We start from the raw sequence: 115343 nt of genomic DNA, 5'->3' as shown, positions 1-115343 counted from the left end.
GAAAACGTAGGGGCTCTAAACAACCACTTAGCTCAAGTTCTTTCTGGCAGTCTTTACACGTCTATTCGTGAGGGCGGCAAGAAAGTGCTATCTGGCGTTCCGCCGATTAAAGAGCTCGTTCGTCGTACAGAAGAACACCTAAAAGGCATGGTTGTTCCTGGCACCATGTTTGAAGAGTTAGGCTTTAACTACATTGGCCCAGTTGATGGCCATGATGTAAATGAGCTAATTAAAACGCTGAAGAACATGAGAGATCTCAAAGGCCCTCAGTTCCTGCATATCATGACCAAGAAAGGCAAAGGCTACGAGCCAGCAGAGAAAGATCCAATTGGCTACCACGGTGTACCTAAATTCGATCCTGCACACTCAAGTCTGCCTAAGAGCACCAGCTCTAAACCAACTTTTTCTAAGGTTTTTGGCGACTTCCTGTGTGATATGGCCGCGCAGGATCCGAAGCTAATGGCGATCACGCCAGCGATGCGTGAAGGTTCTGGCATGGTACGTTTTTCGAAAGAGTACCCAGAGCAATACTTCGATGTTGCGATTGCTGAGCAGCACGCAGTGACGCTAGCAACCGGCATGGCGATTGCTGGCGATAAGCCAATTGTGGCTATCTACTCGACGTTCCTACAACGTGGCTACGATCAGCTGATCCACGATGTGGCTATCATGGATTTACCGGTGATGTTTGCGATTGACCGTGCAGGTCTTGTTGGCGCCGATGGTCAAACACACCAAGGTGCGTTCGACTTAAGCTTCATGCGCTGCATTCCAAACATGGTGATCATGGCGCCAAGCGACGAAAACGAGTGTCGCCAAATGCTATACACAGGCCACCAGCACACAGGTCCAAGTGCCGTTCGTTACCCTCGTGGTAATGGCATGGGTACTGAGATTCAAAGTGAATTTACTGCGCTTGAGATTGGTAAAGGTCGTATCATTCGTGAAAGTGCAAAAGCAAAAGATGGTTCGAAAGTCGCTATTCTAAGCTTCGGTACTTTCCTTGAGAGTGCACTTCAAGCCGCTGACGCTATTGATGCGACGGTTACAGATATGCGTTTTGTGAAGCCGCTAGACGAAGCTCTGATCAAACAACTTGCAGCTGACCACGATGTACTTGTAACAATCGAAGAAAACGCAATCGCAGGTGGTGCGGGCACAGGGGTGGTTGAATTCTTAATGCAAGAGAAGCTGCTAATGCCTGTATTGAATCTTGGCCTACCAGACAAGTTTATTGCTCAAGGCACACAAGGTGAACTGCATGAAGAGCTTAGCTTAGATGCGAAAGGCATTGAGAAGTCTATCTCTGATTACCTTGCTAAATAGCTTTCACAAGCAAATGACATAAGCTACAAAACAAAAAAGGTTGACCTTAAGGTCAACCTTTTTTTGTATCTGCTAACTCATTAACTATTCGCTGTTATTCCGCTATTAAACCTGCTTAGTAACATGGCTTAAGCGCAGGTGCGTCGTAGTTCTCTGGCTCATCAGAGTAGATAGCCACATTAAAGTTCTCAACCAAGCCTGTCTCTTCAACACACTGCTCTTGGAAGAACTGTTGAATTTCGCGACGTTGGCAATGCGCTTCAAACGCTTCGTTATCCGCCCAAATCTCGTTGAACGCGATAGGAAAGCTATCCCCTTCTGCAAATGGGCTCTGAATATGACGAGTCACAGTGTATTGAATACAACCATCTTCACGCAGAGTGTTTGGCTCTAGCGACTTTAATACTTCAAACAACTCGTTCAATTTACCTTCTTTTGGCTGAAACTGAGCAACACAATAAACTTTCTTAGACATTGTTATTCCTTGTTCTTATTCGGTATTTTCTATTTTTAATTAGCTAACCAACCAGCGAAATGTGCAACTGCATACAGCGAGATAGCGGCCATAATACCCGCCACAATATCATCAATCATAATGCCCCAACCGCCGTGGATTCGCTGATCTAGCCAACCAATTGGCCATGGTTTTACCATATCGTAAAAGCGAAATAACACAAAGCCAGTGAATAACCACTTCCAATCATCAGTAGGGATATTCAACATCGGCACTAGGCTCATGGTAATCCAAAAACCCGCAAACTCATCCCATACGATAGAACCGTGATCGTGCACGCCCATATCATCAGACGTCACTTGGCAGATCTTGATACCAATAATGCAACTCATAACAACAGCTACTATATAAGCAGGGAAAGGTAATTGAACCAACAATAGGTACAATGGAATAGACGCGAGCGTACCCATCGTTCCAGGAATAATAGGCGATAAGCCACTGCCAAAACCCGTTGCTAACAGATGCCAAGGGTTTTTAAGAGAAATAAGAGATAGTGGGTTTGTCATCAATTAACCTTAAAGTGATCGTAACCAGTTAAGTCCCAGCTTAGCGGTTCACCATTATTGTGTAATTCAAAATATTCTACAGGTCTTATCTGCCCAATGCAGGTGACTTTTGTTCCAGTGTGCGACAAAGCACTTTCCAACGAACCTTTATTTTCTTCAGGCACAGTAAAGCACAGTTCGTATTCTTCACCACTGGTAAGGGCATATTGCTGGGCAGATTCAATATTAGGGGCAAATTGACGTAATTCAGAAGATATTGGTAGCAAACTAACATCAATGCTAGCGCCAACCTGAGAACGCTTAAGGATATGTTTTATGTCAGCGATAACACCGTCTGATATGTCAATGGCAGACGAGGCAAGATTAACTAATGCCTGACCAGCCAAAACGCGTGGAGTGCTCAGGTAATGTCTCTCTTCAAGCTCAAGGGCATAAGGTTTAGCCTTATTTTTCTCGGGGTTAAGTAACACATCTAACCCAGCTTTGCTATCGCCTAAATTACCCGTGACGTAAATCCAGTCTCCGATTTTAGCGCCATCTCTGCGTAGCGCTCGTCCTTCGGGCACAAAACCTTGCACCGTCAGTGTCAGGCTTAGTGGCCCTTTCGTTGTATCACCACCAATTAACTGAATACCGAAGTAGTCTGCGAGTTTAAAAAAGGAATCACAAAATGGAGCAAGCCACTCTTCATCCACCTCAGGCATGGTCAAAGCAAGTGAAACCCAAGACGGGGTCGCCCCCATAGCAGCAAGATCGCTAATATTCGAAGCCAAAGCCTTGTGTGCGACCCAAGCTGGGTTCGCTTCCGCTAAGAAGTGCGTGCCTGCAACTAAAGTGTCAGTACTGATCGCAATCTCAACATTACTTGGGGCTTTTACCAAAGCACAATCATCGCCCGCAGCCAGATGTACATCTTTACGTTGTGGTTGTCGATTTACAAAATATTTTTCAATCAGGTTAAATTCGCCAGACATCACATGCCCTATCTTTAGATTTCACAATAATTTAGTAACAAAAAAGGCCAGCATAAAAGCTGACCTTTATATTCAATAAGCGAACGTATTATTTCTTACGAACGTGCGGCGCAGCTTTATCAAGCACACCGTTAATAAACTTATGACTGTCTTCTGCTGCAAATACTTTTGCAAGTTCAATAGCTTCGTTGATAACCACTTTGTATGGTACATCTTCACGACGAGTCATCTCGTACATAGCTAAACGTAGAAGCGCGAGTTCCATCAAATCCAGATCTTGCATAGGGCGAGATACGAATGGACGAAGCTTGCTATCAAGTTCCATGTGGCTAAGAGCAACACCAGTTAGTAGGTCGCGGAAGTATGCAACGTCTGTTTCAGGCATAGCTAGAGCAGGCTCTGTAGCATGATGCTCTTCTTCATCATACTTACCACCAGATAAGAACTGTTCTTCAACGGTAGCAATATTTTCTTTAGTAATTTGCCAAGAATAAATTGCTTGTAGAGCAAATTGACGTGCATTACGACGTGCGGCTGGTTTCACACTGGCCCCCATTAGGAATCGATTTCAGAAAGAACGTTGATCATCTCAAGTGCGCTAAGTGCTGCTTCTGCACCTTTATTACCAGCCTTGGTCCCTGCGCGTTCAATAGCTTGATCGATCGTATCAACGGTAAGAACACCAAACGCAACTGGAAGAGAATATTCCAGAGACACTTGTGCCAAACCTTTATTACATTCACTACAAACATAGTCAAAGTGAGGTGTACCACCACGGATAACTGTACCAAGAGATACAATCGCATCGAACTTACCTGTTTTTGCAACGCGCTGCGCTACCAGTGGAAGTTCAACTGCACCAGGGCAACGAACAACAGTAATGTTGTCTTCGCTTACTTGTCCGTGACGCTTTAAAGTATCGATTGCACCAGAAAGTAAACTTTCGTTAATAAAACTGTTGAAACGAGCAATAACGATAGCAATTTTTGCATTTGGCGCTGGGAAGCCACCCTCGATCACTTTCATAAGCCTTCCTTTAACTATTTTCATAAAGTGAGAATCGCCGGATTCTAGCACAAAACTGTGAGCAATATCTAATGCTAATTTAGAAGAACGGACACCTGGGATGTAAAGATGATAATGCAGTGTTGCTCCCAACCGTATAGGAACAACAAGTCGCCAAGCATCTGCATTTAACGCACGAAAAATTGAGCTTAGCGACTATACTCTTTTGGCTTAATTCGTTACCAAAAGATCAAGCAGAATCATCATTAATTTATGTGCTACAAACTGATAGGTAAGTGACTACTCACAAACGTATTCAACAACATTAAGACCAAAACCACCCAATGCGTGATAACGCTTAGTGCTTGAAGAAAGCAGACGCATATCGTGCACACCTAAATCTTGAAGAATCTGAGAACCTACCCCAACACGGCGCGAAGTACCTTGCTTCTTCGCCATGGTTGGCTGCTCGTTCTTATCTTGTGCTTCGAATGTCTTCACTTTGTAAATCAAAGAATCAGACGACTCTTCATTACCAAGAATAACCAGCACCCCGCCTTCGTCACCAATGCGCTTCATCGCTTTATCTAACGACCAGCTGCGCTCAGTGCCACGGTCGGAATGAAGCAGATCGGTAAACGTATCATGCAGATGAACACGCACTAAAGGAGCGCCATCAGACAAGTCACCTTTTTGCATTGCGTAGTGGATTTGGTTATCAATCGTATCGCGGTAAGTCACCAGCTCGAAATCACCAAACTCTGTTGGTAAATGACATTGGGCAACGCGCTCAATCGTTGTTTCTGTGTTGTTACGGTATTCGATCAAGTCAGCAATGGTACCTAGCTTGATGTCATGCTTGTCTGCAAACACTTCAAGATCAGGGCGACGAGCCATAGTGCCGTCGTCGTTTAGGATCTCAACGATAACCGAAGCTGGTTCACAGCCCGCTAGACGAGCTAAATCACAACCTGCTTCAGTGTGGCCAGCGCGCGTTAAAACGCCGCCTTCTTGTGCAGTCAGTGGGAAAATATGACCAGGTTGAACCAAGTCAGCCGCTTTGGCATCTTTGGCTACCGCAGCTTGAACCGTCACCGCGCGATCTGATGCAGAGATACCAGTCGTTACGCCCTCAGCCGCTTCAATCGAAACCGTAAAGTTGGTGGTATATTGTGCATTGTTGTCTTGAACCATAGGTGCTAGCCCCATGCGACTTGAACGCTCTTTGGTCAGCGTTAAACAAATTAAGCCACGGCCATACATCGCCATGAAGTTAATCGCTTCTGGCGTCACATGTTCTGCTGCCATGATCAGATCGCCTTCATTCTCGCGATCTTCATCATCCATCAGGATAACCATTTTTCCTAGGCGAATGTCTTCAATAATTTCTTGAGGAGTACTAATTGGCATTGTTCTATATCCTTTGAAATGGTTCTGCTTCCTAGAACCGACACTATTTAAACCTGATGATATTGCTCTGATTTACAAAGCGGTATTTAGCGCGCTTTGTACAAACTTTTAAGCAAAACCATTCTGCTGTAAGAATTCCATCGTCAATCGAGATTCAGGCTCAGACTCTTGCTGTTGGCCTTGCAGTAGACGCTCCATGTAGCGCGCTAATACATCGACTTCTAGATTCACTTTACGACCGACATTGAACTGGTCGATGGTCGTTTCTGAAGAGGTATGAGGAACGATAGTCAACTTAAAGGCATTCTTGCGTAAATCGTTCACAGTCAGGCTAATACCATCAACCGTGACTGAACCTTTTTGAGCTACGTACTTTGCTATTTCAGCTGGCATTTCTACCCAAAGCTCAATCGCACGCCCTACTTGATTACGCTCAACAATCTCGCCCACACCATCAACGTGACCAGACACGATGTGTCCACCGAAACGCGTGGTTGGTAACATTGCTTTCTCAAGGTTAACTTTATCGCCCGCTTGGTAATCGACAAAACCCGTTTTTTTCAGGGTTTCAAGCGAAAGGTCTGCACTGTAGCTGTGGTCGTTGCACTCAACAACCGTCAAACACACACCATTGGTAGCGATACTATCGCCTAACTGAACGTCAGCCATATCAAGCTTACCCACGTTAACCGTTACGGTGATGTCTTCTCCGCGGGGAGTAATTGCACTCAATGTACCTACGGCTTCTACAATTCCAGTAAACATTTTAAAACTCTTTTTGTTATCAACAACATGTATGTAGTGAGCGGATTTATTCCCACTATCGCTTCGTTACTATCAGTTTCGAAATACGGGTTTCGCTACGATGCGAATATCCACACCAACCTGTCGAACATCTTTAATTTCTAGGTCAATCACATCAGACATTGAGGTGAGCCCTAATGCGCCCATCAAACCTCGTCCGTCACTGCCCATAAGTTTAGGTGCTAAATAGAGGATTAGCTCATCCACCAGCTGTTCTTCAATCAAGCTTTTTGCCAATGTAGCGCCCGCTTCGACCCAAATATGGTCGATATGATTGGCAGGTAATTGACGCATCAGATCGTGCAAATCGAGCTGACCTGCATCTGTGGTTCCGACTTCAATATCAGCAGACGCTTCCGCTACTCTCAACACGGATGTTGGAGTCTGGAATAACTTGAGTTCAGGACGCAGTTGGTTTTGACGATCAAGAATCACGCGAATCGGCTGACGCAGCTCGTCTTCAGCGTAATGATCTTTGATGCTGCTTGGCAACTCTGCCCAACGAACATTCAACGACGCGTTGTCTTCAATCACAGTCTGGCTGGTTGATAGCACCGCGCCTGATTTTGCTCGGTAGTTCTGAACATCACGACGCGATTCTGGCGATGTGATCCACTGGCTTTGGCCATTTTCTAATGCCGTTTGCCCATCAAGGCTAGCGGCCATCTTTAACTGAACGAATGGCATGCCAGTTTGCATACGCTTGATAAATGCAGGATTCAAGTCGAGAGCGTCTTGCTCTAGCAAACCAATTTCAACCTCAATACCCGCATCGCGTAGCATTTTGATACCACGACCTGCGACTTTTGGGTTTGGGTCCTGCATGGCACAAATCACTTTTGAAACTTGAGCCTTAATCAAACCTTCTGCACAAGGTGGCGTTCGACCATAGTGCGAACAAGGTTCTAGCGTGACATAAGCGGTCGCGCCTTTTGCCTTGTCACCCGCCATTCGCATAGCGTGCACTTCAGCATGAGGTTCGCCCGCTTTGGCATGAAAACCTTCACCGACGATCTGGCCGTCGGTTTGTACAATGACACAGCCCACATTCGGGTTGGGTGCCGTGGTATAAATGCCGCGCTTCGCTAATTGAATAGCACGCGACATCATTTTAAAATCTAGGGGAGTAAAAATCGGCATGATTAAAGGGTTAGTCCTCTAATTTAGCGATTTCTTCGCCAAACTCTCGGATGTCTTCAAAACTGCGGTAAACAGAGGCAAAACGGATGTACGCTACTTTATCCAGTTCTTTCAATTGGCCCATCACAAGATTACCAATCATCTCGCTTGGTACTTCACGCTCACCAGTTGCACGGAGTTGTGACTTAATCGTACTGATCGCAAGTTCAATCGCATCAGCACTCACTGGGCGCTTTTCTAGGGCGCGCTGTACACCACCCACCATTTTATCTTCATTAAATGGTTCGCGGTTTCCATTCGACTTTATGACTTTAGGCATCACAAGTTCTGCCGATTCGAACGTAGTAAAACGTTCACTACATGCAAGGCATTGACGGCGACGACGAACCTGATGGCCATCGGCTACCAGTCTTGAATCGATTACTTTAGTGTCGTTCTCTGAACAAAAAGGACAATGCATATCACCTCCAAATAATTGAATATCAGTGTAACGGAATTGCCAAACGTTAGGAAAGAAAAAGGGCCAATTGAGGCCCTTTTGTGTGGTGATTCATTGATTATTGTTACTCGATCGCCATTTCAAAAATGAGCTAAAGACTAAAATTAACGACCAGCGTTAACCACGAACTAAATAGTTCGCTTTACCTACCCATTTGTAACTTGTTAGCTCTTCTAAGCCCATTGGGCCGCGAGCATGCAATTTCTGAGTAGATACAGCAACTTCAGCACCTAAACCAAACTGTGCGCCATCGGTAAATCGAGTTGATGCATTCACATACACAGCTGCCGAACCCACAGAGTTAATGAAACGCTCAGAGCTTTCTAGGCTATTGGTCATGATTGCGTCTGAGTGGCTCGCATTGTGTACGCGCATATGGTCAATCGCGTCTGCAACGTCCGCGACTACTTTCACGCCTAACGTGTAGCTTAGCCATTCAGTGTCAAAGTCTCCTTCAATTGCATCACGTTGGTCGTTAAAACTAGCCAGCATCGATTTTGCGCTAGCGTCGACAACTAATGTGACTTTGCCTGCTAAGCGCTGTGCTAGCTTAGCTAGGAAGGCTTCAGCAACCGCTTCATGTACTAGCAGTGTATCTAACGAGTTACACGCTGATGGGCGCTGAACTTTTGAGTTTTCGACAACATCTACCGACTTTTTAAGGTCAGCACTTTCATCAACAAAAATATGACTGATACCGAAGCCGCCAATGATCACTGGAATGGTGCTGTTCTCTTTACACATCTTGTGCAGGCTAGCACCACCACGAGGAATGATCATATCCACGTAGTCATCCAGTTTAAGCAACTGAGATACAAGTTCACGATCTGGTTTCTCGATGTACTGAACAGAAGCAGCTGGAAGCTCCGCTTTCTCTAATGCAGACTGAATAACTTTAACCAGTTCCATGTTCGAGAAGAACGTCTCTTTACCACCACGTAAAATGCTTGCGTTACCTGTCTTCAGACACAGAGCTGCAATATCGATGGTTACGTTCGGACGCGCTTCATAGATAACACCAACCACACCAAGTGGCACGCGGCGGCGAGACAGTGACATACCGTTTTCCAGTACCTTACTGTCAATTTCGCTGCCTACTGGGTCATTCAAGCTAATCACGTTACGCACATCATTAGCGATGCCGGTTAAGCGCTCTTCATTAAGAAGTAGACGATCAAGCAGTGCGTCGGTTAAACCCGCTTCGCGACCTAATTCGATATCTTTCGCGTTCGCTTCTAGAATCGTTGCAGCGTTTGCTTCTAACTCATCAGCGATGATCGCCAATGCCTTGTTCTTTTGCGCCGTTGATGCGGTCGCTAGGTGGAAAGCAGCGTCTTTTGCTGCGATACCCATGTTAGTTAAATCCATGTTTAACTCTCCTAAATTCAGTCTGTCGTTTGATGTAAAAAGGCGCTTTACGATTATGCATATTCGCAGTGCATCGCCTTATCATCACGAGCTACTCTTGAATCACAACCAGGTCATCACGGTGAATGACCTCTGAACCATAGTCGTAACCAAGAATGTCACCAATATCTTTACTGTGCTTACCCGCTATTTTCGCTAGGTCTTGGCTCGAATAACTGGCGATGCCACGCGCAATGACTTTACTTTTTCTATCTGTGACTTGAGTGACTTCACCACGAGAGAATTCGCCTTTAACTCGAACGACCCCTTTAGCCAACAAGCTACTGCCTTTAGTATGCACAGCATTGACTGCACCATCATCTACCACGATGTGACCAACAGAAGCTGGGCCAGCTAAAATCCAACGTTTACGGTTTTCAAGTGCTTCTGCTAAAGGCAAGAAACGGGTGCCTTGTGGGCTGTCACTCAATGAGTCGAACACCACATTTTCAGCACTGCCCGCCGCGATAATCACTTCAATCCCCGCACGACGAGCAATATCAGCCGCCTGCAGTTTGGTTGCCATTCCGCCAGTACCCAACGTAGTTCCACTGCCGCCTGCGATCTTACGCAGTGTGTCATCAATCGTTTTTACTTCTTTGATGAGCTCTGCATTTGGATCTTTACGAGGGTCAGCTGTAAACAAACCTTTTTGGTCGGTTAGCAGCAAAAGCTTATCCGCACCGCATAAAATACCAACCAGTGCTGATAGGTTATCATTATCACCCACTTTAATTTCGCTGGTCGCGACTGCGTCATTTTCATTAACCACGGGGATAATATCGTGGTCGACTAATGCATTAATCGTGTCCCGTGCATTTAGAAAACGCTCGCGATCATCAAGATCAGCGCGAGTCAGCAGCATCTGGCCAATCTTAAGGCCATAAATAGCGAACAAAGACTCCCAAGCTTGAATCAACTGGCTTTGCCCAACGGCCGCCAGCAGCTGCTTGCTTGCCATTGAGTTGGGAAGTGCGGGGTAACCAAGGTGCTCACGCCCTGCCGCCATTGCGCCAGACGAAACCATAACCACTGAGTGGCCTTGTTTTTTTAATTCAGCACATTGACGAACCAGCTCAACCATGTGAGCACGATCTAATGCCAATGTTCCACCAGTTAAGACACTGGTACCCAGTTTAACAACGACAGTTTTACGCTGTGTTGTTGTCCCGCTTTGATGATTTATTGTCATGAAGTCTTTTATGGATAAAACAAATAAGAGGTGATGTTTTAGCAATCAACAGGGGAATTCACAAGTAGAAAAGGTGCGAAATCGCACCTTTTTGCTCTATAGAGAAGACTAACCTTTAAAATCAGATGAATTCGACAGACTCTTCGTCGAATTGAACGCTGATTTCAAATTTAGTTTGAAGTTCATCAACCAATTTTTTATGAAAGGCTACTTGAGTTCGAGAGACTTCGGTGACCGCTTTCTTAGGCAGTGGCAAAGAATCCCAATTACCATCAGTGTTGTATTTACCGATGTTGTATTTCGCCGAATATCCCTCATCCGACTTATCTAGCTCCAACCACCAGCCCCAGAACTCACGTTCTTCTGGTGATTTTTTATCGTTCACACACACAGACAAGCAATCAAAAATATAGTGCCCTTCTTTTGATTGCGGCTCTCTTAGATAAGGGCCAATAGCCTTTAAAACATTAAGCAAACGATAGTGAGTAGGTTGTTGTGTCACTTCTGACATATTGAATCTCCATCTTCAATGTTAAGAATGACGTTACTCAGGTTTAAAGCAAACGGCTAAATAGCCTTTGATTTTATAAATAGTCACTGAGTATCAGGTACTTAATCTGTACACTTTTCATGCTTAACTAATTTCGGAGAAATGTCACCTAAATAATTCATCCTCAAGCCACTTTATAGCCAATTCGAGGGATTGCTCATAACCTTGTGTAATTGATTTAGTTTTGATTTTCTTCGCTTTACCGTAATCACTGTAAATAGCAACCAGTTGATTATCCGTATGTGGCGACACCGGGTCCCCCTCCAAAGCCAATGCCAAAATAGGGACACTCGTCTTACTGTTAGATAACAAACCTTGAACTTTGAGCGACCACGCCATCAATTGTCCGGAAAGGCTATTGATATCCACCGCACCTTTACCAAGGCGAGAAGCCAACACATCCAAATGCATTTTAGGCATCTGCTTTAACTTATCGGCATGAACAAAGATATCGTGGATTGGAGCACCTAAAGAGATACAAGCTTTAAGCTTGCGCTGTTCGATAAAAGATAGCCTCACCATTGCATTGCCACCAAAACGAAAACCAAATAACCCGACCTTATGATGATCCACCCACGGAATGTTAGGCAGTTCATTCAACACGGCTTGATGCAGACAAGAAGAGTCTTCGGTTAATGGCCAGTGTGAACTGTGTCCTATCGATGGCATATCTACGGTTAGCATCGCAATGTTCTTCGGTGCTAAGTAATCTCTAAACAAGCGCCACATATCAGTTTGCAAGCTATCCAAGCCAGCACTTACAATCACAACGGGTTGTGGCTTGTCCGTTTTGGTTAGATGCAAATTCGCTTTGATTTTCTTGTTTTGGTATGGCACTTCAATCTGTTTGACGATCAGCTTGGTATGCTTAATCGCTTCAGAATAAGCGGCGTTCGCCAATACTTGAGCCTGGACTGCAAGGCTGTCGTTCTTAAGATGTGGGTAGCCCGCAATGCTGAAGCACAAAGATGCAGAGAACAATTCTTCTGCCATCTCTTCACCACTCTTTTCGTTCGAACTATTTTGGTGCTGCATGCCTAGCTTAGTCCACTCGTAAGCCCAGTTACCGCTGCGGTAACCCATCACAGTGTCTAACCACTCATCAGTCGTTCGGGAGTTCTTTGATGACGCAATTCGAGCCAATACAGCTTCTTGCTCTATTGGATTAACCCCTTGCCATACCCACTGCAGACGTCTTAAGTTTCGGTACCATGATGAATTGTGCTGCTTACGCTTCTCGCCGAGCAACGCTTCGGAGCTGGGCATGTAACACGTTAGCATTGAGGTCTCTTTGGCCTGCTTATGCTTAACAAACAAGGTTTCCGAAAGGTTTGAGCTCGTTTCTTTTGATTCAGACATTGGAATACTTAATAAGAAATGGTTGTCACTAATCATATAAAAAAAAATGACCCTATGATGGGTCATTTCTCAAAAAATTTAGCTTGCGCTTATTTTGACTTGCGATTTACTGGCTCAACGTAGCTTAGGCTCGTATCCCAAGGTTGCTCAATCCATGTGTCTTGAGGGATATCAACAATGTATTCATCAAGTAAATGTGCACCAGATGGTTTTGCACATACTGCGATTAATTTCGCTTTAGGGTACATTTCGCGAAGCTTGCGTGCAGTGTCACCACTATCAACAAGATCTTCAACGATTAAGAAACCTTCACCGTCACCTTCAGGAGCTTTAACGACTGTCATATCACGTTGGTGATCGTGGTCATAGCTAGAGATACAAATCGTATCTACGTGACGAATACCCAATTCACGAGCCAAGATTGCACCAGGAACCAAACCACCACGGCTGACCGCCCAGATACCTTTCCACTGCTCTGCTGGCATTTGCTTTTCAGCTAGTTGACGGCAGTAAGTCTGCATGTTGTCCCAAGTGATAACGAATTTGTTGCTCATAGTATAAAACCTAATAATTTTGTCATGTTATTAGAGGCTATTCCAAACATAACCTCTTCAGCGATTAAGCAGAAATCTAGACGATTAAGCGAAAATGTATTTAAGAATAAAGATAGCCGACATGACCCACACAGCAGGTGAAACGTCGCGACCTTTACCACTTAGCAGCTTAATTACAGCGTAAGCGATGAAACCAAGTGAAATACCCTCAGCAATAGAGTATGTCAGCGGCATAAGCAGACATGTTACCACGACAGGTGCAGCTTCCGTAAGATCACGCCAATCAATGCCCACGAGGCCAGACATCATCAGAATGGCTACATAGAACAATGCGCCTGATGTTGCGTAAGCCGGAATCATACCTGCAAGTGGCGAGAAGAAAAGAGCCAGTAGGAATAAGATACCAACCACAACAGCTGTTAGACCTGTACGGCCACCTTCCGCTACGCCTGCAACACTTTCAACATAAGAAGTCGTGTTTGATGTACCTAGCAATGCACCAATAGACGTTGCTGTAGAGTCAGCAAGCAGTGCTTTGTTTAAACGAGGAAGTTTACCGTCTTCCTTGATTAAGTTTGCTTTCGTTGCAACCCCCACCAAAGTACCCGCAGTATCGAACAAATCGACGAACAAGAATGCGAATACGACTGAAATCATACCTATTTCAAATACCGCAGAGAAATCAAGCTGCATAAACGTAGGTGCTAAGCTTGGTGGTGTAGACATGATGCCACCGTATTGAACATCACCAATAGCAATACCAAGAGCCGTGATAGCTAGAATAGCGATCATGACTGCGCCTTTCACACCACGATGAACAAGAGCAATCGTAAGGAAAAAACCAAGTGCGCCTAGGGTTGGGGCAATCGCGGTAATATCACCAAGTGAAACCTTGGTTGCTGGGTTAGAAACAACGATGCCAGCATTGCTAAGAGCAATAAACGCAAGGAAAAGGCCAATACCCGCAGAGATACCTACACGCAGAGACATAGGGATAGAGTTGATAATCCATTCACGAATCTTAAAGATACTTAAGAAAATGAAGATTACGCCCGATACGAAAACCGCTGCCAAAGCAACTTGCCACGTATAACCCATCCCCATTACAACAGCGTAAGTAAAGAATGCATTCAGCCCCATACCTGGTGCTTGAGCAATTGGGTAGTTAGCAACAAAGCCCATGATAAAACAGCCAATAGCAGCCGCTAAACAGGTTGCTACAAATACAGCGCCATGGTCCATCCCTGCGTCAGCTAGAATCATTGGGTTTACAAAAATAATGTAAGCCATTGTTAGGAAGGTTGTTAGACCTGCGATGATTTCAGTGCGCACATTGGTGCCATTTTCACTGAGTTTGAATAGCTTTTCGAACATTATCGAATCCTATAAGAGTAAACGGTTGCGTAATCGATTGGCCGTGGATTATAAAGTTATCAAATAACAAATTCCAGATAGAATTAAGGCTCTAATCGATATTTATCAGAATACTTTATGAAACAAAGCGATTAAAAAGGAAGATAGCTAGAGAAAATAGCCATAATAAACAGTTAATTAATACTATTATTCATGATGGAATTTCTTGGTTACTTTTTCGACCATCAATTATTTTAATAGAGAGTCTAGCCATTAAACTCTGAATTCAAACCCACAAGAGTTGTGTATTTTTCAACAAGATCAGTAATCAGGCGCAAATTGATATTTCGGCGTTTAAAAAACAACCATGCAAAACAGCAGGGAAAGTGACAAGCTAAAGCGGTTTGGAAAAGTAGCAGGCAAAAAAAACGCCACTCAAAACTGAGTGGCGGTAGAATCTGTCAACCAAAAGGGTTGTAAAAGAATTCCAATATATAGGGGTAAACAAAACTGTTCGAGTTACATGCTTACGGTATTAGTAACCAAAGCTTGTAGGGTATGCAAAGTTGCTAGTGTAAACAGAGCTGTTAAGCCAGAACATTGCAGATGGTAAACCTTTCATAACTATCACCTTAATAAATCAATAAAAAACGAATTTGATTTCTCGGTTCCTTGGAGGCGATAAAACGGACTCATCCTTTGAGCATTTACTCTTCACCTTAGAAGTTGGTTATTAATATACCCTAAAGAAAAAATATTACAACTTTTTATTGCGCCACATCACACTTTTGACTAAATAAGATCACCCCTCAAACCCATAAGTGTAATTAAATTACAAAATAGACTTAAACAAACGTTTGCTTGGGTTATTTATAAGCATCAAAGCGCTTAGTTATGATCGGATGGACAAAATCGCTTTCAAAATTTGAGGTGTTTGAGGTTTAGAAGCGCTACTCGTCAAAACACTCAAGTGGTATGCTGTTACCATCAAAACAGACCCATATTTTAGATTTTTGTTCTAGGTTTTTACCCATGAAAATCCTAAATATATGGTTACCAAATAAAAAAGGAGTCATCCGTGTCTGAATTCCATTCTGAGATCAGTAAATTATCCCCTGCCCCTATTTGGCAGTTCTTCGATAAGATTTGCTCAATCCCACATCCTTCTAAGCATGAGGAAGAGCTAGCTCAATACATTATTGCTTGGGCAACAGAGCAAGGTTTAAGTGTGCGTCGCGACCCAACGGGTAACGTCTTCATTACTAAACCTGCAACGCTAGGCATGGAAAACAAAAAAGGTGTGGTGCTGCAAGCGCACATCGATATGGTTCCACAAAAGAACGAAGACACGGTTCACGACTTCGCTAAAGATCCTATCCAGCCATACATTGATGGTGAGTGGGTTACAGCAAAAGGCACAACACTTGGCGCTGATAACGGCATGGGCATGGCTTCTTGCCTAGCGGTTCTTGCGTCAAACGAAATCAAGCACGGCCCTATAGAAGTTCTACTCACTGTAGATGAAGAAGCAGGAATGACAGGTGCTTTCGGTCTTGAAGCTGGTTGGTTAGAAGGCGATATCCTTCTTAATACCGATTCAGAGCAAGAAGGTGAAGTATATATGGGTTGTGCTGGCGGTATCGACGGTACAATGACTTTCGACATCACTCGAGATGCTATTCCTGCAGATTTCGTAACGCGCAAACTAACACTTAAAGGCCTTAAAGGCGGTCACTCGGGTTGTGATATTCATACTGGTCGTGCAAACGCAAACAAACTACTTGCCCGTTTCTTAGCGAGTCACGCAAAAAAGCTAGACCTTCGCATCGTAGAGTTCAAAGGTGGTAGCCTTCGTAACGCAATTCCTCGTGAAGGTTTCGTAACGGTTGCAGTTCCTGCTGCAAACCAAGAGGAACTGGCTTCGCTATACAACTACTACACCGAGCTTCTATCAACTGAACTAGGTAACATCGAAGACAGCATCGTAACATTCAACGATGAAGTCGCCGTTGAAATGGGTACTCTTGCACAAGCAGAACAGACGCGCTTTATCGCTGCACTTAACGCAGCACCAAACGGCGTGATTCGTATGAGTGACGAGATTGAAGGTGTTGTGGAAACATCTCTAAACGTAGGTGTGATCACGACAGAAGAGAATTCAATCACAGTACTTTGCCTGATCCGTTCCCTTATCGACTCAGGTCGCAGCCAAGTAGAAAGCATGCTTCACTCTATTGCTGAACTAGCAGGTGCTAACATCGCGTTCTCTGGTGCTTATCCAGGTTGGAAGCCAGACGCAGATTCTGAAATCATGCACATATTCCGCGACATGTACGAAGGCATATACGGTCACAAGCCAAATATCATGGTTATCCATGCTGGTCTTGAGTGTGGTCTATTCAAAGAACCTTACCCAAACATGGATATGGTTTCTTTCGGCCCAACGATCAAATTCCCTCACTCTCCAGACGAGAAAGTGAAGATTGATACCGTTGAACTATTCTGGAACCAAATGGTTGCACTGCTTGAAGCAATCCCAGAAAAAGCTTAATTCGATAGGCTATGTTTGCTCAATAAATCGTGCTTTTCAATAAATAGTACTTTTCAGTAAACACCGTTTATCCGAGGCAAAATAAAACAGGTACTCAATGAGTACCTGTTTTTGTATCTAATATTTGTTAATCGACTATTTGTAACTAAAGAAGTAATACCAATCACAGTAAGTAAGTGTTCAGAAATAGCGCAGGAAAAAGGCTTGAGAACAAGGCGTAATTTTCTGATAAGTAGTTATTCTACAATCAAAAATCACAACGCAGTTATCGAGATTTTTAACAAGCTAGGGTGACCAGTTATTTACTACGATTGGTATAACTAAGCGCGTGAAGCCGCGTAGCTTTCTAGCTCATCCATTGAAGTTTGTGCCACAACTTCGCCATCGATGAAGTACGTCACCATCTCGCCATCACGAACACCGATTAACGTCGCGCGCTCACCAGATTGGTAAGTAATGTCCATTTGGATCGTGTTTTCATCAATCTGCTGCATTTGACCCTGCTCGATCACATCTGCACTCGTGATAGGACCTATTGGCGCTTCCGTTAGAGACGGGTCAAGTTGGTTATTAATGTCTAGGTAAGTGTCAGTCTTTGTATCAAAGATGTGTGGAGAACCCGTTAGTGGGTTGCTACCAGTCCAGAACTCTAGTGAATTGAATACCAGGTAATCAGCAGCAACCGTCAGGCCGTAAGCAGGTGCAAGTAGCATGTTCAAACCACCACGTGCGTAACGGTTATCAACAGCCTTAACGTTGAACTTCATGAGGTAACCCGTTACTGCGTTACTACCAACACAGCCAGATAAAGCGACAGAAACCACCGCCAGTGCAACGACTTTTGAAATTGTTTTTTTCATTTTGATCTCAATATTTGAATTTGGCCGCCAAAAAATGGCGGTGGATAATACCAACGAACTGAATAACAAATATCAGCGCTAAATCAATGTATTGTCAGAAAATTCACAATTTGAAACACCCTTCAATTAGCCAAATAAAAAACTGAAACCAATTCAGAAGCCCCTTCATAAAAAACTTTTGTCGTCACCGTAAAGCGATTGATTCGTACTAAAAATCAACGATTGCTACATTCCGTGTTAACGAATTATCACCATGTTGAGAACAACCTAAATGGCAAGACTAAAACCTAACCAACCATTCGAATTACTTGGTTATACTGTTCAGCCAGGACAGCGAATGGAGATTGAACTGCAAGCAGCTCAGCTTTATACACACTCTCCACTTTCAATCCCGATTGAAATCATTCACGGTCGCCAAGCAGGCCAAACACTGATGGTAAACGCGGCGATCCACGGCGATGAGTTAAATGGTGTTGAGATTGCCCGCCAGTTAACCAATGCTATCGATCCGAAGAAGTTGAAAGGTACCTTAATTGTTGTGCCTATCGTTAACGTGTTCGGCTTCATCCATAAGTCTCGTTACCTACCAGACCGCCGTGACCTAAACCGTTGCTTCCCTGGTAGTGAGAAAGGATCGTTAACATCACGTATCGCTTACACCTTCTTCGAGAATGTTGCGAAGCACTGTGATTTCATCTTAGATTTACACACGGGGGCGATTCACCGTACGAATCTGCCACAGATTCGTGCAAACCTGTCGAACCCAGAAACACTGCGCATCGCAAAAGCGTTTGCAACACCAGTGATCATTGATTCTCCACTGCGTGACGGTTCACTGCGTAGCGAAGCGGAAAAACTTGGTATTCCTGTATTAACTTACGAAGGTGGTGAAGCGCTGCGTTTTGATCCTTTAGCGATCCGTGCCGGTTACCTTGGCGCTCACCAAGTTATGAAAGAAATCGGTATGTTGCGCCCGAACCGTAAGAAGTTGCCAGAGCCAGTATTGAGTAAATCGACCAGTTGGATCCGCGCGGAATCAGACGGCATCTTGCGTAATATGGTAGGGCTTGGTGAACAAGTTGAAGCCGGGCAAACTCTGGCTTACATCAGCTCTCCATTGGGTCACCAAGAAGGCCAAGTGATCACAACCAAAGGCGGTATCGTGATTGGTCAGCAAACTCTGCCTTTGGTCAACGAAGGTGATGCTGTGTTCCACATCGCTTACTTCAAGCAAGACGATGAAGAAGTCGGACAATCAGTAGAAAGCTACATTGAAGAAGTGGCAGAAGATGATTGGCTAACTGCACTGAATAACTGATCAGACAATGCTTAAAAGTTTAAGAGCTCGACGTTAAAAGCGAGAAGCCAAAACAGTGCTCTTAAACACAATAAAACAGAACTCCACAAACTAAAAAGCCCCAATACACTTTTAACTAGAAAGAAAAAAGTTGTATCGGGGCTTTTTTTTCACAAATCCCTTATCTTAAAATTAAGGGATCTATAAATTAGTCATGCACTGAATTACTCAGCGTCTTCTTGCTCTTCTGCACGAGCTTTAGCGCGCGCTTCACGTGCTTGCTCAGCTTTAAGCTCTTTAGTGTGACGTAGTTCGTCACGCTCTTTACGCTGCTCTGATTTACGCTCGTTACGTTCAGCTTGGTTTGCGATGAAAGAGGCTAGCTCTTTCTCTGCCCACTCTTGTGCTAGAGCTTCAGTTTCGAAACCAGACTCACGCTTAGATACTGTAGTGCTGCGAGACGTTACTTGACGAGTAATCTCTGCACACCAACCGTTGCGTTTTTCTGTAAGGCGGATATCAAATTTTTTGTTCTTAGACATGTTCTATTTTTTCCTAAGGGAGATCATTAAGGGATCGGTCAACTTTGATAACTCCATCTAAGTGAGCATCTTTTAACACCATCCCTTGGTAAGCGCGATATTAGAGCACAAATCAATGAATATTGCTGCAAATATTTGCAGCGGATCACACTCCAATGCTGTATAGACTGAAATTAACTTAGCCCGGATGACCATCCACTCGCGGTGTTAGTAACATCATGCCAAATTTCCAAATAAACAGACCGAACGCCAACGTCCATAAGGCTGCACTGAGGTTAACCATCTCAAACAGATAAGCCGGGAAGAAAGTCACACCTAAGCTACGTACGAGCGCTGCTAAAAAAATAGCCGAGAACGCTAACGCCATGCTTGGCCCTTTATAGATAGCACGACCAGTGTGTCCCATTGTCACGCGCGTAATCATCGCAAGAATCAAACCGCTCAAGCCACCAATCGCAAACAAGTGCAGCATGTTATGACTGGCAAATGGGTTGTCTAATAAACCACGTAACAGCAAGCTGAGAGGGATACATAAGTAAGCCGCATGCAGCGACCACACCAAGGGCTCAGATAACGTAGTCCAAGGCTTCCAGCGGATAAAGCGCACCAACTGAGTTACCCCTGCAAATACCATCAACTCATTGCCGACTTGAGCAAAGGTCAATGGGAAGAAACTCAGAACAAACAGTCCTATCAAAGGCAAGTTTGCAAGCCATTCCAACCAAACCAAGGGCTGCGCTTTTTCAAAATCAAAACGACGCGCTGTGAAGAATGGGATTACTCGCCCACCCATCACTGATAACAGCAAAGTAAACCACCACAACATGGCCTGCCAAACTGCAGACGATGGAAATGGAGGCATTCCCTTAATGGTCGCGTAACTAGCAAAGTTCGCCACGATAGCCAATATAAACAGCGGTACAAAGAACAGGTTCTTCCAGCCTTTCGACTTCACGACTCGAAAACCAATTTCGTAAGCGGCGAAGATTAAGAACAGCGCTTCAATCGAAGAGATCAGCCACAGCGGAGCCGGTGTCCAAAAAAGAATGCGAGGTGCCAACCACAAGCCGACTAGCACGCCTAATCGATAATACTTGGTACCATTGACCCCCGTCCACGTTTGCACCGCAGTCAGAACAAAACCAACCACAATCGCCATAGAAAAACCAAACAGCATTTCATGTACGTGCCACCAAAGCGCGGGTACTTTTAACACTTCAGGCTGACCATTTTGGAACATGACAACCCAAGCCACAATCGCAATCACAGCATATAGGCTGCCTAAAAAGAAGAAAGGTCGGAAGCCTAAACGCAGGTAGGCTGGAATCGCGTCTTCTACACTTTTATCTGTGATATTTAACAAACTCGCTCCTAATGCTCAGATAGCGGCTAAGGTATTACCTAAACCAAATTTGGTTTGCATCAAATTCGATGCAATCTGCTGATCACACTGCATTAAACGCGCCAATTCGATAAAGCCCGTAAAAACAGCTACTCACAAGATTCATAGACCAATAAATAAGTCAAAAACACACAACAAAAAGAGTCATAAAGACATATAGATGTATAAATAAAAACTTACTGACTTTTGCGATTGCGACACATATAGTAAGGTTAGACTTAAATGGAAAAACTCAGACAGAGAAAGCGATGTATATTTTTGGTTATGGCAGCTTAATCAACTCATCTTCACGCCAGCTTACCGGCCAGACAGGGCAAGCGATCCCTGCGATTGTTCATGGCTTAATTCGCCATTGGAGCAAGATCGATGACAGCTATGTATTGTCACCTTTGATCGTCAATCTTGGTGAAGGGCAAGTGAATGGTGTTTTGCTTGAAGTCGATGATGTAGCCTTGGCTGAGTTTGATCGCCGTGAACGTGGCTATCATCGAATCGAGTTAAAAGCCGATCAGATAGAGAGCCAAACTGATTTCAAAACGGATCAATCGATCTGGGTTTACATCAAAGACGATATTACAGCGCCTTGTGAAGACAGCCCTATCGTTCAAACCTATGTCGATACCGTTATGGCAGGATGTTTAGAGGTGTCTGAAAGCTTTGCGGCGCACTTTGTGGAACACACACAAGGTTGGCACCACCCATTAGAAAATGATCGCCACCAGCCAAAATACGGCAACCTTGCTGGCGTTTCTGAGCACCACCACAGTGTGATTGATGGTTTAATACTGAGTGTTCGCAGTTAGCCTTTGAGGGCTTTGGTTATTTTGGATCTTTGAGAACAGGGAAGTCGATGAACTTATAACAAGTAGGCTCACCGACTAAAATAAACCGCTTAAACCACTCGAATACCCGCTGGCATTGCACGTTCTGGCGTCAGCAATACGCTTTCAGATTCATCTTCCGTTTCTGCACATAGCAACATGCACTCAGAAGTGTGCCCTCTCATCTTAGCCTTCGCTAAATTACACAGCACAACAACCAGCTTGCCCATCAACTCTTCTTCTGTGTAATAAGGGACTAGGCTGGTCACTGTTTGTAGCGTCTTCTCACCCACATCCACTTGCACGATGTAAAGCTTGTCTGCGTTTTCATGACGCACAACCTCGATGATCTTACCCAAACGCATTTCTAACTTAGCAAAGTCGCCATAAGAGACAGTATCCATTTCTCACTTCCTATATTAATTGGTTTTTTACCTATCAAATAATTTTACTAAAACTAAGTAAAGTGTAAACATTTACACTGCATTAAGTCTAATAATTACAAGCAGTAAAGATCTCATTACTGCAAGTAAAATGAGAGTTTCGTTGCCTTGCACTTATTGTCGGTGTTAAATAGATGCAGCAATGTATAGAGGTTAAAAATGGCAACAATTAAAGATGTCGCAAAAGAATCCGGTGTATCAGTCGCAACCGTATCTCGGGTGATCAACAAATCTCCGAAGGCCAGTGCGAGCTCTATTGAGTCGGTGACAAAAGCGATGGCTAAGCTCGGCTATCGCCCGAATGCCAATGCCCGTGCGCTGGTAAGCCAAAGCACCAATACCGTCGGTGTGTTAGTTGGTGATATTTCCGATCCTTTCTTCGGCACGCTAGTTAAATCGGTAGACAACGTTGCTAGAGAGAACGGCAAACATATCTTGGTGGGCAATGGTTCTCACAATCGTGAAGAAGAACAACAAGCGATTGAGTTACTGATCAGCAGTCGCTGTGATGCACTAATCATTCACTCGAAAGGCCTAACTGACGAGGAACTGATTGCTTACTCTAAAGAAGTGAAAGGCTTAGTACTGATCAACCGTTACATCGAAGAAATTGCCAATCGCTGTATCTTCCTAGATAACAAGAAAGGTGCATTCCTCGCGACTGAATACTTAATCCGACATGGTCATAAAAACATTGCGTGTATCGCTTCCTCTTCAAGCATTGAAGATGCCAACGAACGTGTTGAAGGCTACCAAGCCGCGCTGAAAGAGTATGGTATTGAGTTATCTGAAAGCTATGTTGAACAGGCTCTACCAACCAGTGATGGTGGTGAATATGCGATGACTAATCTGCTGACTAAGTCACTGCCAATCACTGGCATTGTGGCTTACAACGATTACATGGCGGCAGGTGCTTTGTCGGTACTAGATGAGAACGGAATCCAAACGCCAGAGAAGATGTCGATCATCGGATTTGATGATGGCTTGATTGCCCGCTATGTTCATCCAAAGCTCACCACCATTCGCTACCCGATTCAGATGATGGCAGAGAAAGCAACACGACTCGCGCTGCACCTAGCCAAGGGTGAAAACACCTCTACTGAACCAATGATGTTCTCTCCAACTCTGGTACGCCGCAATTCGGTAGAGAAAGTCTAAGCTCTAGTCTACTCACTAAGCCCTAAACAAAAAAAAGCCCTAACAGAATCGCTTCTGTTAGGGCTTTCCTACCTTACTCTCTTGCCCAACAATCACTCCCAATGAGGTAATAGATTACTAGGTGCCACTTTTGCTCATCCCCCAAGAACAACGCAATAACTCACATCGTCCTATTCACAAGCAAAAGACATTGGCATCACCGCTTTGAGCTAGAGCGTACTAGTTTGAAGAATCCCCCGAAAATTCAAACTGGTAGCAGGTACTGTAGTTATATTCTTGTTCAGGCTTAAGAATACAACTGTCCTGCTTCCACTCTGGGTGGTTAGGAGAGTCAGGTAAGAACTGGGTTTCTAGAGCCAAACCAGCGTAGTCTTCATAGCTGCCACCACTTCGGTTTGGTGTGCCACCAAGCCAGTTCCCAGTGTATAGCTGCATCGCAGGTTTGGTTGAAAATACTTTTAGTGTGACGAGCGCATCCGGTGACGTTACGGTCGCGGCGCATTGAGTGCGTTTGCAGCCGTCAGCCAATAAGAAAGAGTGGTCGTAACCCTTTGCTGCTTTCTGCTGTTCATCACCCAACAGACGCTCTGAGATCATCATAGGCTGATTGAAGTCGAAGCTGGTCGATTTCACCGATTTAAGGTTACCTAATGGAATTCCTACCGAGTTGGTCGGTAAGAATTGATTGGCGTTAATGCTGACAATGTGTGACAAACAATCGTGTCCGGCTTCTGCGCCAAGTAGATTGAAGTACGCATGATTCGTTAGGTTAACCACGGTTGGCTTGTCTGTGGTTGCAGAGTAATGAATGGACACTCGATTGTCTTCGGTGATGTCATAACTCACCGACACATTCAAATTCCCCGGGAATCCTTGGTCGCCATCAGCAGATTCTAGAGTAAACACCACTGACGTTTCGGTTTGCTCGGCAATATTCCAACGGCGTTTATCAAACCCGCTCGGACCACCGTGTAAGGTATTGCCCGCTTGGTTGGTTTCCAGCTTGTAGTTCTGACCATCAATTTTGAAACGACCATTGGCAATGCGGTTAGCATAACGACCAACGGTTGTGCCCATATAGCTGGCTTGTTTATCGAAGTTATACATTGAGTTAACACCCAACAAAACTTCTCTCTTATTTCCCTTTACTGGCAGGATACAGCTCAACCATGTTGCGCCAATATCCATGAATATCACTTCCATGCCGTGTGCATTCGACAGCGTGACAAGCTGAGCAGGTTGGCCATCATAGGCTGCAGTTTCTGTCATGGATTGGTGCAGGTTCTGCGCTTGTGTCATTCTAAATTCCTTCTACTGCCAGTAAAAAGCCTCTACGTTGAGGTAAAGGCTTTAGGACTTGGCCTACCATGATCTTTTTACTTGGTAAGCTCTATATTAAGTCTCGAAGCCGTTAGATTACTTCAACTAAGCCTGCTCCGTCTTTCGCTTGGCACACATAAATAGATTCTTTTAGACCCGTCGCCGCTTGATATTTCTGTTCAACGGTTGTTTTGATTTCATCAACCAATGCAGGTGGAACCAATGCCACAATACAACCACCGAAACCACCGCCAGTCATACGCACGCCACCTTGTTCGCCGATCACTTCTTTGACCATATCAACCAGCGTATCAATCTCTTTAACCGTGATTTCAAAATCATCACGCATTGATGCATGCGATTCAGCCATCAACTCACCCATGCGTTTCATATCATGAGTGCGCAGAGCTTGAGCCGCTTCAACAGTACGGTCATTTTCAGTAATCACGTGACGAGCACGTTTCGCGACCACTTCATCTAACTCAGACTCTTTCGCTTTGAATTGTTCAATGGTCACATCACGAAGCGCAGGAGCACCAAAGATACGCGCTGCTTCTTCACACTGCTCACGACGCGTGTTGTATTCGCTGTCAACTAAGCCGCGTTTCTTGTTTGAGTTGATGATAACCACAGCCATATCTTCTGGCATTGAAACCGCTTGAGTCTCTAGGCTACGACAATCCAAAAGCATCGCATGGTTTGCACGACCTTCTGCAGAGATCATTTGGTCCATGATGCCGCAGTTACAGCCCACAAATTCGTTTTCGGCTTGCTGACCATTAAGAGCCACTTCGGCTTGGCTGATCTCTAGGTTATAAAGCACCTTGAATGTTTGACCGATGACCACTTCCAATGCCGCAGAAGAACTTAAACCTGCACCTTGAGGTACGTTGCCAGAAACAGAAATATCCGCGCCTTTAAACTGGTGGCCACGCCCAATCAAGCACTTCACCACTCCACGAATGTAGTTCGCCCACATTTTGTCTTGTTGGAATGTGACCTCTTGAGTTAAATCGAACTCATCCACTGCATTACCGTAGTCCACTGATACTACGCGTATAATGTTGTCATCACGCTTAGCCGCTGCGACTACCGTTTGGTAGTTAATGGCACACGGTAGAACAAAACCATCGTTGTAGTCGGTGTGCTCACCGATCAGGTTCACACGACCTGGGGCTTGAATAATATGAGTCGCTTGGTAACCAAGGACTTGCTCAAAAGATGCTTTCACGTTTTGGATTAGGTCAGACATAAGCAAACTCTTTGTTCAATTGGTTATGGCCCCTTTACGGCACCACTTTAATTCTTTTAGATCCCCTATCTCGCTCGTCTCTCACGGTAGGGAATGACAACATCAGCTTCCCACTTGTCGTCATTCCAGAATCGAGGGACGAGATATCAAGGAGCTCACTCGTTATCTACGAAGTAGGCTATTCCTGCTCTTTGTAGTGAACGTCACTCAAATCACGAAGACGTTGCGCGGCTTGTTCTGCGGTTAAATCACGCTGAGACTCAGCCAGCATTTCGTAGCCCACCATGAACTTACGAACTGATGCGCTGCGTAGTAGTGGCGGGTAGAACAACGCGTGCAGTTGCCAATGGTCGATGTCGGTGCCTTCTTCGAAGAACGGCGCATAGTGCCAACCCATCGAGTATGGGAATGAACACTGGAACAAGTTGTCGTAACGACTGGTCAGCTTCTTGATCGCAAGCGCTAAGTCATCACGCTGTTCGTCCGTCAATTCACTCATGCGGTGAATATGCGTTTTTGGTAGCAACATGGTTTCGAATGGCCACGCAGCCCAATAAGGCACCACAGCAATCCAATGTTCAGTTTCAACCACAGTACGAGAGCCGTCTTTCATTTCAGCTTCAACGTAATCCACTAAAAGATTCGAACCTTGTTGTTCGAAGTACTCTTTTAACAGTTTCTCTTTGCGTTCAATTTCGTTGGGCAAAAAGCTGTTTGCCCAGATCTGACCGTGTGGGTGAGGCTGAGAACAGCCCATAGTCTCTCCTTTGTTTTCAAACACTTGAACCCATAGGTAGTCTTTACCTAGCTCTTCAATCTGTTCGTTCCATGTGTCGATAACACCGCGAATCTTGTTTACTGGTAACTCTGGCAACGTTTTGCTGTGGTCCGGAGAGAAACAGATAACACGGCTCAACCCACGAACACCTTGAGTCTTGAATAGAGGGTTTTCAGACTCTGGAGCGTCAGGCGAATCAGGCATCAACGCCGCGAAATCGTTATTGAATACGTAAGTGCCGTCGTAATCTGGATTTTCGTCACCCGAGATGCGTGTATTGGTCGGGCACAACAAACACTCTTTCTCGTACTCAGGAAGTTGATCGGTCGATGGCTTCTCGTCTTGACCACTCCACGGGCGTTTAGCACGGTGCGGTGATACTAAGATCCACTGACCCGTTAGTGGGTTATAACGACGATGCGGGTGGTCTACTGGGTTAAATTCAACTTTTGACATGTTTAGATTGCTCTCAAATTTTGTGTCTTGGTCAATTCACCAAGATGAATAATTCTTCTACAAGGAGATTCCAAATATCTCTTCATCTGCATTCACCAATAAAATTGGAGTTGCAGCCAACAACGCTGCGACTTCAATTACACAGACTAGTAGCCGTTCGGGTTATTCGATTGCCAGTTCCACGTATCCGCCGTCATTTCCATCACGCTGCGAGTTGCTTTCCAACCTAACTCACGCTCTGCTTTGTCTGTGCTTGCCCAGCATTCGGCAATGTCACCAGCGCGGCGTGGACAAAGTTCATAAGAAACCGGTTTGCCCGATGCTTGTGCGAAGGCTTCAACCATCTCGAGTACGCTTGAGCCTTTTCCTGTACCTAGGTTGTAAATATGTAAGCCCGCTTTCTCGCCCACCGCTTTTAATGCCGCGACATGGCCATCAGCTAAATCCATCACGTGGATGTAGTCACGAACGCCAGTTCCATCCGGTGTCGGGTAATCGTTTCCAAAGATAGAAAGCTTCTCTCTACGACCAACGGCAACCTGTGCGATGAACGGCATTAGGTTGTTTGGAATGCCTTGTGGATCTTCACCCATGATGCCTGACGGATGTGCACCAACAGGGTTAAAGTAGCGCAGTAAAGTGACGCTCCAGTCGTTTTCCGCGTTGAACAGATCGCTTAAGCACTCTTCCGCCATATATTTGCTGCGTCCATAAGGGTTAGTTGTCGCGCCAGTTGGTGAAGTTTCAGTAATAGGTACAACTTCAGGGTCACCGTAAACGGTAGCCGAAGAACTAAATACGATGCTTTTCACGCCCGCTTTCTTCATGCTACGCGCTAGGACCAGAGAACCATTGACGTTGTTATCGTAGTACTCCAAAGGCTTAGCAACTGATTCTCCTACCGCTTTTAGGCCAGCAAAATGAATCACCGCTTGAATGTCATGCTTGGCAAACACGCTATCTAGGAAAGATTCATCACGAATATCTCCAAGGTAAAATGTTGGTGTTTGACCGGTTAGCGCATTGATTCGCTCCAGTACGAGCTCTTTGCTGTTGCAAAGGTTGTCTACAATGATTGGCTCTATGCCCGCTTGCATCATTTGAATGCATGTATGACTTCCGATGTAACCCATGCCGCCCGTAACCAGTACTTTCACAATCAACCTCTCTTTGTCGTCATTCGTGGGCTAACTTTAACTGACATTCAGCTCAGTAGCACCGTATGTCAGAAATAGTAGCAGCCATTTTGACTATAATTCTGTGATCAAAACCACGAAGTGTAAACGTTTACACTAACTTTCATCATTGGAACTGATAGTGACATAGAGAGAATGTATAGCTGTTAACCTCTAATCCATTGAATTTTAATAAGATAATTATAGATAGTTAGATTTGAGACATCACAGATGTGTTGAGCATTTATTTTACTAAAAGTTAATGCATTGGCTTTCAGTTTGATTACAATAGGTCTGTAGAATTAAGAGGTGCATTGCTTTTTTACTAAAGACGAATTTCAAAGCAGCGCAATGTTCCAAGAACAGGAAGTGAGTATGGCAACGTTAAAAGATATCGCGACTGAAGCAAATGTTTCATTAGCTACCGTTTCCCGGGTTCTCAATGAAGATCCAACATTAAGCGTCAAGGAAGAGACCAAGAGGCGGATCTTTGAAATTGCCGAGAAATTGGAATACAAAACCAACAGCTCACGTAAATCTGTTAGCGGTAAAAAGCAGAACCACCACTTCCTTGCTCTGTACAACTACAAGCAAGAAGCGGAAGTTAACGACCCTTACTACCTATCCATTCGCCATGGTATTGAAACTCAATGCGAAAAAATGGAACTTGGACTAACCAATTGTTATGAAAGCAAAATACAAGTTAACTCTAGCAATATTACCGGTATTTTATTAGTCGGTAGAATGACACAAGAAGTTATCGAGCAAGCAAAAAATCTCACCGATAATATTTGCTACGTCGACTTTACGGATCACTCAGAACCTTATGATTCTGTCGATATCGACCTTGCTCGTATCAGCAAAGAGATCACCAACTTCTTCATTAACCAAGGTTATCAACGCATTGGTTTCATTGGTGGACAAGACGACATTAACACCTCTGATATTCGCGAAGTGGCTTTTGCAGAATACGGTGGCCTTAAGAACGTCGTTAGTGAACAAGATATCTATCGCGGTGACTTCTCTAGCTCGTCGGGCTACGACCTAGCGAAGAAAATGCTAGAGAGCGGCAATTACCCGAAAGCCATGTTTATTGCATCAGATTCCATCGCTATTGGCGTTTTACGAGCGATTCATGAGCACGGATTGCGCATTCCTGAAGACATTGCGCTGATCAGTGTCAATGACATCCCAACCGCTAAATTTACCTTCCCAAGTTTATCAACCGTTCGTATTCACTCTGAACTGATGGGAATTCAAGGTGTTAACCTTCTGGTTGAAAAAGTACGCGACGGCCGAACCATCCCATTACGCGTCTATGTACCAAGCAAATTAAAGCTGCGCGACACGACAAAATAGTTAAAATATCAAATAGATAAACTAAGGCTACCTTTGTTGAAGGTGGCCTTTTTTGTGCCCATCACACAGCACTGTAAAAAGACCATAAAAAACGTGATGGAGTTAAAGCAAAACGTTTTCACTAACTTCATTTAGTAAAAGTTTTACTAACAATTACCTCAGTCCAAAAATACTCGTATTCACTACGACCCAATTACGCATAAGAACGTCGGTCAGCAAATTGCATTCAGACCGAGAGAGAGGCAACGTGAATTACTCACCTCTAATACCGCCTTCAGGTTTGGGTCTTAGCGTTAAGCTGAGGCCCATTTTTATATCCGCAGAAATAGTTTTTGGCCTACTATGATCCTTTTACTTCATTTACTGTACTTTAACCATTGTCAACACAACAAAAACACACCTGATAACGGCAATGTCCTTTCAATAGCTTGATATAGTTCTGTTGCGTTAGCTCGAGTTTTAACTTAGAGCTTGTGTCTGATCGGCATAATCAGAAACAAAAAACCGAAAGTAGAAACTTTCGGCTTTTGAATAATATTGGGTAATCAGGTCAATAGATTTAATATATCAACTTATTAAAGTCGTCGCCTATTAATCGCAATTTATTTCATCCCAGAACCAGTTCGATTGAATAGGGCTTTCCCATACGCCAGGGCCGTTTTTCGCCACGAAGCACTTACCGTTATGTGTCACCTTGTCGCCATTACTCACTTGGCTCACGCCCGCTTCCCATGTGATAAACACCGATGGATCGACGATAATTGGTGGCTCAGTCACTGGCGGTTCAACAGGGCTTGGGTCTACCGGATCAGGATCGACAGGTGTAGGCTCACCGGCAACTAATTTCCAAGGGCCGCCATTGGCAGGGTCATCCCCTTGTGTCCACCATTTCGCTTCGTAGGTTGCGCCGTTGTGAGTGACTTGGTCACCCGCATTGTAAACCTTGGTCGCACTCCAACCATTACCACCCGGATCAGTACCAGGGTCTACCGGATCAAGCTTATCGACCACTTTCACTTCAGGCCAGCTCGCGTGAGAACCGTAGAAGTTGGTCACACACTTCTCGTAATCTCCAGCAACCAACGCTGAATATGCCGTTTGGAAACCAACAAGCTCACATTCAAATGAGTAACCTTCGGGGCGATCTGCGTAGTATTTCCAGTTACCATCCCAGTTAGTGTATAGCACGTCAGTGGCACCGTTGAGGTTTAAGCTTCCGTAAGGGGTTTGCTGCCAACACGTGTTCTGCTCGTCCGCTTCTACAGGAATTTCATAGTGAGCCGCTAGGCCTTCCCAGTAACGAATTCGGTTAACGGGTTGACCTTTGTCTTTATTCTGCTCACCACACTCAATTCCACCATTGATCACGTTGATAGTAGTACCAAAGCCATAACCAATACCGGCATCCAATTCGCGCTGAGATGGCGTCCATGTACGGTCGATCACGTGCAACATTGCAGGTTTAGGTGCTTGAGGAGTAAGGAAGAACCAAATAGCAGAAGCTAGGTTTAACCAAGAGTCAGCCACTAAGGCCGGATTATTCAATAGAACCGTCGCATCACCATCGAACATCACTTCCGAGAACGCACCGTAGTTAAAATGGTAAGAAAGCTGTTTAGCACCACGTCCGAAATAGCCCTGCCCTGTGGCACAAGGCCAACGTTCATTTTGCCAATCGTTCTGGCCACAACCTGTGGTGTAGCCTTCTTGCCCTTCAGACCACCCCATTTCACGAACATGTACCAACGCTTGCTGCCACTCTTCTAGAGCTAATGGGTTATCAGAAGTGTTGTCGATTGCGATGTGACCGCCCGTCTCTTGAGAGAAGTGAGCAAAAGCGGTGATGATGGATTTCTTACAGATAGCATCAGAATCTCGCCCATCAGTGTACTCTCCACAGAAGGCTGGGAATTTACCAATCGCGCGCAAGAAACGAGTATAAGTGTATTCTGGCGCTGCCATCTGAGTGAGAAAGTTCCATTCAGATTGAGGAAATACACGCTCAACACGCTTTACGTTTTCAGGGTTAGAAGGCGAACCGGGTTCAATCGCTTCAACGATGGTGTTAGAACGAGTTTGTAGGGCCTGTGACCAGATAGCATACATAGGGTCGGAGGTTTTCACCTGTTCAGCAGCTTGTAATGCCGACTTCTCAACAAGGTAACCATTCGGGTTTTGCGGATCAGGTTGGATGTTCAAAGACGCATGGCTTTGGGCTGCTAATGTACATCCAAGTATTGCCGCCAAATATTTAATTTTTAACATGGTGGATTCTCTTATCTGTCCTTAATAAGTCCATCAAAGAGTATGCGTCACATGTGAAATGGCCTAGCTGGTGTGGTATGAATTTATAAAAATTGCGAGTGATATTTTTATGTATAGTCCAACACAACAAAGCGTCTCATTGTTTCTTGAGGCGATGTCTAATTTTCGACTAGTTTGGCTCCTAACCGTTCGATATGACTCTTTAATACCTGAATAAGAAAGAAAAAAGCCCCGAACAGAGTTCGAGGCTTTTAAGATTTCAATCAACGTTGGCTAATTCTCTAAGAGATTATTCCCACTCGAATATCAATGAGAAGAAAATAATTCTATATAACAACTAGTTAGAAAGTCGATCTTTGTCGATACCATCATCTATACCATGCGCAGAATTTTTTTTATTTTTTGCGTCTAGTCGGCGTTTTAGTTCAGCTTTGGCCCAAGCTGAAGACTCGGCCATATCACGACGAAGCTCATCAATCTGAGTTTCAGTCAGTTTATATATATATGGCTTGTCTACTTTCATTATTACTAAACTCTTTTAGTCCCAGCTGGTATTTTTTTGCAACATAGCATGTTTAACACGCGATTCTAATTCTATCAATTTTTCACCGACACCAGCATTACCTAGGTATGGTTGAATCTTTAAAAAGCCTCTATGTAACTCACGGCGAGACGAGCTTTTACCTTCTTTCTGAACAGCATAAGCGACCATTTCAGCGCTATTCAGCCCTCTCCTGACGGCAAGGCTAGCATAGTTTAATGCAGGACTAGCCTCTGACAAATTTGTACTTCCATCGTTGACATACCTTAGCAAAACCTGAAGAGGTACACTCATTAAATGTGCTAAGTCAGGAACCATTCTGATAACAAACTTTCTTGCACTTGTGGTGTATTTCAAATCTCTTGTTTTTGAAGAAAAAACTTTTTGTATTTCAATCAGCGTCTTACCCTGCATCCACAGAGATAGACCAGAAGATATCAAAGGAATTGCGAATTTTGCTTTTTCAACATCATCCTGTAGCGAATTATAACTATTATCAAATAGTGACTCGAAATTCTCTGGCTTTAAAAGACGATACATACTGTGAGGATGCCTAGAAAGCCAATCAAACATCCATTTAACAAATCGATCTACTGTTTCAAAGCTTGTAAAATCATCAGAAACCAAAGAATCAACAAGTTCTTTTAATACATCTTCAGGCATACCTAACATAGAAGCTAGATCGCGTAATGCCTGGGATTCCTCACTGGAATCAACATCATTATTATCTAGAATAGAGCGAGCGGCAGCTATTCGACTAACAATCCACTCAGTATTGCCCTTTTGCTTTTGTCTAAAAGCCGCAAAGCTTCTTTTTAATCCATGAGTTACTTCTGATTTTCCCTCTTCGTCTTTTTCTGCCTCAGCTAGCCTTGCAACTACATATCGTTCTAGATCTCCAACTTCTTCTACTTGATTGTGGATACGGTCCATTATCGATGTTAGAGGATCATCCAAAATAATACACTGATCTGATTGGCCAAAGATTTCACGGAGGGTGGTCCAACGGTTTCCTATTGTCCTTTCTTGATCATTTAGTCCTACGACTTTCCCTGGAATTACTAATACAATACCTGTAGCACTTTCACCAGCTCTTCCAGCTCGCCCAGCTGAGTTCAATAAATCTTCTGGTTTGAGGATATCACGACTACCAGAAGCCATATTAAACTGACTATCTTCCGCAATGATTACTAAATCCGCAGGCAAGTTCATCCCCTGACCTAAAGTTGGTGTAGCGGCCAATACAGCTAATGCTCCTTCACGTTTATATAATGACTCTGCGAGAAATCTTTCTTCTGGTAATAACTGCCCATGATGACATCCAGCGCGATTTACAAGTTTTCCATTACTCAGCTTTATATACAGCTTTTCAGGAGAACCTATTTCATCTACTGCAATCTCATAAGCTTTTTTTTCATCACCTGTTAAATCTAAACTACACGGAGAAATTTTAGTCGATGCTTTTTCGGCTATTGATACTGCGTTTGGAATTGATTGCGAGAATACTAGAGTTCTAATGCCTGCCTTAGCTGCTTCGGCGGCTATCGAAGATGCAACAACTCCAGAGTTTGGAGTGAGCCCCCATCGGGAATTCGTTGATAGCTCTAATGATTTTGAGGAAAAAGGGACTTTTGCGTAGTCACGACGGTCCATAGAAGCCCAGGTTTGTTTAACACTAAAAAATGCTAATGGTGTAGCTGTTAATTGTCGCTTTAACTTAGCTGGGACGCTACCTTTAGTTTTTTTTGTTCTCTCGTTCCTGAGTAGATTTTCAAGTGTGCTTAAACGATTGGAGTCATAAACTATACAACCTCTTAATTGACGAGTAGGTTTCCAGGAGTTATCTAACGAGATAGATAAACGGTTAGTTAACTCAGATAGCCAATGACTTAATTCTTTCGTATTCTTCATCATTGCAGACATTAATACAATATCGGCATCAGGTGCCACTCTAACAAACCCTAGAATACATAGCATTGCATCTATAGCACGTCTATCTTCACTGCTTTTAGGATGTATTAAATGGCATTCATCGAAAATGAATACTCCAACATCAACAAATCTTTCGGGATCCAAATGTGTTGCAAGTAGACATGCTTCTGGAGTCATTACCATTATATCTGGCAAGTCATTACCGCTATCTAGCAGACCAAAGTCATCAGCTCTCTCTCCTTTGACTCCAGCTCTTGGAAATACCTTTTTCAAATCTCGAGCAGTCTGGTCCACTAGAGCATGTGTAGGAGCTAAAAATACAGCTTTACACCCTCTAAGTAGAGTCGCATGAAGCTTAAGCTGTGCTGTTGTTGATTTCCCTGAACCAGTAGGAAAACCAATTGCTGCGGATACACCACTATTTAAATAACCACGTTCAATCGCATCCTTATGATTTTTCCATAGGTATGGACGAGTACTTGCCAAAGCCTTCATAGCATCTAGCCATAATCCTTTATCAACTCCATTGGGAGGTAGTATTTTTACGACAGCACTATCCAACAATGCATTTCCTGTAGCTATTAATAAGCTAGCTAAATGAAATGGTCCGGGAAAGAGTTCTTGACTCTCGAGAGTTTTAGATTGGAAGGGAATATCGACGGTTGATGATGCTAATTCTTTTACTTCAGAAAAAACAGCAATTGGATCAGCCATTCCTTTAATACGACGCCCTTGTAAAATAAAAGCAAGAGCGCGAACGCCACGTAAAACTCTATAATATAAAGCATTACTGGCCAATTGACCGCCTTCTCCTATTACAAGTTTTTTTTGAGAAGGACATCTACGGGCAGTAATTTTTTCCACATTTCCTTGAGATAGCATTATTAAATGCCATATTAATTCACGCTGTAGTAAGTCATTTTCTGGTAACTTTATTATGCGGCTTATTTCTGAAGCATCCGCAAATGCCTCAGCAATGAGAAATAATAGCATTGCTGATACATCTGGGCTGATAGATTTCAAACCAATATATGAATAAGTAATATTAGAATCGCGTAATACGGTTGCTTGATAGGCTAATTGGTATGCTGTAGCGGCAACAAAGCTCGCAGATTTTTTATCTTCACGTTCGGGGGATATTGAAACTAAAGCCTCATTGGTTCTTGCTAAACGCAAAGAAAATTTAACCGTTTCAATCAAGTCGTCTATATTAGCCTCTCCATTTCTCAATAAGACACGACTAGAAACAATTTCAGCATATGCTTTAGATAAGTAGTCAGGAAGAGACTCTCGATCTAATCCAGGAAGATCGGGGGTAGACTGAATTAACTGTGAGGTTATTGAATCATACATTACTGTTACTCTCTTCCATATTGATAATCGCTATTGCCTTTTTGGACAATATGTCTATCCAGTTTCTAAAGCTATTTTGGTGGAGAATATCCCCCCTACGCTTGCTCCGATCACCAACAACTGAAACATCATAGTCTTTAAATAAGCTCCGCAATCCTGTTTGGGTAGAATGGGAGTCTCCAACAGTTACAGCAATTCGATATGCTCGCTTTTCATCCCATAAGATCTCAGCGACTACACTATCAGGGTCTGCACATCCCGACCGCTCAAGTAATGATACTACTGAAGCGATTAGCTCGTTATCTCGCTCACCTTTTTCAAAGGTTTCAAATTCGGGTAAAACTGAATTTTTGATTTTATTCCTTGGGTTCTCTGTAGCTTTATCCTCAAGAATAACGGCTTTTGATATACCTTTAGAGTCATTTTCAATAAGAAAACCATCTAGGCCTTTATCTGCTTTAATCATTTGAGGCGCTCTTATATAAGAGTTTTTATAGGATTGGTGAGCTGCTACCCATGAAATAACCTGAAACACCCAACCATCTCTATGGTACGGCTTTTCGCCTGACTTAACTGTCAATAGCTGTCTGGCAGCATCATATCCGCTTTTTGGGTAATTAACGTGAGAAGAGCTGGTAGCTTTAAGAATTCTCTCCGCAACCCTAGACTGCCCAATAGCAACACGAGCGATGATGCTAGCTAATTCATCTTCATCATCAACTGACCAAGCCGCTCCAAACCAACTATCTTTTTCTTCAATCGGTTTAAATGAAATTGGCATAACAGGTCACACTTTATGTTAGTTAACTTTATGAACATATTATGGTTTTATATCAACGAATGCTATGGAACAGATCATGTTTCATATTCCATATTGGTGAAAATTCAGGCCGGTGCACGTGTGCTTTCTAACTATTTGATCCGTCCAAACGGACAGCGTCTCATTCTGTAGATTTGATCGATCGATACGGTCATCTATCCCATGCTCAGATTTTTTGATACTCGTCGCCGTTATAGTTCAGCTTTGGCCCAGGCCGACGACTCTGCCATGTCCTGCCGTAACTGAACGATCAATTAAGAGGTTAGGATGCAAACCTTAGCTTCTTTTCTATCAAAGCCAAAATCAGGGAGGGAAGGTTTATCTGAACTGTGCGTCACACAAACAAGGGCTACATAAGAAAATCTAGGCAGCTCCACCTTCCATGATACTTAGCTTTCGCCTCGCCTCACTTAGAGTGGAACTACCGAGACCGAGCGGCTCATGCGGACCGCTCAGGCATACATCTCCATGCGTAGGACAATGTCTACCCATGCGCGCTGGTGTGTGAGCTGCAAACAGCCATTAAGTCGCACGATGCGCTTTATTCAGTATACATCCTGGCTCACTTTAGCGTCTAGCTCTTTAGCGAAATCATACCCTGACCACTTCGTGAACCAAGTCGAGCAATAGCTGATAACTTTTTTTCTAGATTCTTTAGGGACATCACTTTTTTCTAAAATTTCATTCTTAAGTTTATCACTCACATATGGACACGCAATCAAATCAAGTGTCATATGTGTAATCTCACTATCAATGCTTATTGTCGCGCTCTTTTCTATATACTTTTGCAAAACGTATTTTTCAATCGGCTCTTTTAAAAAATCATACCGTTTCTTGTTCTCTATATAAAAAAGCAAAACAACAATAGAAAAGTAGTTCAAATCTTTTTCAACATTAATATCTTCAGAGCTTTTTACAAACCCAAAGTATTTGCATAGTGAAAATTCATCAAGCCAATAGAACTTACCTAGCTGACGCATTAGAACAAGCAAGTATAATGTCTCAACAGGAGTTTCATTTCCTACCTTAATGTCTTCCAATACAGAGCAAGAGCCATTGAATATAGAACGAAATATCACATCACGATATTCAATTCCCACAGTACGATCATTAACAAACAGAATAATCTGTTGCATAATTCTACAGAGCTTAATGGTACCATTAACTTTTGGAGACATTGAATATATGAAGAATGAAAATTCAATCAAACTAACCAATGCACTTATAAGCTGCTTATCAACATTTTCACTTTCAGGAACCTTAGTATAAACAAGCAATATTTTTCTTACTTTTTTTTCTAAAATAGAAAGGGTGTAGTTAAGTATATCTCCATATGAAACATCTGAAGTATGAAGGATAGATTTAAAGTCCGTAATTAAGCTTGACTTACTGAAGTACAAACTAGCTTTCTCTATTTCCTTCGTTCCATCTACATATTCTATTTTGTACTTTAGCTTATCTGACAGAAGGTCAGCAATTTTCTTTTTTGCTATCGTGATAGGTGTTATTACTGGCCTATTAAAAAAATATTCTTTACTTTTATTTAGGTTAAGTTTATATCTTGTCAAACAAAGGCTAATGGAAGATTTTATTTTAGAGAAAACCTCTTGGTTATCATAAAAAACAAAGAAGTCATCAACATATCTAAATATATGGTAGTCAACTCCAAAGAAAACATTACTTTTCTCCAAGTCAAAAACAATATCATTATCAATAGCCTGAAGTATAATTTCCGCAAATATTCTAGACAACTCAGGGCCAATTACAATTCCATTTGTCTCATTATAGTTCAACTGCTGCATTAAACTATCAAAAACATTTGGAAAAGTCGATTTAGTTTGGCTCAGATTATTTTTGGCATACTCTTTACTGTATACAGCCCAAGCTATCGAATGTGTATAAATGGAATCAAAACAGTTTGAGATATCGAGTTTTGATAAATAACTATATCTTCCCTCGCAATCATGATATTCGTCGGACTCGTAAAAATTAAAAATACTGCTATATTTATCGTATACAAAAAACGATTTCAAATTCTCGTAATTCTCACCTTCAACCTCGATCACTTCACCATCAGTATCAAACTGCTCAATAAGCGATTTCTTGTCTACATACGTACAACCAGCAACTCGCTTTGCCGACCTAAGGCTAAACTTGCTTTTATCACAATAATAAGTAATCAAATCCTTATTGTTCTTGTAAAACTCTACAGCAAAAATTTGTGACCTTGGGTGAATTAAAGATAGATGTCTATACTGGTCCGCTTTGTGCGATATATTAAATGTGAAAGGTATAGTAAAAGGGCTTATCTTCTTTGCACTAACTTTGCTGTACTTGATACCTTCTTTCTCAAAATTCTGAACCTGTTTACTTTTAGGTAGGCCAAGCAAAAGCATAACAAGGCTATCAAAAGCGGTGTCTTTCTTCTTCCAGTAATAATAACCATTCGAATACTTAACCTGATTTTCTACTATGAAGTTATAAAAATGCCTGTTCGAAAAGGTTATTGGCACCTCATACGGAAGCAGGTCTGAAAGGACGACTCTCTCAATAGGGAAATTGATTGATAATGTTTTCTTAGGCATCCTTCCATCCTCTAGTTACATTTTTTAAGTCAGTAGTAGTAAAACTTCTGAAGACTTTCTTTTCAAATCCCTCAACAAAAGAAAACTTATTTAGACGCCTAATCAGCCTCTGATCTGTTATCGCTAGCAACTTCGCTTTCAAAAAATTATCAATTTCTTCCAGATCACTAATGTCATTTATATACATATTATTAAAATAAACACCTGTGAACGCTTTGCTTTTTGCATGTAAAAGTCTAGTATTCCCCGTTAAGAACCGAATTTTATCTATTAATAGTTCAGATTTTTCATTAGGATTATATTTGCATTTTTTCAAATAGCTATCAAAAGCCTGATTTATACGTTTTTTATATTTATCAACCCTTTTACTGCTGAGACGAATTACTATATCTTTACCTTTAGATGAAAATTTATACCCCAAATATTCAAATTCTTGAGCCTTATCAACCGTCAAGTCAATCTCTTTAGTTTTATTATTTAGTTGTAATTTTTTCCTACCAACAGCTTCACCTACAGCCTGAAGATAATAAGACTTATCTTTTATTAAATCTGGGGAATATATCAATATTAAATCATCAACGTAGCGAGAATAAAAAGTCAAATCCGGACTATTTACCAGCTCATCATCCAGGTCTTTCATATATACTTCTGATAAATAGGCGCTTAAACCAACACCTCTTGGGAGCCCTTTATCACAACCCACCAAATTAGCATATGATCGAAGAAGTTGAGTGAGTATTCTCTTAGGCAATACAGACAGTCTTGTGGATGCGTGCAGCTTTTTTATAATAATCTCATGCTCAATGCTTTCGTAAAAGTCTTTTACGTCAGCTTTAACAATATATTTAGGGCTTTTATCTAGGAAAACACTTCTGACTCTACTAACAATTAAATCACGATGAGACTGTTTTATATTATACGTATTTTTTATTATGTTATGTAAATGCCTTGTGACAAATATGCTCTCAACGCTGTTCCCAATAGTAAAAACATCTTTACCAGAAACCTGATTGGGCAGCTTCGATAACGGGAGATTATATCCTTTCCTATTTACTTTATTGCAAATCTTTTCAATCTCATCATTTACGCAATTATTGTACCTACCTTTTCTTATCTCCAATAATTTACGGATTAACTCCACTTTTTTCTCACAGTGTTCTTTTGTTATCAACATTTTTTTAAATCTTGATAAAGTGCGATATTTCAGTTTTTTTAAATTTCTAATTTTCAGTCTTTCAGCATATGCTTCTTCAAAGTATTCACGCTCTAAATCTCCTCGATTTTGCAGATCAAGATCATAAATACTCCGGAAGTTTTTAACTGAAAAAGACTGTTCCATAATCGATCACCTTACTCCATCCCTAGCCCACTAAATACATATGGCATTAAAATATAATGATTTATGCTTATCTATCACTTTACCATTCTCATTACAATAATGGATATACTGAAATAAACCCAACGGCAGATTTTTTGTTGGTTTAACGTTAAAGGCGACCAGTTGGTCGCTACCTGAGAATTGTTGGTTGAACTTCGATATTATGCGTTGTTGTCATGTGTCACCTCTCTGACAGGTGGTATATGGAAATGCGGGCCGGTGCACCATCACTGGCCCGTGTGCTTTCTAATTACTTGCGTCGGCCAAACGACCAGCGTCTCGTTTTGTCAATTTGATCGACCGACCTTATCATGTTCTTGTAAACATGCCCTGCCAACCTATGTTGGAATACCTCCATTTTGTTGGTAATGGCTTTCATTTTCGTGCCATATCCGGTGTTGTGCAGCCACTGTCCTAAAAAATAGAAGGCCAGCATCACAATGAACATCACTGCAAAGAAGCCAAATACTTCCGCAAGGTTTTGGGGTGGAAAGTTAAACTCCATAATCAGTAATCCTTATCTAGTTAGGCCATACGGCCTTTTTAACAAAGTTGGCAACCTCTTCATTACGTTCCTGCTGTTGTTCCTGGGAATACGAAACGTAGTCCTCAACGTCGAAGATGTGCTTTTCTGGATCGCGCTCTTGCCACTCAGCATGTGCTTGGCGTACTTCTTCCTGGTCCTCACTGGACAGGCCATCAAAGCCTTCGTTTTGATTCATCCACCCAGTTACACCGCCTAATTTATCGTTGTCAAATGCAGGAGAAGCGCCGTCAGTCACCCTCCTTATCATCTTCCTCGTCCCCTTTCATATTATTTCGTACTGAGCTGGCTAAACGACCTCCAGCGGTTTGGCTTATACGCTCCCCGGCCATATCTCCCACTCCCTTAATCAAATTAGCGCCAGTATCCGCTGCAACGCGGCCCGCTTTTGCAACACTATCCTTAAAGCCGCCAGAGGATTCGCCATTACTAGAAGATTGGTCGGAAGCTTGGGAGAAGGAGCCAGCCTCGTCAGAGTCACCTCTACCGCTAAATGCACTGCTAAGGCTCGACATAACGTCAGTATTGTTCGCTACGTTCTCACCTGCTTTTGTAAATGCAGCCTGAATAGCAGAAGCACCGCCGGCGGTAGCCATTGCTGCACTAGCAGCCATACCACCAGTGGCAACAGCCGCTCCGGCCACCGCCCCAGCACTAATGCTGCCAGCACCCGCCGCCGCGCCACCTCCGGGAACTAGGCTAGCAACCACATTGGGAACAGAGTGAATAAGCATTACGAGAACCAGTGAAACGACAAAGATCACCAGCAGTTCACGCATAGGAGCATCATTGGATAGATCAGCATAAAAACCGTCCATTATCGACATGGCGATGCCAATGAGCAAAGTCATTGTCATCAACTTCAAAGCGACACCCAATACGCTTTTGAAGTAGTTGATTGCTATATCTGAAGTCCAACGCGAACCACCAAACCCCAGCACGAAAACACCGGCATATATCAATATCCAAGCAGTTACCAAGGCCAACAACACATTAGCCGCCACAACCGCCATACATGCCAAAATTGCTAGCGTGATGAAGAAAAGAGACAAGTTATCTATAGGGCTTGTGATGCTGTAATACTCACCTGCTTTAACAATAATGTCGAAAGCAATGCTGATAGGCTCTGAGGGGGTTAGGTCTCTCGGAAGGCCACCGGCTTGAGCACCGATCGTTCTCAACGAGTCGATGATTGACGTCGCAAAGTCTGGGCCGTTTCTGAGTAACCAGAGGAAGAAACCAAACGTCAGGATAAAGCGCATAAACTCGGCAAAGAACTCCCTTATATCCGCTTGTTTAAGGAGCAAAGTACCGCCAGTCCAAACAAGAGATATAGTACCCAGCGTCCAAAACAGCCACACGGCATGGTTTGTAATTACCGTGCTCCAAGTAGCACTAGCGGTCATGAAGCGCACGGCTACCTCATCCAAGACACCATTAGGCTCAATGGCCGCCGACGCAGTTTGCGAGGTCAGTAACACAGCTAGTAGCATCACAAGTCGAATGAATATCTTGCTCATAATTAGAACCCCTTATTCTTGGAACGATCCGTGCGTTCGCCCATATCCCAAAGACAGTTCCCTTCTTCCCTCAGATCTTTCGTCAGGTTCGGGTTATTACAGTTGATCGTTGTAGACTTTGGCCCTCCATCCTCACCACACCCTACCAGAACGAAAGATGCCAGCACGCTGACGATAAAAACTCGAATGATATTCTGCATGATTAGAACCCCCTATTTTTTGAACGGTCGGTAGGCTCTCCCATATCAAATAACCTTTCACGGGACGCTTGATATTGAGCTTCGCGGTCGGCTTCCACCTGCATTCGAGAACCAACAGCATTCTGCTGAGCAATTAACAAACTACGGATTTGAAGGAGTTGGTTGACCTGGTTACTAGCAAGCTGGTTGGCATAGCCAATAGCAGCTAACTGACCATCTGCTCCCTGAGCTGCTGACTGTAATCGGTGCAGCTGACGAGCGTCAGCCTGCAAGTTTTTATGCTGTAGCTTCAAGCCTTCAAAGAGAGCATCGTTGGCTGTTTTCTGGGATTCGGACGCCAAGCGACGGTTTTCTTCCATCTTCGCTTGTTCTGCAGGCGTACAACCTCCAGATCCATTGAAGCAAGGTGAACTGCGGTAGTAGGCCACATCCTGGAATTTGCTTAGGTAAGCATCAAGGCTACCAAGCTGGTTTTGATAATAAGCAAGCGTATTGGTGGCATGAGTTAAATCATCAATCGTCGATTGTGCCTGGTCCCAAATATAAGCCACTGGGGCCATAGTGTTTTGCAGCTGGTTTTCATACTGCTGCAACTGAGTTTGGTACTGTTGGATCTGCTTGGCTGTTTGAGTGACAGACTCCATTGCTGACATAATATTTTGTGTCAGGTTCGTTCCATCAACAACCGGAATTCCAGCTACTACCGGTATGGGAGAGATAAATGCTAATGAAATAGCGGCCGTAGTTATTTTAGCCGCTAAAATACGTACGTTGTTCATAATTGAGTGCCCTTAGTATTGTCGTGACTAAGTTGCACCCACCAACCTGTATCGGCCTAAAATCTATAGATATGAGCCTTTACCCCTACTGAAAATCAGCGGTGAATGTGGACCTCTACAAAGATAGGTTGTCACTTTCTATCCTGGCGTCCGACCTGCGCGACACCTTAAAAACGCGCGGCCTCAGATCTTTGAAACATAGGTGTCATTCCCCTTAAAGCTGGTTAGGAGTTCCAAGGGTTAAAGTCGATAATTAGAGGCCTCGTAGAGCAGGATACCGTTGAGCCCGAAGGTGCGAATAAAGGACGAGTGAAATAGGAACCATCAACTTGTTGGTGGGCCTACTTCACCTATCCTGCCCGCACTTCGGCCCTGTTTTCACCACTAAAACACCTGCATTGGTCCTTGCAATTATCTGTAATGTTCTGCTTAAACTTGCAGAACAATAACTATCCTTTAAAAACAAAGAATTAAAGAAAAAAACGGCGTGTTTATAGTCATAAAATAGCGTTTTAACTCGATTATTTTTCTCCAGTCACTAAATAGAAAGCTCAAATTTCCTATCCCCCTCCTTGTTTGAGCAAGTGACCGCCCCCCAAATGTCAATGAAAATTGAGTTCGACACAACCAAATCACCACACCTCCTTTAATTTCAATTAGTTAAATAAAGGCAAAAGGCTGCTTACCTCCTTTCATTGACACTTTCAGCCAATCCACATGTTAGAATATTTTAAGTATTGTCTCCCTTCGGTCGGTTTGTACTCCAGGAAAGAAGAGCTCTTTAGAATCTCGCACCTTCACCTCTTGGCGTTAAACCAACGGCCTATGGCCGTTCGATAAAGCCATAGGGCTTTATCACTTGAAGGTGTAAAGCCCGTATAAAACGGGCGGTTACACCGCCTGAATATCCTGAGATATACTGAATATCCTGACCAAGAGACAAAAAATCGGGCCTCTGTGAGTCATAAACGGGCCGCTGCGAGGACCTTCCGGGCCGCTGTGAGGTGCTATCGGGCCGCTGCGAGTCGTTTAACCCGATTTTCGGCATTGATCTCTATGCCGATGCAACGCAACTTATCTATATCTTCTTTTATCCTCGTCCGGTGATTGCTCATAGTCTTACTGCTTACTTGATCACCGCTCACTGCCTTGATAAGCGTGTCTAGATGCCAACCTCCGGCGGGATCGCACTTATGTGTGAGTACAAAGCGAGCAACAGCTTGGCTAATCCCATATTGCAACCTAGCAATAAGTGTTGGCTCATAATAAAGAAACAAGTCCTGTTCCAGCAGCATTACCAAAGCTACTCCTAACCGGACACGCCACAGATTCCGCTGGCCTCCAGTCAGCGGGTTATGTCGAGTCATAGAAGACGGAACAACATGGTCAACTAAACCGCCAATGATACGCTCTCCCGTCAACTCCAGCTTCGGAGTAACAATTTCAACAGTAGCGGCTCGCAATTCACAAACTAGTTTTTTTAGTCGGTTATCACTGTATTGATGCTCGGATAAAATTCGACGCAACTTTGCTGGATCAACCAGCAGCTCGACACCGCCGTCTGAAATATCGCGTCGACGCTCAGCCAAGTACAGCATGGACTCAACAATATCCGCATGGCGCTGCCCTAACCTACCTGTAACCCGACAGCGACCAAATCGGGTTTCCATCCATTCACCCTTACGCTGTAATGGCTTTCGGCTAGGCTGATAGATCATAACTCGAGCCTGTAACACCGTGCTGGTAGGTGCAACCTTGTTACCAGTTGTCATCAACATTCCCTACCACAGTTTTATGCTTTATCGCTGGCTGCCTTTTTCTCCGTTCCAGAACAGCAGGTTTAAGTACACCGCCATCATGTCGTCTAAACCAACACTCAGAAAATGGGTCACCGTAATTAGCTTTACTCACCCCAAAACGGACAAAATATTTTCTCTGGATGCTCTCAACACCCAATTTTTCTGCTTCAGCGGGAGTCATACTTGCGAGATAGGCTTGCCAGCGGATATTGTCGACTAACACTGACGAGCCTCGGCTGGCTTGCTGATGGTCTCCAGCCCCCATCATCACCGCTCCTTTGTTGGAATGATGTAGAAACACAATGGAGCAATCCGTTTCAGCGGCAATAGTCTCCATTCGCCCGATTACCTGTGCCATAGGTCCACTGGCATTCTCTTCTTCAATATGGAAGCGACGCAGAGTATCCAGAATCATGAGTCGCCTCCCCTCAGCAACCTGCCTGATGCCTTCGAACCATTCTGAAGTCATTATGTCAGGACACCTACCAATTAATGGCTCAATAAGCAGACTTTGGGCTACCATTTGTTTTTGTGTGGGAGAGAGGTATGTTCCCAAAACGTGTAATCTATGATGAATAGCAGTAGTCGGGTCCTCGGCAGGCAAATAGGCCACTGAGCCATTAGCCAAATCACCTATGCCCAGCAAATCCGGCCCTCCCGCTATCTGTGCTGCCAATTGAAGGGCCAGCATTGATTTACCTACGCCGCCAGGAGAAACAATGGATCCTACGGTTCCCGCTGCCATATTGGGCAGCACGTAATCAATCGGTGGAGGCAGTTCATTAAATGCAGACATCAGATCAAGTCCCATATTTTTAGCCTCCTATAAAATACCCAGGTCTCTTAGCCTGAATTCGAGATCTTCTACGTTCTTCAATCCATTTCTCAATTTCAGCTAAATCCCAAGCTACATTTCTACTTGTGAGAACAATACGGCGTGGAAATTCACCCCGTTTCTCCAAGTTGTAAATAGTCCGGTCTGAGAGTGGAATCATTTCCAGAAGTGCTTTCCTATTAATTAGTGTCTTATGTGCCAGTGTTTGCATTTATTTGCCTCCTAATACCAGAAGAGACTTTAATAATAACAACAAAATTAAATTTTAAAACATAAAATAAACACCAATAAACTAAAAACAAAAATATCATTTTCAATAATCACGATATATCGAAATTAAATATACAATATATCGAAAATAAAGAAACAAATTAAAAAACAGTAATCATAAATATTTATTTAAAATGGATTTTAGCTGCTAAAATCAAACCTAAAACTATTCCATTTGAAGTTCACATCATTAACCAAATTCACACTTTAAGTTAAGAGGTAACTCTTATGGAAAAGTTATCAAAAAATTTAGCGGCTAAAATTTTTATAAGGCAGCCTCAGCGGTGGTTACAAGGATGGAGTCAGTATCTTTAGAAGTAATCCAGTGGTTTTAAGCTAGTACATCTCATGTCGACTCAACACATATCTCTTTACATTTGATAATTAAATGTTCGTTAAACGGTATAGAGGAAAGTAGATGGTTTATTCCATCAATAATTGCTCAACTTTGACTAACAATTAAATATACATTCAGTTCTAATGATATATAAGGAATCTTAACGGCCATTTTTTAAAATCACAAAAATTTGAATTAATTTCCTTTTAAAAGGACATAAACACACAATGTATTTGTGTCCTTTTTATCAGTAAATATTAGGATAGATTTTTATTTAAATAAGAAAATTTTTAGATCGAAAAGTAAAAACTCAGAATACCTCAATACTTCATAACCGAAGAAATGGTGGAAATTTTGGTAATAATACTTAACCGTAGCTAAGAGCTTTAAACTGTTCTGCCATATAAGTTACGTTAAAAATGGTTTAATACTCAACATAACTCAAATTAGGCCCAACCAGAACTAGCGATATAAAATCCTTTACATCCCACTACTAACATAAAATTTAAAAATTATTATCTACAAGGACGCAATAAAATAGAAAGCAATTAAAACTTTTGACCGGTCCACTCATCTATCATATCAGCCCAGTCCTGTAGCATTGATGCTCTTTGTTCTCGATACTCAGCTTTGTTGTAAACGGCCCTAACCCCTTTCTGTTCGTGCGCCAGGCATTTTTCTATCCAATCAGTGTTGTATCCAGCTTCATGCAGCAGTGTACTCGCTGTTCTACGTAGGTCATGAGGCCCAAACTTACTTAGTGACTGCCCATCCTTCTGCGCAGCCTTATACGTTAGAGCCAATACACGATTCATTGTCGCACTGCTCATTGGGGCATCGGAGTCATAACGAGAAGGAAGAATGTAATCAGATCCACCGGCAAATGTCTTCAAGGCGATCAAAATATCCATCGCCTGGCGTGACAAAAACACCAGATGCGGGTTACGTCGTTTCATCCTTTCTTTAGGGATTGTCCACAACGCTTCGCTAAAGTTAATTTCACTCCAAGTTGCATTGGTTAACTCGCTTTTACGTACCATAGTCAGCAAAAGCAACTTTACCGCAGCACGAATCGAAGGCGTGGTTCCTACCCTTTCCATATAGCGGTACATCAAACCGATCTCAGCAGGTGTTAATGTTCGGTCTCTTGGTTCAAATCGAGCGATACTTGCAGGCCTCACCAAATCTGCCGGATTCTCAACTTTCTGCCCTCTCTCAATTGCCCACCGATACACCTGGAGTACAATATCACGCGTGTGTACAGCCGTTGCGGGCGCGCCACGCTCTACTATCGCATCAGTCAGTGCTCGCAGATCTTCATGGGTGATTTCGGTCAGCTTCTGATTGCCAAATTTGCCCTCTAACTCTCGTGCATAGACTGAGCGACGCATATCCCGGGTAGAATCGGCCATCTGATAGCCACGCAGCCATTTCTGAGCCCAGGCACCAAAGGTTTCAGCATCTTTCGTTCTCGCCTTAGCACGTGCTTTCTCTTTAGCCGGTGACTTTCCATCAGTAACCATTCGCTTCGCTTCATTGAGACGCTCACGCGCTTCAGCTAACGTGATGCCTCCTACTCCATAACGACCAAAGGTAATAGTTTCTTGTCTGCCATTGATCGAGTAGTTGTAGCGAAAAGAGATAGAGCCTGCGGTAGTGACAGCAACATAGAGGCCATCACGGTCATTGACTTTGTAAAGTTTATCTTTGGGTTTGAGATTGCGTAGCTTTGTATCAGTCAGCATGTTTCGACCTATTATTCTTGTTTGATACCATGCTGAAAAACCTCTAAAAAACTAGAGGTTAATCCATAAAAAACAGATAGATATATAAATTTAATACCATGCCCCATCAAAAACACTCAGCATGGTATCGGGCGTAATCCATGGCATTACCGATGAATCATACCCACCAAAATACCACGGTCAAACCGTGCTTGGCGTTGCCAGACATTGCCAAAAATGACTAACCCAAAAACAAAAAAAGTCCGCAATTACGCGGACTTAAGTATGATTTGGTGCCTGTTAATGCCAGACCTTTCTTAAAGGAGCATTATTCCCACTCGATAGTTGCTGGTGGCTTACCAGAAATATCGTAAACAACACGTGAAATGCCGTTAACTTCGTTGATAATGCGGTTAGAGACTTTACCTAGGAAGTCGTATGGCAGGTGTGCCCAGTGAGCAGTCATGAAGTCGATAGTTTCTACAGCTCGTAGAGATACAACCCAATCGTACTTACGGCCATCGCCCATTACGCCAACAGAACGCACTGGTAGGAATACCGTGAATGCTTGAGATACTTTGTGGTAAAGGTCAGCAGCGTGAAGCTCTTCAATGAAGATAGCATCAGCACGACGCAGCAGATCACAGTACTCTTTCTTGATTTCACCAAGAACACGAACACCTAGACCCGGACCTGGGAATGGGTGGCGGTAAAGCATGTTGTATGGAAGACCAAGTTCTAGGCCGATCTTACGTACTTCATCTTTAAACAGCTCACGTAGAGGCTCAACAAGGCCCATTTCCATATCATCAGGAAGACCACCAACGTTGTGGTGAGATTTGATTACGTGTGCTTTACCCGTCTTAGAAGCAGCAGACTCGATTACGTCTGGGTAGATAGTACCCTGAGCAAGCCATTTAGCATTCTTCAGTTTCTTAGACTCTTCATCGAAGATATCTACGAATACGTGACCGATGATCTTACGCTTAGCTTCCGGTTCAGCTTCACCTTCTAGCGCATTAAGGAAACGATCTTCAGCATCTACTTTGATGATGTTTAGGCCAAACTTGTTACCAAACATATCCATAACTTGCTCTGCTTCGTTCAAACGAAGAAGGCCATTATCTACAAATACACAAGTTAGTTTGTCACCGATTGCACGGTGAGCAAGCATTGCAACTACAGATGAATCAACGCCACCAGAAAGGCCAAGGATAACTTCATCATCACCTACTTGCTCTTTAATACGAGCAACCGCATCTTCGATGATGGATTCAGAAGTCCATAAACGCTCACAGCCGCAAACGTTAAGAACAAAGTTCTCAAGCATTTTAAGACCATTCTTAGTGTGCGTTACTTCAGGATGGAATTGCACGCCATAGTACTTCTTCTCTTCATTTGCCATCGCAGCATATGGGCAAGTGTCTGTTGCTGCGATCTTTATGAAATCAGCAGGAATCTCAACCACTTTGTCGCCGTGGCTCATCCAAACATCTTGCGTCGCTTCAAGGTTAGCAAATAATGCTGAATCACCCGTAACCTGAACCGCGGCGTAGCCGAATTCACGCTCGTTAGAACCTGCAACTTTACCACCAAGCTGTTCTGCCATGGTTTGCATGCCGTAGCACACACCAAATACAGGAACACCTGAATCAAATACGTACTGAGGTGCGCGCGGAGAGTTCTCTTCCGTCACACTTTCAGGTCCACCAGATAGGATGATACCGTCTGGATTGAATTCACGAATATCCGCTTCTTCTACGTCCCAGCTCCAAAGTTCACAGTAAACACCGATCTCACGAATACGACGAGCAACTAGCTGTGTGTATTGAGAACCGAAGTCCAGAATTAGAATACGTTGGTCATGAATATTTTTAGTCATTGTAAGCAGTCTTATTGGCTATGTGATAAAACGGAGGCGAGTTTACTCACCTCTGATTAACTCTTCAAGAAATAAAGCAAACGTTTTCGTTGGTTATCTGTAAGACGATGTTTTGTGAGAACCACTCTCTAAACAAAACAGGCTTTAGATAAAATAATGTGCCGACTAACTCGGCACATTATTCAAACGTTTGGACGTATTATTAACCTAAACGGTAGTTAGGTGCTTCTTCCGTGATTTGAACATCGTGTACGTGAGATTCTTTCATGCCCGCACCAGAGATACGAACAAACTCAGCTTTAGTACGCATGTCTTCAACAGTTGCAGAACCCGTTAAGCCCATGCTTGAGCGTAGACCGCCCATCTGTTGGTGAACGATCTCTTTTAGACGACCTTTGTATGCGATACGACCTTCAATACCTTCTGGAACAAGCTTGTCTGCAGCGTTGTCAGATTGGAAGTAACGGTCAGAAGAACCTTGAGACATAGCGCCAAGAGAACCCATACCACGGTAAGACTTGTAAGAACGACCGTTGTAAAGGATAACTTCACCCGGTGCTTCTTCAGTACCAGCGAACATTGAACCAACCATCACACAAGATGCGCCAGCAACGATAGCTTTACAGATATCGCCAGAGAAGCGGATGCCGCCATCTGCGATTACTGGAATACCGTATTCGTTTGCAACTTCAGCTGCGTCTGCGATTGCTGTTACTTGAGGAACACCAACACCAGTAACGATACGAGTCGTACAGATTGAACCAGGGCCGATACCAACTTTAACTGCACTAACACCTGCTTCGATAAGAGCACGAGCGCCAGCCCCCGTTGCTACGTTACCACCGATGATTTGTAGATCAGGGTATGCAGCGCGAGTTTCGCGGATACGGTTAAGTACGCCTTCAGAGTGACCGTGTGAAGAGTCGATGAGTAGAACGTCTACGCCAGCTTCAACTAGAGCAGCAACACGCTCTTCGTTACCAGCACCAGCACCAACAGCTGCACCTACACGTAGGCTGCCGCGCTCATCTTTACAAGCGTTTGGTTTACGTTCTGCTTTATGGAAATCTTTTGCTGTGATCATTCCAGTAAGTTGGAAGTCATCATTTACAACAAGAACTTTTTCAACACGCGCTTCGTGCATTTTCTCTTGAACTTCTTCACGAGTTGCACCTTCTTTAACAGAAGCAAGGCGAGCTTTAGGCGTCATTACTACATCAACTTTCTTAGAAAGGTCAGTAACAAAGCGAACGTCACGGCCAGTAATAATACCAACAAGTTCGTTTGTTTCAGTAACAACTGGGAAACCGGCAAAGCCGTGTTTTTGGGTAAGGGCTACAACATCAGCGATTGTCGCGTCAGGGTTTACAGTAACAGGGTGAGAAACCACACCTGCTTCGTAAATTTTAACCTGGCGAACCATTTCAGCTTGCTGTTCAATAGACATGTTCTTATGAATGAAGCCGATTCCGCCTTCTTGTGCCAGTGCAATCGCTAGGCGAGCTTCTGTCACAGTATCCATCGATGCAGAGATCATTGGGATGTTTAGGGAAATATTCTTCGTCAGCTGAGTGCGAAGATCAGCTGTATTAGGGAGAACGGTGGAGTGTGCTGGCACTAGCAGTACGTCGTCGAATGTCAGCGCTTCTTTGGCAATTCTTAGCATTTGCAATATCTCACAATAATAGGAGTAAAAAGAAACAATCCAATCTCATCGTTTCGCCTAATGAGGGCAGCCAATTAAGGAAAATTCAACTGCATTTGGATTAGATATTGCGGACGGATTATACGGCCAACGAAATCGCTTGGCTACACATTTTTGTATTTTTAATTTGCATTTACCCCCTTGCTATGTATTATATTGCCGCTATCTTCCATACTCACGCCCTGTGAGATTCCAAGAAAGACCTTCCTTCAAGGAAAGATAGTGCTCCTATGACTAATCCAAACATCTTTACTGTTTCTCGCCTCAACTCAGAGGTTCGTCTCCTATTAGAAAACGAAATGGGAATAGTCTGGCTCGTTGGTGAAATCTCAAACTTCTCTGCACCTGTCTCTGGTCACTGGTACCTCACGCTTAAAGACTCTCGCGCTCAAGTTAAGTGCGCTATGTTTCGTGGCAATAACCGTCGTGTGACTTTTAAGCCTCAGAACGGTAATCAAGTTTTAGTCAAAGCACGTCTGTCTCTTTATGAGCCGCGTGGTGACTATCAGCTAATCATCGAAAGCATGCAGCCAGAAGGTGATGGTAAGCTTCAGCAAGAGTTTGAAAAACTGAAGATAGATTTGGCATCTGAAGGCTTATTTGCTCAATCGAGTAAGCAGACTTTGCCAGAGCATCCTAAATGTGTAGGTATCATTACTTCCAAAACGGGCGCAGCACTGTTTGATATTCTCGATGTGTTGAAAAGACGCGATCCTTCATTGCCAGTTGTCATTTATCCAACGATGGTTCAAGGTGAAGAAGCCGCGATTCAAATCGCCCAAGCGATTGGACGAGCTAACGAACGCAATGAATGTGACGTATTAATTGTTGGTCGTGGCGGTGGCTCGTTAGAAGACTTATGGTGTTTCAATAACGAGATAGTAGCTCGCACGATTAAGGCAAGTCAGATCCCAATCATCAGTGCTGTTGGCCACGAAATTGACGTCACTATAGCTGATTTCGTCGCAGATATGCGTGCACCAACGCCGTCAGCGGCAGCCGAACTGGTTAGCCGTGATAACAGCCATAAAGAACAAACTTTCGCGTCTAAACGTGCTCGCTTGGTCAGTGCGATTCGTCATGTGTTAATCAAACAAGCGCAATCAACTCAAACGTTGAAATACCGCTTAGAGAAACAGCACCCGAGCTACCAGCTACAAAAGCAAAGTCAGCAACTTGATGACTTAGACATACGTTTACGTCGTGGTATGACCCAATACTTAAAGCAACATGCACAAGGTATTGAACGTAAACAGCATCAGCTTCAGTTGAACTCACCAGTGAAACGCCTTGGTGTACAGAAGTTACATTTACAGCGTTCTGAGCAAAAGCTTCTGGATGCGATGGATAAGACGTTACTAACGACTCGCCACCAGCTAGCTATGGCTGCAGAGAAGTTAGAGACAGTGAGCCCACTGGCAACCTTGAAGCGAGGCTACAGCATTACCCATTCAACATCAGGCAATACCGTGTCATCAATTAATGATGTCGAACCAGGTGAAGTGATCACTACTCAAGTTGAAGATGGTGTAATTGAGTCACAAGTGACAACAAGAGTCGCGAAGAGCGAGCTTTAGATTCGACTCGAACGTTAAAAGCCCTTTAAAATCAGAAAGCCCTATCGATAATCGACAGGGCTTTTTTCTGTCTAATCGCTTAGAAAGAAAACGAACGGATTTAAACTCTACTCCCTATTCATGATTCACGACTCAGTCGTAGAATGCTCCTTCATGGTGAGCATACCTTCCGTCACAATAAAGTTGATGATGAAATCTAAACCTTGGCTCTCTTTTAGGTTGGTGAACACGTATGGTTTGGTTGGACGCATGCGTTGTGTGTCTTGCTCCATCACCTCAAGTGACGCACCTACATACGGTGCTAAATCGATCTTATTGATAACCAACAGATCAGAACGTGTAATACCCGGACCGCCTTTACGTGGGATCTTCTCCCCTTCCGCTACATCAATCACGTAGATAGTCAGGTCGGCTAATTCAGGGCTGAACGTAGCACTGAGATTGTCGCCACCACTTTCGACGAATACCACATCGAGGTTCTTGTGCAGCTTAGCCAGCTCTTCTACGGCAGCTAAGTTCATCGAGGCATCTTCACGAATCGCCGTGTGCGGACAGCCACCCGTTTCAACACCAATGATACGATCCGGTTCTAGCGCTTCTGCTCGCGTGAGTATCTTTGCGTCTTCTTGGGTGTAGATGTCGTTGGTTACCACAGCAATGTTGAGCTTGTCGCGAATAGCTTTACATAGCACCTCTAACAGCGCTGTTTTACCAGACCCTACTGGGCCGCCAATACCAATTCGAAGGGGTTGCTTATAACTTTCCATTGTCTACTTCCTTATATTCTTTTCACTACACCGTTCGAGCTGACCGCTACGAACGAAATAGTCTCGTGTATTGTGTTTCGTGCAGTGAGCTTGCTAATGCCATTGATGGCAAAAAGCTGCCTACCATCCAATCTTCTATCACGCGGGCCTTTTCGATCACCTCAGGAAAGGTGTTGGTGATGTTAATCAATGCCAACTGCCCGTCGGTTTGCCCTAAAGGCACCAGTTTCACGCCTGCGGTAACGATATTTTCAAGCCAACTCCATAAGTAACCCTGCTTGAGACTTTCTAAATCAATGCCCCAATGCTGGGCTGCCATACACATGCCCAACAATTGGTTTGGGTGACTATCAACAGAGTCCACCAGCGAAATATCGATATCTAAGCGCTTCAACAAAGTATTTAATGCCTGCCCACGTTGCTTCTCTTCCGCTCGCAATTCACTGGTTTCACGGCTTGAATACAAGTAGTTACACCAATGCTCAATCTCATCGAGTTCACCTTTTTCTAGCGCGTGATAAAGGCGATCTAAGATAGGTAACTCCAAGGTCGCGACACTAGAGCTGACAATGGTATTAAGCCACTGTTCCATGCTATCGCGATTAGTCACCCACCCCGCCTCAACCGCCAGTTCTAGCCCTTGCGAATAAGTGAAGCCACCAATCGGCAACGACGGACTGATCAATTGGAACAGACGATAAATTGCGACATTTTCTGTTGTGGTCATACTCTTGTTCTTTGTCCTCTAGAATCGAAAAGTTCGAGAGCTTACGCACCTAACAGTAATAGTGCGCTTACTGAAGCCACGCCGACCGACATCCATTTAGAGTAAACCGCGCGGCCAACAAACGTACCGATAACCATTAATGCCAAAGCAGTGATGCTCATACCCGTTGCAAATTGAGTCAGGTTGCTCGCGGCTTCAACGCCGTGTGCGTAACCATGGAAAAACAGCATTGCAATCGAAGCGACTAACACGCTGTTTACACGCTTGGTGGATGGTGAGAATACGTGCCATAAACATAGGCTGACGACGAACAGAGAAGCGATGATTGCCGGTTCAACTATTACAGAGAAACCTAGGGCTTGGCCTGCGATAAGCCCCACGACCAATGAAGCTAATCCGCCGCCAATCAGAGCGGCTTTTATCTTGGTTGAAAATGACAGTGCGCCAATTAATAGACCAAAAGCGATCAGCATGATCAGGTGATCCATACCTGTCACAGGGTGAGTTAAGCCAGACATAAATGAGTGAGACTCATGAACCGAATGCGAACCGTGCCCCGGGTGAGCCAAAGCCAATGTTGATGTAGTTAGAGAAGCTATTGTGAAAGTGCATAAGCCTGCTGCTGTTTTAAAGTTCATCGCGTAATCCTTGCGTTTATAGTTATTAAGATCGTTGTTATATAAGCGTTTAGTTTTAGTGAGTCATCAATGACTCGATTAGTGATGGTGGTGATGTCCACCAGAGCGACCACCGTATGCGCCACCTTCTGGTTCAAAGGGTTGTTTTTCGGTCGTCACTGTCGCACCCAAACCTTCAACCATTTCGTCCAAAACATGGTCGTGTTGATAGCGCACCCAGCCCGCCTCGACTTGCAGTGGTACATGTCGGTTACCAAGGTGGTACGCAACACGAGTTAACAAATGCGAGTCTTCACAGTAAACGGTTGAAACGGTTTCCGGTGCCGCTTTCACTTCGACGACTAAACCACATTCACTTGAGAGTTGTTCGCCACCACGCAAGATATGACCTCGTGGTAGAAACAGGCCGGCATTGCGCCCGTCATCTAGCATCACCTTAAGGCGGCTTTTGATGCGGCTATCGATCGGCAGGCTTAGAAAGCCATCTGGAGTCGTGTTCAACTCGGCTTGAATTTGAGTAAGTTCAATCATGCTATTACCTCAATCTCCTTGTGAGATTTATAACGTTCAAAATAAGAGCCTTCAGCTCGCAGTTAAAACAAAAAGTATCTTTGAGCCATTGGCAGCTCTTCAGCAGGCTCACACGTCAGTAATTCACCATCGGCGCGCACTTGATACGTCTGAGAATCCACCTCAATCTTCGGCATCCAATCATTGAGCTTCATGTCGGCTTTGCTGATGTTTCGGCAGTTACTTACTACACCAATCAAGCTCTGCAGACCCAACTGTTTGTCGATGTTCTGTGCCTTGGCTTCTTTAGAGACAAACAACATCGATGTGTTCTGACACGCCTTGCCGTAGCTACCAAACATAGAGCGATAGTGAACTGGCTGAGGGGTTGGGATTGAAGCGTTTGGGTCACCCATCGGCGCCATGGCGATCATGCCGCCTTTCAAAATCACGCTTGGTTTCACGCCAAAAAAGGCTGGCTTCCATAGAACTAGGTCAGCTAATTTCCCGGCTTCGATCGAACCGATTTCATGAGACATACCATGAGTGATCGCAGGGTTGATGGTGTACTTAGCGACATAACGTCTTAAACGGAAGTTATCGCTGTAGTCTGAATCTTCTTTTAGGCTGCCACGCTGCACTTTCATCTTGTGTGCGGTTTGCCAAGTACGTGTTACCACCTCGCCTACGCGCCCCATCGCTTGTGAATCAGAAGCGATCATCGAGAACGCGCCCAAATCATGAAGAATGTCTTCAGCGGCAATAGTTTCACGGCGGATACGTGACTCGGCGAACGCGACATCTTCAGCAATTGACGGTGAAAGGTGATGACAGACCATCAACATATCTAAATGCTCATCGACCGTATTGACCGTATAAGGTCGCGTTGGGTTGGTAGAGGAAGGCAGAACGTTCGGCTCACCTGCGGCGCGAATAATATCGGGAGCATGACCACCACCGGCACCTTCGGTGTGATAAGTATGAATCACACGATCACCGATTGCGCCAAGCGTCGATTCAACAAAACCAGATTCGTTCAGAGTGTCGGTATGAATCGCGACTTGTACGTCCATCTCGTCAGCAACGCTCAAACAGGTATCGATTGAAGCGGGAGTGGTTCCCCAATCTTCGTGCAACTTCAAACCCACTGCGCCTGCCGCTACTTGTTCACGCAATGCTTCTGGCTGACTGGCATTGCCTTTGCCTAACAAGCCAAAGTTCATCGGGAATTGATCGAGTGACTCTAGCATGCGGTGCATGTTCCAAGGCCCCGGCGTACATGTGGTCGCGTTGGTGCCGGTGTTTGGCCCTGTGCCTCCGCCAATCATGGTTGTCACACCTGACGCCAATGCCTCTTCAATTTGTTGTGGGCAGATAAAGTGGATGTGTGAATCAATGCCACCAGCCGTCAAAATTGAACCTTCACCTGCTAAAATTTCCGTGCCCGGGCCAATCACAATATCAACGCCTGGTTGAACATCTGGGTTGCCCGCTTTGCCCAATGCCTGAACTCGACCATCTTTGATGGCGACATCGGCTTTTACGATTCCCCAGTAGTCCAACACAATCGCGTTAGTGATCACCAAGTCAGGTGTTTCGGCACTTGGACGTTGGCTTTGCCCTTGTCCATCACGAATGACTTTACCGCCGCCGAACTTCACTTCGTCGCCGTATACCGTGTAATCCTTTTCAACTTCTAGCCATAAATCGGTGTCAGCAAGACGCACTCGGTCTCCGATTGTTGGCCCAAACATTTCGGCGTAAGCCTGTTTGGATATCTTCGCCATGTTCAATCCTTTGTTGTTTTTATTGTTTCCGTGAGAGCGCTTAGAGCTTGCCCATCACCTTTCCTTGGAAGCCGTAAATTTCTAACTTACCAGCGTAACGTACTAACTCGACGCTGCGCGACTGACCCGGCTCAAAACGGGTGGCGGTGCCTGCAGGGATATTGAGTCGAAAGCCTTTAGTGCTTTCTCGGTCAAAGATCAGCGAAGGATTTGCTTCATAGAAGTGGTAATGAGAGCCAATTTGAACGGGACGATCGCCAATGTTTTGCACCTTAATGGACGTCGTGTCGCGGCCTTTATTGAGAGTGATGTCACCGGAAGCAGTTTCGACTTTTCCGGGAACGAATCCTGAGTATTGCTTTGTGGAACCAGCCATATTACTTCTCCCTACACGATAGGTTCATGAACGGTCACCAGCTTGGTGCCATCAGGAAAAGTGGCTTCGACTTGTACATCAGGGATCATGGAAGGGATCCCCTCCATAACGTCATCGACAGTAAGCAGTGTGCGTCCAAAATCCATCAACTCTGAAACGGTTTTACCCTCACGGGCACCTTCAAGAATGGCACTACTGATCAGTGCAATAGATTCTGGGTAGTTAAGTTTTAAGCCTTTTTGTTTGCGCTGCTGTGCCAGCATTCCTGCGCAGAAGATAAGTAGCTTATCTTTTTCTCTTGGTGTTAATTCCATTTAGCCGCCCGCTGTTAGTGTTGTTTCTTAGTGCTCAAAAACGCATGAGCAGTAAGTGGGATTCAAGCACAGCAAGCTTGAAAAATGTACCTAGAGCCGGAAGTCACCCTAGGTACAAAAGGGCTAATCGCTAAGTCGCCCAAATCCTTGGTAAATCAGGAGTCGTACCACATAAATGAGAGCGAGTTGCTTGCCATATCTGACCAAAGGCCTGGAGGATGTCTTCACTCCAATTACCCAAGGCTCGCACCACAATCAATCCTTCTATCTGAGTCGCACCCAATATTAATGTGGGTTCACTCGACGTTTTTGATGTGACTGATTGCTGTGAAGCTTGCTGTGTAATAGATAAGAGCAAGCTCTGTACCAACTCTAAACCTTGCTTCTCATTTGAGGTGATATAAAAGGTTCCCATCATTGAATAATTAAGTAACCCCATATTTATCATTAACTTATCGCCACCGTGAAAATTAAAACCTTCAGTAAGAAGCCTTTGATTATCAAGGTAGATTTCCGTTTTCCCTACAAGGTGACCACGCTCAAATCCCTTATTCTGTGCAGGTCGCCCAAAACAGTGCATCTCCCAACCCCAAAACTGTGCACCCTTTTCAAGGCGAATTTCAGTGTCTAGACGAACGTGTGCATTGGGAAAAAAGATGTTCTCTTGCGGCATCCACTCTAAACGTGCGCCTTTCTTCACTCGAAGGGTTTGCTTCTGCTTGGCGTACTTGTTGTTAGAACGATAGAACTTGGTCGCACCGGGTGTGGTGATCAACGCATGAGCGCCGCTTTCGATGGTCGCTTCAATATTGAGAGTGTCACCACCTACTACTCCGCCGGGGGGATGAAGTAAGTAGGTGTGACACGTTTCCCCATCAGGATACAGGGGGCGTTGCACCGCAAGCGGACCAAACTGCTGACGATTCTTTAATACGGTTTTATCACCGCGGTCGACAAAGGTGAGGTTTAAGCTCGCCTGCCAACCGTCTCTAATATCTTGTTCAATGGTTTCATTCAGAGACAAAACTCCCGTTAAAGAAGTATTTATTGCTTCACTCGAAGAATATAGAGAGCTCATACGGTTAGGTACTCCTTAATCAAAGACTCATTGAGCCCTGTCATTTCACCTTCTGCGACCTGACGACCACGGTCGAGAATGCAAAATCGGTCACCGACCTTTCTCGCAAATGGCAGCTTCTGTTCAACAAGCAGAACGGTGAGTCCCATCTTCTCGTTGAGCATACGAATGATGTCACCAATTTCTTGCACAATATTAGGCTGAATACCTTCAGTCGGTTCATCCAAGATCAACAGTTTTGGATTAACCACCAGCGCACGCCCAATCGCCAGTTGCTGCTGCTGACCACCAGATAAGTCACCTCCGCGACGATGCAGCATCTCTTTTAATACTGGGAATATATCGAAGATGAACTCAGGGATCTTACGGTCGCCCTTTTCTCGAATCGGCAAGCCTACTTCTAGGTTTTCTTGAACCGTGAGCATCGGAAAGATCTGACGACCTTGCGGCACATAACCGATGCCTTGGCGAGCACGATCTTCAGCATCGGTTTTCAAAAGCGACTCGCCCGACAATGAGATGTCACCGCTTTCGACCTTAACCAACCCCATGATGCATTGCAGCAACGTGGTTTTACCGACTCCATTTCGCCCCATTAGCACCGTGCATTTACCTTCTGGGATCTGCATATCCAAATCCCACAGCGTATGGCTCTCACCGTAATATTGATTAACTGATTTAACCTCTAGCATCCTATTCTCCGAGATAAACTTGTTTAACTTCAGGGTGAGCCTGCACTTGATCCATCGTGCCTTCAGCCAACACATGACCTTGATGAAGCACGGTGACATGGCTGGCAATTGAACGAACGAAATCCATATCGTGTTCAACCACGACCACTGAGTGCTTTCCTGCCAGTGAGTTAAGTAACTCAGAAGTACGGTCCATCTCTTGGTGAGTCATCCCTGCAACGGGTTCATCCACCAGCAATAGCCTAGGGTTTTGCATCAATAACATGCCTATCTCTAACCACTGCTTTTGTCCGTGAGACAGGTTACCTGCCAAATTCGCCGCTTCGTCTTTTAAATGAATCAACTCAAGCACAGAGGTCAGTTTGTCTTTCTGTTCACCAGACATCACAGCAGTGAAAGTTGCCCACACTGAACGGTCACCGGCCATGGCTAATTCAAGGTTCTGCCACACAGTTAAACACTCAATCACGGTCGGTTTTTGGAATTTACGCCCAACGCCTGCATTGGCAATTTCGGCTTCATTCATCTTCAATAAGTTGATGTTCGAACCCAACCACACCTCGCCAGTGTCCGGCTTAGTTTTACCTGTGATGATGTCCATCATGGTGGTTTTACCTGCCCCATTAGGGCCGATGATGCAGCGCAGTTCGCCCTCTTTGATATAGAGGTTGAGATCATTTATCGCTTGGAAACCATCAAAGCTTTTGTTGACGCCTTCGACATACAACAGCACGTTATGTCGAGTATCGATGGCAGGATGAATATCGGGTTTGAGGTAATCAAAGACTTCGTCTCGACGAGTGAACGCCTGAACCGATTCCTTTACGCTATTAAATGTGGTCATGCGATCACCTCCTTGGCCTTATGCTGATCATCCTTATCTTTATCTTGGTTTTTCCCATTTGATGCCTTGCGCAGCTGCTGCCACCTTTCACTAACAAAGCCAATCACACCTTGTGGGAAGTACATGGTTGAGAGTACGAATAGTCCACCCAGAGCAAACAGCCACACCTCCGGGAATTCAACCGTAAACCAGCTCTTGGCGTAGTTGATGATCAATGCCCCGACAATGGCGCCAAACAGAGTGGCACGACCGCCTAAGGCAACCCAAACCACAATCTCAATCGAGTTAAGAGGAGCAAATTCTCCCGGGTTAATGATGCCAACTTGAGGCACATATAAAGCCCCAGCAATACCCGCGATAACCGCTGAAAGAACGAAGACCCACAGCTTGATGCCATCGACGTCGTAGCCCATAAAGCGAGTGCGAGATTCCGTATCACGAATCGCTAATGCCACACGGCCTAATCGACTGGTCACCACCATACGACACGCGATGTAGCTGAGAATGAGTGCAACGCCAGTCGCGACAAACAGACCAATCTTGACCGCATCACTCTGCAAGCTCAGACCAATAATGTCTTTGAAATCCGTCAGTCCGTTGTTACCACCAAAGCCCATCTCGTTGCGGAAAAATGCCAGCATCAATGCGTAAGTTAACGCTTGAGTCATGATAGAAAGATATACCCCTGACACGCGAGAACGGAAAGCAAGATAACCAAACAAGTAAGCCAACGCGCCCGGCACTAGCACCACCATCAAGCAAGCGAACCAGAACTGATCGAAGCCCTGCCAGAACCACGGCAACACCGACCAATCAAGGAACACCATAAAGTCAGGCAGGATTGGGTCACCATAAACCCCACGGTCACCAATCTGACGCATCAAGTACATGCCCATCGCATAACCACCAAGCGCAAAGAAAGCACCGTGGCCGAGGCTCAATATTCCGAGATAGCCCCACACAAGATCGAGCGCCAACGCCAACATTGCGTAGCTCAGGTATTTCCCCATTAGTGAGATAGTGAAAGTCTCGACATAGAGCGGGTGCCCACTTGGTAACATGGTGTTAGCCAGTGGGATAAGAATGACGGCCGCAAGAATGGCAAGGATGGTCAGTTGTCCACCTTTGTCACCACGCATCGCCGAAAGTACAAATGATTTTGACTGCATGATGTTGTCCTTAACCTTCAGCCGCACGACCACGTTGCGGGAACAGTCCGCGTGGGCGTTTTTGAATAAATAGAATGATGAAAACCAGTACCAGAATCTTGGCGAGAACCGCACCAGCCCATGGTTCTAAAATCTTATTGAATAAACCAAGGCTTAAGCCTGCGACTAGCGTGCCCCACAAGTTGCCAACACCGCCAAATACCACCACCATGAATGAATCTATGATGTACGCCTGTCCCATATTTGGGCCAACGTTGGTCAGTTGAGACAGCGCCACACCCGCGACACCCGCAACGCCAGAGCCTAAACCGAAGGTCATCGCATCAACTCGCTCAGAACGAATCCCCATCGCACGAGCCATGCCACGGTTTTGAGAAACCGCACGAACCTGCAAGCCTAATGGTGTCTTTTTCAGAACCATTAATAAGCCCATAAACACCAAACCACAGAACAAGATGATATAAAGTCGGTTATAGGTCAGGGACAACATTGGGTTCAATTGAAGTGCGCCAGACATCCATTCAGGCGTGCTCACTGAGCGGTTCAAAGGAGAGAAAATAGAACGAACGGCTTGCTGCAAGATCAAGCTAATACCAAAGGTCGCGAGTAAGGTTTCCAATGGGCGACCGTAAAGATGACGAATTACACTTCGCTCAATCGCAATGCCCACTAAGCCAGAAACAATGAATGCCGCTGGGATGGAAAGTATCAACGCTAGGCCAATATGATTCGGCATCAACAACTGCAATACATAGGTGGTATAAGCGCCAATCATGATCAGCTCGCCATGAGCCATGTTGATAACGCCCATCACACCAAAGGTAATCGCTAAGCCAATGCCCGCCAGCACCAATACAGAACCTAAGCTCAAGCCGAAGAATACCGTTTCCACACCCGAATAGAGTGATTGGCTTTGTTGATAATCGTCCATCGCACGCTCTGCCGCTGCCAAGACTTTTGGATCTTGTTCGCTGTTGAGCAGTTGATTCAAGGTTTTGAGTACCACCGAATGTTTGAAGTCACCGATTCGCTCAATCGACGTGACTCGGTCTTCAATGGTTACGCTTTGATCAAGGGCGGTATAAATAGCCAATGAGAGATCCATCAGCTCTGCCACTTTGCTATCTGATTCGTTGGTTCTGAGTTCAGCGATGCGTTCGATGATATCAGCGTCTTTGGTACCTAACAGATCCAGAACCGCTTTATAGCGCACATCAGGATTACTGCTGTTCAGTCCAATCGAGGCGATTTCCCCGCGCAAGATCCCGCGAAGTTTGTTATTCACGCGAACCTTTTTAAACTGTCTCGCATTCTCGATATTCAGCGTTGAATCATCCCATACAGACAGAGCTGACGTCGCTGTTTTGATACTTTGAATGAGGTAGAGCTGTTTGTACTGCTCGCTCTGTTTCTCATTAAAGTAGTAAAGATCTCCGTTTAACCAGCCATCCAAAATAGGTTTCGAAATGTCTCCCGTCTGTGCCTCAATCACCCAATCGATAGCCAATTCTTTATCCGATGTTTTCTTACCAACTAGCGCCTTGGTAAAGCTAGCTTCATCCGTTATTCCAGCAAAAGCCAACTGAGCACTGACTGCCATGAGCAACAGCGCTTTAAATACGTTTAATACGTTTTTCATCCCTGCTTCCTTAACCAACCAAGTTAGATATTGTTATTTTTACTTGGAGGATGTGTGGATAGTGGTTGTTACCTGAAACGATGAGCCTTCCGTTCGCTTCGCCCATTAAACAGACGCGTTCTTCCCAAACCGGAAGGCTCAATATTCCTGAATTGACGCTCTAGTTACCGCCAGAACACTTCTTCGTTTCGACGTTAAACGCACCACATGAAAATGGCTTCGACCAGCTAGAGAACAGCTTCGCTGATTCAGGTAAATAACTAGACCAGGCATCGCCCGCAACAAGACCAGTGGTTTCCCAAACGATATCGAATTGACCATCGTCTTGGATCTCACCGATCAGGACGGGTTTGGTAATGTGGTGGTTTGGCAGCATGGTTGAGTAGCCGCCAGAAAGGTTAGGAACCGACACGCCAATCAAGGCATCTTGCACAGATTCTGGATCGGTTGTGCCCGCATTAGTAACCGCTTGAGCCCACATGTTGAAGCCAACATAATGCGCTTCCATTGGGTCATTGGTGACACGCTTTTCACTTTTAATGAACGACTGCCACGTTTCAACAAACTCTTCATTGGCTTCGGTATCAACACTCATGAAGTAGTTCCACGCCGCAAGGTGACCAACTAGGGGTTCTGTATCCATACCCGACAGTTCTTCTTCACCGACAGAGAATGCAATAACTGGGATGTCTTCAGATGAAATGCCTTGAGCGCCTAACTCTTTATAGAAAGGAACGTTCGCATCGCCGTTGACAGTAGAAACCACTGCGGTTTTCTTACCGGCTTCGCCGAACTTTTTGATATCTGAAACAATAGATTGCCAATCAGAATGACCAAACGGTGTGTAGTTGATCATGATGTCTTCTTCTGCGACACCTTTACTTTTTAGGTAGGCCTCTAAGATCTTATTGGTGGTACGTGGATAAACGTAATCGGTACCTGCAAGTACCCAACGTTCAACTTCAAGCTCTTCCATCAAGTAATCCACTGCTGGGATCGCTTGTTGGTTTGGCGCGGCACCGGTGTAGAAAACGTTTTTAGAAGACTCTTCACCTTCATACTGTACTGGGTAGAAAAGGATGCTGTTGAGTTCTTCAAAGACAGGCAACATCGATTTACGTGATACCGATGTCCAACCACCGAACACCACATCCACTTTCTCTTTTTCGATAAGCTCACGCGCTTTCTCAGCAAATAGCGGCCAGTTTGACGCAGGGTCAACCACGACAGGCTCTAGCTTCTTGCCAAGCAAACCGCCCTTTTTGTTCTGCTCTTCGATGAGCATTAGCACGGTATCTTTTAGCGTGGTCTCACTGATCGCCATGGTGCCAGAGAGTGAGTGTAGAACACCGACCTTGATGGTCTCATCAGCAGCAAACACTGTTGCAGAAGAAAATGAAAGTGTTGTACACAGTGCAGCTAGCGATAAATTGAACACCTTGTTCATGATTGTTACTCCATAATTGTATTTTTGTTATCCAATTACAGAGTTACAAGAAGAGTGCCAAACTTAAAAATTGGTCAATAAATTTATAACTTATTGTATTAATAGAATTTAAAAACAAATCACACCAATAATGTGCATAGTAATTATGTAACTATGTTTCATGCTGGTGCAGTGACGGTGGGAATGAACCAAGATGACACATTCCTGTTCTTCAGATACAAAAAAGACCCAACACTTTAGTATTGAGTCTCTGGTATAACATCACCGATAGTCGTTCAAACCATGAGTTTAAGGCTATTCCGCTGGTTGAAATTCGAATTTTACTCTCGACTTTGATTTCAACTCGTTGCAATCACCGTTGCAAAAATAGCTCGCCGCGCCACAGGCTTGAAGCTTCTCAAGTTGGCTGCTGCACTCAGGGCAAAACCCAACTTTAGTAAAGTGAGCCTGACAACTTTCACAGTGATACTTGCCATCCCAAGCTAGCTCAGATTGGCATTTAGGGCAGATATTTTCACTCATTAGCACTTCCTAATTTACTACTATTTTTATAATCTACTACTGATGAAGCTTATGTAGCTTTCGAAACAAACTCTTTAATTCTCGATAGGCTTCTAAGACAGATTGTTGCGCCATTCGTCAGTGCTTTCAATTATATATTTTGGCGCAGATCGTTCTTGTGCAAGGTCGTATTAGTTGCTATTGGCAGACTAAATGAGTACGACAGAAAACCGAAGATCATAGGTTGATCTTTTGCTTTATCTGTTTTGATCAGCGATCTACCCTAAAAAGAATATTTATATCACCACACACCGAAAGCATAAGTTACATGTGCTGCATTTCAATTTTAAATAGTCATTTGTATTAAAAGTGACATTTAAAAACAAAGAAAACAGCATAAGTAATTTCGATCTGTAATCTGAATCATCGAATTACATGCGTCAGCATTTCAATGTGCTGGTCATCTAACTGGGTTAACTTAACGGACAATGCCTTAAGCTCTGACGTATTCTCAATGTGAGTGCCACCACACGGTATAGACACTAAAGTATCAGCATCCAACTGCCACTCCCAGTAACGAGAGTCTGTTAATGCCTCGCCTTCCAGTCTCATTGCTACTGGCGTCGGCTCTGCAAGCCAGCCAGAAATCATCTGATTGATATCAGTTTCAATGCCATCAAGGTTTGCTAGCAGGTCTGCAACGTTCAAGCCCCGTTTCTTCAGAGTTTTACCCAAGCGATACTTGTCGGTACACAACTCTTGAGTCACAAAGCTCGTCACTTGAGCGTAACTATTAAAGTCATAGCTGCCGAGCGGATCTTTTCTGTCGGCATCTTTGCGCCAGTAACTCTCTGCTAATACTTTATTCAGCGCTAAGGAAGCAATGTGACCTGCGCTGTGACCTCGGCTAAGGCTGGATTGGTACTCTTTATCAACCGACAACACGATTTCGTCGTGAATATTAATCATAGAAGCTGATGCCGATAACTGATGGACAACAACAAATACCCAGCCTTCAGCATCACGCTTAACAGGAATATCTGCTGCGATACAAAGTTTTCCAGTAGATTGTTCTATTGCTCCCACAAGGCAATCTTCAACTGGATATTGCACGTCATCAACAGTGACAAAGCCTTGGTCTGCCGGGTGATCGGGCCAAATATGACTCACAGGGTGGAAAGGTGTTACGTCGGTGATCAGGTAAGTTTTGCTGTCGTCACTTTCAACGTGCAGCGCCTTTGCGTTGAGCTGCCAAATCTGATGGCAAAATTGAGTGATGGTTGGTGTGATTACTTCAGCTTGTGTGATCAAATCGCTAGTTGTCATATCGTTCTTCTTCTGGAATCTAATCTGGTTCGTTAATCCATAGCGATACAGAGGAACTAATTATGGATTAACGTAAATTTTGCTTAAAAAAATACCCGAGACAGGCTCGGGTATCAAATTTATTGGAAAGAGCTACTTACGACCTTTCATCATGCTCATCATACGCTTACGTTTACGTTCTTGAGAGACTGTTAGCTTGTTTGTCTTAGCCTCAAATGGGTTCTCGCTATTCTGGAATTGAATGCGAATTGGTGTACCCATAATCTCTAGTGAACGACGGTAGTAGTTCATCAAGAATCGCTTGTATGAATCTGGCAAGTTACGTACTTGGTTACCGTGGATAACGATAATCGGTGGGTTATAGCCACCAGCGTGCGCGTATTTCAGTTTCACGCGACGGCCACGAACCATCGGCGGTTGGTGATCATCAGTCGCCATTTTCATGATACGAGTTAGAACAGAAGTACCAACACGAGTCGTCGCTGACTTGTAAGCCTCTTGAACAGACTCAAACAAGTGACCAACTCCTGTACCGTGAAGTGCAGAAATAAAGTGAATACGTGCGAAATCGACGAAACCTAAACGACGGTCTAGCTCTTTCTTAACGCGATCTTTAACGTCGCTATCTAGGCCATCCCATTTGTTTACTGCAATCACGATTGAACGACCCGCGTTCAATGCAAAGCCTAACAAGCTTAGATCTTGATCCGAGATATTTTCACGGGCATCAATAAGCAGCAATACAACGTTAGCATCTTCAATCGCTTTCAATGTTTTTACTACAGAGAACTTTTCTACGGTTTCATTGATGTTTTTACGACGACGAACACCCGCAGTATCAATTAGAACGTATTCACGCTCATCACGCTGCATTGGAATATAAATAGAATCGCGAGTTGTACCTGGCATATCATAAACAACTACGCGCTCTTCACCAAGAATACGGTTGGTGAGTGTTGATTTACCTACGTTAGGACGACCAATGATCGCTAACTTAATTGGTTGATCTTGAAGGCGCTGGAACTCTTCTTCAGCCTCTTCTTCAGTGAAATCAACTTGCTCTTCTTCTTCGTCTTCAAACTCTGTTAAATCGCTTACTTCACCATTCTCAGCTTTTAGCGCTTCTGCGAATGGGTTAAGAGCAAGGTCAATCAGCGCTGTTACACCACGACCGTGCGCTGCTGCGATTTGGTACATGTCTTCTACGCCTAGTTGCCAAAAGTCAGCACTTGCAGCATCAGGGTCGATACCATCCACCTTGTTTACTACTAGCATTGAAGGCTTTTCTAGCTGACGAAGGTGCTTAGCAATTGCCACATCTGAAGGTGTTAGGCCCGCACGGCCATCTACCATAAATAGGACAACATCAGCCTCGTCAATCGCCGCTAGCGACTGTTCAGCCATTTTAGTTTCAACACCATCTTCAGTACCGTCGATACCACCAGTGTCGATAACAATAAACTCATGCTCACTAAAATGAGCATGGCCATATTTACGGTCACGCGTTAAGCCAGGAAAATCCGCAACCAATGCATCACGAGTTCGAGTCAATCGGTTAAATAACGTAGATTTACCTACGTTCGGACGCCCTACTAGAGCAACAACAGGTACCATAACAACCTCTACAATTTCTTCTCTAAATGTAGTTATAGGTAAACTCTTGTTCGCAAGTTTAAACTCTTACCTATAACCACATGGTTTATTAATTTATAACAACAAAACGGCTCCTAGCTGTTACCAACCAGGAGCCGATTGTGAATTATATCACGCTTTTATTTGCTAATCGTTAGTTTCTTTACATCGCCATTGCGAGTCGTCACTAAGTAGCCTTCAGGCATTTCAATTGGTGCAACCGCAAAGCCGCTATCATCGACTAGCTGTTGAGCAACAAATTCACCAGATGAACGATCTAACCAGTGCAGGTAACCTTCCGTATCACCGACAACTACATAACCGTTAATAATAGCAGGAGCCGTTAGTAGACGGTTTTCTAACAATGGAGTGCTCCAAAGTTCAGTACCACTACGAGCATCAACCGCAACCACATGATCTTTGTCTGTGACCACAAACAAACGACTGCCATCACTCGCTAAGTCTATCGCTGACGAGTAGTTACGTTTCCAAACGGGCTTGCCAGAGCGAAGATCGATAGCGATTAGCTGACCATTGATACCCACGGTATACAAGGTGCCTCCAAGAACAACCGGAGATGCATCAACATCTACTAAACGATCGATTTCGGTTGCACCTTTTGGCGTGCCGACTGGCTGTTGCCAAATAAGCTGACCACGGTCCACGATAGCAGCTGCTAGACGACCATTTGCTGTACCCCAGAATACACCACCAGAAACCGCTACTGGTGTGCTGTCACCACGTAATGTTAGGCTTGGTACTTCAGTGCTGATGGCCCACTTTTGATCACCCTTGTCTTGATCTAACGCGATCAACATGCCCCGACTGGTATGCACAATAACCATGTTGTTTTCAGTCACGGGTGATGCAAGCACCTCACCATTCACTGACACACGCCATAGCTCTTCACCAGTCGATTCGTCTAACGCGATCACTTCGCCATTTTCAGAACCTAAGAACACTTTGCCGTAAGCTGCTGTTAGGCCACCAGATAAGCGTGCGATCACTTCTTTTTCAAGATCATTTTCCCACAACTTTTTACCCGTTTCAGGGTCTAGCGCTTTAACAATACCGTCACGGCTCGCGACAAACACTTTGTCGTAAGCAAGCTCTGGCGTTAATTTGGAAAAGTAGTGACCAACACCATCACCAACCGACGTAGACCACTCTTGTTTGGGAGTGAACTCACTGTTTACTGTTGGTACTGGCGCCATGATTACGGTGTCTTCTTCACCTGCACAGCCAGCTAGTAGGCCAAGAGCAATCGCACATAACGCCGCTTTTGGAAACATCTTCTTCATTCAAAGCGCCTTATTTAGCTAGGTCGTCAAGTTTGATTTGAAGCGTTTGGCTCGCATCAACAGCTTGCTGTGCTTCTGTATAGGCACTGTATGCTGCGTCAGTGTCGCCTTTACGAAGTGAGATATCACCACGCAGTTCCGCAACACGGCCTTTCCAAGATTCATCAGTCATTGCAGCAAGGTCAGTCAATGCTGCGTCAAATTCACCTTGCTCAGCTTTAATTCGTGCAACACGGTAAGTAAGCAGAGGCTCAAGTGCTGCATCCTTCGTTGCCGATTTTGCCCACTCAAGCTGTTCAAGCGCACCTGAAAGCTCACCTGCTTGTACTTGTGCTTTTGCAAGTTGCATTGCAGCAAGTACTGAGTACTCAGCGTCTTTGTTTGCGTTGATGAAAGCTTGAATATCAGATTGAGCCGCAACGCCTTTAGCATCAAGCGCTGAAATTACAGAAGTGTAGCTTTCCGAAGCAGCTTCACGCGCTTCGACGACTGAATCTTGGTAATAGCGCCAACCAAATAGACCACCTAAACCAATAACTGCACCAAAGATTACGGCCTTACCGTTCTCTTTCCACCAATCTTTAATGGCTTCAACTTGTTGCTCTTCGCTATCGTAAAGTTCCACTTCCTGTCCTCTTTAATTCTTTAAACGCCAGCATAGTGCTGACGTTAGTATTCATTATGAGCGTTTGCTCAATGGTTTAGATTAGCGCAGCCACTTTCTCTGCAACTTCCGTTTGAGACACGGTTTCTTGCACGCCGCCAACCAAATCTTTTAGCACGACAGTATTGTCAGCAACTTCGTTCTCACCAAGCACGAGTGCCACAACAGCACCTACTTTGTCAGCACGCTTGAATTGCTTCTTGAAGTTACCGCCACCGAAATGGTTCATCACGCGTACACCTTCTAGGTTGTCGCGTAATTGATTCGCTAACTGCATGCCCGCGATCATTGTACCTTCACCAGCAGCAACCATGTATACGTCAACGCTACGGCGAACTTCTGTTAGTTCTAGCGTTTCCATCATCAGAACCAAACGCTCTAGACCCATTGCAAAACCAACCGCATTAGTTGCTTTGCCGCCTAGTTGCTCAACAAGACCATCGTAGCGACCACCACCACATACAGTACCTTGTGCACCAAGGCTGTCGGTGATCCACTCAAATACGGTACGGTTGTAGTAATCTAAACCACGTACTAGACGCTCATTAACTTGGTATTCGATACCAACAGCGTCAAGAAGTTCACACAAACCAGCAAAATGTTGCTTCGATTCTTCACCTAGATATTCAGATAGTCGAGGTGCGTCACCTAAGATAGCTTGAACATCAGGGTTCTTAGTATCTAGTACACGTAGAGGGTTAGTATGCATACGACGTTTGCAGTCTTCGTCAAGCACATCAATATGTTGCTCAAGGAAAGCCACTAACGCAGTGCGGTAGCTTACGCGATCTTCTTGAGAACCGATTGAGTTCAGCTCTAGGCGAACGTGCTTATCGATGCCTAGCTCACGCCATAGACGTGCTGTCATCATGATAAGTTCTGCGTCAACGTCTGGACCGTCTAGGCCAAACACTTCAACACCACATTGGTGGAATTGACGGTAACGACCTTTTTGAGGACGCTCGTGACGGAACATAGGGCCCATGTACCATAGGCGCTGTTCATCACGGTTGATAAGGCTATTTTGAATACATGAACGTACACAACCTGCTGTGCCTTCTGGACGCAGCGTTAGGCTATCGCCATTGCGGTCGTCAAAGGTGTACATCTCTTTAGAAACAACGTCTGTCTCTTCACCAACTGCACGGCTAAATAGGTTTGTTTCTTCAACGATAGGCATACGTACTTCGTTGTAACCGTATGCGCTCACCACGTTTTTAACTGCGCTTTCTACTTTTTGCCACAGTGGTGATTGAGTTGGAAGGCAGTCGTTCATGCCTCGAATTGCTTGAATATTTTTAGCCACAGTATTTATTCCGTAATTTCTCACGACCAGATGTTAGTGCGAATAGACAATCACACCTCATCGTGTTGTATTAATCTTCTAAATTTTCTACATCAATGCGATTTGCTTTATCAAGCACCGATGCTTTTGCTCGGATCTTCGCTTCAAGCTTGTCGACAAGGTCATCGTTGTCAAAACGCTCTTTCTGACGCTTACCGTCTTCATAGAAGGCACTCTTACGTGCACTACCCGCTAGACCTAAGTGAGACACTTCAGCTTCACCAGGGCCGTTAACCACACAACCGATGATTGATACATCCATTGGGGTAATAACGTCTTCTAAGCGCTCTTCAAGAGCGTTAACGGTGTTAATAACATCGAACTCTTGACGAGAACAGCTCGGGCACGCAATGAAGTTGATGCCACGCGAACGAATGCGCAAAGATTTAAGAATATCAAAGCCGACTTTTATCTCTTCAACAGGATCCGCCGCGAGTGAGATACGCAGCGTATCGCCGATACCTTCAGACAATAACATACCTAAACCAACGGCTGACTTCACAGAACCAGCACGAGCACCGCCCGCTTCGGTAATACCAAGATGAAGTGGTTGGTCAATCTGTTTGGCAAGCAAGCGATAAGAACCGACGGCTAAGAATACATCCGAGGCCTTAACGCTGACTTTAAACTGCTCAAAGTTCAGACGGTCTAGGATATCTACATGACGCATCGCGGATTCAACAAGCGCTTCTGCTGTAGGCTCTGTGTATTTCTCTTGGATCTCTTTTTCAAGAGAGCCGCCGTTAACACCAATACGAATCGGAATATTCATATCGCGAGCGCAATCCACAACAGAGCGGATACGGCTTTCGTTACCGATATTACCGGGGTTGATACGCAGACAATCTACGCCATATTCTGCCACTTTAAGGGCAATACGATAATCAAAATGGATATCAGCAACCAAAGGAATAGAAACTTGCTGCTTAATTAGCTTAAAGGCTTCAGCGGCATCCATAGTTGGTACAGATACGCGAACGATATCAGCGCCAACTTTTTCCAAAGCTCGAATTTGAGCCACGGTCGCGGCTACATCGGTTGTTCTTGTGTTGGTCATGGATTGCACAGCAATTGGCGCACCATCACCGATCGGCACATCACCCACATAAATACGGGTTGATTTGCGACGAATAATAGGAGATTCGTGTTGCATATTAACTCTAAGGTAAGGTTATTCTAGCTACTTTGCCTGAAGTATACCCAGAAAGGTCGACAGGTTCACTTGCAAATGTCATCGATACGCCCTCAGGTGCACCTAGAATCACTTTGTATGGCGCCGTTCCTGAAAGATTGAGTGTCTGACCTGCTTTTTTGATACCGGTAGACAAAGTCTTGCCTGCCGCATCTTTTACTTGAATCCAACAATCAGCAGAAAATTGCATAACGAGCTGATTAGCTACAGATTCAGGAGTTACAGATTCTGGTTCAGCAACAACAGAGTCAACCTCTGCGGCTGCTTGAGTTTCTTCAACTTGCGTGACTGTATCTGAAGATTCAGCAGCACTAACCACGGTAAGAGCATCAACACTTTCGATAACGGCTAATGAATCTAACTCAGGAGTAAGCGGCTCTTCAACCACCAGCTCTTCTGGGCTCTCAGCATTGACCAGAGATTGAGATAAAGTGTCTTGTTGTTGATTCTGCCACCACCACAATGAAGAGATACCAGCAATAACAGCGAAGATACTCCAAGTCAGCAACATAATGCGACTGTTGTGCTTCTCGGTTTTTGTTTTACGAGAAAAGCTCAACATTTCTTGTTCTTGATGTTGAGCATCACCTGCATGGTGAAGTGCGCTCAGTACAACTTTTTCATCAAGGTTGACGTATTTCGCGTATGAGCGAATGTAACCACGCATGAAAGTCGCCACTTGATCTGACTCAAATTGGTTTTCTTCGATTTGTTGTATCAAAGTAACGCGAAGCTTTAAGCGATCAGAGATCTGTTTTTGTGTAAGACCAAGAGACTCGCGTTTATTTTTGAGAAGCGTCCCCGCCTCCAAAGCTGGAGCAACGGTTTCTTGTGTTTTTGTATCGTGTTCTGTGTTCATAAAAAGTGAACTTCTAAAGATTATCGCAGGTTGATGAGAGCATTTTTATTATCGTTTAAGCTCAATCTAGCAACCCACTTTATGTGAAATTTTTCTTGTTACCTAAATCATCAACCCTTAAAGACGAACATCACTCATAATATTATGAATGATCCTCTCAGGAAGCTAGTTTATCAAGTAGCCAACCTAAATAGACATATTGATGATTAGTAACAAGCGAGCACTTAAATTAATTTAAGGTTATTTAATCATAAGCTAATGCCATTGCAAGGCAAAAACACTTTAAACAAAATTTACCGTCAGCTCATGCTTTTGTCCAAAATTTGACGAAAAGTGTAAGAAAGTACAGAGAAGAAGCTCAAAATGACAAAACCTCTCCCCCTGAAAAGCAACAAGCCAGAAGTAATGCTTCTGGCTTGTTTAAGTTCAACTATCTTTTATACCGCTTTTACTTCAATCACACCACCTGCAATCAAGTTCGCTTCTGATGCGGCTTTGATCATTTTAGTGCGCTTGGTTCTATCAATCACATCACCCACTAACTGCCCACATGCGGCATCAATGTCATCACCACGAGTTTTACGAACGGTTACGGTATAATTGTATTCCATTAATGTTTTTTGGAAGCGATCAATACGAGAGTTGCTTGGCTTTTTATAAGGCGATCCCGGGTAAGGGTTAAATGGAATTAAGTTAACCTTACACGGCGTGTCTTTCATTAACTCTGCAAGCTCACGAGCATGGTCCATATCATCATTCACATGATCCAATAGAACGTACTCAACCGTTACTTTACCGCGGTTAGCATTTGAAGAAGCAATGTAACGACGAACAGACGCTAGGAAATCTTGAATATCCCAACGATCATTAATCGGCATGATCTGGCTACGTAGTGCATCGTTTGGCGCGTGTAGAGAGATAGCCAACGCAACATCAATGTTGTCTGTCATTTGGTCAAGGCCAGAAACAACACCAGACGTTGATACGGTTACACGACGCTTAGACAGTGCGAAACCTAGATCATCAAGCATGATTTCTAATGACGGCATTAGGTTCTTCATGTTTAGCAGTGGCTCACCCATCCCCATCATTACGACGTTAGTAATTGGGCGACGGCCAGTTTCTTTCTCGAGGCCTATTTCACGAGATGCACGCCAGATTTGGCCAACGATCTCTGAAACTTTTAAGTTACGGTTAAAGCCTTGTTGAGCAGTAGAACAGAATTTACATTCAAGCGCACAACCAACTTGAGACGATACACATAACGTCGCACGGTCACCATCTGGGATGTATACGGTTTCAACATCTTGATCGCCAACGCTCATTGCCCATTTAATTGTGCCGTCTGAAGAGTGTTGAGCTTCTGAAACAACTGGTGCAACAATCTCACAACGACGCTCAAGTTTTTCACGTAACTTTTTGTTGATGTTGTTCATTTTTTCGAAGTCATCAACACCGAAATGATAAATCCACTTCATCACCTGCTCTGCTCGAAACGCTTTCTCATTCAGTTCTTCTGCGAAAAATTGACGAAGACCTTTACGATCAAAATCGAGTAGATTGACTTTAGCTGTGGTCATGATGCCTCTCAATGACGGAACAATAATTAAGGGCGCGAATTGTACAGGCTTTACGCAACTTCAACAAGCATTGTAAAACCCTGTGTTTATTAAGACATTCAAACTTAAGCGATTAAAACTTGAACAAGTTTATTTATTGGCCTGAGATTGCCTAATTTAAACAAAATATTCCCGACAGCACTCCTTCGTCGTTTCGGGAATAACGTAAACCCACTTACAAAAAAGGCTTCACCGAAGTGAAGCCTTTATTGATACTTACTGTTGTCTGCTTACTCAGCAGGACGCGGGCAAATTTCAGATTCTGGGAAGAAGAATTCGATTTCGCGAGCTGCAGACTCGGGGCTGTCGCTGCCATGTACTGAGTTGTAACGCATGCTGATTGCGTAGTCAGCACGAATAGTACCGCAAGCCGCTTGTTCTGGGTTAGTTTTGCCCATAAGTTCACGGTAACGAGCGATCGCGTTTTCGCCTTCAAGCACTTGAACCATGATAGGACCAGAAGTCATGAACTCTTTAAGTGGTCCAAAGAACTCTTTACCTTCATGTTCTGCGTAGAAGCCACTCGCTTGCTCTTCAGTTAGACGAACCATTTTAGCAGCAATAATTTCTAGACCTGCTTTCTCGATACGGTGGTAGATTTCACCAACAAGGTTACGCTTAACTGCATCCGGCTTAACAATTGAGAACGTTCTTTCTAGAGCCATAGGGATTCCTTCACTTCATTTTTGTTATTAAATACTGAAAGTACTGAGATCATTCGATCTTAGTGTTATGAATAAGCGGCATTAAATACCGCGCACTCTTATTATTATTTTGCTTGGTCGATAAGAAGGCGAGCCAGAGTACGGACACCCATACCAGTCGCACCTGCCGACCATTTATCACTTGCTGACTTACGGTAAGTACCCGCGCAGTCCATATGAATCCAACCTTTTTTGTAATCATCAACAAAGTAAGAAAGGAACGCAGCCGCTGTACTTGCCCCCGGAGAGTAATCCCCAGAGCTTATGTTTGAGAGATCAGCAAAGTTAGAAGGCAGCATACCACGGTGGAAGTCAGCAAGAGGCAGTGGCCAAAGACCCTCTTTTTCTTGATTTGCCGCCGTTAATGCTTGGTGAGACAGCTCATCGTCGAAGCTTAATAATGCGTGGTAGTCGTTACCGAGTGCATTTTTAGCCGCACCGGTTAACGTTGCGCAGTCGATGATCAGATCTGGGTTCTGTGCACTGGCGTACATCAAACCATCAGCAAGAACCAAGCGACCTTCCGCATCGGTATTCATGATCTCAACCGTCTTACCATTTTTGTAAGTAATGATGTCACCAAGCTTCAACGCACGGCCAGAGATCATGTTCTCTGCACAGCATAAGATAAGTTTAATGCGCTTGTTTAAGCCACGCTCAATCGCAAGGCCTAGGCCACCCGTAATGGTTGCCGCACCGCCCATGTCAGCCTTCATCGCTGTCATGAATTGACCTGGCTTAATGCTATAGCCGCCTGAATCGAAAGTGATGCCTTTACCGACTAGACAAGCAAATACCGGTGCGTTTTCATCGCCGGTTGGGTTGAAGTCCAGTTGAAGCATCGCAGATGTGCGTTCAGAGCCGCGGCCTACCGCATAGATGCCTTCCCACCCTTCGGTAAGTAGGTCTTTGTCTTTAACGATTTTCGCTTTAACTGTGCCCGTAGGAGCCACTGATTTGATGTATTCGGCTGCCATCGTCGCTAATTGACGAGGCGCCACTTCTTCAGCGGTTTTATTGATAATGTCACGAGTCCAATCAGTAGAACGAATGCGAGCCTCTAGTTCAGCTTGGTCGGCTTCTGAAAGTGCATCCCACTCCAATGCATTCTTTTTCTTTGGTCCACGGTAGCCTTGATAAAAAGCCCAAACACTTTCGAGATCCCAACCTTCACCACGAAGTGATATGAATGCAATACCTTGTCCATCAAGCGTACGACCAGCACGTTGAACCGCGCCTAAATCGTGTCCTTCGCCAATATGAATTGTCGAACCCGCTTCAGAGAACGATAAAATAGCTCTTTCTCCCCACTGAGGCTGGGCAGCTTCTTGACTTAAAAATACAGACATCTGTGTAGACATGATTTCTCCTTGTCATGAACCACCTTGCTTGAGTGGCTCGGTTATTTTTTATTAGCGCACTGATGTTAGCATTATGTAGAAGTAAAATGTCATTTTGATAAAAAACGGACCATAAGGTCCGCTTTTTTAGTAAGAATTGTTAACTTGGCTGCGTTTTATATTGGACAGATCCCAACCCACGACCAAATCATCAGACAAGAGGCTTAGTCCATCTCATCCATCCAGCACAAAATAATCGCCTCTAAGATTTTCTCATTAGAGTGATTAGGCTCGTCATCAAACTCTTCAAGGTCTAGCACCCACTGATGTAAATCGGTAAAACGTACCGTTTTAGGATCAGTATCTGGGTACAAATCACATAGTTCAATTGCGATATCTCGCGAATCAATCCACTTCAAGCTCATAACACTTCCTTATATTTATCAGCGACGCTCTGTCACCTTTATGATCTATACATTAGGTCAGTTTTGTTAAACCGTTATCTCAGTCATGGCGAAACCACCATAACTGTAGAGAAGTTCTTAGTGATCTTCAGACGCTAGGTTCAATGTGTACTTTGGAATCTCAACAACTAGGTCTGTATCAGCCATTTTAGCTTGGCAACCAAGGCGAGATTCCATTTCTAAGCCCCATGCTTTATCCAGCATGTCGTCTTCTAGGTCATCACTCTCTTCTAAAGAATCGAAGCCTTCGCGAATCACAACATGACATGTAGTGCAGGCGCATGACTTTTCACACGCGTGTTCAATACCAATACCGGCCTTCAATGCAACATCAAGAACCGTTTCGCCAGTTTTTGCTTCTAAAACAGCGCCCTCTGGACATAGTTCTTCGTGAGGTAAAACAATAATCTTTGGCATGCTTATCTATTCTCTAACTATTAAATATTATCGACTGACTGACCTGACAGTGCAGCACGAATTGATTTATCCATACGACGAGAAGCAAAGTCTTGGCTCGCTTTGTCGATATTCTTAATTTCTAGTTCAATGGCATCAGCATTGTCGCCATTACGCACTTCAATCAACACTTCAATCGCTTGAACAAGTTGCTGTTTCCCTTGTTCATCTAGGAGCTCGTCACCATCAGCTTGCATTGCAGCAATCAAGCCTTCGATAACACGATCAGCTTCTACGCGTTGTTCCGCAAGAGCACGTGCTTGCATGTCTTCTTTGGCAAACGTCATCGAGTCTTTCAGCATGTTAGACACTTCGTCGTCGCTTAGGCCGTAAGAAGGTTTAACCTGGATTTCTGCTTGAACGCCAGTGCTCTTCTCCATAGCGGTAACCGATAATAGACCATCAGCATCCACTTGGTAAGTCACACGAATGTGCGCCGCTCCCGCTGTCATTGGGGGAATGCCTTTTAGAGCAAAACGAGCCAGTGAACGACAGTCGTCAACCATTTCACGTTCACCTTGCACGGTGTGCACTGTCATTGCAGTTTGACCGTCTTTGAACGTGGTAAACTCTTGTGCGCGAGCCACAGGGATCGTGGTATTACGAGGGATGATCTTTTCAACCAAACCGCCCATGGTTTCAATACCTAAGGAAAGCGGGATAACATCCAGTAATAACATTTCAGAATCAGGCTTATTGCCGACCAAGATATCCGCTTGAATCGATGCGCCAATCGCAACCACTTCATCAGGGTTAATGCTGGTTAGTGGTGTACGACCAAAGAAGTCACCGACCATTTCACGTACAAGCAATGTGCGAGTAGAACCACCAACCATGACCACTTCGAGAACTTCGTCCGCGTCAACTTCCGCATCTTTCAGTGCACGACGGCACGAAAGCAATGTTTTCTTAACCAGCGGCTTGATGATCTCTTCAAACTCTTCACGAGTTAATGAACCAGACCAACCAAGCACTTCAACATCAACACTTTCAGCTTCAGATAAGCCAATCTTCGCTTCTGTTGCTGCATCTAGCAGAATACGATTCTGTTCTGCTGTTAGTACTGATAAGCCCATTTTCTCTTGAAAGTGCTCCGCGACTAAATGGTCAAAATCATCACCACCTAATGCAGAGTCGCCACCCGTTGCAAGTACTTCAAAGACGCCTTTCGATAGGCGTAAGATAGAGATATCAAACGTACCACCGCCTAAGTCGTAAACGGCAATGATCCCTTCTCTACCTGAATCTAATCCGTATGCAATGGCTGCAGCCGTTGGTTCATTCAAAAGACGTAAAACATGGAGACCAGCAAGCTGTGCTGCGTCTTTAGTACCTGCACGTTGTGCATCATCAAAATACGCAGGAACGGTAATCACAGCACCAGAGAGCTCTCCACCTAACGTGGACTCAGCACGTTGGCCTAGCGCTCGCAGAATATCTGCAGATACTTGAATTGGGTTCTTGTTACCTTGCTCTGTGCGAATCACAGGTAGACCATTATCACTTTCTTCAAACTGATATGGCAGAGATGGGTATCGCTGTTGAATATCTGACAGTGAACGACCGATTAATCGCTTTACTGAGATAATGGTATTTTTAGGATCAGTCTGTGCACTTGCACGCGCTTCATCACCAGTTGTGTATGACTCTGACTGATAGTGAACAACGGAAGGCAAAATACTGCGGCCTTGTTGGTCCACGAGTGTGCTCGCCTCACCACTGCGCACTGCCGCAACCAATGAGTTTGTTGTACCTAAATCAATACCCACAGCAAGCTTGTGCTGGTGAGGAGCGGCGCTTTGCCCTGGTTCTGCTATCTGAAGTAGTGCCATGGATGTGTCCTTGTTATACAAACTAGCCGATCAGACGATCTTCAACTAGCTCAATTTCATTCTTTAATTTTGCAATAAACTTAAGCTTTCTTACTCGGTCTGCTGCCTCTAGCCAAGCTTCACTGTCGAGTTCTTGTTGGATAGCACTTAATTGTTGTTTATACATTTTGCTAACCTTTCCTTCAAATGCTAATAATGCATCTTCAGGGTTAGAACTGTCGGCAATATCTTCAAGCTCTTCACGCAACTCCATCTGCTCCATTAGAAACATTGGATCTTGCATGGTTTGCTGCTCACCGCGAATATCCTCACCGTGTTGAATCAACAGGTATTCAGCACGGCTGATTGGATTCTTCAACACCTGATACGCATCATTGATTTGTGCCGCTTTTTGCACGGCCAATAAGCGATCACGCTCAGAAGCTGTAGCAAATTTATCAGGGTGGAATTGGCGTTGTAGATCTCTAAACTGAGAAGAAAGAAGGCTACCATCCAGTTGAAACTGAAGTGGTAGCCCAAATAATTCGAAATGATTCATTTAACGGTGGTCCTAAGTTTAGGCTTTTTAAACAAAGCCTAATTTTATTCTTCGCTCACAATAAACGCTTAACGATTGAAGTGTTTATACGTTGAAGCTCTCACCACAACCACATTCGCCTTTGGCATTAGGGTTGTTGAATTCAAAACCTTCGTTTAGGCCTTCTTTGACATAATCAAGCTCAGTACCGTCTAGGTAGACTAGGCTCTTTGGATCAATGATAACCTTCACACCTGAATGCTCGAACACTTCGTCTTCTTCGTTAAGCTCGTCAACGAATTCTAGTACATACGCCATACCCGAACAGCCAGTCGTTTTTACCGCTAAGCGTAACCCGATACCTTTACCTCGGTTATCTAGGAAAGCTTGAACTCGGCTTGCTGCCGTATCTGTCATGGTGATGGCCATACTACAACCTTGTGTTTTATATAAATTGAGAACTCAGGGGGAGCACAAAGGATGCTCCCAAATATTGCTTATTTTTCGTGATTACTTAATGAAACGATTAACGCTTCTTTTTGTAATCCGCAACAGCTGCTTTGATTGCGTCTTCAGCAAGAATTGAACAGTGAACTTTCACTGGTGGTAGCTCTAGCTCTTCTGCAATTTCAGAGTTTTTGATAGCCGCTGCTTCATCAACACTTTTACCTTTAACCCACTCAGTTACTAGTGAGCTAGAAGCGATTGCGCTACCGCAACCGTAAGTTTTGAATTTTGCGTCTTCAATAATACCTTCTGCAGATACTTTGATTTGCAGTTTCATTACGTCACCACAAGCTGGTGCGCCAACCATGCCGCTACCAATACTTGGGTCTTCTTTATCAAACGAACCTACGTTACGTGGGTTTTCGTAGTGATCAATTACTTTTTCGCTATATGCCATGATAGTTACCTCGAATCCTCTAGTTCCGTGAGATTAGTGATGAGCCCACTCAACAGTGTTCAAATCAATCCCTTCTTTATACATATCCCATAGAGGAGACATGTCGCGTAATTTGTTTACCGCTACACGAATTTGTGCAATCGCGTAGTCGATTTCTTCTTCCGTAGTAAAACGGCCGAATGAGAAACGTACAGAACTGTGTGCTAGTTCGTCGTTTAGACCAAGAGCACGTAGAACATATGAAGGTTCTAAGCTTGCTGATGTACACGCTGAACCTGATGATACCGCTAGGTCTTTTAGAGACATCAGCAGAGACTCACCTTCAACGAAAGCAAAGCTCACGTTTAGGTTGTGTGGTACACGTTGGTCTAGATCACCGTTTACCGTTACCGCTTCTAGATCTTGAACCCCTTTCAATAGGCGCTCACGAAGTACTAATGCATGATCGTAATCTTTCTGCATGTCTTGCTTAGCAACAGCACAAGCTTCGCCCATACCCACTATTTGGTGAGTAGCAAGCGTACCTGAACGGAAACCACGCTCATGACCGCCGCCGTGCATTTGCGCTTCAAGACGAATACGTGGCTTACGACGAACGTAAAGTGCACCGATACCTTTAGGGCCATACATTTTGTGAGCTGAAAGTGAGATTAAGTCAACTTTCATCTCTTGTACGTCTAGTGGAATTTTACCCGCAGACTGAGCCGCATCAACGTGGAAGACGATCTTACGTGAGCGACATAGTTCGCCGATTGCAGAGATATCTTGGATGACACCAATCTCGTTATTTACATGCATGATAGAAACTAAAACAGTATCTTCGCGCATTGCAGCTTGTAGCTTGTCTAGATCGATGATGCCGTTTGCTTCAGGTTCAAGGTAAGTTACCTCAAAACCTTCACGTTCTAGTTGGCGACATGGATCAAGAACCGCTTTGTGTTCTGTTTTGCACGTGATTACGTGCTTACCTTTCTTCTCGTAAAAGTGCGCAGCACCTTTGATAGCAAGGTTATCTGACTCTGTAGCACCCGATGTGAAAACAATTTCACGTGGATCTGCATTCAGTAAATCGGCAATTTGCTCACGAGCATTATCTACTGATTCTTCTGCCTGCCAGCCGTAACGGTGTGAACGAGATGCAGGGTTACCGAAGTTACCGTCAATCGTCATACACTGAACCATTTTTTCAGCAACACGTGGATCGACTGGGCATGTAGCTGAATAGTCAAAATAAATAGGCAGTTTCATTTTCTACTCCAATGTAAAAACTGACCGCTAAGAGCGGGCATTGACACCGTGAGGTGCTGCACTAATCGTTGTAGTGCTCGTATTCTTATGTGCAAAACCATTATTAACCGCAAGATCGATATCTTGACGGTCAGAAGTTTCTAAAACTTCGTTATCTTTCATTAGCTCACCGAGCGTAATGTCATTTAAGAAGCTACTGATTCGGGAGCTTAAATCACGCCATAGGGTATGAGTTAAACAACGACTACCACCTTGGCAATCTGCTCGACCGTGACATTTAGTTGCATCGACGGATTCGTCCACTGCGGCAATCACAGTTCCGACAGCGATGTCGCTTGCTTCAGCACCTAAACGGTAACCGCCGCCAGGACCACGAACACTAGCAACTAAACCAGCTTTACGTAACTTAGAAAACAGTTGTTCTAAGTAAGATAACGATATGCCTTGTCGCTCTGAAATATCAGCCAGAGGAACCGGGCTTTTTTGCGAATGCAGTGCTACATCTAGCATAGCTGTTACCGCATATCTTCCTTTAGATGTAAGTTTCATATCACACCGTATCCACATTGTTTATGTGGTTGGAATTTTCCCATACTTGACTAAATTGGTCAAGTATTTAACTGACTAAATTGGTCAAGTATTCATCCCTAGCTATTGTATGGGATTTATTTATCGCTTTTAACCTTCTCTATTGAGGTCAAAATACCACGTAGAGTGTTGATTTCTTGCAATTCTGGTCGTGCTCGGCTGAACATACGACGTAGCTTATTCATCACCTGACCTGGCTTATCCTTAGAGATAAATTGGGTCTCAATGATCACTTTTTCAAGGTGCTCGTAGAACATTTCTAACTCTTCGTGACGAGGGTATTCATCTTGTTGTTGTGGCTGATATTGGCTAGCCACCATATCAAGGTGTGCAACACGAACTTCGTAGCTCAGAGTCTGTACCGCCATCGCTAGATTTAATGAGCTGTACTCTGGGTTAGCAGGGATACATACGTGATAGTGACATTTCTGCAATTCATCATTCGTTAAGCCTGTACGTTCACGACCGAACACTAATGCGACTGGATGTTTTTGACCTTCAACTGCAAACTTTTCGCCACACTCGCGAGGCTCAAGCATTGGCCACTCAAGCGTACGAGAACGAGCACTTGAGCCTACAACCAAACCACAGTCTTTTACTGCTTCTTCTAGAGTAGAAACAATGGCCGCGTTTTCTGCGATGTCACCAGCACCAGCAGCCAGCGCTAAGGTCTGCTCGTCAACTTCACATTGAGGGTCTACAAGAACTAATTGACTCAACCCCATCACTTTCATTGCGCGAGCTGCTGAGCCGATATTTCCCGAATGAGACGTACCGACCAGAACGACTTTTACATTGTCTAACATGCTATATGACACCACTTTAAAATTAATCGCGAGATATTAACACATAGCAAAGTAAAATGATCAGGCCCTTCGCGGAATGTGAATTCAAGAGTTCAAAAAACAACCACTTCCTTTTTACGGAAACTTTGATATACTCGCCGCCGCTTTAAATTGTTCTTTAACATCTTGTGGGAAAAACCATATGCATCCAATGCTAAACATTGCGATACGCGCTGCGCGTAAAGCTGGCAACCATATTGCAAAATCTCTAGAAACAACAGATAAGATCGAAACGTCTTTGAAAGGTAACAACGATTACGTTACTAACATTGCTGAAGAAGCTGAGTACATGATCATTGAGACAATCAAAGCATCTTACCCAGAGCACAGCATTATTTCTGAAGAGAAAGGCCTAACTGAAGGTAAAGACTCTGACGTACAATGGATCGTTGACCCACTAGATGGCACCAACAACTTTGTAAAAGGTTTCCCTCACTTCTCTGTATCTATCGCAGTTCGCATGAACGGCCGTACAGAAGTTGCTTGTGTTTATGACCCAATGCTAAACGAGCTATTCACCGCTCAACGTGGCGCTGGCGCACAGCTTAACAACGCTCGTATGCGTGTTACTCAACTAAAAGACCTTCAAGGTACTGTTCTAGCGACTGGTTTCCCATTCAAGCAAAAACAACACTCTGAATCTTTCATGAAGATCATCTCTGGTCTATTCATCGACTGTGCTGATTTCCGTCGTACAGGTTCTCCTGCTCTTGACCTATGTTACCTAGCAGCTGGCCGTGTTGATGGTTACCTAGAACTAGGCCTTAAGCCATGGGATCTAGCTGCTGGCGATCTAATCGCTCGTGAAGCTGGTGCTATCATGACTGACTTTGCTGGCGGTACTGATTACATGACTTCTGGTAACGTTGTTGCTTCAAGCGCACGTGGTGTTAAGTCTATTCTTAAGCACGTTCGTGAGAACGCTAACGAAGGTATGCTGAAGTAATTCAGACCTTACGTTAACGCTCCCTGTTTCAAGGGCGCATAGAAATTCCAAAGCCTCGCTACTGCGAGGCTTTTTTGTACCTGCGATTCAAAGATACGAGATACGAGATACGAGATACGAGATACGAGATACGAGATACGAGATACGAGAGCAGGATGGCTCTTAGTTACATTAAGTACAACTCACTTCGCCTATAAATTGCATTGAGCTTCCCCACAAAATACAGACGTAAAAAAACCGCTAGTTACCTAGCGGTTTTTTTGTTTACCGAAACTTGTTAAGCCAAGGCCTAAGGCATTTCTTCAAACTCTTCACCTTCTTTTTCCACTTGTGGTGGCATTAGGTGCTCACGTGTAATACCCAACTTCATAGCCAGTGCTGATGCAACGTAGATAGAAGAGTAAGTACCAACCGTAATACCTAACAGAAGTGCGGTTGCGAAGCCGTGAATCATAGCACCGCCCTGTACAAACAGTGCGATAACTACGAATAGCGTTGTACCAGAAGTGATCAATGTACGGCTCAATGTTTGTGTGATTGAGTTGTTCAGTACTTCAGGCGCTTCACCTTTACGCATCTTACGGAAGTTCTCACGAATACGGTCGAATACAACGATGGTATCGTTGAGGGAGTAACCGACTACCGTTAGCAAGGCTGCTACGATGGTTAGATCCACCTCAATTTGCATTAGAGAGAACACACCAAGTGTGATGATAACATCGTGCGCAAGTGCTAATACCGCACCCGCTGCCAAACGCCATTCAAATCGCACTGATACGTAGATCAATATACAGATAAGAGAAACGATGATAGCAAGGCCACCAGCTTCTGTTAGTTCATCACCCACGTTAGGGCCTACGAACTCGATACGGCGCATTTCAACTTGCTCACCAGTACCGTCTTTAATTGCAGCCAGAATCTGGTTACCAAGCGTTTCGCCTGCAACACCGTCACGCGGGCGTAAGCGAACCATAACCTCACGTGCCGACCCAAAGTTCTGTACCGTTGCATCTCCGAAGCCTTCAGCCTCTAGTGAGCTACGGATATCGGGTAGGTTTGCAGGTTGCTCAAAACCGACTTCAATCAGAGTACCGCCTGTAAAATCTAACCCCCAGTTCAACGATTTCGTTGTTAAGGTAAAGATGGCAGTACCAATCATCAAGATAGAAAATACAAAGGCAAATTTTGACCAACGCATAAAGTCGATCATTTTTTCTGCTTTTAGAATCTGAAACATATTAATTCCTAGCCTTAGATCGACAGTTTCTTAACGCGTTTACCGCCATACATCAGGTTCACGATGCAACGTGTTCCGACAATAGCTGTAAACATTGAAGTCAAGATACCAATTGATAACGTTACCGCGAAACCTTTAATCGCACCGGTACCGACAGCAAATAGAATGATTGCTGTTAGTAGTGTCGTGATATTGGCATCGGCGATAGTGCTAAATGCGTTCGCGTAACCTTGGTGAATCGCTTGTTGTGGACTGCGTCCATCTCGAAGCTCTTCACGTATACGCTCAAAGATCAGAACGTTGGCATCAACCGCCATACCGACCGTCAATACGATACCAGCAATACCTGGCAGGGTCATAGTCGCCCCCGGAATCATCGACATTACACCGATAATCAACACCAAGTTAGCCATTAGCGCAATGTTCGCAATCAGACCAAAACTACGGTAGTAAAGCAGCGTAAATAGCATAACTGCAGCCATACCCCAAACCATCGCCATGATACCCATATCGATGTTTTGTTGACCCATAGATGGACCAATCGTACGTTCTTCTACAATCGAGATAGGCGCAATCAGAGCACCCGCACGCAATAGAAGTGCCAAGTTATGAGCTTCAGCCGTTGAGTCGATACCAGTAATACGGAAGTTACGACCAAGCGCTGATTGAATTGTCGCTTGGTTAATCACCTCTTCGTGCTTACTTAAGATAACTCGACCTTCAGGTGTTTTACGACCACTGTCTTTGTACTCGGCAAACACGGTAGCCATTAGCTTGCCGATGTTCTTTTTAGAGAAAGCCGACATCTTGCTACCACCTTCGCTGTCTAACGAGATGTTAACTTGTGGACGACCATACTCATCAACACTAGAGCTTGCATCAGTAATACTTGAACCGCCTAAGATAACGCGCTTCTCAAGTACCACAGGACGACCATCACGATCTTGCTTGATTTCACTACCCGCAGGAGCACGACCAGAAGCGGCTGCAGCTAAATCTGCACTGCTATCGACTTCACGGAATTCAAGAGTCGCGGTTGCGCCTAAAATTTCTTTAGCGCGAGCCGTGTCTTGAACACCTGGCAATTCCACTACGATACGGCTAGCACCTTGACGTTGAACCAAAGGCTCAGCTACACCAAGTTCGTTAACACGGTTACGTAGAATGGTAATGTTTTGCTCTACCGCGTAGTTGCGGATTTCTTGAAGGCGAGTTTCAGTGAAGTTAGCCACCAAAGAGAAACGACCGTTAGATGCAGAATCTACGAACGTCATATCTTGGTGTTGAGATTGCAGTAACGATTTCGCTTCAGCAAGCTGCTCTTCGTTACGCAGAAGCACTTCAACGGCATCTTTACCCGATGGGCGAATTGCACGGTAACGAATTTTTTCTTCACGAAGTTCGCTGCGGAACGCTTCTTCTTGTTGGCCAACGAGCTTTTCCATTGCAGCGTCCATATCCACTTCCATTAAGAAGTGAACACCACCACGTAGGTCAAGACCCAGTTTCATTGGTGCAGCACCAATAGATTCAAGCCAATCAGGAGTTGAAGCTGCTAAGTTTAAAGCAACGATAACGTCATCGCCTAGTGCCTCTGTGATGATATCACGGGCGCTAATTTGCGTATCTGTATCGTTAAAGCGAACAAGAATGGAACCGTTTTCTAAAGCAACGGATTTAGTAGAAAGGCTCTCTGCTTCAAGAGCATTGGTGACAACATCCAGCGTAGACAGATCTACAGAGGCGCCACGCGCCCCTGTAACTTGAACTGCCGGATCTTCACCGTATATATTTGGAAGTGCGTATAGCGCAGTGATAGCAATGGCAAACACCACCATCAAATACTTCCATAACGGATAACGGTTTAGCACAGCGAGGATCCTCTAGCTGTTTATAGAGATTTCAGAGTACCTTTTGGTAGCACTGCTGTAACGAAGTCTTTTTTGATAACGACTTCGTTGTTTGCACTCAGTTCGATAGCAACGTAGTCGCTGTCTTCAGCAATCTTAGTGATCTTGCCAATTAGGCCACCGCTTGTAAGAACTTCGTCGCCTTTGCCCATAGAAGACATAAGGTTCTTGTGCTCTTTAACACGCTTCGCTTGTGGACGGTAGATCATGAAGTAGAAGATCACAGCGAACATACCTAGCATGATAAGCATTTCGAAACCGCCGCCTGCTGGTGCACCTTCTGCTGCTGCGTGAGCTTGAGAAATAAACATTAAAAACATCCTCTATTATATTTTGGTAATTGTTTGTCTAATTGGGTTATATCCCTTTATTTTCAAGCCCCACCTCTTGGAAGAGAGATAGGGCTCGCAAAAAAAGAAATACTAAGATTCTTTGCCTAGTGGTGGCACTTCACGCCCCATTCTTGCGTAGAACTCTGCAACGAACTCTTCAAAGCGGTCTTCATCGATAGACTGACGAATGTCTGACATTACTCGTTGGTAGAAACGCAGGTTATGAATCGTGTTCAGTCGAGCACCTAGGATTTCGTTACAACGATCCAAATGGTGTAAGTACGACTTGCTGTAGTTCTTACAAGTGTAACAGTCACACTCTGAATCTAGTGGTGTTGTATCGGTTTTATGCTTCGCATTACGGATCTTGATCACACCTTCAGTCACAAACAGGTGGCCGTTACGTGCATTTCGCGTTGGCATCACGCAGTCAAACATGTCGATACCACGACGAACACCTTCAACCAAGTCTTCAGGTTTGCCTACGCCCATTAGGTAACGTGGCTTATCTTCCGGCAGTTGAGGGCATGTGTGCTCAAGAATGCGGTGCATATCTTCTTTTGGTTCGCCTACAGCTAGACCACCCACTGCGTAACCGTCAAAACCAATTTCAGTTAGGCCTTTAACAGATACATCACGTAGGTCTTCGTATACACCACCTTGAACGATACCGAACAGTGAGTTCGGGTTCTCAAGTTTGTCGAAATGGTTACGTGAACGCTCAGCCCAACGAAGAGACATCTCCATTGAGTCTTTTGCTTCTTTGTGTGTCGCAGGGTAAGGCGTACACTCATCGAAGATCATTACGATATCTGAACCTAAATCTTTTTGGATTTCCATAGACTTCTCAGCGTCCATGAAGATCTTGTCACCGTTTACAGGGTTACGGAAATGAACACCCTCTTCAGTGATTTTACGCATTGCACCTAGGCTGAATACTTGGAAGCCGCCTGAATCAGTCAGGATAGGACCGTGCCAGTTCATGAAATCGTGCAGGTCACCGTGCATTTTCATGATTTCTTGGCCAGGACGTAGCCATAGGTGGAATGTGTTACCTAATAGGATTTCAGCACCTGTGTCTTTTACTTCTTCAGGTGTCATACCTTTAACAGTACCGTAAGTACCTACAGGCATGAATGCTGGGGTTTCAACGGTACCGCGTTCAAACTGAAGTTGACCACGACGCGCGCCGCTATTAGTTTTTTTAAGTTCGTATTTTAATTTCACGAAGCCTCCAATATGCCAGAGAAACAATCTGACTGTTAATTCAGAACCTTAAGCCAAACAAAAGTTCAGTCCAGTGGGTTCTATGAGGAGCGGTCGCGTATTCCTTGCGAGAGATTAGACAGACACCCTGCCCGACTCCTAGCTTACTGCTAGCACCCGTAAATTTTTGTATCGCTTAAACCAGCTTAAATTAGCTCGTTTTCTTATTGATGAACATCGCATCGCCGTAGCTGAAGAAACGATATTCGCTCTTCACGGCGTGGTCGTATGCGCCCATCACATTGTCGTAACCAGCAAACGCACTCACCAACATAATCAGTGTTGATTCTGGTAGGTGGAAATTAGTAATCAAGCAATCCACCAACTGGTATTCGTAACCTGGGAAGATAAAGATTTCTGTGTCACCAAAGAAAGGAACTAACTCTGTGCCTTTATTACGTGCATCTTGCGCTGCACTTTCTAGTGAACGAACCGATGTTGTGCCAACCGCAATAATACGCCCGCCACGCGCTTTTGCAGCAGCTACGGCATCCACCACTTCTTGCGGCACTTCAACGTACTCAGCATGCATGTGGTGATCATTGATGTTGTCCACTTTTACGGGCTGGAATGTGCCAGCTCCAACGTGAAGCGTCACGTAAGCAAACTCAACACCCTTTTCTTTCATGCCAGCCATTAGCTTATCATCAAAGTGAAGACCTGCTGTTGGCGCTGCAACCGCACCCGGCTTTTCATTATAGACAGTCTGGTAGCGCTCTTTATCTGCATCTTCATCAGGACGATCGATGTAAGGAGGCAGTGGCATGTGACCAACATTGTTAAGAATCTCTAGAACGCTTTGATCGGATGTGAAATGGATTTCAAACAACGCATCATGACGCGCTACCATTTCAGCTTCATACTCATCGTTCTCACCAAGGAACAACTTAGTGCCCGGCTTCGGTGATTTAGAGCAACGAACATGCGCAAGAATGCTTTTCTCATCGAGCATACGCTCCACTAGCACTTCAAGCTTACCGCCTGAGGCCTTGCGACCGAATACACGAGCAGGAATCACGCGAGTGTTATTAAAAACAACAAGATCGCCTGGCTCAACCAAGTCTAAAACGTCTTTAAACGAACCATCAGCTAGGTTACCGCTGTTGCCATCTAATTTAAGCAGGCGGCTTGCTGTGCGCTCCTCTTGAGGGTAGCGAGCAATGAGTTCATCTGGTAGGTCAAAGTGAAAATCTGAAACTTGCATGTTTGTAGTCTTGTCTTAGTTGATGAGATTTGTGCTGTTGACGAATAATAAGTCATGGTTGCAGATCAATCGTTACGGTAAGTCAATCGTTACCAGAAACACATCACAAACACGACTAAAAATTTCGCAGTGGGCTAGTATAGGCACACGAGCCGCAATAGCAAGGTTTACAGCACTGGATTATTGTAAAGAGGCGTAAAATAATGCTACTGATTCACCACCTCAAACTAAAGAATTAGTTGCATAAAACTCACCCAAGAATGCGTCAGATCTCAGTTATTTTTTGGATAAAAAACTATAGTAATAGCAACAAATAAAAAAGAAGGAGGTTCGTATGATCAAGGTTGAAGATATGATGACTCGCAACCCTCATACTCTATTGCGCTCACACTCACTGGCCGATGCTAAACACATGATGGAAGCGCTTGATATCCGCCATATCCCAGTCGTTGATGCTGACAGAAAGCTACTTGGTGTTGTTACCCAACGAGACGTTCTCGCCGCTCAAGAATCCAGCCTACAAAATATCCCACAAGCTCAATCTTTTACTCTTGCCACTCCCCTCAATGACATTATGCACAAAAGCGTTATGTCGGTAGAACCGCGTGCAGGATTAAAAGAGTCAGCTATCTATATGCAGAAACACAAAGTGGGCTGCTTGCCTGTCGTAGAAAATTATGAATTAGTGGGTATTATTACAGACAGCGACTTCGTCACGATAGCGATCAACCTACTAGAACTACAAGAAGATGCGGAGCCAGAAGAAGTCGAAAATTAATCCACTTATTTTATTCGCTATAACCTCTAGAGCCTTTTTTATCTAAGGCTCTTCACATATCTAGATCCCCCCTCCCTCTTAAAAAAATAATAATATCAACAACCTACTTTGCACATCATTCTTAGATGCAAAATATAGTGAAACAGCACTATTTATTAATATGTTTATCATTAGAATAATGCCGAATTATTAAGAATAAAAAAGCTGCTTCACTAGGAAATGTATTTATGAGTTTAAAGAAATTGCTGTCCTTGGGTTTTGGTGTGATTCTCACGCTAATTTTGGTTATTTCAATCGTTGCTTCATTACGCTTTTATCAATCAAGTAATGGGTTTAATAGCTACCGTTCCCTTGCATTGACCAGTGTCTCTACAGGGCGAATCCAAGCCAACATACTGGAGGCTCGTTTGTCTGCACTTAAATATATTAAGAACCCTATTCCTTCACATATATCTGAATTGCGTAGACGTATCACAGTATCAAATCAATTGATCGATAACCTACTAGACTCTCGCTTTGACAACCTGAACAAAAGTGAATTTCTAATGATAAAGAAGCAGCTTGAGCAATACAGCCACGGCTTTAGCAAAGTTGTTCAATTGGTCAATACGGAAAACAATCTAGTTCAAGAAACTTTAGCACCCTCAGGTATCGATATGCGAAAAGCAGTAACGAACTTAATGCTCCAGGCTTCAGTCGAAGAAGATTTAGAGGTTGCCGCAAGTTCAGGGGAACTTCAACAGCATGTCTTACTATCAAGATTGTACGCTTCTAAGTTTTTGGCCAGCAATAAAACAGAAGATGCTCAGCGTGCTGAAAAAGAGTTGTCCTCTGCAGCATTAATAGCAAAAACTATCGAATCGCAGTTAATGTCGATGGAGCAAATCGGCCACCTAAACGACTTTACTAATGCTTCAAAAACTTATCGTTCCACATTTTCGAAGGTCACTAACACAATAAACGAGCGCAACAGCATCATTACAGAGACTCTTGATCTTGCTGGTATCAATGCGGCTAAAACCATTGAAGAAATCAAACTATCGACGCAAGCAAAACAAGATTCTGTCGGGCCTAGTATGGTCGAGCGATTTTCTAGTGCTCAGTGGGTTCTCGGCATTCTTTCTATTATTGTTGTAGCGGTTTCCCTAAGTATTGCCATTTCAATTTACCGTAGTGTTTGGAAGGTAGTAGGAGGAGAGCCGAGTGATATCCAATCCATTGTTGCTGAGGTTGCTTCTGGCGATCTTTCTAAGCAGATTCCAATTACAGGTAAAGAAACCGGTATATACGCTAACACTTTAGCGATGCGCCAAGAACTGCGCCGAATCATTGATGGTTTCCACCAAATTTCAGACAACGTTTCAGCAGCCTCAGTTGAGCTAGCCGCAGTGATGAGTCAGACCGAAGGAAATGCTAAACAAGAACTGAGTCAAATGGAACAGATAGCAACCGCTATCAATGAGCTCTCCAGTACTGCAAATGAGGTTAGTCAAAATGCGGCTAGCGCTGAGAATGCAGCAACCGGCGCAACTTCCAATGTAAAAGAGGGGGGCGTTTCACTCGATAGATCCGATGATATTTCTCGCAAGGTTGAAGACTCGATCGAAGAGACATCAAACATCGTCAATCAACTGCAAGAGTACTCAGTGGAGATCGGCACTGTTATTGAAGTGATCAACGCCATATCGGAGCAAACTAACTTGCTAGCGCTCAACGCAGCCATTGAAGCGGCTCGAGCTGGCGAGCAAGGAAGAGGTTTTGCTGTGGTTGCTGATGAGGTTCGTTCTCTGGCCGCTAAAACACAACAGTCAACTATCGACATTCAAGAAATAATATCTCGACTTCAAGCACAAGCGAAAGATGCCAATCAATTCATGCAATCTAACCTATCGCTAGCCGTAGAGTCTCGTCATTACAGTGAACAGCTCAGAACGGCATTTGCATCAATAACAGAGTCTGTCGACCTTATTTCAGATATGAATACACAAGTCGCAACAGCATCAGAAGAACAGTCTGGGGTCACGCAGGACATTTCACAAAATGTTTCTTTAACCTTTGATATTGTCCACCAAAATGTCTCTGGAATCGAGCAAAGCAAACAAGCAAGTGAAGAGCTGTCTTCATTAGCTGTGAAACAAAAAGACTTACTGAGCTTTTTCAAAATATAACGTTATAAACGCCACTATTGTGGCGTTTTTCTTATCGAATGAAGTCACAAAAAGAGCGGCTTAACTCGCCGCTCAAAATTAGGCTTGATGCTTCAATATTGTCTACAACAACTCAGACACCACATCGGCTAATTGGTGGAAGGTTTCACGACGTGATGAGCTTGGTCGCCAAACTAGGCCAATATCGCGGTAAGCCTTCTGACCTGGAGGATCAATAACCACGAGATTCTGATTCTCAAGCAAACCGTGATCGATAGCCATCTGCGGAATAAAGGTGGTTCCTAAACCATTTGCCACCATTTGCACCAATGTGTGGAGGCTTGTGGCGGTGAACGGGTTTATCTTCTCTTTGTCTGTTAACTTACAGGCCGACACTGCATGCTCTGTTAAACAGTGTTCATTCTCCAACAAGAAAACAGATTCGTCTGGCAGATCATCATATTTAATAGGAACACGAATCCCATCAGCTTGATTACGACTGATCACCATTCTAAAAGGATCTTGCCCAACCACTTTGCTCTCCATGTTGTCGATATCGACAGGCAGAGCCAGAATCAACACATCTAACTCACCATGACGCAGTGCCGCCAATAAGTTAGTCGTCGTGTCTTCACGTAACAGCAAGTTCAACTGTGGGAAGCGTTGATTAGCTTCTTGTACCAAATCGCATAATAGGAACGGGGCAATAGTAGGGATACACCCCAGCCGCAGCTGACCTTGCATCGTATCACCATTGCACAAACTACCAAGCTCGACTAAGTCTTGCCCTTTCGCCAATAGCTCTCGACCATGCTTCACCACCAGCTCACCCGCTTGAGTAAAAACTAATGGGCTCTTTTTATCTTTCTTCTCATAGAGAGGGCAACCAATCAGCTCCTCTAAATTTTGAATGCCTTTACTTAATGTAGATTGACTAACGAAACAGCGATCCGCTGCGTCGCTAAAGTGACGAGTTTCGTGAAGCGTAACCAGATAGTGAAGTTGCTTAAGACTTGGCCATTTATTCATGAAATTACTTTGTAATATGAGTAGGATAAATTAGATAAAGGTCATCAGACCTAAGGACTGGGCAAAGAATAAGCTCATCGTTTTTTTCGATTAACTTAATCTATTTAATTCGCTTTTTTCTATAGTACATATTGTACTATAGTTTGTCCCGTAGAAACGGAGCCCAAACAAAGATGTGTTGGGCCAACTAATTTTTTAGGAGATTCCAAATGGTACTAGTAGGTCGTCAAGCCCCTGACTTTACTGCAGCAGCTGTTCTAGGTAACGGTGAGATCGTTGATAACTTCAACTTCGCAGAATTCACTAAAGGTAAGAAAGCGGTAGTTTTCTTCTACCCACTAGACTTCACTTTCGTTTGTCCTTCAGAGCTAATCGCTTTCGACAACCGTCTAGAAGATTTCCAAGCTAAAGGCGTTGAAGTAATCGGTGTTTCTATCGATTCACAATTCTCTCACAACGCATGGCGTAACACTGCTATCGCTGACGGCGGTATCGGTCAAGTTAAATACCCTCTAGTTGCTGACGTTAAGCACGAAATCTGCAAAGCATACGATGTTGAGCACCCAGAAGCCGGTGTTGCTTTCCGTGGTTCTTTCCTAATCGATGCTGACGGTCTTGTACGTCACCAAGTAGTTAACGATCTTCCGCTAGGTCGTAACATCGACGAAATGCTACGCATGGTAGACGCACTAAACTTCCACGAGAAGAACGGTGAAGTTTGTCCAGCACAATGGGAAGAAGGTAAATCAGGTATGGACGCATCTCCAAAAGGTGTTGCAGCATTCCTATCTGAGCACGCTGACGACCTAAGCAAGTAATTACATTCTTAAGCCCGAACTCAACGCGGGTTAATGGTTGGAAGACTCTCTACAAAGAGACATAAAGCATAAGCTAATAGCGCAAAGCGCACCGCCAATCAGTTAAGAAGTAAAGTCCTATTAAAAGCCCGAAGTTAACGCTTCGGGCTTTTTGTTTTCCCCTCCTCGCGCCACCCTAGACTGCCTCTTGTAATAGATAATTGAGGTAGCGATAAACCTAAACTTTACCTCTATTTTCCCTTATCCCCATCTATTCAGAATCACACCTAGATTGCTATTATTTCATCAGTATCTTTTTGAACGGATAAACACGATGAACACCGAAATTGAAGTCTGTATCGATAACTTAGAGTCCCTATACAATGCCCTAGCAGGCGGAGCTAATCGTATTGAGCTTTGCTCTTCATTGGCTCTTGGCGGATTAACTCCAAGCTTCGGAATGATGAAGCAAGCGGCAATAATTTCGTCCGTTCCGGTCTACGCTATAATAAGACCTAGACAAGGCGACTTTATTTTCGATAACGACGATATGAACTGTATGCTTGAAGATATTGAAGCTTGTGCAAGTGCAGGGTTGGATGGGGTCGTACTTGGTGTGTTAGCGCCTAACGGAAGTATTGATATGCCAAAAATGCAACAACTGGCTGAAAAAGCGCACTCGTTAAAGCTTGGGATAACCTTCCATAGAGCCATCGATCAAAGCTCTGATTTCCAAGCAGCATTAGAGCAGATCATTTCACTTGGATGCGAAAGAGTCCTGACATCAGGACTTGCTGTTAATGCCGAGCAAGGCATCGATGTATTGGCAGCAATGGTCAAACAAGCCGACGGACGAATTGATATCATGGCAGGGGCTGGCGTTAACGCTGCGAATGCTAAAATGATTCAATGCGCCACCCAAGTACCTGCTCTTCACCTTTCAGGGAAATCCACAAGAGCTAGCCTAATGGAAAACGGATCGTCCGCTCAAATGGGGAGTGATGACATTGATGATTACCAGATTCCTGTCACTGATGCCAGTAAGGTATTTGATGTGAGGTTCGCTTTAACTATTAAAGAGTAATAACCATTAACATAAACCGAAGAGTACCAAATTACCGAATCTCACTCATGACATATATTAGGCTCATTACGGTCACTGCCAACTGTTGGTTTAAGTCGTTTGGCAATCACCTTTCAAAGAGATGAGTTCAATTTATTTTAGTACGTCATCTAGGCTTTGTTCACCTAGATGGCGAACATCTTTGCCCTTAACAAAATAGATAATATATTCGCAAATATTTTGGCAACGGTCGCCCACTCGTTCAATAGCACGAGCTGACCACATAACCTGTAAGATAATAGGTATATTCTGCGGCTCTTCCATCATGTAAGTCATTAGCTGACGAATTACAGCTTCGTATTCAGCGTCTAGCTTATCATCAAGCTTATGTACTTCAGCCGCGGCATCAACATCCATACGTGCAAATGCATCCAATACCTGATGGAGCATAGTTATCGCTTGACGACAAAGAGGCTCTAAAGAAACATGAAACTTCTGGTCTTTGGCCGAGGGGGCCTCTATCGCACCTTGCGCTATTTTAGAAGCTACATCACCAATTCTTTCCAAATCAGTAATCGTTTTGATGATCGCCATAATCAAACGAAGGTCTTTTGCGGTGGGCTGGCGCTTGGCAATAATACGCGTGCATGCCTCATCGATAGACACTTCCATCGCATTCACTTTATGATCGTCACGAATCACTTTCTTAGCCAGTTCAACGTCATCTCTGTGAAGCGCTTGCATTGCAAATGAAAGTTGCTGCTCCACTAGCCCACCCATGGTGAGTACGTGAGTACGGATCGACTCTAATTCGACGTTAAATTGCCCTGAAATGTGGCGACCGAAATGCATATCAGCTCCTTACAAAGAAATAAATCAAACCGTTTATATAGAGTGGTTTAGCTCTAGGTGGCATCGACTCAACAGTTAGCCGTACCTACCTGTAATGTAGTCTTCTGTTTGATTTTTCAATGGTGACGTAAATATTGAGTCCGTATCTGAGTACTCGATCAATTTCCCCATATGAATAAAGGCAGTATGGTCGCTAACACGAGCAGCCTGTTGCATATTATGAGTCACAATTACCACGGTATATTGTGTTTTTAGCTCGTTGATTAACTCTTCAATAGTCAAAGTAGAAATTGGATCCAAGGCCGATGTTGGCTCATCTAACAAAAGTACTTCCGGTTCTATCGCAACCGCTCGAGCAATAACCAAGCGTTGCTGTTGGCCACCAGACAAACCGAAGGCATTCTCATGCAAACGATCTTTTACTTCATCCCATAATGCCGCTGCACGCAATGAACGCTCAACCGCATCATCAAGATCACGACTATTACTCAGACCTTGCAGCCTCAACCCATAAACCACATTCTCATAGATGGATTTAGGGAAAGGATTCGGGCGTTGAAATACCATGCCAACACGACGTCTTAAGGTTGCTACATCAACCTTAGGATGATAAACATTGTTTCCGTACAACTTCACTTTGCCGGAGACTTTACAGCCTTCAACAAGATCGTTCATTCGGTTAATACAGCGAAGCAGTGTCGACTTTCCACAACCCGAAGGACCGATAAACGCCGTCACCTGCCCTTTAGGTATTGTCATCGAGATATCATCAAGTGCCTGCGCTTCTTTATAGTATAGGTTCAGCCCTTCAATCGAGATGGCTGTTTGCTCTTCAGTTAGGTTGTGCACATCTAAAGGCGCTTGATAGCCCAAGGTTTCATTAATTGAGAACATCTTAATCTTGTCCTAAGGTTCGGTACTTTTCACGCAAGTTATTTCGAATATTAATCGCGGTCAGGTTCAACCCAACAATCACAGTAACCAACAAAAATGATGTCGCATAAACCAGTGGTCTTGCCGCTTCTATGTTTGAGGTTTGAAAACCCACATCATAAATGTGAAAGCCCAAATGCATAAATTTTCTGTCGAGGTGAACATACGGGAACTGCGCATCGACAGGTAAACTCGACGCTAATTTCACTACTCCCACTAGCATTAATGGCGCTACTTCTCCCGCAGCACGTGCTACAGCCAGAATAAGCCCGGTAATAATCGCAGGGCTCGCCATCGGTAAAACGATACGCCACAAGGTTTCAGATGGGGTTGCCCCCAAAGCTAAAGAACCATGCCTCACAGAACTCGGGATTCGCGTTAACCCTTCCTCGGCGGTCACAATCACGACAGGCAATGTTAACACAGCCAGAGTCAATGCCGACCACAACAAGCCTGGCGTACCAAATGTCGGCGCAGGTAAACGCTCCGCGTAGAACAACGAATCTATAGAACCACCAATGGTGTAAACAAAAAAGCCTAAACCAAATACACCATAAACGATGGATGGCACACCCGCTAAGTTAATAACCGCAATACGAATCAAACGAGTTAGCGCATTGTTTTTTGCGTATTCATTTAGATAAATCGCGGCAATGACACCAAGTGGCATAACGACAATCGACATGATCAGCACTAAAAGTACCGTACCGAAAATCGCAGGGAACACCCCCCCTTCAGAGTTGGACTCTCTAGGTTTTTCAGATAAGAATTTCCAGACCTGCTCACACCAATGCAGCACTTTCTCTGGGTAGGTCATCTGATTTGGGAACCAAAAGTCTAAGATCTCACTCAGCGGAATCTCAACGACTTTGCCCGTCATATCTTCAACAATCAGAGTATCAAGGTTGAGCTGCTGTCTTAAAGAGTCGAGTTGATATTCTCCCGAGGCGAGTTCACTCCTTAAAGCCAAACGTTTAGACTCCAGCTCTTGTCGCTCTGTATCTGACAGGTTGTCATTGAGCTCTCTTTTACGCTTTTCTAAACGTAATTGCTCTAACGCCCAACTTGTTGTGCGGACCGTTTGGTTAACGATCTTTTTAATTTCATCACGCAACGTGTCGGCGTGAGTTAAGCCTTCATCCAGTTCTTTCTCGATATCATCGGTTAGAACACCGTCAGCACTCCTAAAGCCAACCGGCTTTCCGAAGAAGTACCCACCGCGGCTACGCTCGATCACAGCCCACTCTTCTGGTGTGGTTGGTTCTTTAAGGTTCACCTCAAGAATAGATACGAAATCCGCAGGGTACAGTTCGCGGTTAGCAATTTTGATACTAAGACGTCGAACGACCCCTTTATCAATAATCTCTTGCGGCAACTTCTTATCTTGCACATTCGACAGTTGTTCAACCGGAATGTATTTACGATCATAGAGTTGACCGATTAAACGGTTCTTTGTCATCTCTTGATGCTGAAATGGCACATTTGCAAGGCTTTCTGTTTCATTCACTTGCCATTGGTACAGGGGCGCAGGCCAGAAATAGGTTAACCCTTTCCAGCCAATAAATAAGATCAGGCCAAGTACCGAAAGCATACTAATACTAACGGCACCACCAGTTAACCATATCCAAGGAGATCCCGATTTAATCCACTTAAACATGAAGAAGCTCTCTTACTGGTTGCGATTGACGATTCTGATAAAAATTATAAAGCACGGTATTTATCTCGCAGCCTTTGTCTTACCCATTCCGCAATCGAGTTCACGGCGAAGGTAAATAAGAATAGAAGTAACGCAGCTAGGAACAACAATCTAAAGTGAGGACTACCAACCTCTGATTCAGGAAGCTCAACAGCAATCGTCGCAGATAGCGTTCGCATCCCCTCAAGAATATTCCAATCCATGATAGGCGTATTACCGGTCGCCATCAGCACGATCATGGTCTCACCAACCGATCTACCCAACCCCATCATGATTGCAGAGAAAATTCCGGGACTTGCAGTAAGCAGAACAACATATATTAGAGTTTGCCAAGGCGTAGCACCTAACGCTAAAGAACCATCCGACAAGTGCTTAGGCACCGAGAAAATAGCGTCTTCTGCGATAGTGAAAATGGTTGGGATAACAGCGAAGCCCATCGCGAATCCAATCACAAGAGCGTTACGTTGGTCAAAATCGATCCCATGGTGGTTTAAAAAGAGCTTGATATCACCAGCAAACAACAACGATTCAATTTTCCCACCCAAGTTAAGCACGATCACAGTAGTCACAATCAACACAGGAACCAGAATCAATGCATGCCAGCCATTAGGAAAACGGCTCACCCAATCGTGTGGTAAGCAGTACCAAATTAAACCAACAACCAACGTGCTAAGAGGTAACACCAACAACAGTGAGACAATAGCAGTTAAATGCGTTTCCACGATAGGAGCAAACCACAAACCCGCTACAAACCCGATAATGACCGTCGGTAGCGCTTCCATTAATTCAATCGAAGGTTTTACCACTCGACGCATCTTTGGAGTCATAAAGTAAGCGGTGTAGATAGCGCCAAGTACCGCAATGGGTACCGCGAATATCATCGCAAACAGTGCGGCCTTAAGTGTGCCAAAAGTCAGAGGAACTAAGCTGAATTTCCCTTCAAAATCATCATTTGCCGAAGTGGATTGCCACACGTATTGAGGCTCTGGGTAGCTCTCGTACCAAACCTTTTGCCATAACGATGAAAAAGATATCTCTGGGTATGGGTTATCGACTAAAGCAAGATTAATAACACCATCACTCAGTGTCGCGAGGTGAATTTCATTTGCAGACATGGCCGCGAGTTGTGGCGACTTCTTATAAGCTTTCTCAAACAGAGATAACTTTTCACTTGTCGTATAGTGGCTTTGAATCGTGCCATTCTGATAGAAACTGTAAAAGCCTTTGCGATAAGTATCAGGTAATAAGAACTGTACCTCTGAAGGTAACTTAAAGTCTCGAATATGAGTCAAGCTACGTTTCTCATTGCTTAATACATCAAACCATTGAGAAACTCGCCCATCAAAATGACTCACGAGCAGAGAATAAGCACCGGACAACAAGTCAATACTCTTAACGGAATGCAGCTCATCACCTAAACTTAAGTCGATCACTTCCCTAACCGAGAACTCGTTCGCTTCAGTGGTTAGAATCGTAAGATCAGAGGCGTTGCGAAGATATAGAGTGTGCCCGTTAGGCGTCATTAAAAGCTGGTCTTGCTGACCAAACCCTTTAGATAACCATTGGGAGTTAACCTCTGAATACTCACCAGTCAATGACGCTTGGTACCATTTTATTAGAATGCGGTTATTGGATAGCTGAGCCACCAGCGTCAGAAGACTATTGTCGGTCGCAAATGTTAGCTTTTCAACGCTCAAGCCACTACTCAAAGCGATGTCATCTAAAAATTCAAACGGTTTACCTTTGAGTTGAAGGTAGTTGATACGAGGGCTATCGGCTTGACCTTTTCTTACGGCAAGAGGCTTTAAGAACTTAGGCTGAAACAACTGCACTTGGCCTTGGCGGTTAGCAAAGGCGAACCAATTGTCTGAGGGCGCGCTTCGAGCAAACGCAACCGAGTCTTCAATAATTGACGCTGAGAAGTATGGAGTCGATTGAGTATTATCAAGAGTCCAATAATCTACCGAACCATCGCGATCGATCACTAAAGCATGTTGACCGTATTCATCAATCGTCATTGCAATCGGATCTTGTACTATCACAGGTTGGACTTTTTGATCTGTCTCTAAACTTGAGTCAGCAAAGATAGGAAGAATAACCATCGCTAGGTAAATAAAGATAAGAACCAGTGCCGCCAATACGCTCACACCACCTAACGTCACTGCAAAACGCATAAGACGGTCTTTCAACCATCTTTTTTTATCTCGTTTTTTCAATGAAATTTCGGCTGCGGTCATCTGTCTATCTACCTTTTTTGAGCTAATATCATAATATTTCGTTTACATGACAATTATATTACAACTCACATTAAACAACTGAAAATAATAGTAAGTTTTGCTGAAACTGTAGAGTGAAATAATACCGTAACAAAAACAGCATACTCTGCTCATTTTTACAATTTGAGTAATCTCACACTCTTTAAGATGTCTAGGATGGATTATGAACGCTGAAAAGCTCTATATAGAAAAAGAACTCAGTTGGCTCTCCTTTAACGAGAGAGTTTTACAAGAATCAGCGGACAAAACGGTGCCTCTTATCGAAAGAGTGCGATTTCTTGGGATCTTTTCTAATAACCTAGACGAGTTTTACAAAGTTCGATTCTCTGACGTTAAACGTCGTATTTTGATCAACCAAGAACGTGGGATCCACGATAACTCAAAGCATTTGCTTACCAAGATGCAAACCAAAGCGTTTAAGCTGAACCAACGTTTTGATGAACTCTACAATGAGCTTATTCTAGAAATGGCAAGGCGACGGATTTTCTTGGTCAACGAGACGCAATTGAATGATCCTCAAAAGAAATGGATAAGAAAATACTTTAAGAAAGAAGTACTTCCACACATTACTCCCCTTTTGATGACCGACGAGATTAATGTGCTTCAATTCTTAAAAGATGAATATGCCTACCTGACCGTCGAACTTCAAAAAGAGCAGCAATCCAAATACGCCGTCATAGAGATACCGACCGATCACCTTCCGCGCTTTGTCATGGTTCCAGAGCAGAAAGGAAAGCGCCGCAAGACGATCATCTTACTTGATAACATCATCCGATACTGCATTGATGACCTATTTAAAGGCTTTTTTGAATACGATCAACTCAACTGTCACGCGATGAAAATGACACGTGATGCCGAATACGATCTTAGTCATGAAGTCGAACATAGTTTGCTAGAACAGATGTCGGAAGGTGTCGCTCAAAGGCTCAGTGCAATGCCTGTGCGTTTTGTTTACGAACACACAATGCCGAAAAATATGCTGGATTTCTTGTGTGGTAAATTAGGGATCTCTAACTACGACAACCTGATTCCTGGTGGTCGTTACCATAATTTTAAAGATTTCATTGGTTTCCCGAATGTTGGTCGTGAATACTTAGAAAACAAGCCGTTACCCCCTATGTCATGCGCCGACTTTGATGGGTTTGATAACAGTTTTGATGCCATCAAGAATCAAGATATCTTGTTAAACTATCCATACCATACCTTTGATCACATAGCAGAGTTAGTTCGTCAGGCTTCATTTGATCCAAAAGTCATCGGCATCAAGATCAACATCTATCGTGTAGCGAAAAACTCTCAGTTAATGAACTCGTTGATTGATGCGGTTCACAATGGGAAAAACGTAACTGTGGTGGTTGAACTTCAAGCTCGATTCGATGAGGAAGCCAATATCGAATGGTCAAAAATTCTAACCGACGCTGGCGTTCACGTAATCTTTGGTGCTACAGGTTTGAAGATCCACTCTAAGTTACTTCTTATAAGCCGCCGAGAAGGTGAAGAAATCACTTATTACGCGCATATCGGTACGGGTAACTTCCACGAAAAGACAGCAAGAATTTACACAGACTTCTCGCTGCTCACCGCCGATCAAGAGCTAACTAACGAGGTGCGTAATGTCTTTGGGTATATAGAGAACCCTTACCGCCCTGTAAGATTTGACCACTTAATTGTGTCGCCACGTAATTCACGTAAAAATCTTTACCGTCTTATCGATACAGAAACTGCTAATGCCAAGTCCGGCAAGAAAGCAGAAATAACATTGAAGGTGAACAACTTAGTCGACAAAGGGCTGATCAACAAACTTTATGGTGCAAGCAATGCCGGAGTCAAAATTCGTATGATCATACGAGGTATGTGCTCACTTGTTCCGGGAGTAGAAGGCATCAGCGAAAACATTGAAATCATCAGTATCATCGACCGATTCCTAGAGCACCCACGCGTTTTGATTACACATAACGATGGCGACCCTAAGGTGTTCATCTCATCGGCGGATTGGATGACACGAAACATCGACCACCGCATTGAAGTCGCAGCGCCAATCCGTGATGAACGTTTGAAACAACGCATCATCGACATTGTAAATATTCATTTTACCGATACAGTTAAAGCAAGGTGGATAGACAAAGAGATGAGCAACGCTTACGTCCCTCGTGGTAACCGTAAAAAACGCCGCTCACAAGTCGCCATCTATGATTACCTCAAGCAGGTAGAGAAACAGACTCGAAAAGCTAGGGAACAACAATCTCACGATGAGCCAAGCTAAAAACATCAAGGCCAATACGCCTGAAGACTCTAAAAATACCACCCCACTTGAGGCCGTGGCATCAACAACCAAACATGTCGCTGCCATCGATTTAGGCTCAAATAGCTTCCACATGGTTGTAGCGAAAGTTATTGGACAAGAGTTACAACTAGTCAGCCGACATAAGCAAAGAGTCCGGCTTGGTTCTGGCCTCGATGACCAATCAAACCTAAGCAATGCAACCATCGAACGTGGTTTAGAGTGTCTTGCTATGTTTGCCGAGCGTCTACAAGGCTTTGAAATCGAGAATGTGCGCATTGCGGCTACTCACACGCTTCGCCAAGCAAACAACGCCCATATATTTATCCAACGTGCGCGAGAGGTACTCCCATTTCCTATCGAGGTGATTCCCGGGGAAGAAGAGGCACGACTAATCTATTTAGGCGTAGCCCACACACAACCAGAGTCAGACTCCAAGTTAGTCATTGATATTGGCGGCGGCAGTACTGAGTTGATTATCGGTCAAGGGTTTGAAGCGAAGCTCGTCAACAGCAAACAGATGGGCTGCGTAAGCTTCACTCAACGATACTTTTCGAATGGAAAACTCTCTCGTAAGAACTTCTCCAAGGCTATTATTGCAGCCCAACAACGCCTAGAACCTCTTGCCGCTAAATATAAAAAGAAAGGCTGGGATGCGGCTCTTGGCTCTTCAGGCACCATCAAAGCAATCAAAGAAGCCTTAGTTGGAATGGGCTATGAAGATGCCATTATCACTGAAAAACGATTAGGCCATTTAATTGATGTGTTGTGTGAAAACGACAGTATTGAAGAGATAAAACTCAAAGGATTGGCTGAAGAGCGCCAACCCGTCTTTGCTGGCGGAGTAGCTATTCTCACTGCGATATTCATGGCTCTTTCAGTCAAAGAGATGCACTTTTCAGACGGTGCGCTTCGTGAAGGCTTGCTGTATGAGATGGAAGATCGTTTTCAGCGTTCGGACATTCGCATGCGAACCACTGAGAACCTCGCGACCAAACACTCCGTTGATTTCGACCACGCGACTCGCGTAAAAGAGCAAGCCAGCGAGTTCTTACATCAGCTCTGCGATGAACTGTGCATTAAGAAAAAAAGTCAGCTTTTTGAACTCCTCGAATGGAGTGCTCTATTACACGAGGTCGGACTGAGTATCAGCTTCTCAGGCTTCCATAAGCACTCTGCGTATCTTCTTGAGCATACCAATATGCCAGGCTTTAACAGCGAGCAACAAATGGTCATGTCGATATTAGCTCGCTTCCAGCGCAAAGCCCTTAAGCTTCAAGACATGCCTGAACTGAATTTGTTTAAGGGTAAGCACTTGATCAGCTTAATTCGCATATTACGTCTATCCATCATTCTCAATGGTCAACGTAACGACTCTCCACGCCTAAAAACACGCATTGAGGTCATCGAGAAAGATCATTGGAAGATATGTGGTGCCGATGGTGATTGGCTTGAGGAAAATAAACTATTGGCGGCGGACTTACTCGCAGAACAGGAACTTTGGAGTAATGCTGAATGGCAACTAAGCTTCGATGATAATCAAAAAGCGTAATTGCCAATCGGGAGATCAAAGCCCTACTTTTGCGAGTTCTTGTTTGGCGTATTCGTGAGGAATAGAAACGTAGCCGTCTTTTTCCACCAACTCTTGACCTTGTTTAGAAAAGATAAAGGTTAAGAACTCTTGCTCGACCGGAGAAAGCGGCTTGTTTGGGTGTTTATTCACATAAACATACAAGAAGCGCGAAAGCGGATAAGCGCCACTTAGGATGTTTTCTCTTGTTGCGTGTACATATTGATCACCCGTCTTAACCACAGGAATCTGTCTCACCCCCGCAACACGATAGCCAATGCCTGTGTATCCAATGCCGCTGATCGACAAAGCAACAGATTGAACAACAGAAGCTGAACCCGGCTGCTCATTGACTCGATTCTTGAAATCACCACCGCACAAAGCATTCTGCTTAAAGTAACCATAAGTACCAGACACCGAGTTTCGCCCAAACAGTTGGAAGCGATGCTTTGCCCAAGGTTGTTTAATACCTAACTCTCGCCAATTTTCGATATTCCTAACACCACCGCAGCGTAAAGTCTCCGAGAAAATGCCATCTATCTGACGGAAGTTGAGCCCTTTGACCGGGTTATCTTTGTGTACGAACACGCCAATAGCATCGATAGCGACTCTGAGCGCGGTAGGCTTATAGCCATGCTCTCTTTCAAACGCTTCAATTTCTCGTAAGCGCATCGGACGACTCATTGGTCCAAGGTGAGCTGTACCCTCTGTTAAAGCTGGAGGGGCCGTCGCCGAGCCAGAAGCTTGGACCTGAGCATTCACGTTCGGGTAGTAAGATTTGAACTCTTCAACCCACAACGTTGTCATTCCCGCTAAGGTATCTGAACCTACCGACAGCAAACTCCCCGAAATACCTGGCACCTTGGAATAATCGGGAAGAGGTTTGACGCTCTGTTCCGCATAAACAGTGTGAACCAAAGCAAATGCTAACAACAAACTAACTGAGAAACGCACCCTGCGTATTAAACAACTCATGACACGGTTAATCTATTTGGCAACGTGAAATGGAAGCGACTACCAACCCCCACTTCACTTTGAATTTCTAAATGGGAATCATGATGACTCAGCGCATGCTTAACGATAGCGAGCCCTAAACCACTGCCGCCAGTATCACGTGAGCGCGCCTTATCGACCCGATAAAAGCGTTCTGTCAGTCTATGTAAGTGCTGAGGTTCAATACCATCTCCAGTGTCTGACACATCCAAACACGCGCCTTGGCTTGTTTGATACCAACGAACCCTAACCGTAGCACCTGGTGGTGTGTATTTCACCGCGTTGTAAACCAGATTCGATATCGCACTTCTCAACTGGTCTTCATCGGCTAATACTCGTAAACTCGTATCGATATCAAACTCAAGTTTGTGCCCACAGTCACCACTTAAGCTCGCGGCTTCTTTTTCAAGAACTTCGAGCATCGCCGGTACATTGACTACTTCGTCTAGCTCGTGCATTGGCGCCGCTTCTATTTTTGAAAGAGTAAGTAGTTGGTTCACCAAACTGTTCATGCGATTCAATTGCTCAGTCATCACACCATGCGCCTTGGTCCACATCGGGCCGACGATCATGTCTGGATCTTCCGTCATTTCAAGATAGCCTTGAAGTACGGTCATTGGAGTGCGCAATTCGTGAGAAACGTTAGCAAAGAAGTTACGACGCATGCCTTCTAGCTGTTTTAGTTGAGTCACATCACGCACTACCATCAGGTGTTCACCCTCGGTATAAGGCACAATACGTAACTCAAGCATACGCTCCACGTTCAGAGGTGAAGGCATCTCTAATGGCTCAGAGAAATCTTGCTTGTTCAGATATTTAATAAAGTCTGGCGTACGAATCAGATTCGAGATCGGTTGCCCAGAATCGTCCGGCCAACGAAAGCCCAACAAATATTGAGCAAGCTTGTTACACCAAACAATATTCCCTTCACCGCGAAACACCACAACGGCATCGGGTAAAGATTCAGCACCGTTTCTAAAACGGCGGATCAGGTTGGTCAGCTCTTTTCTTTTACGACGCTGTCTCTGTTGCATACGGTAAATACCGTTAAACAGAGATTCCCAGTTTCCTGAGCCTGAAGGTGGTGTTAGACGCTTCTCATCCCACAACCATGCAGACAAACGCATTTGATTGTGTAGATGCCAGCCGAGCTGCAATACCGTAGCAGCCAGCAGTAACCAAGGTAAATAACCGAATATCCATCCGACAAAAACCCATGGTGCGTAAAAAAAAACCAGCTCCCAAACCAGCTTTTTCCAGGTTAACTTTTCAACCATTCAGGACTCCGTAGACTGCAGCGAAGCAACATTAAGCTTTTGTAGAAAAACGGTAACCCGCGCCGCGAACCGTTTGAATTAGCTTATCGTGACCTGCCGATTCAAGCGCTTTACGTAGGCGTCGAATATGCACATCAACGGTGCGGTCTTCAACGTAAACATTCGTACCCCAAACGTTGTTAAGTAGCTGCTCTCGGCTGTATACACGCTCTTGGTGCGTCATAAAGAAGTGCAACATTTTAAATTCTGTCGGTCCCATATCTACGGGACCTTCGCTTGCTGTAACGCGATGCGAGACTGGGTCTAGTTTAAGACCTTGTACATCAATCACATCTTCCAATGCTGTAGGTGTTACACGGCGAATAACCGCTTTCAGGCGAGCGACTAACTCTTTTGGTGAAAATGGTTTGGTAATGTAATCGTCAGCGCCAACTTCTAAGCCACGAACTTTATCTTCTTCTTCACCACGAGCTGTCAGCATCACCACAGGGATGTTGCGAGTTAACTCTTCACGCTTCATATGCTTGATAAAGTTTATCCCGCTACCACCAGGTAGCATCCAATCTAGTAACACTAGATCTGGGAAAGGTTCACATAGCTTGTTTACCGCTGTATCATAATCTTCAGCCTCTACTGCTTGGTAGCCTTTTTGTTCAAGCACGAAACACAACATCTCACGAATTGGTGCTTCATCTTCAACGACCAGAATCCTTCTCGACATAATTGAATAGCCTTTATAAGTAATCAACGCATTGCATTATCTGAGTTAATTATGACACTTTTGTGACCTTTGAAAACAAATTTTCATATAACTGTCTCAAACATTTCACTTTGTAAGTTTTGATACAGAGCTAAGGACAAATCGAATTAGATCTCATATCATGAGGCACTTCTAAAAAGGTATGAGAAATATTTATGTGGTTTAAAAATTGCCTAGTCTATCGCTTCAACCGTGATATTGATTTCAACGCAGATCAGCTAGAGAAACAACTTGAAGAATTCCGCTTTACTCCTTGTGGTAGCCAAGACAAACAGAAATTTGGTTGGGTACACGCAATGGGCAAACATGGCGATATGATGACGCACGTCTCAGAAAACCGCATTCTAATCTGTGCAAAGAAAGAAGAGAAAATGCTACCTGCTTCTGTGATCAAAGAGTCACTGAACGCAAAAGTAGAAACGCTTGAGGCAGAATCGGGAACACCTCTTAAAAAGAAAGAGAAAGACAGCCTAAAAGAAGACATCATCATTGATCTGCTTCCTCGTGCATTCAGCCGCAGTAATTTTACATACGCGCTGATCATGCCAAAAGAAGGTTTCATTGTGGTTGATGCAAGCAGCTACAAAAAAGCAGAAGACGTACTAGCATTACTACGTAAAACAATGGGTAGCTTGCCAGTAGTGCCTGCTACTCTAGAGCAAGCGATTGAAACGACTCTGACAGAGTGGGTGAAATCTGGTGATACGCCTCAAGGTATCACTATGCTCGATGAAGCAGAGCTTAAATCAATCCAAGAAGACGGCGGTATCGTTCGAGTTAAGAAACAAGAACTAGAAGCTGATGAGATTAAAAACCACATCGAAGCCAATAAAGTGGTAACTAAGCTTCTGATCAACTGGCAAGATCGCATTGAGTTCATTCTTGCTGAAGATGGCAGCATCAAGCGCCTGAAATTCAGTGATGAACTAAAAGATGAGAACGACGATATTCCTCGCGAAGATCAAGCAGCGCGCTTTGATGCAGACTTCTCACTGCTATGTGGTGAATTCAGTGTTTTCCTACCAAACCTATTTGAATCATTAGGCGGGTTAACTCAACCTAACGCTTAACTGATGTAATTTGAAGCCCAGGTGTCAACAGCACCTGAGCTTAATTCCCAGCTACCTTGTAGCATTTCCTCCAGCTCCGCGCTCTTCTTAATACCATTGTTATCTTTAGGGCTATCAACCCAACTCATTTTAGCGTAAAATTTGCGCCCCTTTGATATCACTTGGTGGTATCAACCTGACTTGAGATCAGACTAGAGAACGAAGCAATGACGACACAAAAACCATTTGTACCGGAACTATTATCACCGGCAGGAAGCCTCAAAAACATGCGTTACGCATTCGCTTACGGCGCAGATGCTGTATACGCAGGCCAGCCACGTTACAGCCTTCGCGTTCGTAACAACGAGTTCAATCACGAAAACCTACAAATCGGTATCGATGAAGCTCATGCTCAAGGCAAAAAGTTATATGTTGTATGTAACATTCAGCCGCACAACTCTAAGTTAAAAACATTCATTCGCGACCTTAAACCAGTTGTAGATATGGGCCCTGACGCGCTTATCATGTCAGATCCTGGTCTTATCATGATGGTTCGTGAAGCATTCCCTGAAATGCCAATCCATCTTTCTGTTCAAGCAAACGCAGTAAACTGGGCGACCGTTAAGTTCTGGTCAACTCAAGGCGTTGAGCGTGTAATCCTATCTCGTGAGCTATCGCTTGAAGAGATCGAAGAGATTCGCGAACACTGCCCAGAAACAGAACTAGAGATCTTTGTTCACGGTGCACTTTGCATGGCTTACTCAGGCCGTTGTCTACTTTCTGGTTACATGAACAAACGCGATCCAAACCAAGGTACTTGCACTAACGCTTGTCGTTGGGAATACAAGACAGAAGCTGCGAAAGAAGACGAAAACGGTCAGATCGTTGAAGCAAACCCTACTGGTGTTGCTATTCAAGAAGTAGAAACGCAAGACATTGAAGTTCAAGATGAGCGTCCAGACAACACACTAGGTCTTGGTAAACCAACAGACGAAGTGGTTCTGCTTTCTGAATCACACAAGCCAGAAGAAAAAATGGCAGCGTTTGAAGATGAGCATGGTACTTACATCATGAACTCAAAAGACCTTCGTGCAATCCAACACGTTGAGCGACTAACGAAGATGGGTGTTCACTCTCTTAAAATCGAAGGTCGTACTAAGTCTTTCTACTACTGTGCACGTACAGCACAGGTTTACCGTAAAGCTATCGACGATGCTGTAGCAGGCAAACCATTTGATGAAAGCCTAATGGGTACGCTAGAGAGCCTAGCTCACCGTGGCTACACTGAGGGCTTCCTACGCCGTCATACACACGACACATACCAAAACTACGAGTACGGTTACTCTATCTCTGATACTCAACAGTTTGTTGGTGAGTTCACGGGCAAGCGCCGTGGTGACCTAGCTGAAGTAGAAGTGAAGAACAAGTTCCTATTAGGCGATAGCTTAGAGATGATGACACCGAAAGGTAACGTTGTCTTCAAATTAGAAGTCATGGAAAATCGTAAATCTGAAGCTGTAGACGATGCGAAAGGCAACGGTCACTTTGTATTTATTCCTGTACCAACAGATTTAGACCTACAGTACGGTTTGTTAATGCGCAACTTGAACAAAGGCCAAGATACGCGTAACGCATCAGGTAAATAACGTTTATTTTGGAAAGATAGATGGCTCTACTAATAACTGACAAGTGCATCAACTGCGATATGTGTGACCCAGAATGCCCAAATGGTGCAATCACTATGGGCGACAGAATCTTTGAGATCGATCCTGATTTATGTACTGAGTGTAAAGGTCACTATGAAAAGCCAACATGTCAATCAGTGTGCCCCATTACCAAATGCATTATCACTGACCCAAATCATATTGAAACTGATGACGAGTTACTTGAAAAGTTTGTCATCATTCAAGGCTTAACCTGACAGATAAAAGGTTCAACTGAATCATTGAGTTGAACCTTTTCTTACCCAACACTTTTCAGAGATACTTTCCCCCTCTTTCTCATACTGATACTCAAGCTATTCTCGTCAATTTTCATCTGAGATAGAGACATCAAATAAAATACTCTCGACTCATATCCGTAACAAGTTTTATTCTGTATTTATAAACTCTAAATAATCGAGTGACATTTCCCCTACATCTTAGACGAAAATACGAGTGGGTCATTAACGCTTAGATGATCGACCAAACTCAGATTACTGATTTGATATTAAAGCCAAACACTGACTAGGCATCACTTTAACTTTCTTTTTTTTCTTCTTTTTCGCTACTTTTTGGTGTGGCTCTGGCACAGTTTTCGGAGCCCAGCTTGCTAATTCATACCCACAACCATCACCTTTAGGAGGGCTTGCTTGAGCTATACAGTTTGAACTGCCTTCCGGGCACTTTAAACGAACATGGAAGTGAGAATGATGCCCCCACCAAGGTCTTATTTTACCTAACCAAGATCTATCATTAACATCAGAGCTATCTTGATCACAAAGGGCCTGTTTAATGACAGGGTGAACAAAGATACGCACCACTTTTTTATCTTTCGCTGCATAGCGAATAACTTGAAAGTGATCATCGGTCCAATTAGATTTACGCAGTTTGTAGTTAGTAAGATCCACAACACTCACAGGTTTAGGGACAGCAAGTTCATTCTCAGTAAGCCTCTTACTGGTTAACCTCAACCATATATCAATATCCAACCCAGTCTGGTGACTTGAATGACCCGATGAGAAGCGGCCCCCTCGAGGTAGTGAAATATCGCCAACTAACAAGTTGGTATTGAGTTGCTCGCTTGTAATTGCACCTAGCCTTTCAATAAACTGAATGGCCTCGGTATGGCCATAGTAGCGCTCTCGCTGAGGGCGAATAATTTGATAACCCTCCCCGTTAATCGGCAGGGCCTGTGCGCCATCGAGGCAACCATTGGCATAACTTCCTATTGATGAGGTTGAGTTTCTTGTCGGGCTTTTTTCTTTTTCCCACGGAGTTGCCGATACGGCAAGCGAATAAAAAATAAGAGCCGATGTATAAAGTAACCTCATAACTATTCCAAATGAATGAATTCTACTTTTCATACTAGTCGTCATCAGAAAACATATACGTATTGAATGTAATTTTTGGCGAAAAAAGGCATTTTATAATGAGAAAATGGAAGGAAACGAGTTTTGAAACAATGGAAAGAAAAAAGGCTCCAGTCTTTCGACTAGAGCCTTAAATATGGCAGGGGTGGAGAGATTCGAACTCCTAACACGCGCTGTTTTGGTAAGTCGGGGAATCCGCGGCTCTACTAATGACATGTTTCAGCACCAAAAAGAAAAAAGGCTCCAGCATTTCTGCTAGAGCCTTAAATATGGCAGGGGTGGAGAGATTCGAACTCCCAACACGCGCTGTTTTGGTAAGTCGGGGAATCCGCGGCTCTGCTAATGACATGTTTCACACCAAAAAGTAAAAAGGCTCCAGCATTTCTGCTAGAGCCTTAAATATGGCAGGGGGTGGAGAAATTCAAATATAGCAGGGGTGGAGAAATTCGAACTCCCAACACGCGCTGTTTTGGTAAGTCGGGGAATCCGCGGCTCTGCT

At 44.2% G+C, this 115343-nt stretch carries 103 protein-coding genes (1 of these 103 running past the window's edge); 17 read left to right on the top strand and 86 right to left on the bottom strand.

Annotated features, from left to right (window positions below; genetic code table 11):
• Nucleotides 1-1326, top strand: the 3' portion of a protein-coding gene (dxs, locus tag ACED48_RS06055; RefSeq protein WP_017056257.1) for a 1-deoxy-D-xylulose-5-phosphate synthase. The gene continues 558 nt to the left of window position 1, outside the view; 1326 of the gene's 1884 nt are visible here — the last part of the coding sequence; its start codon lies beyond the left edge, outside the window; the stop codon is at nt 1324-1326.
• 115 nt (nt 1327-1441) lie between these two features.
• Here dxs and ACED48_RS06050 read toward each other — a convergent pair whose 3' ends face one another.
• From ACED48_RS06050 to ACED48_RS05980, 15 genes are all read right to left on the bottom strand, one after another.
• Nucleotides 1442-1801, bottom strand: a complete 360-nt coding sequence (locus ACED48_RS06050) for a putative quinol monooxygenase (RefSeq protein WP_017056256.1) — start codon at nt 1799-1801, stop codon at nt 1442-1444.
• Nucleotides 1802-1836: 35 nt separating this feature from the next.
• Nucleotides 1837-2346, bottom strand: a complete 510-nt coding sequence (pgpA, locus tag ACED48_RS06045; RefSeq protein WP_017056255.1) for a phosphatidylglycerophosphatase A — start codon at nt 2344-2346, stop codon at nt 1837-1839.
• A complete protein-coding gene (gene thiL / locus ACED48_RS06040) occupies nt 2346-3320 on the bottom strand; it encodes a thiamine-phosphate kinase (RefSeq protein ID WP_017056254.1) in 975 nt (324 codons plus the stop codon). Before thiL ends, pgpA begins: the two co-directional genes overlap by 1 nt.
• A gap of 88 nt (nt 3321-3408) precedes the next feature.
• Complete coding sequence (gene nusB / locus ACED48_RS06035; protein WP_017056253.1) at nt 3409-3876, bottom strand: transcription antitermination factor NusB; 468 nt, start codon at nt 3874-3876, stop codon at nt 3409-3411.
• Nucleotides 3876-4346 (bottom strand): 6,7-dimethyl-8-ribityllumazine synthase, encoded by a 471-nt coding sequence (gene ribE / locus ACED48_RS06030; protein ID WP_004741508.1) that lies wholly within the window; start codon nt 4344-4346, stop codon nt 3876-3878. The genes nusB and ribE overlap by 1 nt, the downstream gene beginning before the upstream one ends.
• A 279-nt stretch (nt 4347-4625) precedes the next feature.
• Nucleotides 4626-5735 (bottom strand): bifunctional 3,4-dihydroxy-2-butanone-4-phosphate synthase/GTP cyclohydrolase II, encoded by a 1110-nt coding sequence (gene ribBA / locus ACED48_RS06025; protein WP_017056252.1) that lies wholly within the window; start codon nt 5733-5735, stop codon nt 4626-4628.
• Between the two features lie 108 nt (nt 5736-5843).
• Nucleotides 5844-6500, bottom strand: coding sequence for a riboflavin synthase (locus tag ACED48_RS06020; protein WP_017056251.1), 657 nt, complete (start codon nt 6498-6500; stop codon nt 5844-5846).
• A gap of 72 nt (nt 6501-6572) precedes the next feature.
• Nucleotides 6573-7649 carry a bifunctional diaminohydroxyphosphoribosylaminopyrimidine deaminase/5-amino-6-(5-phosphoribosylamino)uracil reductase RibD gene (gene ribD / locus ACED48_RS06015; protein ID WP_017056250.1) on the bottom strand — a complete coding sequence of 359 codons (1077 nt, stop codon included), beginning with the start codon at nt 7647-7649 and terminating at the stop codon, nt 6573-6575.
• A gap of 40 nt (nt 7650-7689) precedes the next feature.
• Nucleotides 7690-8139, bottom strand: a complete 450-nt coding sequence (gene nrdR / locus ACED48_RS06010) for a transcriptional regulator NrdR (RefSeq protein WP_004734394.1) — start codon at nt 8137-8139, stop codon at nt 7690-7692.
• A 156-nt stretch (nt 8140-8295) separates the two neighbouring features.
• Nucleotides 8296-9546 (bottom strand): glutamate-5-semialdehyde dehydrogenase, encoded by a 1251-nt coding sequence (locus ACED48_RS06005; RefSeq protein ID WP_017056249.1) that lies wholly within the window; start codon nt 9544-9546, stop codon nt 8296-8298.
• Between the two features lie 91 nt (nt 9547-9637).
• Nucleotides 9638-10822: a glutamate 5-kinase gene (proB, locus tag ACED48_RS06000; RefSeq protein ID WP_170960252.1), complete on the bottom strand. Its 1185-nt coding sequence runs from the start codon at nt 10820-10822 to the stop codon at nt 9638-9640.
• 76 nt (nt 10823-10898) lie between these two features.
• Nucleotides 10899-11288 carry a sigma factor-binding protein Crl gene (crl, locus tag ACED48_RS05995; RefSeq protein WP_017056247.1) on the bottom strand — a complete coding sequence of 130 codons (390 nt, stop codon included), beginning with the start codon at nt 11286-11288 and terminating at the stop codon, nt 10899-10901.
• 144 nt (nt 11289-11432) lie between these two features.
• On the bottom strand, nt 11433-12686 hold the full coding sequence (gene frsA / locus ACED48_RS05990; protein WP_017056246.1) for an esterase FrsA: 1254 nt from the start codon (nt 12684-12686) through the stop codon (nt 11433-11435).
• Nucleotides 12687-12775: 89 nt separating this feature from the next.
• Nucleotides 12776-13240 (bottom strand): oxytetracycline resistance phosphoribosyltransferase domain-containing protein Tet(34), encoded by a 465-nt coding sequence (tet(34), locus tag ACED48_RS05985; protein WP_017056245.1) that lies wholly within the window; start codon nt 13238-13240, stop codon nt 12776-12778.
• An 84-nt stretch (nt 13241-13324) separates the two neighbouring features.
• Complete coding sequence (locus ACED48_RS05980) at nt 13325-14614, bottom strand: NCS2 family permease (protein ID WP_017056244.1); 1290 nt, start codon at nt 14612-14614, stop codon at nt 13325-13327.
• 1057 nt (nt 14615-15671) lie between these two features.
• On the opposite strand from ACED48_RS05980, the gene ACED48_RS05975 reads away from it, so the two are divergent.
• Entirely contained in the window at nt 15672-17144 is a 1473-nt protein-coding gene (locus ACED48_RS05975; RefSeq protein ID WP_017056243.1) for an aminoacyl-histidine dipeptidase, read from the top strand.
• Between the two features lie 320 nt (nt 17145-17464).
• Here the strand turns inward: ACED48_RS05975 and ACED48_RS05970 are convergent, their stop codons facing one another.
• Nucleotides 17465-18004, bottom strand: coding sequence for a DUF3332 family protein (locus ACED48_RS05970; protein ID WP_017056242.1), 540 nt, complete (start codon nt 18002-18004; stop codon nt 17465-17467).
• A gap of 271 nt (nt 18005-18275) precedes the next feature.
• Here ACED48_RS05970 and ACED48_RS05965 point away from each other — a divergent pair, with 271 nt between their 5' ends.
• Nucleotides 18276-19322 (top strand): succinylglutamate desuccinylase/aspartoacylase family protein, encoded by a 1047-nt coding sequence (locus ACED48_RS05965; RefSeq protein ID WP_017056241.1) that lies wholly within the window; start codon nt 18276-18278, stop codon nt 19320-19322.
• Between the two features lie 203 nt (nt 19323-19525).
• Here ACED48_RS05965 and ACED48_RS05960 read toward each other — a convergent pair whose 3' ends face one another.
• The gene (locus tag ACED48_RS05960; RefSeq protein ID WP_017056240.1) at nt 19526-19843 is read right to left on the bottom strand and encodes a DUF3622 domain-containing protein; all 318 of its coding nucleotides are present in this window, start codon (nt 19841-19843) and stop codon (nt 19526-19528) included.
• Nucleotides 19844-20021: 178 nt separating this feature from the next.
• On the bottom strand, nt 20022-21206 hold the full coding sequence (locus ACED48_RS05955; RefSeq protein ID WP_017056239.1) for an NnrS family protein: 1185 nt from the start codon (nt 21204-21206) through the stop codon (nt 20022-20024).
• Nucleotides 21207-21493: 287 nt separating this feature from the next.
• On the opposite strand from ACED48_RS05955, the gene ACED48_RS05950 reads away from it, so the two are divergent.
• Complete coding sequence (locus ACED48_RS05950) at nt 21494-22048, top strand: gamma-glutamylcyclotransferase family protein (protein ID WP_017056238.1); 555 nt, start codon at nt 21494-21496, stop codon at nt 22046-22048.
• Between the two features lie 89 nt (nt 22049-22137).
• On the opposite strand, the gene ACED48_RS05945 is transcribed toward ACED48_RS05950, so the two are convergent.
• Nucleotides 22138-22470 (bottom strand): tRNA-binding protein, encoded by a 333-nt coding sequence (locus ACED48_RS05945; protein WP_017056237.1) that lies wholly within the window; start codon nt 22468-22470, stop codon nt 22138-22140.
• 198 nt (nt 22471-22668) lie between these two features.
• Here ACED48_RS05945 and ACED48_RS05940 point away from each other — a divergent pair, with 198 nt between their 5' ends.
• On the top strand, nt 22669-23667 hold the full coding sequence (locus ACED48_RS05940; RefSeq protein ID WP_017056236.1) for a substrate-binding domain-containing protein: 999 nt from the start codon (nt 22669-22671) through the stop codon (nt 23665-23667).
• A 219-nt stretch (nt 23668-23886) separates the two neighbouring features.
• On the opposite strand, the gene galM is transcribed toward ACED48_RS05940, so the two are convergent.
• The 4 genes from galM to galE form a co-directional block, all read right to left on the bottom strand.
• Nucleotides 23887-24966, bottom strand: coding sequence for a galactose-1-epimerase (galM, locus tag ACED48_RS05935; protein WP_017056235.1), 1080 nt, complete (start codon nt 24964-24966; stop codon nt 23887-23889).
• Nucleotides 24967-25078: 112 nt separating this feature from the next.
• Nucleotides 25079-26239 carry a galactokinase gene (galK, locus tag ACED48_RS05930; protein WP_017056234.1) on the bottom strand — a complete coding sequence of 387 codons (1161 nt, stop codon included), beginning with the start codon at nt 26237-26239 and terminating at the stop codon, nt 25079-25081.
• A 178-nt stretch (nt 26240-26417) separates the two neighbouring features.
• On the bottom strand, nt 26418-27473 hold the full coding sequence (locus tag ACED48_RS05925) for a UDP-glucose--hexose-1-phosphate uridylyltransferase (RefSeq protein WP_017056233.1): 1056 nt from the start codon (nt 27471-27473) through the stop codon (nt 26418-26420).
• A gap of 146 nt (nt 27474-27619) precedes the next feature.
• Nucleotides 27620-28630: a UDP-glucose 4-epimerase GalE gene (galE, locus tag ACED48_RS05920; protein WP_017056232.1), complete on the bottom strand. Its 1011-nt coding sequence runs from the start codon at nt 28628-28630 to the stop codon at nt 27620-27622.
• Nucleotides 28631-29023: 393 nt separating this feature from the next.
• On the opposite strand from galE, the gene ebgR reads away from it, so the two are divergent.
• Nucleotides 29024-30007, top strand: coding sequence for a transcriptional regulator EbgR (gene ebgR / locus ACED48_RS05915; RefSeq protein ID WP_017056231.1), 984 nt, complete (start codon nt 29024-29026; stop codon nt 30005-30007).
• 591 nt (nt 30008-30598) lie between these two features.
• On the opposite strand, the gene ACED48_RS05910 is transcribed toward ebgR, so the two are convergent.
• The 16 genes from ACED48_RS05910 to guaB form a co-directional block, all read right to left on the bottom strand.
• Nucleotides 30599-32272: a chitinase gene (locus tag ACED48_RS05910; protein WP_017056230.1), complete on the bottom strand. Its 1674-nt coding sequence runs from the start codon at nt 32270-32272 to the stop codon at nt 30599-30601.
• 337 nt (nt 32273-32609) lie between these two features.
• Complete coding sequence (locus tag ACED48_RS05905) at nt 32610-32795, bottom strand: hypothetical protein (protein WP_017056229.1); 186 nt, start codon at nt 32793-32795, stop codon at nt 32610-32612.
• 15 nt (nt 32796-32810) lie between these two features.
• The gene (locus ACED48_RS05900) at nt 32811-36098 is read right to left on the bottom strand and encodes a DEAD/DEAH box helicase (protein WP_017056228.1); all 3288 of its coding nucleotides are present in this window, start codon (nt 36096-36098) and stop codon (nt 32811-32813) included.
• Nucleotides 36091-36879, bottom strand: coding sequence for a hypothetical protein (locus tag ACED48_RS05895; protein ID WP_017056227.1), 789 nt, complete (start codon nt 36877-36879; stop codon nt 36091-36093). The genes ACED48_RS05900 and ACED48_RS05895 overlap by 8 nt, the downstream gene beginning before the upstream one ends.
• A gap of 584 nt (nt 36880-37463) precedes the next feature.
• Nucleotides 37464-39503, bottom strand: coding sequence for an antiviral reverse transcriptase Drt3b (gene drt3b / locus ACED48_RS05890; protein WP_017056226.1), 2040 nt, complete (start codon nt 39501-39503; stop codon nt 37464-37466).
• The gene (gene drt3a / locus ACED48_RS05885) at nt 39496-40842 is read right to left on the bottom strand and encodes an antiviral reverse transcriptase Drt3a (protein ID WP_017056225.1); all 1347 of its coding nucleotides are present in this window, start codon (nt 40840-40842) and stop codon (nt 39496-39498) included. Before drt3a ends, drt3b begins: the two co-directional genes overlap by 8 nt.
• A 289-nt stretch (nt 40843-41131) precedes the next feature.
• On the bottom strand, nt 41132-41386 hold the full coding sequence (locus ACED48_RS05880; RefSeq protein WP_017056224.1) for a hypothetical protein: 255 nt from the start codon (nt 41384-41386) through the stop codon (nt 41132-41134).
• Nucleotides 41387-41402: 16 nt separating this feature from the next.
• The gene (locus ACED48_RS05875) at nt 41403-41603 is read right to left on the bottom strand and encodes a conjugal transfer protein TrbL (RefSeq protein ID WP_029626965.1); all 201 of its coding nucleotides are present in this window, start codon (nt 41601-41603) and stop codon (nt 41403-41405) included.
• Between the two features lie 52 nt (nt 41604-41655).
• Nucleotides 41656-42945 (bottom strand): P-type conjugative transfer protein TrbL, encoded by a 1290-nt coding sequence (trbL, locus tag ACED48_RS05870; protein WP_017056222.1) that lies wholly within the window; start codon nt 42943-42945, stop codon nt 41656-41658.
• Nucleotides 42946-43147: 202 nt separating this feature from the next.
• Nucleotides 43148-43924: a P-type conjugative transfer protein TrbJ gene (trbJ, locus tag ACED48_RS05865; RefSeq protein ID WP_017056220.1), complete on the bottom strand. Its 777-nt coding sequence runs from the start codon at nt 43922-43924 to the stop codon at nt 43148-43150.
• 1007 nt (nt 43925-44931) lie between these two features.
• A complete protein-coding gene (locus tag ACED48_RS05860; protein WP_017056219.1) occupies nt 44932-45696 on the bottom strand; it encodes a hypothetical protein in 765 nt (254 codons plus the stop codon).
• A complete protein-coding gene (locus tag ACED48_RS05855) occupies nt 45683-46534 on the bottom strand; it encodes a helicase RepA family protein (protein WP_017056218.1) in 852 nt (283 codons plus the stop codon). The genes ACED48_RS05860 and ACED48_RS05855 overlap by 14 nt, the downstream gene beginning before the upstream one ends.
• Before the next feature lie 4 nt (nt 46535-46538).
• Nucleotides 46539-46769 (bottom strand): AlpA family transcriptional regulator, encoded by a 231-nt coding sequence (locus ACED48_RS05850; RefSeq protein WP_017056217.1) that lies wholly within the window; start codon nt 46767-46769, stop codon nt 46539-46541.
• 944 nt (nt 46770-47713) lie between these two features.
• A complete protein-coding gene (locus ACED48_RS05845) occupies nt 47714-48910 on the bottom strand; it encodes a site-specific integrase (protein WP_017056216.1) in 1197 nt (398 codons plus the stop codon).
• 307 nt (nt 48911-49217) lie between these two features.
• The gene (gene guaA, locus ACED48_RS05840; RefSeq protein ID WP_017056215.1) at nt 49218-50771 is read right to left on the bottom strand and encodes a glutamine-hydrolyzing GMP synthase; all 1554 of its coding nucleotides are present in this window, start codon (nt 50769-50771) and stop codon (nt 49218-49220) included.
• A 202-nt stretch (nt 50772-50973) separates the two neighbouring features.
• Nucleotides 50974-52437, bottom strand: coding sequence for an IMP dehydrogenase (gene guaB / locus ACED48_RS05835; RefSeq protein WP_017056214.1), 1464 nt, complete (start codon nt 52435-52437; stop codon nt 50974-50976).
• 269 nt (nt 52438-52706) lie between these two features.
• Here guaB and xseA point away from each other — a divergent pair, with 269 nt between their 5' ends.
• Nucleotides 52707-54053, top strand: coding sequence for an exodeoxyribonuclease VII large subunit (xseA, locus tag ACED48_RS05830; protein ID WP_077680726.1), 1347 nt, complete (start codon nt 52707-52709; stop codon nt 54051-54053).
• A gap of 125 nt (nt 54054-54178) precedes the next feature.
• On the opposite strand, the gene ureG is transcribed toward xseA, so the two are convergent.
• The 33 genes from ureG to trmJ all read right to left on the bottom strand — a co-directional run bounded on the left by ureG (nt 54179) and on the right by trmJ (nt 85339).
• Nucleotides 54179-54820 (bottom strand): urease accessory protein UreG, encoded by a 642-nt coding sequence (ureG, locus tag ACED48_RS05825; RefSeq protein ID WP_017056211.1) that lies wholly within the window; start codon nt 54818-54820, stop codon nt 54179-54181.
• Between the two features lie 46 nt (nt 54821-54866).
• The gene (locus ACED48_RS05820) at nt 54867-55547 is read right to left on the bottom strand and encodes an urease accessory protein UreF (protein WP_017056210.1); all 681 of its coding nucleotides are present in this window, start codon (nt 55545-55547) and stop codon (nt 54867-54869) included.
• Between the two features lie 41 nt (nt 55548-55588).
• Nucleotides 55589-56185 (bottom strand): HupE/UreJ family protein, encoded by a 597-nt coding sequence (locus tag ACED48_RS05815; protein WP_017056209.1) that lies wholly within the window; start codon nt 56183-56185, stop codon nt 55589-55591.
• 78 nt (nt 56186-56263) lie between these two features.
• Entirely contained in the window at nt 56264-56716 is a 453-nt protein-coding gene (gene ureE / locus ACED48_RS05810) for an urease accessory protein UreE (RefSeq protein ID WP_017056208.1), read from the bottom strand.
• A 62-nt stretch (nt 56717-56778) separates the two neighbouring features.
• Nucleotides 56779-58482: an urease subunit alpha gene (ureC, locus tag ACED48_RS05805; RefSeq protein ID WP_017056207.1), complete on the bottom strand. Its 1704-nt coding sequence runs from the start codon at nt 58480-58482 to the stop codon at nt 56779-56781.
• Nucleotides 58483-58522: 40 nt separating this feature from the next.
• The gene (locus ACED48_RS05800; protein ID WP_017056206.1) at nt 58523-58858 is read right to left on the bottom strand and encodes an urease subunit beta; all 336 of its coding nucleotides are present in this window, start codon (nt 58856-58858) and stop codon (nt 58523-58525) included.
• A gap of 11 nt (nt 58859-58869) precedes the next feature.
• On the bottom strand, nt 58870-59172 hold the full coding sequence (gene ureA, locus ACED48_RS05795; protein WP_004735119.1) for an urease subunit gamma: 303 nt from the start codon (nt 59170-59172) through the stop codon (nt 58870-58872).
• A gap of 130 nt (nt 59173-59302) precedes the next feature.
• Entirely contained in the window at nt 59303-60250 is a 948-nt protein-coding gene (locus ACED48_RS05790) for an urease accessory protein UreD (RefSeq protein WP_017056205.1), read from the bottom strand.
• The gene (gene urtE / locus ACED48_RS05785; RefSeq protein WP_017056204.1) at nt 60247-60942 is read right to left on the bottom strand and encodes an urea ABC transporter ATP-binding subunit UrtE; all 696 of its coding nucleotides are present in this window, start codon (nt 60940-60942) and stop codon (nt 60247-60249) included. Before urtE ends, ACED48_RS05790 begins: the two co-directional genes overlap by 4 nt.
• A 1-nt stretch (nt 60943) precedes the next feature.
• Nucleotides 60944-61786, bottom strand: a complete 843-nt coding sequence (urtD, locus tag ACED48_RS05780) for an urea ABC transporter ATP-binding protein UrtD (RefSeq protein ID WP_017056203.1) — start codon at nt 61784-61786, stop codon at nt 60944-60946.
• A complete protein-coding gene (gene urtC / locus ACED48_RS05775; protein ID WP_017056202.1) occupies nt 61783-62955 on the bottom strand; it encodes an urea ABC transporter permease subunit UrtC in 1173 nt (390 codons plus the stop codon). Before urtC ends, urtD begins: the two co-directional genes overlap by 4 nt.
• Nucleotides 62956-62965: 10 nt before the next feature.
• Nucleotides 62966-64594: an urea ABC transporter permease subunit UrtB gene (urtB, locus tag ACED48_RS05770; RefSeq protein ID WP_017056201.1), complete on the bottom strand. Its 1629-nt coding sequence runs from the start codon at nt 64592-64594 to the stop codon at nt 62966-62968.
• A 160-nt stretch (nt 64595-64754) separates the two neighbouring features.
• Nucleotides 64755-66041, bottom strand: a complete 1287-nt coding sequence (urtA, locus tag ACED48_RS05765) for an urea ABC transporter substrate-binding protein (RefSeq protein WP_017056200.1) — start codon at nt 66039-66041, stop codon at nt 64755-64757.
• Nucleotides 66042-66335: 294 nt separating this feature from the next.
• Nucleotides 66336-66563 (bottom strand): zinc ribbon domain-containing protein, encoded by a 228-nt coding sequence (locus tag ACED48_RS05760; protein WP_017056199.1) that lies wholly within the window; start codon nt 66561-66563, stop codon nt 66336-66338.
• A gap of 402 nt (nt 66564-66965) precedes the next feature.
• The gene (locus ACED48_RS05755) at nt 66966-67868 is read right to left on the bottom strand and encodes a metal-dependent hydrolase (protein ID WP_017056198.1); all 903 of its coding nucleotides are present in this window, start codon (nt 67866-67868) and stop codon (nt 66966-66968) included.
• A gap of 132 nt (nt 67869-68000) precedes the next feature.
• Nucleotides 68001-69482, bottom strand: a complete 1482-nt coding sequence (gene der / locus ACED48_RS05750; RefSeq protein ID WP_017056197.1) for a ribosome biogenesis GTPase Der — start codon at nt 69480-69482, stop codon at nt 68001-68003.
• A gap of 158 nt (nt 69483-69640) precedes the next feature.
• A complete protein-coding gene (gene bamB / locus ACED48_RS05745) occupies nt 69641-70801 on the bottom strand; it encodes an outer membrane protein assembly factor BamB (protein ID WP_017056196.1) in 1161 nt (386 codons plus the stop codon).
• A gap of 10 nt (nt 70802-70811) precedes the next feature.
• Nucleotides 70812-71426: a YfgM family protein gene (locus ACED48_RS05740; RefSeq protein WP_017056195.1), complete on the bottom strand. Its 615-nt coding sequence runs from the start codon at nt 71424-71426 to the stop codon at nt 70812-70814.
• Nucleotides 71427-71502: 76 nt separating this feature from the next.
• Nucleotides 71503-72771, bottom strand: a complete 1269-nt coding sequence (gene hisS, locus ACED48_RS05735; RefSeq protein WP_017056194.1) for a histidine--tRNA ligase — start codon at nt 72769-72771, stop codon at nt 71503-71505.
• Nucleotides 72772-72841: 70 nt separating this feature from the next.
• Nucleotides 72842-73963 (bottom strand): flavodoxin-dependent (E)-4-hydroxy-3-methylbut-2-enyl-diphosphate synthase, encoded by a 1122-nt coding sequence (ispG, locus tag ACED48_RS05730; protein ID WP_017056193.1) that lies wholly within the window; start codon nt 73961-73963, stop codon nt 72842-72844.
• A gap of 7 nt (nt 73964-73970) precedes the next feature.
• Complete coding sequence (locus tag ACED48_RS05725; RefSeq protein WP_017056192.1) at nt 73971-74861, bottom strand: RodZ domain-containing protein; 891 nt, start codon at nt 74859-74861, stop codon at nt 73971-73973.
• 437 nt (nt 74862-75298) lie between these two features.
• Nucleotides 75299-76441, bottom strand: a complete 1143-nt coding sequence (locus ACED48_RS05720) for a bifunctional tRNA (adenosine(37)-C2)-methyltransferase TrmG/ribosomal RNA large subunit methyltransferase RlmN (RefSeq protein WP_017056191.1) — start codon at nt 76439-76441, stop codon at nt 75299-75301.
• Nucleotides 76442-76710: 269 nt separating this feature from the next.
• Nucleotides 76711-77145, bottom strand: coding sequence for a nucleoside-diphosphate kinase (ndk, locus tag ACED48_RS05715; protein WP_017056190.1), 435 nt, complete (start codon nt 77143-77145; stop codon nt 76711-76713).
• 104 nt (nt 77146-77249) lie between these two features.
• Nucleotides 77250-78545, bottom strand: coding sequence for an aminopeptidase PepB (gene pepB / locus ACED48_RS05710; RefSeq protein ID WP_017056189.1), 1296 nt, complete (start codon nt 78543-78545; stop codon nt 77250-77252).
• A gap of 203 nt (nt 78546-78748) precedes the next feature.
• Entirely contained in the window at nt 78749-78949 is a 201-nt protein-coding gene (iscX, locus tag ACED48_RS05705; protein WP_004740335.1) for a Fe-S cluster assembly protein IscX, read from the bottom strand.
• 117 nt (nt 78950-79066) lie between these two features.
• On the bottom strand, nt 79067-79405 hold the full coding sequence (gene fdx / locus ACED48_RS05700; RefSeq protein ID WP_017056188.1) for an ISC system 2Fe-2S type ferredoxin: 339 nt from the start codon (nt 79403-79405) through the stop codon (nt 79067-79069).
• 20 nt (nt 79406-79425) lie between these two features.
• Complete coding sequence (gene hscA / locus ACED48_RS05695; protein ID WP_017056187.1) at nt 79426-81276, bottom strand: Fe-S protein assembly chaperone HscA; 1851 nt, start codon at nt 81274-81276, stop codon at nt 79426-79428.
• A 22-nt stretch (nt 81277-81298) separates the two neighbouring features.
• A complete protein-coding gene (hscB, locus tag ACED48_RS05690) occupies nt 81299-81814 on the bottom strand; it encodes a co-chaperone HscB (RefSeq protein ID WP_017056186.1) in 516 nt (171 codons plus the stop codon).
• Between the two features lie 84 nt (nt 81815-81898).
• Complete coding sequence (iscA, locus tag ACED48_RS05685) at nt 81899-82222, bottom strand: iron-sulfur cluster assembly protein IscA (protein ID WP_010440519.1); 324 nt, start codon at nt 82220-82222, stop codon at nt 81899-81901.
• 97 nt (nt 82223-82319) lie between these two features.
• The gene (gene iscU, locus ACED48_RS05680; RefSeq protein WP_017056185.1) at nt 82320-82697 is read right to left on the bottom strand and encodes a Fe-S cluster assembly scaffold IscU; all 378 of its coding nucleotides are present in this window, start codon (nt 82695-82697) and stop codon (nt 82320-82322) included.
• Nucleotides 82698-82730: 33 nt separating this feature from the next.
• Nucleotides 82731-83945, bottom strand: a complete 1215-nt coding sequence (locus ACED48_RS05675; protein WP_017056184.1) for an IscS subfamily cysteine desulfurase — start codon at nt 83943-83945, stop codon at nt 82731-82733.
• A gap of 27 nt (nt 83946-83972) precedes the next feature.
• Nucleotides 83973-84494, bottom strand: a complete 522-nt coding sequence (gene iscR / locus ACED48_RS05670; RefSeq protein WP_029626962.1) for a Fe-S cluster assembly transcriptional regulator IscR — start codon at nt 84492-84494, stop codon at nt 83973-83975.
• A gap of 116 nt (nt 84495-84610) precedes the next feature.
• Entirely contained in the window at nt 84611-85339 is a 729-nt protein-coding gene (trmJ, locus tag ACED48_RS05665; protein ID WP_017056182.1) for a tRNA (cytosine(32)/uridine(32)-2'-O)-methyltransferase TrmJ, read from the bottom strand.
• Nucleotides 85340-85520: 181 nt separating this feature from the next.
• On the opposite strand from trmJ, the gene suhB reads away from it, so the two are divergent.
• On the top strand, nt 85521-86324 hold the full coding sequence (gene suhB / locus ACED48_RS05660; RefSeq protein WP_017056181.1) for an inositol-1-monophosphatase: 804 nt from the start codon (nt 85521-85523) through the stop codon (nt 86322-86324).
• Nucleotides 86325-86613: 289 nt separating this feature from the next.
• On the opposite strand, the gene secF is transcribed toward suhB, so the two are convergent.
• The 5 genes from secF to queA all read right to left on the bottom strand — a co-directional run bounded on the left by secF (nt 86614) and on the right by queA (nt 92273).
• Nucleotides 86614-87561 carry a protein translocase subunit SecF gene (secF, locus tag ACED48_RS05655; protein WP_017056180.1) on the bottom strand — a complete coding sequence of 316 codons (948 nt, stop codon included), beginning with the start codon at nt 87559-87561 and terminating at the stop codon, nt 86614-86616.
• A gap of 14 nt (nt 87562-87575) precedes the next feature.
• Nucleotides 87576-89432, bottom strand: coding sequence for a protein translocase subunit SecD (gene secD / locus ACED48_RS05650; RefSeq protein ID WP_077680742.1), 1857 nt, complete (start codon nt 89430-89432; stop codon nt 87576-87578).
• Between the two features lie 20 nt (nt 89433-89452).
• On the bottom strand, nt 89453-89782 hold the full coding sequence (yajC, locus tag ACED48_RS05645; RefSeq protein ID WP_017056178.1) for a preprotein translocase subunit YajC: 330 nt from the start codon (nt 89780-89782) through the stop codon (nt 89453-89455).
• A gap of 111 nt (nt 89783-89893) precedes the next feature.
• Nucleotides 89894-91030: a tRNA guanosine(34) transglycosylase Tgt gene (gene tgt / locus ACED48_RS05640; protein ID WP_017056177.1), complete on the bottom strand. Its 1137-nt coding sequence runs from the start codon at nt 91028-91030 to the stop codon at nt 89894-89896.
• A gap of 190 nt (nt 91031-91220) precedes the next feature.
• On the bottom strand, nt 91221-92273 hold the full coding sequence (gene queA / locus ACED48_RS05635) for a tRNA preQ1(34) S-adenosylmethionine ribosyltransferase-isomerase QueA (protein ID WP_017056176.1): 1053 nt from the start codon (nt 92271-92273) through the stop codon (nt 91221-91223).
• 334 nt (nt 92274-92607) lie between these two features.
• Here queA and ACED48_RS05630 point away from each other — a divergent pair, with 334 nt between their 5' ends.
• Together ACED48_RS05630 and ACED48_RS05625 are read left to right on the top strand one after the other, a co-directional pair.
• Nucleotides 92608-93051 carry a CBS domain-containing protein gene (locus ACED48_RS05630; RefSeq protein ID WP_017056175.1) on the top strand — a complete coding sequence of 148 codons (444 nt, stop codon included), beginning with the start codon at nt 92608-92610 and terminating at the stop codon, nt 93049-93051.
• 227 nt (nt 93052-93278) lie between these two features.
• Nucleotides 93279-95219, top strand: a complete 1941-nt coding sequence (locus ACED48_RS05625; RefSeq protein WP_017056174.1) for a methyl-accepting chemotaxis protein — start codon at nt 93279-93281, stop codon at nt 95217-95219.
• A 102-nt stretch (nt 95220-95321) separates the two neighbouring features.
• Here ACED48_RS05625 and ACED48_RS05620 read toward each other — a convergent pair whose 3' ends face one another.
• Nucleotides 95322-96227 carry a hydrogen peroxide-inducible genes activator gene (locus tag ACED48_RS05620; protein ID WP_017056173.1) on the bottom strand — a complete coding sequence of 302 codons (906 nt, stop codon included), beginning with the start codon at nt 96225-96227 and terminating at the stop codon, nt 95322-95324.
• 209 nt (nt 96228-96436) lie between these two features.
• On the opposite strand from ACED48_RS05620, the gene ACED48_RS05615 reads away from it, so the two are divergent.
• Nucleotides 96437-97045, top strand: a complete 609-nt coding sequence (locus ACED48_RS05615; RefSeq protein WP_004740353.1) for a peroxiredoxin C — start codon at nt 96437-96439, stop codon at nt 97043-97045.
• A 313-nt stretch (nt 97046-97358) separates the two neighbouring features.
• Nucleotides 97359-98108 carry a copper homeostasis protein CutC gene (locus ACED48_RS05610; protein WP_017056172.1) on the top strand — a complete coding sequence of 250 codons (750 nt, stop codon included), beginning with the start codon at nt 97359-97361 and terminating at the stop codon, nt 98106-98108.
• 132 nt (nt 98109-98240) lie between these two features.
• On the opposite strand, the gene phoU is transcribed toward ACED48_RS05610, so the two are convergent.
• The 4 genes from phoU to ACED48_RS05590 all read right to left on the bottom strand — a co-directional run bounded on the left by phoU (nt 98241) and on the right by ACED48_RS05590 (nt 103805).
• On the bottom strand, nt 98241-98939 hold the full coding sequence (gene phoU, locus ACED48_RS05605) for a phosphate signaling complex protein PhoU (RefSeq protein WP_017056171.1): 699 nt from the start codon (nt 98937-98939) through the stop codon (nt 98241-98243).
• A gap of 75 nt (nt 98940-99014) precedes the next feature.
• Nucleotides 99015-99833, bottom strand: a complete 819-nt coding sequence (gene pstB, locus ACED48_RS05600) for a phosphate ABC transporter ATP-binding protein PstB (protein ID WP_017056170.1) — start codon at nt 99831-99833, stop codon at nt 99015-99017.
• Between the two features lies 1 nt (nt 99834).
• The gene (pstA, locus tag ACED48_RS05595) at nt 99835-101529 is read right to left on the bottom strand and encodes a phosphate ABC transporter permease PstA (RefSeq protein WP_017056169.1); all 1695 of its coding nucleotides are present in this window, start codon (nt 101527-101529) and stop codon (nt 99835-99837) included.
• Between the two features lie 44 nt (nt 101530-101573).
• A complete protein-coding gene (locus tag ACED48_RS05590; protein WP_017056168.1) occupies nt 101574-103805 on the bottom strand; it encodes an ABC transporter permease subunit in 2232 nt (743 codons plus the stop codon).
• A 202-nt stretch (nt 103806-104007) separates the two neighbouring features.
• On the opposite strand from ACED48_RS05590, the gene ppk1 reads away from it, so the two are divergent.
• Both ppk1 and ppx read left to right on the top strand, forming a co-directional pair.
• Complete coding sequence (gene ppk1 / locus ACED48_RS05585) at nt 104008-106107, top strand: polyphosphate kinase 1 (protein WP_017056167.1); 2100 nt, start codon at nt 104008-104010, stop codon at nt 106105-106107.
• Nucleotides 106094-107677, top strand: a complete 1584-nt coding sequence (gene ppx / locus ACED48_RS05580; RefSeq protein WP_017056166.1) for an exopolyphosphatase — start codon at nt 106094-106096, stop codon at nt 107675-107677. The genes ppk1 and ppx overlap by 14 nt, the downstream gene beginning before the upstream one ends.
• A 15-nt stretch (nt 107678-107692) precedes the next feature.
• Here ppx and ACED48_RS05575 read toward each other — a convergent pair whose 3' ends face one another.
• Genes ACED48_RS05575 through phoB form a run of 3 tightly spaced genes read right to left on the bottom strand, consistent with a single transcriptional unit; the run spans nt 107693 to nt 110686 of the window.
• Nucleotides 107693-108670 (bottom strand): PstS family phosphate ABC transporter substrate-binding protein, encoded by a 978-nt coding sequence (locus ACED48_RS05575; protein ID WP_017056165.1) that lies wholly within the window; start codon nt 108668-108670, stop codon nt 107693-107695.
• Nucleotides 108667-109965 (bottom strand): phosphate regulon sensor histidine kinase PhoR, encoded by a 1299-nt coding sequence (phoR, locus tag ACED48_RS05570; RefSeq protein WP_017056164.1) that lies wholly within the window; start codon nt 109963-109965, stop codon nt 108667-108669. Before phoR ends, ACED48_RS05575 begins: the two co-directional genes overlap by 4 nt.
• 31 nt (nt 109966-109996) lie before the next feature.
• Nucleotides 109997-110686: a phosphate regulon transcriptional regulator PhoB gene (gene phoB, locus ACED48_RS05565; protein WP_004735064.1), complete on the bottom strand. Its 690-nt coding sequence runs from the start codon at nt 110684-110686 to the stop codon at nt 109997-109999.
• 194 nt (nt 110687-110880) lie between these two features.
• Here phoB and rdgC point away from each other — a divergent pair, with 194 nt between their 5' ends.
• The 3 genes from rdgC (at nt 110881) to ACED48_RS05550 (ending at nt 113695) form a co-directional block, all read left to right on the top strand.
• Complete coding sequence (rdgC, locus tag ACED48_RS05560) at nt 110881-111795, top strand: recombination-associated protein RdgC (RefSeq protein WP_017056163.1); 915 nt, start codon at nt 110881-110883, stop codon at nt 111793-111795.
• A 206-nt stretch (nt 111796-112001) separates the two neighbouring features.
• Nucleotides 112002-113420 (top strand): tRNA 5-hydroxyuridine modification protein YegQ, encoded by a 1419-nt coding sequence (gene yegQ / locus ACED48_RS05555; protein WP_017056161.1) that lies wholly within the window; start codon nt 112002-112004, stop codon nt 113418-113420.
• 20 nt (nt 113421-113440) lie between these two features.
• Nucleotides 113441-113695 (top strand): YfhL family 4Fe-4S dicluster ferredoxin, encoded by a 255-nt coding sequence (locus ACED48_RS05550; protein WP_017056160.1) that lies wholly within the window; start codon nt 113441-113443, stop codon nt 113693-113695.
• 273 nt (nt 113696-113968) lie between these two features.
• Here ACED48_RS05550 and mepA read toward each other — a convergent pair whose 3' ends face one another.
• Nucleotides 113969-114805: a penicillin-insensitive murein endopeptidase gene (gene mepA / locus ACED48_RS05545; RefSeq protein WP_017056159.1), complete on the bottom strand. Its 837-nt coding sequence runs from the start codon at nt 114803-114805 to the stop codon at nt 113969-113971.
• Nucleotides 114806-115343 lie beyond the last annotated feature (538 nt).

Source organism: Vibrio sp. 5S239 (assembly GCF_041439575.1).
GTDB lineage: Bacteria > Pseudomonadota > Gammaproteobacteria > Enterobacterales > Vibrionaceae > Vibrio > Vibrio kanaloae.
This window is presented reverse-complemented; position numbering and strand designations above follow the sequence as displayed.

Excerpts from the sequence above, each read along its gene's own strand:
- ACED48_RS05630 (WP_017056175.1), top strand. The coding sequence starts at position 92,608 with ATGATCAAGGTTGAAGATATGATGACTCGCAACCCTCATACTCTATTG.
- guaB (WP_017056214.1), bottom strand. The coding sequence starts at position 52,437 with ATGCTAAGAATTGCCAAAGAAGCGCTGACATTCGACGACGTACTGCTA.
- ACED48_RS05895 (WP_017056227.1), bottom strand. The coding sequence starts at position 36,879 with ATGCCAATTTCATTTAAACCGATTGAAGAAAAAGATAGTTGGTTTGGA.
- ACED48_RS05880 (WP_017056224.1), bottom strand. The coding sequence starts at position 41,386 with ATGGAGTTTAACTTTCCACCCCAAAACCTTGCGGAAGTATTTGGCTTC.
- suhB (WP_017056181.1), top strand. The coding sequence starts at position 85,521 with ATGCATCCAATGCTAAACATTGCGATACGCGCTGCGCGTAAAGCTGGC.
- trmJ (WP_017056182.1), bottom strand. The coding sequence starts at position 85,339 with ATGTTAGACAATGTAAAAGTCGTTCTGGTCGGTACGTCTCATTCGGGA.
- pepB (WP_017056189.1), bottom strand. The coding sequence starts at position 78,545 with ATGTCTACACAGATGTCTGTATTTTTAAGTCAAGAAGCTGCCCAGCCT.
- frsA (WP_017056246.1), bottom strand. The coding sequence starts at position 12,686 with ATGTCTGAATCAAAAGAAACGAGCTCAAACCTTTCGGAAACCTTGTTT.
- ACED48_RS05755 (WP_017056198.1), bottom strand. The coding sequence starts at position 67,868 with ATGACAACTAGCGATTTGATCACACAAGCTGAAGTAATCACACCAACC.
- ACED48_RS05800 (WP_017056206.1), bottom strand. The coding sequence starts at position 58,858 with ATGGCTGGTTCCACAAAGCAATACTCAGGATTCGTTCCCGGAAAAGTC.
- pgpA (WP_017056255.1), bottom strand. The coding sequence starts at position 2,346 with ATGACAAACCCACTATCTCTTATTTCTCTTAAAAACCCTTGGCATCTG.
- trbL (WP_017056222.1), bottom strand. The coding sequence starts at position 42,945 with ATGAGCAAGATATTCATTCGACTTGTGATGCTACTAGCTGTGTTACTG.
- iscU (WP_017056185.1), bottom strand. The coding sequence starts at position 82,697 with ATGGCATATAGCGAAAAAGTAATTGATCACTACGAAAACCCACGTAAC.
- ribD (WP_017056250.1), bottom strand. The coding sequence starts at position 7,649 with ATGATGTCGCGTGCTATTCAATTAGCGAAGCGCGGCATTTATACCACG.
- ispG (WP_017056193.1), bottom strand. The coding sequence starts at position 73,963 with ATGCAACACGAATCTCCTATTATTCGTCGCAAATCAACCCGTATTTAT.
- ebgR (WP_017056231.1), top strand. The coding sequence starts at position 29,024 with ATGGCAACGTTAAAAGATATCGCGACTGAAGCAAATGTTTCATTAGCT.
- ACED48_RS05725 (WP_017056192.1), bottom strand. The coding sequence starts at position 74,861 with ATGAACACAGAACACGATACAAAAACACAAGAAACCGTTGCTCCAGCT.
- ACED48_RS05910 (WP_017056230.1), bottom strand. The coding sequence starts at position 32,272 with ATGTTAAAAATTAAATATTTGGCGGCAATACTTGGATGTACATTAGCA.
- ACED48_RS05855 (WP_017056218.1), bottom strand. The coding sequence starts at position 46,534 with ATGGGACTTGATCTGATGTCTGCATTTAATGAACTGCCTCCACCGATT.
- ACED48_RS05850 (WP_017056217.1), bottom strand. The coding sequence starts at position 46,769 with ATGCAAACACTGGCACATAAGACACTAATTAATAGGAAAGCACTTCTG.
- galK (WP_017056234.1), bottom strand. The coding sequence starts at position 26,239 with ATGTCTGACCTAATCCAAAACGTGAAAGCATCTTTTGAGCAAGTCCTT.
- iscR (WP_029626962.1), bottom strand. The coding sequence starts at position 84,494 with ATGAAACTTACATCTAAAGGAAGATATGCGGTAACAGCTATGCTAGAT.
- trbJ (WP_017056220.1), bottom strand. The coding sequence starts at position 43,924 with ATGAACAACGTACGTATTTTAGCGGCTAAAATAACTACGGCCGCTATT.
- ACED48_RS05815 (WP_017056209.1), bottom strand. The coding sequence starts at position 56,185 with ATGAACTTTAAAACAGCAGCAGGCTTATGCACTTTCACAATAGCTTCT.
- yajC (WP_017056178.1), bottom strand. The coding sequence starts at position 89,782 with ATGTTTATTTCTCAAGCTCACGCAGCAGCAGAAGGTGCACCAGCAGGC.
- ACED48_RS05970 (WP_017056242.1), bottom strand. The coding sequence starts at position 18,004 with ATGAAAAAAACAATTTCAAAAGTCGTTGCACTGGCGGTGGTTTCTGTC.
- ribE (WP_004741508.1), bottom strand. The coding sequence starts at position 4,346 with ATGAAAGTGATCGAGGGTGGCTTCCCAGCGCCAAATGCAAAAATTGCT.
- ACED48_RS06050 (WP_017056256.1), bottom strand. The coding sequence starts at position 1,801 with ATGTCTAAGAAAGTTTATTGTGTTGCTCAGTTTCAGCCAAAAGAAGGT.
- hscB (WP_017056186.1), bottom strand. The coding sequence starts at position 81,814 with ATGAATCATTTCGAATTATTTGGGCTACCACTTCAGTTTCAACTGGAT.
- phoB (WP_004735064.1), bottom strand. The coding sequence starts at position 110,686 with ATGTCGAGAAGGATTCTGGTCGTTGAAGATGAAGCACCAATTCGTGAG.
- ACED48_RS06005 (WP_017056249.1), bottom strand. The coding sequence starts at position 9,546 with ATGGATTTAACTAACATGGGTATCGCAGCAAAAGACGCTGCTTTCCAC.
- ppk1 (WP_017056167.1), top strand. The coding sequence starts at position 104,008 with ATGAACGCTGAAAAGCTCTATATAGAAAAAGAACTCAGTTGGCTCTCC.
- ACED48_RS05760 (WP_017056199.1), bottom strand. The coding sequence starts at position 66,563 with ATGAGTGAAAATATCTGCCCTAAATGCCAATCTGAGCTAGCTTGGGAT.
- ACED48_RS05620 (WP_017056173.1), bottom strand. The coding sequence starts at position 96,227 with ATGAATAAATGGCCAAGTCTTAAGCAACTTCACTATCTGGTTACGCTT.
- ribBA (WP_017056252.1), bottom strand. The coding sequence starts at position 5,735 with ATGCCAATTAGTACTCCTCAAGAAATTATTGAAGACATTCGCCTAGGA.
- fdx (WP_017056188.1), bottom strand. The coding sequence starts at position 79,405 with ATGCCAAAGATTATTGTTTTACCTCACGAAGAACTATGTCCAGAGGGC.
- thiL (WP_017056254.1), bottom strand. The coding sequence starts at position 3,320 with ATGTCTGGCGAATTTAACCTGATTGAAAAATATTTTGTAAATCGACAA.
- secF (WP_017056180.1), bottom strand. The coding sequence starts at position 87,561 with ATGTTTCAGATTCTAAAAGCAGAAAAAATGATCGACTTTATGCGTTGG.
- urtE (WP_017056204.1), bottom strand. The coding sequence starts at position 60,942 with ATGCTAGAGGTTAAATCAGTTAATCAATATTACGGTGAGAGCCATACG.
- ACED48_RS05875 (WP_029626965.1), bottom strand. The coding sequence starts at position 41,603 with ATGAATCAAAACGAAGGCTTTGATGGCCTGTCCAGTGAGGACCAGGAA.
- nrdR (WP_004734394.1), bottom strand. The coding sequence starts at position 8,139 with ATGCATTGTCCTTTTTGTTCAGAGAACGACACTAAAGTAATCGATTCA.
- ndk (WP_017056190.1), bottom strand. The coding sequence starts at position 77,145 with ATGGCTCTAGAAAGAACGTTCTCAATTGTTAAGCCGGATGCAGTTAAG.
- ACED48_RS05575 (WP_017056165.1), bottom strand. The coding sequence starts at position 108,670 with ATGAGTTGTTTAATACGCAGGGTGCGTTTCTCAGTTAGTTTGTTGTTA.
- ACED48_RS05610 (WP_017056172.1), top strand. The coding sequence starts at position 97,359 with ATGAACACCGAAATTGAAGTCTGTATCGATAACTTAGAGTCCCTATAC.
- ACED48_RS05940 (WP_017056236.1), top strand. The coding sequence starts at position 22,669 with ATGGCAACAATTAAAGATGTCGCAAAAGAATCCGGTGTATCAGTCGCA.
- ACED48_RS05860 (WP_017056219.1), bottom strand. The coding sequence starts at position 45,696 with ATGACAACTGGTAACAAGGTTGCACCTACCAGCACGGTGTTACAGGCT.
- drt3b (WP_017056226.1), bottom strand. The coding sequence starts at position 39,503 with ATGCCTAAGAAAACATTATCAATCAATTTCCCTATTGAGAGAGTCGTC.
- ureE (WP_017056208.1), bottom strand. The coding sequence starts at position 56,716 with ATGATTGAACTTACTCAAATTCAAGCCGAGTTGAACACGACTCCAGAT.
- ACED48_RS05675 (WP_017056184.1), bottom strand. The coding sequence starts at position 83,945 with ATGAAACTGCCTATTTATTTTGACTATTCAGCTACATGCCCAGTCGAT.
- guaA (WP_017056215.1), bottom strand. The coding sequence starts at position 50,771 with ATGACTAAAAATATTCATGACCAACGTATTCTAATTCTGGACTTCGGT.
- urtD (WP_017056203.1), bottom strand. The coding sequence starts at position 61,786 with ATGACCACATTTAATAGCGTAAAGGAATCGGTTCAGGCGTTCACTCGT.
- ACED48_RS05550 (WP_017056160.1), top strand. The coding sequence starts at position 113,441 with ATGGCTCTACTAATAACTGACAAGTGCATCAACTGCGATATGTGTGAC.
- mepA (WP_017056159.1), bottom strand. The coding sequence starts at position 114,805 with ATGAGGTTACTTTATACATCGGCTCTTATTTTTTATTCGCTTGCCGTA.
- ACED48_RS05950 (WP_017056238.1), top strand. The coding sequence starts at position 21,494 with ATGTATATTTTTGGTTATGGCAGCTTAATCAACTCATCTTCACGCCAG.
- ACED48_RS05720 (WP_017056191.1), bottom strand. The coding sequence starts at position 76,441 with ATGACCACAGCTAAAGTCAATCTACTCGATTTTGATCGTAAAGGTCTT.
- ACED48_RS05965 (WP_017056241.1), top strand. The coding sequence starts at position 18,276 with ATGGCAAGACTAAAACCTAACCAACCATTCGAATTACTTGGTTATACT.
- nusB (WP_017056253.1), bottom strand. The coding sequence starts at position 3,876 with ATGGGGGCCAGTGTGAAACCAGCCGCACGTCGTAATGCACGTCAATTT.
- yegQ (WP_017056161.1), top strand. The coding sequence starts at position 112,002 with ATGACGACACAAAAACCATTTGTACCGGAACTATTATCACCGGCAGGA.
- der (WP_017056197.1), bottom strand. The coding sequence starts at position 69,482 with ATGGTACCTGTTGTTGCTCTAGTAGGGCGTCCGAACGTAGGTAAATCT.
- iscA (WP_010440519.1), bottom strand. The coding sequence starts at position 82,222 with ATGGCCATCACCATGACAGATACGGCAGCAAGCCGAGTTCAAGCTTTC.
- galM (WP_017056235.1), bottom strand. The coding sequence starts at position 24,966 with ATGACACAAGCGCAGAACCTGCACCAATCCATGACAGAAACTGCAGCC.
- ureA (WP_004735119.1), bottom strand. The coding sequence starts at position 59,172 with ATGGAATTAACACCAAGAGAAAAAGATAAGCTACTTATCTTCTGCGCA.
- urtC (WP_017056202.1), bottom strand. The coding sequence starts at position 62,955 with ATGCAGTCAAAATCATTTGTACTTTCGGCGATGCGTGGTGACAAAGGT.
- ACED48_RS05980 (WP_017056244.1), bottom strand. The coding sequence starts at position 14,614 with ATGTTCGAAAAGCTATTCAAACTCAGTGAAAATGGCACCAATGTGCGC.
- ACED48_RS05790 (WP_017056205.1), bottom strand. The coding sequence starts at position 60,250 with ATGAGCTCTCTATATTCTTCGAGTGAAGCAATAAATACTTCTTTAACG.
- ACED48_RS05615 (WP_004740353.1), top strand. The coding sequence starts at position 96,437 with ATGGTACTAGTAGGTCGTCAAGCCCCTGACTTTACTGCAGCAGCTGTT.
- iscX (WP_004740335.1), bottom strand. The coding sequence starts at position 78,949 with ATGAGCTTGAAGTGGATTGATTCGCGAGATATCGCAATTGAACTATGT.
- ACED48_RS05625 (WP_017056174.1), top strand. The coding sequence starts at position 93,279 with ATGAGTTTAAAGAAATTGCTGTCCTTGGGTTTTGGTGTGATTCTCACG.
- phoR (WP_017056164.1), bottom strand. The coding sequence starts at position 109,965 with ATGGTTGAAAAGTTAACCTGGAAAAAGCTGGTTTGGGAGCTGGTTTTT.
- phoU (WP_017056171.1), bottom strand. The coding sequence starts at position 98,939 with ATGCATTTCGGTCGCCACATTTCAGGGCAATTTAACGTCGAATTAGAG.
- pstA (WP_017056169.1), bottom strand. The coding sequence starts at position 101,529 with ATGTTTAAGTGGATTAAATCGGGATCTCCTTGGATATGGTTAACTGGT.
- ACED48_RS05925 (WP_017056233.1), bottom strand. The coding sequence starts at position 27,473 with ATGTCAAAAGTTGAATTTAACCCAGTAGACCACCCGCATCGTCGTTAT.
- ureG (WP_017056211.1), bottom strand. The coding sequence starts at position 54,820 with ATGGAAAGTTATAAGCAACCCCTTCGAATTGGTATTGGCGGCCCAGTA.
- rdgC (WP_017056163.1), top strand. The coding sequence starts at position 110,881 with ATGTGGTTTAAAAATTGCCTAGTCTATCGCTTCAACCGTGATATTGAT.
- urtB (WP_017056201.1), bottom strand. The coding sequence starts at position 64,594 with ATGAAAAACGTATTAAACGTATTTAAAGCGCTGTTGCTCATGGCAGTC.
- queA (WP_017056176.1), bottom strand. The coding sequence starts at position 92,273 with ATGCAAGTTTCAGATTTTCACTTTGACCTACCAGATGAACTCATTGCT.
- ACED48_RS05845 (WP_017056216.1), bottom strand. The coding sequence starts at position 48,910 with ATGCTGACTGATACAAAGCTACGCAATCTCAAACCCAAAGATAAACTT.
- ACED48_RS05590 (WP_017056168.1), bottom strand. The coding sequence starts at position 103,805 with ATGACCGCAGCCGAAATTTCATTGAAAAAACGAGATAAAAAAAGATGG.
- ppx (WP_017056166.1), top strand. The coding sequence starts at position 106,094 with ATGAGCCAAGCTAAAAACATCAAGGCCAATACGCCTGAAGACTCTAAA.
- ACED48_RS05905 (WP_017056229.1), bottom strand. The coding sequence starts at position 32,795 with ATGAAAGTAGACAAGCCATATATATATAAACTGACTGAAACTCAGATT.
- urtA (WP_017056200.1), bottom strand. The coding sequence starts at position 66,041 with ATGAACAAGGTGTTCAATTTATCGCTAGCTGCACTGTGTACAACACTT.
- ureC (WP_017056207.1), bottom strand. The coding sequence starts at position 58,482 with ATGGCGAAGATATCCAAACAGGCTTACGCCGAAATGTTTGGGCCAACA.
- xseA (WP_077680726.1), top strand. The coding sequence starts at position 52,707 with ATGACTAATCCAAACATCTTTACTGTTTCTCGCCTCAACTCAGAGGTT.
- crl (WP_017056247.1), bottom strand. The coding sequence starts at position 11,288 with ATGTCAGAAGTGACACAACAACCTACTCACTATCGTTTGCTTAATGTT.
- ACED48_RS05900 (WP_017056228.1), bottom strand. The coding sequence starts at position 36,098 with ATGTATGATTCAATAACCTCACAGTTAATTCAGTCTACCCCCGATCTT.
- ACED48_RS06020 (WP_017056251.1), bottom strand. The coding sequence starts at position 6,500 with ATGTTTACTGGAATTGTAGAAGCCGTAGGTACATTGAGTGCAATTACT.
- hscA (WP_017056187.1), bottom strand. The coding sequence starts at position 81,276 with ATGGCACTACTTCAGATAGCAGAACCAGGGCAAAGCGCCGCTCCTCAC.
- pstB (WP_017056170.1), bottom strand. The coding sequence starts at position 99,833 with ATGTTCTCAATTAATGAAACCTTGGGCTATCAAGCGCCTTTAGATGTG.
- ACED48_RS05960 (WP_017056240.1), bottom strand. The coding sequence starts at position 19,843 with ATGTCTAAGAACAAAAAATTTGATATCCGCCTTACAGAAAAACGCAAC.
- ACED48_RS05945 (WP_017056237.1), bottom strand. The coding sequence starts at position 22,470 with ATGGATACTGTCTCTTATGGCGACTTTGCTAAGTTAGAAATGCGTTTG.
- drt3a (WP_017056225.1), bottom strand. The coding sequence starts at position 40,842 with ATGGAACAGTCTTTTTCAGTTAAAAACTTCCGGAGTATTTATGATCTT.
- ACED48_RS05820 (WP_017056210.1), bottom strand. The coding sequence starts at position 55,547 with ATGACCACAACAGAAAATGTCGCAATTTATCGTCTGTTCCAATTGATC.
- bamB (WP_017056196.1), bottom strand. The coding sequence starts at position 70,801 with ATGAAGAAGATGTTTCCAAAAGCGGCGTTATGTGCGATTGCTCTTGGC.